At 47.3% G+C, this 115,343-nt stretch carries 87 protein-coding genes and 7 pseudogenes (2 of these 94 running past the window's edge); 12 read left to right on the plus strand and 82 right to left on the minus strand.

What is annotated here, in order from left to right:
- The 4 genes and pseudogenes from RJP21_RS17520 to RJP21_RS17530 all read right to left on the minus strand — a co-directional run.
- Window positions 1-107: pseudogene (locus tag RJP21_RS17520) on the minus strand (SRPBCC domain-containing protein) (its annotated part extends 211 nt beyond the left edge of the window); the annotation flags it as partial.
- Window positions 79-150 (minus strand): annotated as a pseudogene (locus RJP21_RS31470) (hypothetical protein); the annotation flags it as partial. The pseudogenes RJP21_RS31470 and RJP21_RS17520, both read right to left, overlap by 29 nt.
- Before the next feature lie 141 nt (window positions 151-291).
- The gene (locus tag RJP21_RS17525) at window positions 292-1,248 is read right to left on the minus strand and encodes a sigma-70 family RNA polymerase sigma factor (RefSeq protein ID WP_310860419.1); all 957 of its coding nucleotides are present in this window, start codon (window positions 1,246-1,248) and stop codon (window positions 292-294) included.
- 464 nt (window positions 1,249-1,712) lie between these two features.
- Window positions 1,713-1,971: pseudogene (locus RJP21_RS17530) on the minus strand (NAD-dependent epimerase/dehydratase family protein); the annotation flags it as partial.
- A 136-nt stretch (window positions 1,972-2,107) separates the two neighbouring features.
- Between RJP21_RS17530 and RJP21_RS17535 the strand changes: the two are divergent.
- Window positions 2,108-2,230 (plus strand): hypothetical protein, encoded by a 123-nt coding sequence (locus RJP21_RS17535; protein WP_310860420.1) that lies wholly within the window; start codon window positions 2,108-2,110, stop codon window positions 2,228-2,230.
- Window positions 2,231-2,235: 5 nt separating this feature from the next.
- On the opposite strand, the gene RJP21_RS17540 is transcribed toward RJP21_RS17535, so the two are convergent.
- Window positions 2,236-2,724 (minus strand): GNAT family N-acetyltransferase, encoded by a 489-nt coding sequence (locus RJP21_RS17540; protein ID WP_310860421.1) that lies wholly within the window; start codon window positions 2,722-2,724, stop codon window positions 2,236-2,238.
- A 232-nt stretch (window positions 2,725-2,956) separates the two neighbouring features.
- Window positions 2,957-3,826: a chemotaxis protein gene (locus tag RJP21_RS17545; protein WP_310860422.1), complete on the minus strand. Its 870-nt coding sequence runs from the start codon at window positions 3,824-3,826 to the stop codon at window positions 2,957-2,959.
- A gap of 603 nt (window positions 3,827-4,429) precedes the next feature.
- Here RJP21_RS17545 and RJP21_RS17550 point away from each other — a divergent pair.
- Complete coding sequence (locus RJP21_RS17550; protein WP_310860423.1) at window positions 4,430-5,365, plus strand: S66 peptidase family protein; 936 nt, start codon at window positions 4,430-4,432, stop codon at window positions 5,363-5,365.
- Between the two features lie 138 nt (window positions 5,366-5,503).
- On the opposite strand, the gene RJP21_RS17555 is transcribed toward RJP21_RS17550, so the two are convergent.
- The 10 genes from RJP21_RS17555 to RJP21_RS17600 form a co-directional block, all read right to left on the minus strand.
- Window positions 5,504-5,719: an XRE family transcriptional regulator gene (locus RJP21_RS17555; protein ID WP_310860424.1), complete on the minus strand. Its 216-nt coding sequence runs from the start codon at window positions 5,717-5,719 to the stop codon at window positions 5,504-5,506.
- 200 nt (window positions 5,720-5,919) lie between these two features.
- The gene (locus tag RJP21_RS17560) at window positions 5,920-7,296 is read right to left on the minus strand and encodes a flavin monoamine oxidase family protein (protein WP_310860425.1); all 1,377 of its coding nucleotides are present in this window, start codon (window positions 7,294-7,296) and stop codon (window positions 5,920-5,922) included.
- 260 nt (window positions 7,297-7,556) lie between these two features.
- A complete protein-coding gene (locus RJP21_RS17565; RefSeq protein ID WP_310860426.1) occupies window positions 7,557-8,315 on the minus strand; it encodes an ABC transporter permease in 759 nt (252 codons plus the stop codon).
- Entirely contained in the window at window positions 8,312-9,061 is a 750-nt protein-coding gene (locus RJP21_RS17570) for an ABC transporter permease (RefSeq protein ID WP_310860427.1), read from the minus strand. Before RJP21_RS17570 ends, RJP21_RS17565 begins: the two co-directional genes overlap by 4 nt.
- Entirely contained in the window at window positions 9,058-9,771 is a 714-nt protein-coding gene (locus tag RJP21_RS17575; RefSeq protein ID WP_310860428.1) for an ABC transporter ATP-binding protein, read from the minus strand. Before RJP21_RS17575 ends, RJP21_RS17570 begins: the two co-directional genes overlap by 4 nt.
- Window positions 9,772-9,863: 92 nt before the next feature.
- On the minus strand, window positions 9,864-10,874 hold the full coding sequence (locus tag RJP21_RS17580; protein ID WP_310860429.1) for a HAMP domain-containing sensor histidine kinase: 1,011 nt from the start codon (window positions 10,872-10,874) through the stop codon (window positions 9,864-9,866).
- Window positions 10,871-11,548: a response regulator transcription factor gene (locus RJP21_RS17585; RefSeq protein WP_310860430.1), complete on the minus strand. Its 678-nt coding sequence runs from the start codon at window positions 11,546-11,548 to the stop codon at window positions 10,871-10,873. The genes RJP21_RS17580 and RJP21_RS17585 overlap by 4 nt, the downstream gene beginning before the upstream one ends.
- A 572-nt stretch (window positions 11,549-12,120) precedes the next feature.
- Window positions 12,121-12,999 (minus strand): PhzF family phenazine biosynthesis protein, encoded by an 879-nt coding sequence (locus tag RJP21_RS17590; protein WP_310860431.1) that lies wholly within the window; start codon window positions 12,997-12,999, stop codon window positions 12,121-12,123.
- 340 nt (window positions 13,000-13,339) lie between these two features.
- Window positions 13,340-13,513: a hypothetical protein gene (locus RJP21_RS17595; protein ID WP_310860432.1), complete on the minus strand. Its 174-nt coding sequence runs from the start codon at window positions 13,511-13,513 to the stop codon at window positions 13,340-13,342.
- Entirely contained in the window at window positions 13,500-13,919 is a 420-nt protein-coding gene (locus RJP21_RS17600) for a TetR/AcrR family transcriptional regulator (RefSeq protein ID WP_310860433.1), read from the minus strand. Before RJP21_RS17600 ends, RJP21_RS17595 begins: the two co-directional genes overlap by 14 nt.
- A gap of 155 nt (window positions 13,920-14,074) precedes the next feature.
- Here RJP21_RS17600 and RJP21_RS17605 point away from each other — a divergent pair, with 155 nt between their 5' ends.
- A complete protein-coding gene (locus RJP21_RS17605) occupies window positions 14,075-14,761 on the plus strand; it encodes an SDR family NAD(P)-dependent oxidoreductase (protein ID WP_310860434.1) in 687 nt (228 codons plus the stop codon).
- Between the two features lie 204 nt (window positions 14,762-14,965).
- Here the strand turns inward: RJP21_RS17605 and RJP21_RS17610 are convergent, their stop codons facing one another.
- From RJP21_RS17610 to RJP21_RS17735, 26 genes and pseudogenes are all read right to left on the minus strand, one after another.
- On the minus strand, window positions 14,966-15,532 hold the full coding sequence (locus RJP21_RS17610) for an NAD(P)H-dependent oxidoreductase (RefSeq protein WP_310860435.1): 567 nt from the start codon (window positions 15,530-15,532) through the stop codon (window positions 14,966-14,968).
- Between the two features lie 1,030 nt (window positions 15,533-16,562).
- The gene (locus tag RJP21_RS17615; RefSeq protein ID WP_310860436.1) at window positions 16,563-17,822 is read right to left on the minus strand and encodes an aminopeptidase P family protein; all 1,260 of its coding nucleotides are present in this window, start codon (window positions 17,820-17,822) and stop codon (window positions 16,563-16,565) included.
- Between the two features lie 324 nt (window positions 17,823-18,146).
- Entirely contained in the window at window positions 18,147-22,250 is a 4,104-nt protein-coding gene (locus tag RJP21_RS17620) for a carbohydrate-binding protein (protein ID WP_310860437.1), read from the minus strand.
- Between the two features lie 799 nt (window positions 22,251-23,049).
- On the minus strand, window positions 23,050-23,973 hold the full coding sequence (locus RJP21_RS17625) for an alpha/beta hydrolase (protein WP_310860438.1): 924 nt from the start codon (window positions 23,971-23,973) through the stop codon (window positions 23,050-23,052).
- A 515-nt stretch (window positions 23,974-24,488) separates the two neighbouring features.
- Window positions 24,489-25,634, minus strand: coding sequence for an amidohydrolase family protein (locus RJP21_RS17630; protein WP_310860439.1), 1,146 nt, complete (start codon window positions 25,632-25,634; stop codon window positions 24,489-24,491).
- Between the two features lie 265 nt (window positions 25,635-25,899).
- Window positions 25,900-26,913 carry a DUF3231 family protein gene (locus RJP21_RS17635; RefSeq protein WP_310860440.1) on the minus strand — a complete coding sequence of 338 codons (1,014 nt, stop codon included), beginning with the start codon at window positions 26,911-26,913 and terminating at the stop codon, window positions 25,900-25,902.
- 185 nt (window positions 26,914-27,098) lie between these two features.
- Entirely contained in the window at window positions 27,099-28,691 is a 1,593-nt protein-coding gene (locus RJP21_RS17640; RefSeq protein ID WP_310860441.1) for a SagB family peptide dehydrogenase, read from the minus strand.
- 44 nt (window positions 28,692-28,735) lie between these two features.
- Window positions 28,736-30,685, minus strand: a complete 1,950-nt coding sequence (locus RJP21_RS17645) for a TOMM precursor leader peptide-binding protein (RefSeq protein WP_310860442.1) — start codon at window positions 30,683-30,685, stop codon at window positions 28,736-28,738.
- Window positions 30,682-32,640 carry a putative thiazole-containing bacteriocin maturation protein gene (locus RJP21_RS17650; protein ID WP_310860443.1) on the minus strand — a complete coding sequence of 653 codons (1,959 nt, stop codon included), beginning with the start codon at window positions 32,638-32,640 and terminating at the stop codon, window positions 30,682-30,684. Before RJP21_RS17650 ends, RJP21_RS17645 begins: the two co-directional genes overlap by 4 nt.
- A gap of 350 nt (window positions 32,641-32,990) precedes the next feature.
- Window positions 32,991-33,233, minus strand: a complete 243-nt coding sequence (locus tag RJP21_RS17655; RefSeq protein WP_310860444.1) for a heterocycloanthracin/sonorensin family bacteriocin — start codon at window positions 33,231-33,233, stop codon at window positions 32,991-32,993.
- 406 nt (window positions 33,234-33,639) lie between these two features.
- Window positions 33,640-34,473: a carbohydrate ABC transporter permease gene (locus RJP21_RS17660; RefSeq protein ID WP_310860445.1), complete on the minus strand. Its 834-nt coding sequence runs from the start codon at window positions 34,471-34,473 to the stop codon at window positions 33,640-33,642.
- A gap of 26 nt (window positions 34,474-34,499) precedes the next feature.
- Window positions 34,500-35,450, minus strand: coding sequence for a carbohydrate ABC transporter permease (locus RJP21_RS17665; protein ID WP_397386235.1), 951 nt, complete (start codon window positions 35,448-35,450; stop codon window positions 34,500-34,502).
- Window positions 35,451-35,573: 123 nt separating this feature from the next.
- Window positions 35,574-36,902: an ABC transporter substrate-binding protein gene (locus RJP21_RS17670; RefSeq protein ID WP_310860446.1), complete on the minus strand. Its 1,329-nt coding sequence runs from the start codon at window positions 36,900-36,902 to the stop codon at window positions 35,574-35,576.
- Between the two features lie 156 nt (window positions 36,903-37,058).
- A complete protein-coding gene (locus RJP21_RS17675; RefSeq protein ID WP_310860447.1) occupies window positions 37,059-37,892 on the minus strand; it encodes a response regulator in 834 nt (277 codons plus the stop codon).
- Window positions 37,867-39,660, minus strand: a complete 1,794-nt coding sequence (locus RJP21_RS17680) for a sensor histidine kinase (protein WP_310860448.1) — start codon at window positions 39,658-39,660, stop codon at window positions 37,867-37,869. The genes RJP21_RS17675 and RJP21_RS17680 overlap by 26 nt, the downstream gene beginning before the upstream one ends.
- A gap of 689 nt (window positions 39,661-40,349) precedes the next feature.
- Window positions 40,350-43,526: a bifunctional cytochrome P450/NADPH--P450 reductase gene (locus RJP21_RS17685; RefSeq protein WP_310860449.1), complete on the minus strand. Its 3,177-nt coding sequence runs from the start codon at window positions 43,524-43,526 to the stop codon at window positions 40,350-40,352.
- A 612-nt stretch (window positions 43,527-44,138) separates the two neighbouring features.
- Complete coding sequence (locus RJP21_RS17690; RefSeq protein ID WP_310860450.1) at window positions 44,139-45,140, minus strand: NADP-dependent oxidoreductase; 1,002 nt, start codon at window positions 45,138-45,140, stop codon at window positions 44,139-44,141.
- A gap of 96 nt (window positions 45,141-45,236) precedes the next feature.
- On the minus strand, window positions 45,237-45,560 hold the full coding sequence (locus RJP21_RS17695; protein ID WP_310860451.1) for an ArsR/SmtB family transcription factor: 324 nt from the start codon (window positions 45,558-45,560) through the stop codon (window positions 45,237-45,239).
- Window positions 45,561-45,628: 68 nt separating this feature from the next.
- Window positions 45,629-45,853, minus strand: coding sequence for a hypothetical protein (locus RJP21_RS17700; protein ID WP_310860452.1), 225 nt, complete (start codon window positions 45,851-45,853; stop codon window positions 45,629-45,631).
- Window positions 45,854-45,969: 116 nt separating this feature from the next.
- Window positions 45,970-47,706, minus strand: a complete 1,737-nt coding sequence (locus tag RJP21_RS17705) for a S41 family peptidase (RefSeq protein ID WP_310860453.1) — start codon at window positions 47,704-47,706, stop codon at window positions 45,970-45,972.
- Between the two features lie 85 nt (window positions 47,707-47,791).
- The gene (locus tag RJP21_RS17710) at window positions 47,792-49,159 is read right to left on the minus strand and encodes a sensor histidine kinase (RefSeq protein WP_310860454.1); all 1,368 of its coding nucleotides are present in this window, start codon (window positions 49,157-49,159) and stop codon (window positions 47,792-47,794) included.
- Window positions 49,156-49,833, minus strand: a complete 678-nt coding sequence (locus RJP21_RS17715) for a response regulator transcription factor (RefSeq protein WP_310860455.1) — start codon at window positions 49,831-49,833, stop codon at window positions 49,156-49,158. The genes RJP21_RS17710 and RJP21_RS17715 overlap by 4 nt, the downstream gene beginning before the upstream one ends.
- A gap of 665 nt (window positions 49,834-50,498) precedes the next feature.
- Window positions 50,499-52,430 carry a fructose-1,6-bisphosphatase gene (locus RJP21_RS17720; protein WP_310860456.1) on the minus strand — a complete coding sequence of 644 codons (1,932 nt, stop codon included), beginning with the start codon at window positions 52,428-52,430 and terminating at the stop codon, window positions 50,499-50,501.
- A gap of 393 nt (window positions 52,431-52,823) precedes the next feature.
- A complete protein-coding gene (locus RJP21_RS17725; protein ID WP_310860457.1) occupies window positions 52,824-53,210 on the minus strand; it encodes a VOC family protein in 387 nt (128 codons plus the stop codon).
- A 357-nt stretch (window positions 53,211-53,567) separates the two neighbouring features.
- Window positions 53,568-53,813, minus strand: a pseudogene (locus RJP21_RS17730) (cupin domain-containing protein); the annotation flags it as partial.
- The gene (locus RJP21_RS17735; RefSeq protein WP_310860458.1) at window positions 53,806-54,228 is read right to left on the minus strand and encodes a MerR family transcriptional regulator; all 423 of its coding nucleotides are present in this window, start codon (window positions 54,226-54,228) and stop codon (window positions 53,806-53,808) included. The gene RJP21_RS17735 and the pseudogene RJP21_RS17730, both read right to left, overlap by 8 nt.
- A 266-nt stretch (window positions 54,229-54,494) precedes the next feature.
- On the opposite strand from RJP21_RS17735, the gene RJP21_RS17740 reads away from it, so the two are divergent.
- Window positions 54,495-55,535 carry an NAD(P)-dependent alcohol dehydrogenase gene (locus RJP21_RS17740; RefSeq protein WP_310860459.1) on the plus strand — a complete coding sequence of 347 codons (1,041 nt, stop codon included), beginning with the start codon at window positions 54,495-54,497 and terminating at the stop codon, window positions 55,533-55,535.
- Between the two features lie 283 nt (window positions 55,536-55,818).
- On the opposite strand, the gene RJP21_RS17745 is transcribed toward RJP21_RS17740, so the two are convergent.
- From RJP21_RS17745 to RJP21_RS17805, 13 genes and pseudogenes are all read right to left on the minus strand, one after another.
- Window positions 55,819-56,850, minus strand: a complete 1,032-nt coding sequence (locus tag RJP21_RS17745; RefSeq protein WP_310860460.1) for an aminoglycoside phosphotransferase family protein — start codon at window positions 56,848-56,850, stop codon at window positions 55,819-55,821.
- A gap of 128 nt (window positions 56,851-56,978) precedes the next feature.
- On the minus strand, window positions 56,979-58,094 hold the full coding sequence (locus RJP21_RS17750; RefSeq protein WP_310860461.1) for a kanamycin nucleotidyltransferase C-terminal domain-containing protein: 1,116 nt from the start codon (window positions 58,092-58,094) through the stop codon (window positions 56,979-56,981).
- 318 nt (window positions 58,095-58,412) lie between these two features.
- Window positions 58,413-59,171 carry a cyclase family protein gene (locus tag RJP21_RS17755; protein ID WP_310860462.1) on the minus strand — a complete coding sequence of 253 codons (759 nt, stop codon included), beginning with the start codon at window positions 59,169-59,171 and terminating at the stop codon, window positions 58,413-58,415.
- Window positions 59,172-59,328: 157 nt separating this feature from the next.
- Complete coding sequence (locus RJP21_RS17760; RefSeq protein WP_310860463.1) at window positions 59,329-60,297, minus strand: serine hydrolase domain-containing protein; 969 nt, start codon at window positions 60,295-60,297, stop codon at window positions 59,329-59,331.
- Window positions 60,294-62,660: an excinuclease ABC subunit UvrA gene (locus tag RJP21_RS17765; protein ID WP_310860464.1), complete on the minus strand. Its 2,367-nt coding sequence runs from the start codon at window positions 62,658-62,660 to the stop codon at window positions 60,294-60,296. The genes RJP21_RS17760 and RJP21_RS17765 overlap by 4 nt, the downstream gene beginning before the upstream one ends.
- Window positions 62,661-62,743: 83 nt before the next feature.
- A complete protein-coding gene (locus RJP21_RS17770) occupies window positions 62,744-63,349 on the minus strand; it encodes an SGNH/GDSL hydrolase family protein (RefSeq protein ID WP_310860616.1) in 606 nt (201 codons plus the stop codon).
- A gap of 207 nt (window positions 63,350-63,556) precedes the next feature.
- Window positions 63,557-63,727 (minus strand): hypothetical protein, encoded by a 171-nt coding sequence (locus RJP21_RS17775; protein ID WP_310860465.1) that lies wholly within the window; start codon window positions 63,725-63,727, stop codon window positions 63,557-63,559.
- A gap of 97 nt (window positions 63,728-63,824) precedes the next feature.
- Window positions 63,825-65,558, minus strand: a complete 1,734-nt coding sequence (locus RJP21_RS17780; protein WP_310860466.1) for an extracellular solute-binding protein — start codon at window positions 65,556-65,558, stop codon at window positions 63,825-63,827.
- Between the two features lie 15 nt (window positions 65,559-65,573).
- Entirely contained in the window at window positions 65,574-66,494 is a 921-nt protein-coding gene (locus RJP21_RS17785) for a carbohydrate ABC transporter permease (RefSeq protein WP_310860467.1), read from the minus strand.
- Between the two features lie 32 nt (window positions 66,495-66,526).
- The gene (locus tag RJP21_RS17790) at window positions 66,527-67,522 is read right to left on the minus strand and encodes an ABC transporter permease (protein ID WP_310860468.1); all 996 of its coding nucleotides are present in this window, start codon (window positions 67,520-67,522) and stop codon (window positions 66,527-66,529) included.
- A gap of 591 nt (window positions 67,523-68,113) precedes the next feature.
- A complete protein-coding gene (locus RJP21_RS17795; protein WP_310860617.1) occupies window positions 68,114-69,274 on the minus strand; it encodes a GntR family transcriptional regulator in 1,161 nt (386 codons plus the stop codon).
- Between the two features lie 333 nt (window positions 69,275-69,607).
- A complete protein-coding gene (locus RJP21_RS17800) occupies window positions 69,608-70,246 on the minus strand; it encodes a ThuA domain-containing protein (RefSeq protein ID WP_397386236.1) in 639 nt (212 codons plus the stop codon).
- A 17-nt stretch (window positions 70,247-70,263) separates the two neighbouring features.
- A pseudogene (locus tag RJP21_RS17805) lies at window positions 70,264-70,602 on the minus strand (Rrf2 family transcriptional regulator).
- Window positions 70,603-70,875: 273 nt separating this feature from the next.
- On the opposite strand from RJP21_RS17805, the gene RJP21_RS17810 reads away from it, so the two are divergent.
- Window positions 70,876-71,175: a putative quinol monooxygenase gene (locus tag RJP21_RS17810; protein ID WP_310860469.1), complete on the plus strand. Its 300-nt coding sequence runs from the start codon at window positions 70,876-70,878 to the stop codon at window positions 71,173-71,175.
- A gap of 136 nt (window positions 71,176-71,311) precedes the next feature.
- Here RJP21_RS17810 and RJP21_RS17815 read toward each other — a convergent pair whose 3' ends face one another.
- Window positions 71,312-73,300, minus strand: a complete 1,989-nt coding sequence (locus RJP21_RS17815; protein WP_310860470.1) for a Na+/H+ antiporter — start codon at window positions 73,298-73,300, stop codon at window positions 71,312-71,314.
- A gap of 442 nt (window positions 73,301-73,742) precedes the next feature.
- Here RJP21_RS17815 and RJP21_RS31290 point away from each other — a divergent pair, with 442 nt between their 5' ends.
- From RJP21_RS31290 to RJP21_RS17820, 3 genes are all read left to right on the plus strand, one after another.
- Complete coding sequence (locus tag RJP21_RS31290) at window positions 73,743-73,853, plus strand: AraC family transcriptional regulator (RefSeq protein WP_397386239.1); 111 nt, start codon at window positions 73,743-73,745, stop codon at window positions 73,851-73,853.
- Between the two features lie 11 nt (window positions 73,854-73,864).
- Entirely contained in the window at window positions 73,865-74,032 is a 168-nt protein-coding gene (locus RJP21_RS31295) for an AraC family transcriptional regulator (protein WP_397386237.1), read from the plus strand.
- Window positions 74,033-74,128: 96 nt separating this feature from the next.
- Window positions 74,129-74,566 carry a VOC family protein gene (locus RJP21_RS17820; RefSeq protein WP_310860619.1) on the plus strand — a complete coding sequence of 146 codons (438 nt, stop codon included), beginning with the start codon at window positions 74,129-74,131 and terminating at the stop codon, window positions 74,564-74,566.
- Window positions 74,567-74,705: 139 nt separating this feature from the next.
- Here the strand turns inward: RJP21_RS17820 and RJP21_RS17825 are convergent, their stop codons facing one another.
- The 22 genes and pseudogenes from RJP21_RS17825 to RJP21_RS17930 form a co-directional block, all read right to left on the minus strand.
- Window positions 74,706-74,906: a DUF2188 domain-containing protein gene (locus RJP21_RS17825; RefSeq protein ID WP_310860471.1), complete on the minus strand. Its 201-nt coding sequence runs from the start codon at window positions 74,904-74,906 to the stop codon at window positions 74,706-74,708.
- A gap of 167 nt (window positions 74,907-75,073) precedes the next feature.
- Window positions 75,074-77,446 (minus strand): chondroitinase-B domain-containing protein, encoded by a 2,373-nt coding sequence (locus tag RJP21_RS17830; RefSeq protein WP_310860472.1) that lies wholly within the window; start codon window positions 77,444-77,446, stop codon window positions 75,074-75,076.
- A 54-nt stretch (window positions 77,447-77,500) separates the two neighbouring features.
- Window positions 77,501-78,625 carry a glycoside hydrolase family 88 protein gene (locus RJP21_RS17835; RefSeq protein ID WP_310860473.1) on the minus strand — a complete coding sequence of 375 codons (1,125 nt, stop codon included), beginning with the start codon at window positions 78,623-78,625 and terminating at the stop codon, window positions 77,501-77,503.
- A gap of 31 nt (window positions 78,626-78,656) precedes the next feature.
- Window positions 78,657-79,547, minus strand: a complete 891-nt coding sequence (locus RJP21_RS17840) for a carbohydrate ABC transporter permease (protein WP_310860474.1) — start codon at window positions 79,545-79,547, stop codon at window positions 78,657-78,659.
- Window positions 79,548-79,560: 13 nt separating this feature from the next.
- The gene (locus tag RJP21_RS17845; RefSeq protein ID WP_397386240.1) at window positions 79,561-80,532 is read right to left on the minus strand and encodes an ABC transporter permease; all 972 of its coding nucleotides are present in this window, start codon (window positions 80,530-80,532) and stop codon (window positions 79,561-79,563) included.
- A 74-nt stretch (window positions 80,533-80,606) separates the two neighbouring features.
- On the minus strand, window positions 80,607-82,268 hold the full coding sequence (locus RJP21_RS17850) for an extracellular solute-binding protein (protein ID WP_310860475.1): 1,662 nt from the start codon (window positions 82,266-82,268) through the stop codon (window positions 80,607-80,609).
- A 142-nt stretch (window positions 82,269-82,410) separates the two neighbouring features.
- The gene (locus RJP21_RS17855; protein ID WP_310860476.1) at window positions 82,411-84,750 is read right to left on the minus strand and encodes a helix-turn-helix domain-containing protein; all 2,340 of its coding nucleotides are present in this window, start codon (window positions 84,748-84,750) and stop codon (window positions 82,411-82,413) included.
- A 21-nt stretch (window positions 84,751-84,771) separates the two neighbouring features.
- Window positions 84,772-86,979, minus strand: a complete 2,208-nt coding sequence (locus RJP21_RS17860; RefSeq protein WP_310860477.1) for a glycosyl hydrolase family 95 catalytic domain-containing protein — start codon at window positions 86,977-86,979, stop codon at window positions 84,772-84,774.
- A 432-nt stretch (window positions 86,980-87,411) separates the two neighbouring features.
- Window positions 87,412-88,296 (minus strand): carbohydrate ABC transporter permease, encoded by an 885-nt coding sequence (locus tag RJP21_RS17865; RefSeq protein WP_310860478.1) that lies wholly within the window; start codon window positions 88,294-88,296, stop codon window positions 87,412-87,414.
- Between the two features lie 22 nt (window positions 88,297-88,318).
- On the minus strand, window positions 88,319-89,218 hold the full coding sequence (locus tag RJP21_RS17870) for an ABC transporter permease (RefSeq protein ID WP_310860479.1): 900 nt from the start codon (window positions 89,216-89,218) through the stop codon (window positions 88,319-88,321).
- A gap of 46 nt (window positions 89,219-89,264) precedes the next feature.
- Complete coding sequence (locus RJP21_RS17875) at window positions 89,265-90,980, minus strand: extracellular solute-binding protein (RefSeq protein WP_310860480.1); 1,716 nt, start codon at window positions 90,978-90,980, stop codon at window positions 89,265-89,267.
- A gap of 109 nt (window positions 90,981-91,089) precedes the next feature.
- A complete protein-coding gene (locus RJP21_RS17880) occupies window positions 91,090-92,724 on the minus strand; it encodes a response regulator transcription factor (protein ID WP_310860481.1) in 1,635 nt (544 codons plus the stop codon).
- Entirely contained in the window at window positions 92,702-94,471 is a 1,770-nt protein-coding gene (locus tag RJP21_RS17885) for a sensor histidine kinase (protein WP_310860482.1), read from the minus strand. Before RJP21_RS17885 ends, RJP21_RS17880 begins: the two co-directional genes overlap by 23 nt.
- Before the next feature lie 287 nt (window positions 94,472-94,758).
- Window positions 94,759-95,511, minus strand: coding sequence for a basic secretory protein-like protein (locus RJP21_RS17890; RefSeq protein WP_310860483.1), 753 nt, complete (start codon window positions 95,509-95,511; stop codon window positions 94,759-94,761).
- Between the two features lie 507 nt (window positions 95,512-96,018).
- Entirely contained in the window at window positions 96,019-98,991 is a 2,973-nt protein-coding gene (locus RJP21_RS17895; protein WP_310860484.1) for an NPCBM/NEW2 domain-containing protein, read from the minus strand.
- 570 nt (window positions 98,992-99,561) lie between these two features.
- Window positions 99,562-101,851, minus strand: a pseudogene (locus tag RJP21_RS17900) (preprotein translocase subunit SecA).
- Window positions 101,852-101,891: 40 nt separating this feature from the next.
- Entirely contained in the window at window positions 101,892-102,614 is a 723-nt protein-coding gene (locus tag RJP21_RS17905; RefSeq protein ID WP_310860485.1) for an ABC transporter permease, read from the minus strand.
- Complete coding sequence (locus tag RJP21_RS17910; RefSeq protein ID WP_310860486.1) at window positions 102,611-103,456, minus strand: ABC transporter ATP-binding protein; 846 nt, start codon at window positions 103,454-103,456, stop codon at window positions 102,611-102,613. The genes RJP21_RS17905 and RJP21_RS17910 overlap by 4 nt, the downstream gene beginning before the upstream one ends.
- A gap of 182 nt (window positions 103,457-103,638) precedes the next feature.
- Window positions 103,639-104,595 (minus strand): LytTR family transcriptional regulator DNA-binding domain-containing protein, encoded by a 957-nt coding sequence (locus RJP21_RS17915; RefSeq protein ID WP_310860487.1) that lies wholly within the window; start codon window positions 104,593-104,595, stop codon window positions 103,639-103,641.
- Between the two features lie 281 nt (window positions 104,596-104,876).
- Entirely contained in the window at window positions 104,877-105,335 is a 459-nt protein-coding gene (locus RJP21_RS17920; protein WP_310860488.1) for a DUF2269 family protein, read from the minus strand.
- Window positions 105,336-105,348: 13 nt separating this feature from the next.
- On the minus strand, window positions 105,349-106,077 hold the full coding sequence (locus RJP21_RS17925) for an NAD(P)-dependent oxidoreductase (RefSeq protein ID WP_310860489.1): 729 nt from the start codon (window positions 106,075-106,077) through the stop codon (window positions 105,349-105,351).
- A 229-nt stretch (window positions 106,078-106,306) separates the two neighbouring features.
- Window positions 106,307-106,639 (minus strand): winged helix-turn-helix transcriptional regulator, encoded by a 333-nt coding sequence (locus tag RJP21_RS17930; RefSeq protein ID WP_310860490.1) that lies wholly within the window; start codon window positions 106,637-106,639, stop codon window positions 106,307-106,309.
- 244 nt (window positions 106,640-106,883) lie between these two features.
- Between RJP21_RS17930 and RJP21_RS17935 the strand changes: the two genes are divergently transcribed.
- The 4 genes and pseudogenes from RJP21_RS17935 (at window position 106,884) to RJP21_RS17950 (ending at window position 110,664) form a co-directional block, all read left to right on the plus strand.
- Complete coding sequence (locus RJP21_RS17935) at window positions 106,884-107,162, plus strand: hypothetical protein (protein ID WP_310860491.1); 279 nt, start codon at window positions 106,884-106,886, stop codon at window positions 107,160-107,162.
- A 627-nt stretch (window positions 107,163-107,789) separates the two neighbouring features.
- Window positions 107,790-108,036: pseudogene (locus tag RJP21_RS17940) on the plus strand (aspartate 1-decarboxylase); the annotation flags it as partial.
- A gap of 51 nt (window positions 108,037-108,087) precedes the next feature.
- Window positions 108,088-108,828, plus strand: a complete 741-nt coding sequence (locus RJP21_RS17945) for a YheC/YheD family protein (RefSeq protein WP_310860492.1) — start codon at window positions 108,088-108,090, stop codon at window positions 108,826-108,828.
- Window positions 108,829-109,065: 237 nt separating this feature from the next.
- Window positions 109,066-110,664: an FAD-dependent oxidoreductase gene (locus RJP21_RS17950; protein ID WP_310860493.1), complete on the plus strand. Its 1,599-nt coding sequence runs from the start codon at window positions 109,066-109,068 to the stop codon at window positions 110,662-110,664.
- Between the two features lie 125 nt (window positions 110,665-110,789).
- On the opposite strand, the gene RJP21_RS17955 is transcribed toward RJP21_RS17950, so the two are convergent.
- The 4 genes from RJP21_RS17955 to RJP21_RS17970 all read right to left on the minus strand — a co-directional run.
- The gene (locus RJP21_RS17955) at window positions 110,790-112,295 is read right to left on the minus strand and encodes an extracellular solute-binding protein (protein ID WP_310860494.1); all 1,506 of its coding nucleotides are present in this window, start codon (window positions 112,293-112,295) and stop codon (window positions 110,790-110,792) included.
- Between the two features lie 168 nt (window positions 112,296-112,463).
- Window positions 112,464-113,390, minus strand: coding sequence for a carbohydrate ABC transporter permease (locus RJP21_RS17960; RefSeq protein ID WP_310860495.1), 927 nt, complete (start codon window positions 113,388-113,390; stop codon window positions 112,464-112,466).
- A 21-nt stretch (window positions 113,391-113,411) separates the two neighbouring features.
- Window positions 113,412-114,362, minus strand: coding sequence for an ABC transporter permease (locus RJP21_RS17965; protein WP_160041753.1), 951 nt, complete (start codon window positions 114,360-114,362; stop codon window positions 113,412-113,414).
- A 155-nt stretch (window positions 114,363-114,517) separates the two neighbouring features.
- Window positions 114,518-115,343 carry the 3' portion of a response regulator gene (locus RJP21_RS17970; RefSeq protein ID WP_310860496.1) on the minus strand. Its footprint extends 773 nt past the window's final position, so only the last 826 of its 1,599 coding nucleotides appear in the window; the start codon falls outside the window, past its right edge; it ends in the stop codon at window positions 114,518-114,520.

The raw sequence follows: 115,343 nt of genomic DNA on the forward strand, positions 1-115,343 counted from the left end.
AAATCAAAGCCCATGCTGCCATCCTTCGCTTCCATCCGTGTCAGAAACTTGCCGCCAACCCGCAGATCGTTTTCGGCTCTCGGCGCATGCCAGTCCTCGGACGCTTGATTCCACTTCGTGATGTGATCCGGCTCGGTCCAATAGCGCCATACCTTCTCGACAGGGGCCTCCATGACGGCTTGCACGGTTACTTTCGTCGGTTGACTCGTTTCCATTTTAAATAGACACCTCTCTCATGATATTCGTCGTTTGGTTATTCTCAATGATATAGACGTAAGCCAATGACGAAATTCATCGGTCAATTCGCTCAGGGAGCCCAAATCGCGAAAATAATGGCTTATGAATGAAGTTTTGAACGTGCAGGATTTGATTTTCTTTGGTTTCGATGACGTGGATGCCCCAGGGTATCAAGCCAGATCCCTCTTTGCCCGGCATATACTGGGCCAACGCCGGATAACCGCCATTCACCGTAATGGGTACAAATCGCGAACCTTCGCAATGCCAGCGAGTAAGTGAATAGAAGGCGGACAAATCTTCCTTGCCGCGGATCCACATCTCGAAGGGCGGCATCGACATGCAGCCTTCCTCGTGGAACAACGCGACGAGCGCATCAATATCGAATTGCTCGAAGGCCTCCACATACCGGGACAGCAGCTGCTGCTCCGGTTGAACGTCCATGCTGATGAGCTCATCCGAGCGAAGTTGCGCCCGGTCCATCGACTCTCGGGCTCTTTGCAAGGCGCTGTTCACCGCTGCCGGCGACATCGCCAACGTTTCCGCGATCTGCTTGGAGGACCATTCAAATACATCCTTCAAAATGAGTACCGCGCGCTGCCGCGGAGGCAAGGTCTGCAGGAGAGCGATGAAGCACAGTTGAAGGGTATCTCTGCGGACGAGCCGATCCTCCGGATTGCCCCCAAAGTCGGGAGACGGCCAGATCCAGGCAGAGTCCGGCAGCGTGTCGCGCGGCTCGACGATGGCGACGGCCGGGTCGGACAGGTCAACGGGAAGCGCGCGGCGTTTGGATTGTCTCAGCTTGTCCAAGCACAGGTTGGAGGCAATCCGATAGACCCAAGTTTTGAACGAGGACTCCTGTCTGAACGTGCTCCAGCTCTGCCAGACCCGAATACTCGTCTCCTGAACGGCATCGTCCGCATCGTCCATGGAGCCTAGCATTCGGTAACAGAACGAGGTTAAGCCCGGCTTCAAGCTTGCAAATAATGGTTCGTCAAATGCGGTCTCGTTCATCACGGCCTCCCTTAACGATCTCCCCGAAGGGCGGTTACTTCATTTTCTTCCATAAGGTTCTTTGTTTCTACAAAATGGTCTATTTTTCCTCCTATAAGGTTTTTAAATAAAAAATAAAACTTGCCTGGTCATGGCAAGTTTGGTTTGAATATTGGGGTAAGGGTGCAGTGTCACTAAATGGAGTGCCCCAAAAATCTATAATCGAAGTCCAGGTATATTAATTCGCCGGCTCCATGCCTATGACGGTGGCTTCCCTAGAGGTCACTACGGTCTAATACTTTATTTTATTATCTCAAAATGAAATGGCTACATAAGCTAGCTGAATGGACAAATTCTTTATTCTCAATGTTAGCTCTACAAATATGGATTTGTTTAGATCTTCATTAAAACGGTAATCGGACGATGTTCTTGTCCTTTTCGGCAATCGGTACAAGTTCTTGTCCTGGACCCGGGACAAGAACGGTCGCGACCCCGCCGGCATAGTCTGAGAAATCATGGATGAAGGCCAGATGAATCACCCCGTCCGCAGCAACTGCGCCTTCACGCAGGCTGTCGAGATCGTACGAGCGCACCGCGATGGACCTCGGCTCCGGCCCCCGTCAATACGGCGGCAGACTGGTCGGAGCGGGCGAGGCCGAGCACCTGATGTCCGGCATCAAGCAGCTGCTCGCGGACCACCGCCTTTCCGATGAAACCTGTTGCACCTGTAACAAAAACTCGCATCTTCAATTCCTCCTTCATGTGGATACCCCATTATAGGGTCCCCGCCGCCTGACAAGTTGCCTGTTTCGCCCGACTTCTTGCCTGATTCGCCGGATAAAAAATAACCCCCCAGCCCTGCGGCTGCGGGAGCGAGCGGGTGATTAGCCGATTCGAGTCATTCCTCGAACAATTCCTGTTGACGCAGGCGGGCGATGCCTCGGCCGGGCGGGCTGCCGAAGAAGCGGCTGTAGTCCCGGTCGAGGGAGCTGAGAAATATTGAGATTGCTACTCTGCCTTAGAAGGCAGCTTTAAAACGTATTCTTCGACTTCCTCAGCACGTGCATTGGAAAACCCCTTGTCTTCACCACAAATCTTAAATCCGCATTTTTCCAATACCCGAATAGAAGCCGTATTATCTTTCGCTGCACGAGCAAATAAGGGACGAATGTGTACATAGTCAAGAAGTTGAGAAAGTGATCTAGTTGCAACACCTCTTCCCCAATACTCTCGTCCGATCCAGTAGCTGACTTCCGGTTCACCGAACTGTTCAAAACTCGAAACATGCCCCGCTACTTGATCGTTAAAGAGTACGGTCTTTTTTATAATCCGATCGTCGTCCAATATCTTTTGCCAGTGAGACATAAAGGCAATCTTGTCCGTTGGAACTTTGGCAGTAAAGGCAGCCATATGGTTGGAAATTTTGTCTAATTGTTGCTCAAAAAATATCGGCAAGTCATCTTTATTCACGTCTCGCAATTTCACTTCGCTATTCATATTTTCACCTCACTAAGTGGTGTTATCGGAATTCTGACTTTTAATAAATTCAATATAAATGCTCAACTATCCTGCCCGTCGTCTTACAATGAAACTCTCGTGTCATACATTAAGTAACACCATTTTTTATCGGAAAAAATATAAGTTAAAAAACACACAGCCCCTACGTTTGTAAAATGCGATGCCCCAGGTTAATGAATACTATCATATTACGCCTTTATAAAGCACTGACTTAATGGATCGATTGTCGGGTTGTTTGGTTGTAAAGGTCTGCAAGCGATTTTGCAATCCGATCGATGACCGTCTTAGAGCGGTAATACCCGCCGTGTGAATTAAGTGGGGTGCTGGCCAGAAAACCTGGGTTTCTGACCTCCACATCTTCCGTCACGGCCGCATCATACTCCGCGCTTAAGCGCTTGAGCGGATAGGCGATCACATCATCTTTATCGTAGAAATTAACCCATTCGCCGTATGGGAGCCCTTCGGCCAAAAGAGCAGGCGAAGGAAACGATATCGGCTTGCCAAAGTCTTTGTACCGCATCGTCCAGATCGCGATCGGGCTGCCCATTGTGTAAAAATGTGTTAGCGTATCGCCGCGAACGAGTGCAGAAGGATTCTCACTTATCGAAGCAAGTTTGCCGCTTGGCAACCTACCGTTTTGCAAGTCATATAAGAAGTTACTCGCGATGATGGTGCCAAGACTGTGGCTTATGATGCACAACGGAGCGCAAGGTCCTGCGCACTGGGCGAGCTTCTGCAGCTTTTCATAAAATCGTTCGTGAATTGCGGTGTAGATGTAGTTCCTGTCATCGTCACCTGCTTTATGGGGCAGAGGCTGATAGGCAATCGCATCACCTAAAAAGCTGATCACGTATCCACGAGCATCGATCCACTTGTCCCAGTGCAGATTGTCAGGCGCAAGCTTTTCCTTGAGCTCATCTTCAAGTCGGTCAGTGATGTCCGCCCAATAAATCCCCTCGCTGACCAGCTCAACCGCGGGACATATTTCACATAACCGCTTGCTAATGACGCTTGCCATCGCCTCATGAAAATGTTCTTTTTGCTTTCCAATGCCGTGCACAAACCCTACCGCGATTTTCATCGAATTCCCCCACCACCTTCATCGCAAATCAACTTCCATATAATTCTAATTATATGGGGGAGCATTCATTCTTGTAACTACTCTTTATTGGCTCTTAAGGGTCTAATCCAATTCTGTCGAATAGTGGCTTTTCTTCAAATTAAGAAATTAACGTGAAGATGGCAATTCAAGTTCTTGCGCGCCCAGCACTGGGACGTCTGACCGTGACCGCCCTTTGGCTTGATAAAAACGGCAGCCGATCTTTTGATCGGCTGCCGCAGTATCCTAATTCAACAATCGTTCCTCGTTAGTTTCATTATGAAGCACTATTTGCCTCCCCCATCTCTCGCTTGGCTGTGCAGCTTCGGATCATTCCGGACATAATCCAGAAGATCGCCGGGTTGCCGACGAAACCTTGCTTCAGCGTATTCACGGTAAACCGAGCTTGGCCATGGTCTGTATTTTACGGACACTTGGACTCAACCAGATTTTATTCCCTTTATGAAAGAGGTTTCTTGTTCATTCAGGCTTCCTTTTAGTACTGTGCTTGGGACTTTGCCAATATACTCTAAAGATATGTTAATCACAATGGCTTTTTCAATTTTCAGGAAGGAAGATAAGCATATGCCGATAAGACCGCCAATCTTGCAGAGGGGCGATACCGTTGGAGTCGTTACCTTGGGCAGCCCGCTCGCTGCAGACGTAATTAATGCACGGATCGAAGTTTTGAGAGCAATGGGGTTCAATGTTGTATTGGGTCAATATGTATATGCGCAAAACGGGTTTCTTGCCGGCACAGACGAGCAGCGGGCTTCTGATTTGATGATGATGTTTCAAGACGAGCGGGTTAAAATGATACTACCTACCAGAGGCGGTACAGGAGTGGCTGGAATTCTTCCTTACATTGATTATACTGTAATCCGAAATAATCCAAAAATCGTTACAGGTTACAGCGATATAACGGTATTATTAAACGTACTGCATCAATATGTGGATTTAATAACATTCCATAGTCTGCTGCTTATTGACTTCAAATCCGAAACGCCCGCTTATAATTTCGATCAGTTTTTTTCCGCGACGTCCGTATATTCATTAACCCGGACAATCTTGAATCCGCCGGGGATGCCGCTGATAAGCCGTGTTCCGGGCAACGTTACCGGGCAGCTTGTGGGCGGTAATCTGACATCCTTTGTCGATACGTTGGGCACGCCTTTCGAAATTGATACAAGGGGTAAAATTATCTTTCTTGAAGAAACACATGAACCTACCAATACCGTCTACAGGTACTTGAATCATTTGAAGCTTGCGGGAAAATTTCGTGACTGCATCGGCATTATTATGGGAGAGTGCACAGGCTGCCAGGCAGCTTATGGTAAATCTTATGAGGATATCATCAACGAATTTGTTGTACCTCTTGGTAAGCCGATGATAACGAACCTTGCCACAGGTCATGGATTTTATAAAGCCGCTTTGCCGATAGGCGCAACCGTTAACCTCGATTCAGTCAATGCTAGAATAACTATAGTTGAACCTACCATCAGCTTTATCCAATCGTTATGACCAACTCCCCTTTGCTTCTAAGGAGAGGTTTTAATCTGGTTGCTGCTGTTATAAACTAGCGTTTCCCGTTAGCTTAATAGATCACATTTGTAGTCTCGATGCTACCTGCAACTTATTCCGTTAATCACCCTTTACTTCTTATTCGTTCGGAATTAATTCATACAAGGCACGAACATCACAACCGATGGAATCGGCGATCGATATGGCAATTTTGAGTGGCATCACTCTTTTGTTTTCAATAAAGTCATAAATTCGTTCCGGTTTCAAAAGCAAGTCTTTTGCCAGCCATTCCGCTGACTTTCCGGATTCCATCAATCGTTCATTCAGCAAGCAACGTCCAAGTTCAAATTTCAAGAAGCCATGACCTCCCGCACAAAAAATATTTACTTAATCTTAAGCGTTGTCCATTGCCAGCATGAGTATACTTTATCAATTACGGTTAAAACAAAAAAAGCCGCAGCTACGCGGCTATTAAGCGTGTATGTTCTTGTCGTCTTAAAGATTTTATTGATCAAGTCCCACGGCAACCTCATGGCTCAGGTTATTGTCTCGTACTAGTTATTAATGCTGTTTCCTGCAATGATTTGATTTACAGTTCGCAACGCTGAAGAGATCGCACCTTCAATCCAACCGGGAAAAAGACTTGTATGATCGCCAGCGAAGTAAATTCTACCTTGTTCGGCAGACAGTGTTGGGAGCATTCGAATCATCTGTTTCGGCTTATACCAAGCATACGCTCCTCGAGAGTACGGATGATGATCCCAAGAAAAGACCGTCCCTCCTTCATAATTAGACGACAATTCAGGAAGCACCTGTTTGAATTCTGATACAACTGAATTAAAATTACCGGCTCTAGAGATTTCCCGCGCCGATTCACCGGAGGAGTACGAACAAATTAACCCCCTCCTTGATGGCGTTTGAGCGAATGTAGCATCAAGCAACCACCCAATTTTCAGATCCGTATTTACTGTTGTAAAGGAACTTAAGTTGTTCCAGAATCTAGTTCTGCTTTGTATGACGGTGCGCGTAACGGAAGTTGAAAGTTGATTTTGAATGACATCATTTTTTTCTTTGTTAAGAGGCGGAGAAAAATGAATTGTACGCAAAACTGTAGAGGGAATGGCTACTATGACCCGATCACAGCAGATCGTGAAAACCTCGCCGGAATGATTAAATCGGATAGTGACTCCTTTATTACTCTGTTCAATATGCGTGACAGCACATCCATAACTGATGTTAGAGCCAATTGTAAGGGCAAGCTTTTTCGGTAATTGATCCATGCCACCTACTATAGTCTTTGTACCTCTTTCGGAACCGGCCATTTTTAAATCAAGCAGCCGCTGTAATGCAGATACTTTGCGAATACCATCTCCTAACATCTGCATATATCCGATTTCAAACAGCTTAATCGCACCCGAAGATGCCCCTTGACCTCTAAGATATTCTTCCATTGTCATTGAATCGAGCTGTACCGCTTGTTTTGTGGGCCAGCCCGGCAAAAAAGGATTGCCTGTCGCTTTAAGCCCCGGCGTGAGATACTTTTCCAACATTCCCGCATATCCTAAAATTCTTTCCTCGGCTGTAAGTGAAACAGGCCATTGTGCAGGTTCAGCCGGAGAATCTATGATGAATCTCCCGTCGATATAGGACAAACTTCTATTGGGGACTGGTAAATTTATGAATTGAACCCCGGCTTGCCGGGCATAACTCAATGTGAGAAAATGATGCTCTCCAATGAAGGCAGCCCCCATTTCACAATACAATCCGTCGGCAAATTGATCCCGCATCGTGTATATGCGACCACCCGGTTGGCTATTTGCCTCTAATAAACGCACGTTATATCCTTGTTTCATAAGCTCCAAAGTGCATACCAAACCCGCCATCCCTGCCCCAATAACTACAATTCGCTCAGGAAAACGACCTATTGCCATAAAATCCGATTCCTCCAATATTACTTTTGTAAAACATCATGTGCGTTTGTAATCCAATTCGTTCCTGGGCACTTCTTATTATTCTATGCTGCCCGTTACTTCAATAAAAAAGGAACAGCTGCCGGCCCACGGCATTCTGTTCCATTATTTTGAATTATCGTTCCCATTAGCTTAACAAACTGATGTAGGGGAAATCGATTTAAGCCAATCCTATTCCAGATGGGCGAATTATTTACCTTATTTTGTAAAAAACAAAACACTTAGGCATCCCGTTTACGGTAAAATACAATAGCTGCAGTAATTATGATCAGTGTCCATAACATTAATATCCCTTTCCCTTGCATTGGGGTAAGGACATTTATTTCATTAGGAGAAGGCCGCAAATACATATAAGATCCTGCCGTATCCGGAAAATACTTTTTAAACGCAGGCAGAAAATCTCCCGAAAATGGACTGACAACGTAATAATAACCAAGCAGGACCACTAAAGCAGGAGTGGTTCGTCTTATTAAAGCTCCCACAGCTGCACTGAGAAGTGCGGTGAATGTTAGATAGCCGGTCGCGCCTACCAATGCTTCTATCATGATGTCTATTTCAAACCCTACCGCTGTGTCTCTCATCCTAATAAAAGTATATAGCACACCGGATGCAGCAATAATAAAAGCCGCCGGAATGGTTATTGCCGCCAATGCCAAATGCTTTACGGATAATTGAAACCCGCGCCAAGGCATCGTAGTTAACGTCGTTCGAATCTGTCCACCGGCATACTCCGAACAAGAAGCTAAGATTCCAAGAATAACGAATCCTGCTTGAAGATAGCCCATGGAAGCGAAACCTGTATCCAGCACACTTTGCGTCCCCGCTTCCCCTTGCAGACCAACCGAAGTAAAAGCTGCGGCTAAAACCAAATTAAGAATGAATGCGCCCACAAGAGTGAGCCATGTGCATGGTAATGTTACTAATTTATCCAGTTCAGCACCAAGAATTAGGGTTAACTTTTTACTAGAAGGGACACTCATGCTGCAACGTCCCTCCTATGAAATACAATAGCTGCAACAATGAAAAGAACGACTGCCCAAGCAAACATGACTAAACCGCCTGTGAACGGGGTGAGAAATCTGTCGCTCGTAAACATAAACATTTCAAGTCCTGCCCGATCCGGTAAGTATAACGCTAACTTTGTAACCTTAGAAAGCAGGAAACTGAATGATACAACGGATGTGTTTATGATGAGCACAGCAAGCGGAATAATGCCATTCTTCGTAAGAACAGTAATCCCAAATGCCAAAAGAGCAGTAAATGTCCAGTAACAAACTGCACCGAACAGTTTAGTCCCTTCAAATGCAGGGGTATATTCACCAAGAACAAGCTGCGTGGCTGACAAAGTGGTCATAATAGCAACAATACTAAGCAGTATGCTGATCACTGTCACAGCGCCTGCTTTGGCCAGCAAAAAATGAAGCCGGGATGAAATAACCGTTAAGCTTGTTGTAATCTGTTGCCCTCCACCAGATTCACTGCTCTCTGTCAAATACTCACTGCTGACGGCAAGAACACCGAGAATAATGACACCTTGCACACCAAGACCTAACCCAATGTAGCCGACTTCCGATAGCCGTGTGCTAACTCCAGCTATAATCTCTTCTTTTTGCGCTATACTGTCCAAGGCGGCAATGACCGCTGGGGCAACGACTCCAATAAGAAAGGCAAGCCAAATGCCCGGCAGAGAGAACAATTTGGATAGTTCCGCGTTGAATGCCCTCATACTGCATCACCTGCTTTGTCAGATGTCAGGGCAAAAAATGCTTCCTCCAACGTGGAATGGTTGCCTATGACTTCATCCAATGTTCCATATGCAACGATTTTTCCATGATTAATGATCACCACATCATCAACCGTCTCTGCAAGCTCGCCTATGTGATGACTGGATAGCAGCACTGTGTTACCAGACGCAGCTCGTTCACGTAAAAATGTCCGAATGAAGCGAATACCTTCCGGGTCGAGCCCGTTTACGGGTTCATCTAAAACCATAATTGGGGGATCACCCAATAGTGCAGCCGCCATTCCAAGTCTTCTCCCCATACCAAGCGAATACTTCCCGACTCTTTTGTCAGCTGCTTTAGTAAGACCTACTATTTCTAAAACTTCCTCGACACGTGAGCTAGGCAATCCTGCGGCACGGACAATCCAACGTAAATGTGCGCGTCCTGTTCGCATACGATGGGCCCCGGATCCATCCAATGCAGCGCCTATTGTTGCTAAAGGATTATGTATTGCTGCGAATGGCTTGCCATTAATTAGCGCACTTCCTGAGGAGGCATGATCTAATCCAAGCAGGATGCGAAGCGTAGAACTTTTGCCTGCCCCGTTTGGACCTAAAAAACCAGTTACTCTGCCTGGCCTTGCTTTAAAGCTGATACCTGATAAGATTTCCCAAGTTCCGCGATGTTTGACTAAGTTATTAATTTCAAGCAACCATAACACTTCCTTTCTGTTATGGTTCCAATTATAAAGAGGCAAAGTTACATCTCGGTTATCATGCTGTTTACTTCTGGGTTAACTTTAGGTTACGCTCTTCCAATAGCTACTCTTGTTCCATTTTCATTTGACGTAAAGTCAGCTTTCAGCTTCATTTTTTTCAACATATAATTTGAAGTCGATAAACCGATTCCCGCTCCATGCTCATAGGAGGAGTTATCCATACCCGGACCTCTGTCTGCAACAATGATCTGTTCTTTTTCTACTTCAACCACGATGGTTGCATATTTCCCCTCTGCTGCATGGCGAAGAATATTTTGTAATAAATTATCCAGAACCCTTGCCATCCATTTAGGGTCTGCTTCCCAATAAAAAGTTTCGTCTCCCGGTAAAACAACATCGAGCTGAATTTCTTTCTCTTCAAATGCAGGATACCACGCAGCAACAGATGCTCTGACTAAACGTACAATATCTGTTGAAGCGGGATGATAAGGATGTTTCCCTGATGTAAGCAATGTATAGGAAAGTAAATCATCCATGAGATCTCCGACTCGTGTAATCGTATGGTTGATCTCTGTTAACGAGTTTTGTCCTTCTAGGCTTAAGGATTCGTGATTTAATCTGGTGACATGTCCTCTCAAAATGGTAAGCGGCGTTCGTAAGTCGTGGGATAAATTCGCAACGAGCCGATGTCGTAACAATTCCTCTTCATATTCTCTCTTGCGGCTGTCTTCAAGCTGCTGAATCATCCAATTAAAAGAACTTCCCAACTGGTCTATTTCATCCATACGATCACTTTGAACTGATACGGGTTTAGGAAATGAGTTATTTTTAGCTGAAGATGACATGACTTCCTGTAAGCGGGTGAAACGTTTGCGAAGTTTCAAGAAGAACAGCCAAGATAATGTAACAAACGCGACAATAATAAAACCAAACAATAGCACGGAAACGTAAAACAAATTTAACGTATTTAGATCTTTTTCATGAATACCAGAAAATCCAAAAAAAGCGCTGAAGAAAATTAGCATCATGGGAGGAAAAAAGATAAATAGAAAATGTACTTTTAAAAAACGACGAAATAACGATCTTGTCTGCTTCATAGTTTCACCCGATAGCCTATTCCCTTCAACGTTTCAATAATTTCCGGGGAATCCGGATAACGTTCCAGCTTTTGACGCAGTCGATGGATATGCACCATTAATGTTTTATCGCCCGTTATAAAAGCTTCTTCCCAAATAGCTTCATAAATTTGTTCTTTTGGTAAAACTTGATTCGGGTGCCGTAAGAAGTACATTAAGATTTGATGTTGTTTCCCTGTCAATATAATTTCTTCTCCCGTGCGTTTGTCAAATACCATTTGGCCTTCCGGATCTACTTCAATCTGATTTCCTAATGAAATGCGTTCGGAATGGGTTCCACCACTTCGGCGGATTAATACTTCTAATCTTGCAATCAATTCATCCGTATGGAATGGTTTCGTTACATAGTCATCGGCAAATTGTAAACCATCTACCTTATCACCGATCGATGTTCGAGCAGACAACAGCAAAATAGGAACAGCAGGAGCTGCCTTTTTTAACCGTTTTCCCACCGTAAATCCGTCTAAGCCGGGTAACATGATATCCAAAATAACGACTTCATGCTGATTGACTTCTCTTTCGGCATCTTCGCCGGAAAGCAGCCACTGAACCGAAAATCCTCGCCGTTCCAATTCTTCTTTTAGCAGGCTGCCTATTTTTTCATTATCTTCAATATATAATACGTTTCTTTTCAAGTAACATCCCTCTCTCTACATATTATCCCACTCATTCCTCTGCTCGTTGATCTCAAAAAGCGAAATCAAATCTTCCGGCAATGCTGTATAGTTCACTTCCTCGTTCCATACTTTTTCATATATTATCATAATTTGTGAATTGACATGGCTTAGGTTGATAACGTTCACCGTTGGAACACCTAATCACAAAGGTCCTCCACAATGTACCCAATTTTGTGTCAAATTCCTACAACGGGGTCACATTTCTGCATTTTTTATTACACAAATCAAAAAAAGCCCTAAGAATCAGGCTTTAGTATTGGTCTTGATGTGGTCACATTTCTCCGGTTTTGATTTATATTCGGGTTCTTTGTCATAACTGTGCTGTGGCCGGCAGGTTGCTCCAACCGGTTCGATTCGACAGCTCGGTACCAACGCTCGAATTGTTTGAATGCCCCTCTATATATAATCTCAATGTGCTCGTTAAGCATATGATGGCTACCAACCTGAAGTCTCTGCTGAAACAAGCTCCGTTCGAGAGGTATTTAAGCTGGGGGCTCGAAGACCCTCAAGGGGATAAGGAGCAACTCCTTTTATATCGTGATATGTCTTCGTTCAATGCCAACCACTGTACCGCCAACCCGAACCTGGTTGATTTCACCGCTCTCGCTCAGGCGCAATCCTACCTTGATTTCAGAAGGACAATCCATCGAATACCCTTGCCTGAACATGACGTTCTCCACTTCCCGCAAAGATCGTTGGCCATGTTGGTACAAATAGCTGAGCAGGGCACCGTTGGAGGTTCCTGTCGCACTCTCCTCGGGAATATCGTACAGCGGCGCAAAATTCCGGCATTCCGCAGCAGCATCGTCTGGAGTATCCAGCGTGAACAGATGATATCCAACCACATCATATTTTTCGCTTATGGCGGTTATAGCGTCAAAATTTGGCTGAACCTCATTCAAGAGCTTCCTGCTGCGGATGGGGATCAAAATGTCCCTCAGCCCCGTCGAAACAATCTGGATGGGCAACCCGGTTTCCAGATCCTCGGCATCCATCCCCAAAGATGGGGCGATTTCCTCACAGGATATCCTTTCAAGAAATTGTGGTAAAGCCTGTGACAAATAAACAAGACCCTCGGAGCTAATATCGACATCCAAAATCCCTGCCTTGGTTTCTATCGTATAGGAAGTCCCTTCCTTTGCCAAACCCAGCGAATGCATTAGTCCAAATGCAGCAATCGTGGCGTGTCCGCACAGATCAACTTCGCTGGCGGGGGTGAAATAGCGGATTTTGTAATCCGCAAGCAAGGATTTTTCCATAAAGGCCGTTTCCGAAAAGCCCAAATCCTTCGCTATGAGCTGCATCTCGGCAGCATTCAGCGAAAGGCCAGCCTCCAAGACAACGCCTGCTGGATTACCGCCACGGTCCCCTTTCGCAAACGCATTTAACGTATACACTTCCACATTCATGTTCCTCTCGTCCTCTCCTTATCTTAAAAAACGAGGTGCGCAACCGTACGTCCTACTCGATGCCATGAAACGGATGTCGGGGCTCCCGCGCAACTTGGAATCGTTCCGTTTCCGTAACATACGAATGATAATGATTATTCAAGTCAATCTCCCCCGCTCCGTACGGCATTGCATTATGTTCGCTCCAGACGGGCTCTCCCTGCCCATCAGTCTCCATATACACCGTACCGTAACAATTGCAAGCCACATGGTCTGGACGACAAAAAGATCCGCCTTCCAGGAAAGCCCGGCCAATGCAGGGCGCTAAATAAGATGACTATATTTAGAAATACGCTGCCCGTTAGCGTAATGCTCCTTCGAAAGACTGAGATCCAGCTACTACAAATAAAGCAATCTTCTTGGCGACTTCCTCTTTATTCATGGTGACGCTACCTGTGGCCAATTGCAAGGCACCTTCATGAATGATTTGTGCAAAAATAGGCACAAACATGTTCTTTTCGTTATCGGTATACATTTGTTCCAAACTTTTCGACAAAAAAAGCCTTCAATTCATTTAGTATTTTTTCTCGCATTTGAGGTAAGACCAAGCCACCATAGCTGCTGCGACATTCAATGTTCGGTTGTTGATAGAAATCAGATACCGCTAAAATGAGTTGATGTATGCGATTCAGATCGAATTTCACAACACCAGAAGTATGCTTTTCGATAGAGGCTGAGGCGAAATCCCCCATAATATAATCGATTAAATCGTATTTATCATTAAAGTGTGCATAGAATGTAGCCCGATTAACCTGCGCTCCCCTTGTTATATCCGCGATTGTAATTTTTTCAAAATCCTTTTTGGAAGCCAAATTGAAAAAAGCATTAATCAATGATTGTTTGGTTTGTGTCATTCGTATATTCCTTGCTTTTGTGGCCATTTCCTTCACCTCTAACCCAACAATTTATGATTCTTGTGGCTATAGCAACATTCGCACAGGGTTGTTGATTGTTGCATTAAACCTTTGGTTGTATAGTTTTCATTAAAGCAACATGTGTTTCTTTTAATATATCATATATAAGGAGCTGACGAAAAATGAAAACTATTGTCATCGTTGGTGCAGGTCTTGGATTAGGTTTGTCTCTAGCCAAAAAATTCGGAAAGAATGGATTTAGGGTAGCAGTGATTGCACGTAACCCTGAGAAATTAGCAATTATTGAACGTGAACTTAGAGGATTAAATATTGAAACGCAATCTTTTGTAGCGGATGTCACGGACTTAGCTGCTTTAAAACAAGCCATTCAAGCAGCTAAAAAGGAGTTTGGTTCGATTGATGTACTGGAATTTAGCCCCTATGCCAGGGAAGATAAATTCACACACGTGCTGGAAACTACGCCTCAAAGTGTATTAGATATTATGAAAAGCTATTTGCTGGCTGGCGTTCTTTCCGTTAATGAGGTTCTACCGGATATGATAAGTAACGGTTCTGGTGCAATTTTACTTACGACAGGCGTATCTACTATGTTCCCTTTACCTTATGCCGGGAATGCCGGAGTCGTTGGGGCTGGTATTCGTAATTATGCCGCAAACCTGCACAATGAGTTGAAAGAAAAAGGGGTGTTTGTCGGACATCTTTCAATCGGAGCCATGATACAACCCGGAACAGCAGGGGACCCAGATGATATTGCTGAAGCTTGGTATAATTTATATGAGAAAAAGGACCATTTTGAAGAAATATTCCCTCCAGGGCTTGATCCAACTACAATTCTTGGTGAAAATTAATACGAAAGAGATAAGACAACGATTGAAACGATCGTTGTCTTATCTTTTTTAATGCCTAGAGCAATCTCTAATCGACAATCGGAACATGTTCTTGTCCCTCGACAGGACTGTCTACAACTTTTCATTGTATATTGACATATTGGATCAAACAGTGAAAGCATCAAGAGATGCGTTGTTTAATTATAATGTCTAATACCATATTGTTTACGCTTTGCCCGCTACCTCCTCGATTTGGTTCAGCCACGCCGTACGCGTCGCCTCGTCGGAGCTCGGTACGGACTCGAAAAATACATGGTGCAGCACCTCCATACCGCAATATTCAAATATTCCTTTGTCGGATGTCAAAATTAAAGCTTTGTCCATACCGCTAGCTGCATATTGGGCATGTGATTTCCCTTGCGTGTTAATAATTACAGCTTTTTTACCCTTCAGCATTCCCATCTGCTCGCCACTCACGTAACGATAGGCAAACCCGTAAGTAAAAACCCGCTCTATATAGCCTTTGACGATTGCTGGCAGTCCGGTCCACCAAATCGGATAGATGAAGGTAATCACGTCAGCCCATTTCAGATACTCTTGCTCCTGCTCAATGTCTTCACCTACGCCGCCTAGTATCTCACTGCTGCTAATGACAGGCTGGAACTCCATCGCGTACAAATCGCGGACGATGATCTCGTGTCCTTTTTGACGGAGGCTTCGAACGGTAGTTTCCAAAATAGCATGGTTAAAGCTTTCTTTTCTCGGATGGGCATACACGATCAAATGGTTCATAGGGATATCTCCTCTCATTTTGCGTTTCAAATTAAATAAATTATTGATTGATCAATTACAAACACATACAAACTGGCACATGCCTCGATCAGAACATCTGTACTACCGTCTGCTCCAAGGCATAGCTGACAAGCTTTTTCTCCCCTCAAGTCTTGTCTGATGCCTTAAAGAATTAGAAAATTAAGTCAGTGAGCAGGTTTAGAGACGATCTACACGTTACGCACCTCAAGATAAATCGCTTAGCAATTTGAGAATGATATGATTAGTAATTGATCAATCACTAACATGTTGATCATTATATGTCTCCTGTCTCTGAAATGCAACTCATATTTTGTGATTTTTAAAAAATTTCATTTTCAATAGTTTGCTGCTATCTTTTGTACATTAATAGTCTTGTCGTGATTTCACATTCGACATTCAACCTGAATCATCTGAAGTAATGGGCTTTTCCCCATATTCTTACAGAATCGATGATAGTGGACAATTTTTTCCTTGTTCAGTTAAGGAATATTCTACTTTTGGCGGCACAGTGTCATTCACCATGAGGAATAAAAACAGCATCATGTCAGTACTAATTTTAACGCGGTCTGTATTTGACGTTATAGGTATGGCTATTTGGAAATGTATGTTTGAGTCAATTAAGCGTTATGTTCTTGTCGTCTTAAAGATATTAGCTTCCTGCTCTACCGTAGGCAGCTTGTCACAACAGGTGGCTCTGCGGAGGAAAGATCTGTCTCTCACCACATTAACTATTTCTTACAACACAAGGTTGGAACAGGGATGCTCTTCGATTTTCTCATTCAAGCGAATTCACATAAAGTGTGAGACGGTTCAGGCTAAAATATCCAAAAACCTTATGTTATCCTCTTTAGCATAAGGTTTTTGATAAATCCCAGAATATAAATTATTGATATGCAACTTCATACTATCTTTTATCAATCTATCTTTCTACTAAACTAATAATATTAGGTATGATAAAAACAATCTGTCTCGATAATGTATACATAACTACTGTGGCAGCAGACGGCGTTTATTTTGTCGCTTTTGCTTTGGCCATGAAGGCCTCGATTTCGTCGACTGTCTTTAAGATATCTTTTGAGAGTACCTCGCAACCATCTTCCGTGACAAGGACGTCGTCTTCGATGCGGATGCCGATGCCTTCTTCAGAGATGTACAGGCCTGGCTCCACGGTCAGCACCATACCCGGTTGTAACTCCAGCCCGCGGTAGTCGCCGACGTCGTGAGTGTCAAGGCCAAGACTATGGCTAACTCCATGGTAGTAGATGTTAATCAGCTCTTCATCGTTATCGATCAAACCGAGTTCCTTGCCTCCTTCGGCCAACACTTGCTTGGTGATCTCGTTCAGCTTTGCGAAGGGTACGCCTGGTTTGATCGCATTGATGACTTCCTGCTCAGCCTTCAGTACGAGGTTGTAGATCGCTTTCTGACGCTCGCTAAACGTGCCATTGACCGGAAACGTGCGGGTGATGTCAGCGTTATATTGGTCGAACTCCGCACCTATGTCGACCAGCACTAGCTCTCCGTCTTGGATATCGCTGTCGTTTTCTTCGTAGTGAAGCACTGTCGCACGGGCACCGCCCGCCACGATCGGGTCAAAGGCATAATGTTTCGCACCCGACGTGCGCAAGTTGAATGTGAAGTGTGCTTCCAGCTCCGCCTCGTTGACACCTGGACGCATATGAGACACCATGCGCTCGATGCCTTCCTTCGTGATTTCGATGGCACGCTTCATCTTCACTATTTCATCTTGAGTCTTGAACAGGCGCAGGTGGGCGATCTGTCGGTACAGGTTCTGAACCACGAGCATCGGATACTGCTCCTGTGTTTTGCGTGCAAACATCTCCGCCCGGCCTGGCAGCTCATGGAACCCACGTCGTTCAAGGTCGAAGTACACGTTTTTGTAGTCATGGTTCGTCACAGTAGCGTGGAAGAATTGTTCGAAGGTGTCGCGATCTTGCACCTTTCCGATGCCGGTAATCGCTTTGGCTTCATCAGCAGTCATCATCTTGCCGGTCCATTTTTCCAGAACGGGATCAACTTTTTCAATAAACAGCGTCTCTTCGACTTGAATGCCGCGCTTGGTGATCACCAGGATGGAACCCGGTTTCGTCAATCCAGTGAGGTAATAATAATGGCGGTTCGGCTTAAATGGAAAATTCGCATCCGCTGATTTATGGGGAGCTTCCCCAGCAAACAAAACGGCAATGGAATCATCAGCCAAAGCTTGGACCAACTTTTGACGGTTGTTTATAAAAAAGTTTTGTTTCATGTCTTACACTCTCCCTTTTGCAATTCGCTATTCTAACTATTATCATATATTAACATATTCTGGCTGTTACTGTTCAGTATCAAAAGTATAATACTAATGTTCCAAGAATGAGCCGCAGGAAATCCCTTCCAAACGTCTTCATAGGTGTGGATCCTTCGCTCTCCCCTCAATCCGAGAAAATATGCTTACTATCATAGTTTCCGATACAATAACGCAAAAACGTCCTGGCACCGAAGCTCCTTCGGTACAGGGACGTTCTTATTAGTTAGTCGCCATAGGGCCGGCTACTTACCCAGATTTGCGCTCCACGCCTCAATGAGTGCCTTAACGCTCCGATTGAGCGTTGTCTTTGGCTTCATCGGAAACTTCTTCCTGCTTCTTCTCTTTATTCATCTGCTTCAATAAATTCTCCAGATGCTTGATCCCCTGCTTCCAGTCCGTCTTATTCTTGCTGACCGCATCGGTTGCATGCTCAAGTTCCTTATCCAACTGCTTCCAGGTCTTCTCGTCTAGCTGTCCGGCTGTTCCAAACCATTCCAGCAGCTTTCCAATGGCAGGAGCGTTAATGGGGGCGGGGAGAACCGTGAAATTGTCGTAGCTCGTTTCATTCATGAACGTCCGCATGCCGGCCTTGCCGTGTGTAAATGGATTGCCGCTGCGGTCTGTGTAGTCGATAACCGGCTTGCTCATATCATCGACAAACACTTGGATACGGGCGCCTTGCGCAACGACTTTTACATGCTCCCATTCACCTGTCTTCACCTCGAGCGGCGCTCCTGTCAGATAGGTCCAGTTGTAATTCAGCTTGCCGAGATGAACGCCCTGTTTGTTCAGGTACGCGACATATCCTTGCACGAAATCCGCATTATTCTGATTCAACTCCTTGCCGTGAGCCGGGTTGCTCGCCCGGAACAGTATGCCCCCGTCACCTGTTTTGCTGATCAGCTTGATATCAGACTCCACGCTGTAATCTGACCAATTGGCATCTCCGATCAACGTTTTCCCGAAGCTGCCGATCGCTGCCTGATATTCGCCAGTATGAGCAACCTTAGGTGCGACCGGATTCTGATGAATGCGTATTCCTTGGAAGTCGAATTCCCCTTTCACGGTTTCGACCTTCAAGGTATGTGCGCCCGCCGGGAGATAGATGCCTTGCTTCGTTGTTGTCGCCCAGTTCTCCCAGGTGACAGAATTCGGAATGTCGACTTCACCGGTTAGATCGGTTGCATCGTCGAGCCATAGCCGGACCTTCGCACCGTCCATCGATGTAGCGGTCACGAAATCGACGTTGTACACGCCGGCCTTGGCAATATCTACGTTGTAGGCCAGCCATTCGCCGGTAGCGTTCCACCCTACATTGTAGCTGCCGCCCGCATTCCGGCGGATGTCGACCGCATCATTCCGGTATTCCGTACCGATGTTAGCGGGAGTAAGATCATGGTAGCCTACACCTTCGCCACCTGCCTTATAATCAACAGCCTGAATAAATCCGGGCAGCACGTGCGGCTTATCGAACTGGGTGAGCGACAGTCTCGTCATGTCAAACTCGCCTTTGACAATTTCGACCTTCAGTTCATGATCACCGGCCGGCAGTCTAATACCGGATTTCGTCACCGACTTCCACTTATTCCAGTCGCCGGAAGCAGGAACGCCCAGTATGCCTGTCAAATCCGTCGTGTCATCCAACCATAGCCGGACTTGTGCATCCGTGAACGTCGTAGCTGCCCACAGGTCGAGATCATACAGCCCCTCATTCGCAACGTTGATGTTGTACTTCAGCCATTCGCCCGTTTGATTCCACCCTACGATCTGATCGCCGGATGCAGCGGATCGAATGTCGACGCTATCGGTGCGGTATTTGCCCCCAATGTTCGCAGGCGTCAAATCATGGTAGCCAACGCCTTCTCCGCCGGGCTTGTAATGCTCGGCTTCGATGACGCCGGGTACGGGTATCGGCTGATCCGACCTCGTCATCGCTATGCTTGCAAAATCAAATTCTCCGCGGACCGTCTCTGCTTTCAACGTATGTTTGCCTGCCGGTAGGGTAACACCGGATTTGCGCACCACATTCCAAATGTTCCAGTCACCGGTTTTCGGAATGTCCATGATCCCGGTAAGATCCGTCGTGTCGTCCAGCCAGAGCCGGATCTGACCTCCATCCAGCGTAGTGGCTACTTTGAACTCTGCATTATAGGTTCCGGCTTCCGCTACGTCAATGTTAAATTTCAGCCATTCGCCCGTCTGGTTCCAGCCGACGTTGTAGCCGCCGCTGACCTTATTGGAGCGAATGTCGACCGAATCTCCCCGGTACTCGCCGCCGATGTTTTGAAGTGTATTATCATGATAACCGACACCCTCGCCGCCGGAAATATAGTGGACCGTACCAATCTCACCCGGGATCGGATGATAAGCGTCGTAAGCCTGCTCCTCCTCCTCGTCAATGTCGGTCTTCACGCTCCAGAAACCTTCATACCGCTTCCAGCCGTCATCCTTGCCATCATCGAAGTTATCATAGAGAACCGGAACATCCGCGTGCCTTTGGAACGACAGCTTGTCAAGCGAGGTCGTGCCCGATGCGGCAGTGACCTTCAAAATATGCTCACCTGCCGGCAAATCTACCCCATTCAGCTGTGCGGTTTGCCATCCTGCATCAGCAGCGTCAGTGTCACCTGTCAACTCAAACCCGCCCAGCGGCTGTCCATCATCCAGAGTGAGCTGTACTTTGCTGCCCGGGGCTGCATTCGCATAAGAAAGATCGATATCATATTTGCCTGTTTCCGCAATGTTCAGCCGGTATTGCAGCCATTCGCCCTTCTCGAAATCGATGATATGTGAGGTACTGTCATCAGCTTTGGCCGTATCCATGCTATCTCCGCGATAATCGCCGATTGTACCCGGCGTCTGGTCGTGATACCCGACCCCCTCGCCGCCTGACAGGTAATGAACGGCCTCGACTTGACCCGGAACCGGTTTCGCGGCGTCAAAGTCGCTGCTGCCGTTCACGTCGTTGTTGAAAGCAACATAACCGAAATTAGCCTTCGCGTTCTCCGTGACATAACCGATGCTGCCGCCGCCAAGCTTCACGCTGCGGGTCTGCTTCAGCATGCCGTCGACGTAGACCTTGAACGTATCTCCTGCTTTCTCAACCCGGATATTGTGCAGCTTTGTATAATCGTATCCTTCCGGCAGCGTACTCGTCACCGATCCCAGATCGACGCCGTTCACCCGGAACTGCGTCTGCAACGAATTGCTCGCCGGATCTAACAGCGCAGCGCCGAAATCGTCATCGCCTTTGTAGGAGAATACGACCCCGAGCCGCTGGCCGCGGGTATTGTTGGACTCAGCCAACTGCAGGTTATATTCTGCCGTATAGTTGCTCTCGGCCTCAGCAGTGGTCAACAGTCTGTTTGTACCGGCGGCTTGCTGCCGAAGAAGTCCGGAATCAATGCTCCAATTGGCACCGTCCGCATGCGTCCACGCCGGGCTGAGTTCCGCGCCGTTGAACCGGTCCTCGAAATCCGGCATTTCCGGATCCGGCTGATCGGTTGCCGTCGGTCCGAGCACGGACATTTTATCCCCGTTGAACACGATCCGGTCCATCCCTAAATGGCGAAGAGGTCCAACAATGCCCTTTCCTTCGAGATTGTGGTAGATAATATAACGGGCATCCAGGTTCGGGCCAACGACGACCGTATTATGGCCGAGACCGACTGTCGGACCTTCCGTACTGATCAGGATCGGGTTATCCGTATCACGCACGAATCCCGTGAGCGGGTTTGAGCTGACCGCATAGTCGACCCGATAGCCTTTGCTGAATACATGGTTGCCGGTATACGTCATATAGTATTTGCCGTCGCGCTTGAACAACGTAGAACCTTCCGTCCAACCGTTCATGCTTGCACCTGTATTGACGCTGTTGCCGATCGTCGTGGGCGTAGGCATCGTAGCCGCGAGAATTCCCGCTGCGCCTGCATGATAGAAATACCACTTGCCATCATCGTCAATAAAGACGTTGCCATCGATCGAATGGCCCAAATTGCCCGTCTGCACTGTGAACGGACCGGTTGGGCTCTCGCTGCGCAGCACGTAATGACCATTGCCGGCAGGAGAGGTATACATGTAGAAGTATCCGTTCCAATAAACGACTTCAGGAGCGTAGGCTCCCTTCGTAACCGGATCGGTTGCGGCCAATCCTCCATAGCTCCAGTGGACAAGGTCTGGCGAGCTCCACACTTTGACTCCGATATCGGTATCTCTCGTGCTCACATATAAATAATATGTACCATTAAACTTCAGCACGTAAGGGTCGCCAAGTCCATATTGTCCCCATTCGTCCGGCAGCGATGCAGGATTCTTATAGGCGAATGCCGCCTGAGGAGCAATCAAGAGCAGCATACACAGCACGATTGTTATACTTCGTTTTAACATCAAACTTATCACCTCATCGATTGTATTAAAACGCTTTCATAGATGAATGATCGTATGGATCTTCACCGGTCACCGTTATCGCATCACCTCATTTCATCCAATTAATCTAATATATCGAGAGTATATCGGCATCTTCCAGGCAAAGTCAATGTTTTATTACGATTATTTTGAAATATTACAGGGAATATTTGCGTTTATCATCCCTTGTTTCAATATTATTGTAATAAATGAGATAGCTATGGGGTAGTTTATCGGTAGGTGATCACACCCATAGCAAATATAATAAGGAGCTGTGCACGCACCCTTCGTAAGGGTGTTTGCTCACCCTATCTTCAACCAGATTCTTGATGTCAGACATCAGTAGATCTTAATTCTCGTACTTATCAGCAATTAGTTTCCTAACGAAGAACCTTCCGGCATTTACGAGGAAGAATCTCTTCACTTTAAGGTCTGACTTTAAATGTTTGTATGATAAACAAGTTGACTAACTGCTAGCTGGCTACTGTTGGGATGACCTTGCCATTCAGATATTATGTCTGGCCTACATGTTCTGATCGTCGTATCGAGGGAGCGTTTTAAGGAAAATCGGCAAACGAAAAAAGCCGCATCTACGCGACTTTTAAGCATCTATGTTCTTGTCACCCGACAAGGAGGATGAAGCCATGACCCGCAAGATCCTTTACGATTTGAAGACCAATTTTTCTTTGGAATATCAAAACAGCAAAAATCAATAGAACACAAGAGAAAATGCCGACCAACAATGAAGCCTCAGATTAAACATCCTCACTTTGAGTTTACTTTAATTAAAATTCTTTTTAATAAATTCAATGAGTTTAGACTTTAATGCGTCACCATGCTCTCCCCTATGATACATATCTGTTCCATGATAACCACTCTCATCCACAATCAGCTCTTTATCCGTTGCTCCGGATGCTTGATATAATTTGCGCACTTCTTTTTCAATCGAGCCTCCATAATCACCAGGTGAAAAAACAAACAAGGATGGCGCTTTAATCTTTTTGACGCTTGGAATTGCATCATGGGGCCCACATTGTGCAGGAGAAGAAAGAATAATTAGCCCCTCAATAGGCAGCTCTTGACGAACGCCTGCAATGATTGCTGTACTACCACCACATGATGCTCCTGCCAAAAATACGTTCTTTGCACCCAATCGTTTGAGTTCGCTTAAGGCTGCATCTGCATCACGATCTATATGTTGATTATCCTCTGGAATATCCTGTGAGGCACCGTGATTGCGATATTCAGGAATAACGACTAAATATCCGTCATCCGCCAATTCCGTTCCCATGTCAATAAAAGAGCAAATGTTATAGCCTTGCTCGTGTGCAAGCAGGACTCCTTTATTTCCGCTTCCAAGCACAAGCGCCGACAAATGCACCCCGTCTTTGGTTGTCAATGTAGTTGCTTTATCGCGCAGCTTCTCTGGTACGCAACTGTTCACAAGATGCCCGTTGGAAGAGCGTACCGTACGATCCGACCAGGCAGGATCATACTCAACCGGTGGGTTTGATGGGATGTTCGTTTTTTCGGCAGGAGGCGCTTCGTTCCCGGTCTCGGTTGTGGTGGATGTATTTTGAGGCAGATTCGTTGAAGAATGATCTACATTTGGAGATACAGGCATTTTTGTGGAGCATCCTGTAATGGTTATTAACAAAATGAGGAAGACTAGTGCCATTTTTATTTCTTTAAAAGATACGATCATAGATTTTCTATACCTCCGACTTTCACTGAATTTACAAGAGAGTGTTCTATTATCACTTTGAATTAGCGTCTGGTTGTACTTTGGTTGATTTTTTCTTGGAATCCTCTATCTTTGTCATTTGTATAGGGAGGTCAGACACCGTTTCCTCATTTTTTGTACCTCCGTGTACTTCGATTTTTCTTATCTAAAACAATTCGAAAATCAATTTTTAGTTTCATAAATTTACTATAGACCAGAGATATCATCAATTATTGAACGAAATGTCAACAAATTGTCTCCGAGTTTCAATCATTTAGATATTTATCTAATCGGTAGTGGGAACTTGTTCTTGTCCTTTACAGCAATCGGGACAATAACTTGTATCGATAAAATAAAAAAGCCGCTAAAATAGCGACTTTCAATGGGACTATGTTCTTGTACCTCAACACTCACGCACCAACGTACTGCCCAATTCATATCTGTGGACCATGGAATAATCCATTCGCGTACCAGCCATGTACCCACCCTAGGAAATTTTACTCTTGTTTCTTATCCAACAATAGTTTTCCGGCTTCCTCTTTCGTCAGGCTGGACAAATCCTTCTCCATGCCAGGCAGATTGCCGGCCTTGCGAAGTGCCTCAAGCTGCGTCTTCGTGGCCGGCTGCATGCGGATCAACCGTTCAAGGTTACCGCCGGCAACCTGCTGTGCTATACGGCGGTCGCCCAACGCATCGATCAGCCGGTACATCCCTTCGATGGCCTTCTCCTCGCCTCCAGGCAAACCATAGCCCGAATCCGTGCTCAATAGAAAACGATCGGGAAATTGCTTAATGACGGATACGAAGTCGTCCAGCCGGTTGGCGCTCTCCGGATTGGAAGCTGTAAAACCGGCAAAAAAGTCCGCGTACAGATTGGGATGCTTCTTAAGCAAGTATTCGACATTGTCGGGCGAATTGTAAGCGTTGATATGGGCGAATATGAAAGTCGTATCAGGATTGTCCTCGAGCGCTTCCTCCAGTTTGCGGACCGGCTCCCCGCTCGGAGGATCGACATGGAGCAATACCGGCGTCTTATATTCCGCGCATAGTTTGTAGATTTTCGGTAAAATTCCGTCCATCGGATCTTTGGTTTTCCAGGCGACATTAGCCAGGACGGGAGAATTCGTGGAGGCTGCGGCAATTTCACCGATGCCGAAGTATCCTTTCTCCAAATTGTCCTTCGCTGCCTGAAGTCCCGATTCGTCCAGGAGATTGATTCCGGAGAAAAACGGGATAAACTGGCCGGGCGCTTCCTGATATGCATTCCAGGATATCTCGTCCGTCCCGATCGCCGAAGGTTCGGAAACATCTCCGAAAAGGACAATTCGGTCAACGCCGTCCTGCTTCCAGGTCTTCATCATCCTTGCATATGTAAACCCGCTGGCATCATGATTATGTGCGTCGATAAGCCGCAAATCGCCGTATTCGACGACCAGCTCGGCCAGGCTTTTCATTTCGGCCTCTGGCGAATTCCCTTTCGAATCATCCGCAGCAGTATCGGATGTGGCAGCGGAGGTCAGCGGCTTTACAGAAGGCTCTTCCATATGCCCCGGGTTTGTATATAATGGCCTATACATCAGCAAGAACGCCATCACCACGATAACGACGCCGGCGAGCAAATAAGTCAGCGGCTTTTTAGTCATGCAAATCTCCTCACTTTATGCGAAACTTTACCAGAAATTATAGCACATCCTACCAAAACACAGAGGGCAAACCTTTGCATATACCTGCCGGTATAACAGTTAATCACTTCTTGTCGTCCTACATGGCACAGGTGTCGGTACCGTGCCATTACTTTTGATAAGGTTTCCGCGCTGTTTGTAAACGGCAAAGCTTAAGGGCCATCCTATACAGGAAGACCCTTTCTTTTATCCCGCTTCTATCCAAGGCAGCTTCAAAATCAAGATTTTAATGTCCAGCTTGTAAATTATCTCGGTCTACAGCTTCCGGAGGTTGCTCCATCCAGCCATGGTCAATCATAATATTGGCACCATCTTCTACATATAATGTTACATCCAATTGGCATTTTGCAAATAAGGCAGCAACATCTTTTCTTCCACTAAGTGATGCACCATTGGCGTATTCCCTTATCTTCATGGAGAACATATCGATTTTATGATAGACCATTAGTTTATCTGAGAAAGGAGGCTCAGTTGATGATCTGACCAAATGATCAATAGTCGAAGGGGATGGCAAATCGTCTTTCGACAATTTATCCGACATCAGATCAATATGTTTTTGATTAAGATTCTTTCCACGTTCTAAATATTGTCTGACTTCTTCGCTTCTCGCCACCTGGATAAAGCCAGTAATAATAGCTTTGCTCGTGATGTCGTTATTCAGGTTTCCGTAAAGATGGGCAATTTCCAATCCATGCAACGGTCTCACATTTCCAAAAAAAACATTTAAAAAACTCTGTTTTGTAACGAAATCGACTCCTTCGGGGGAAGGGATGACGGGTGGATTTATTAATGTATTTCTGGAGAGCAAGGCATCATTGACAAGAACCATCAATTTGCTCGTATCATGAAGGGACTTGATAAAAAAATCCCGGACATCTTTTCTTGTTACTAAAGGAATGGCCACGCTATAAATGCTCATACCGGCTTTGCCCAGATACTGTAGGTAATGAAGATAAAAATCATCTTCAAACAGTCTGGGTGCTTCCAAATTTACGTCGTCCTTTGTAAACCCGACCGGTATTGGAAAGTCCGCTTGTTTAAAAATGGCTTCAATGTCCTGTATATAATCTTCACATAATCCCTGGGCATATAGTAAAATTTCTTTAATTTCTTTATCGTTCACATGCTGAAGAAAATAACTAAGCACGCATTTTCCCATCGTATTTCCAATATACGTTGCCCAAAGTTTTCCCATCTCCGCTGCCGTTAATTGTGATTGATCCGTTTTCACAAAACTCATTCCTTTATGATCAATTGGGAACCATGTCTAGGATATCCATTGGACAGCTTCGAAATACGCTAAAAATGCACCTTTATTTAGCACATCTCCCTTTTTCCACTGATACGAGAAGAGACAGGCTGAGCGGATTTCATCGCTGATGACCTGACCGTTTGCGGCAATGCCGTTAGCAATGAATTTTCATTTTAACGGCTCAAGCTCCCTGCCAACCGCACACGTTGACGATAGGGACCGACCGGTATAAAAATCAGCCCCGTTTCATCCCGAGCAGCCGTCCGGTAAAGCGCGTCGCTGGAATTGGCGTCAAACCCGAGAAGCGGACGTCCTCCCATCCCGAGGGCGGATGCTGCCAGCAATAACCTGTGCACGAGCATCCCTGCTTCCATTTGCTGTATGCGGTATCCCCTCTTGCCGAGCTGCGATTGAAAGAACCCCCTCTTCCCTGCTACATGAAAGCCGAGCGGCACTTGAAACAAATTGATATTGGAAAGCGACATTCCCTCCTGCATCCGTTGACGGTGATCTCCAAAACAAACCGGCTGCAGCGCATGCGCGGCGCCATCGTACCGATAAGCACCATCCGGAACGTCATCGACCCCGTAGAAGCAGCCATAAAGGCATACACGGGGTTCCGGCCGTTCCTGCGGGCCATCCAGGTCATTACGATACGAGAAGGAAAGCGTCGTTTCCCGAAGTAGAGCTGCAAGCCGGGAGAGAGCGATCGGCTTCAAGATGAATTCCGTCTCGGGCGAAAACCGGTTGCGGCAAACCGTCGCCAAATCATAAGGCAAGCTCTCTACAGGCGGCAGAGGTAGTAAGAGCGCTTGATCCGGGATTGCTTGTTCATCCTTTACGATTTCTCGGAATAATTGCGTCGAATCCAGTCGGGACGCTTCGCTCATCCGGAGCAGCAACGGATAATCTGCGATCCTCCGTGACCTGACATAGTGATCATGCCTGACAGGCGACAACTCCCGGCACAGCTCGGAGGCGGAAACCGTGTGCTCATCCTCGTTCCCGCGTTCCATCCACCGGATCACCGGATCAGTCGATAACGGGATAACCGCATACACGCTCTCCTCTTGTTCCGATAGTCCGAGCAAATGATTGACGGCTTGATCGAGAAATTGAAAATGCACGCTGGACGAATATCCGAATCGTTTCGCGATTTCGAGCAGCTGTCCGATCAATATGCCAGCATCTAGTCCCTGCAACCGGTAGGCAAAATTGTTGTATTTGTAAAAATTTTTCCAGTAAACCGTAGATACGAACGCCGCTCCGAAGCAACCGTTCACGTCGCGGCGATTCCCGAGCGACCTCGCTACATAAGCATCGAAGTTTCCTTCGCGCAACAACACCAACCGATGATGCGCCGCATCGTAATGATATACGCCGGCAGGCAATTCATCAAGCTTCAAATAGAGATACAATTCGCTCGGATATAGCCCGCCTCCGGAAGGGACGAAGCGCCGACACATCTGCAGGACGCCTGCCGATTCTTCCACTGGTCCGCGTTCCAGGACGGATTGGGTCAATTGCGTAAGCCCGAATACATAATAAAGGAAATGTCCGATATCGCGAAGGTTAGGCACACCGATCGTATCCCTGCCCTCGAGCGTTGCAGGCACTTCCCTGGAAAGCGAAAACATTGGCAACCCGCGATAAAGCTTGTAAGGAAGCGGTGCGTCATCCCAATCCGTCTCCCAATCCAAGGGCTTGACCTTATCCGGATCATATTGCAAACGGTGAAGAAAAACGTCCAAATTCATAAGACTCATCGCTTTCCTCCTTGTCTTCAACCGTGCCGCCCCATAACCGTCAATTAAGGAAACGGGTGCGGATACGGATTAAGCTGCTCGGGCGACAAGGGCTCCAGCGAATAAGACAGCTCCGCAGGGACCTTGAGCACCCTATCCAGTCCAGTTATACGGATGAGATGATGCCCGAACGTCATCGGCAGCATGCCGGGAATGAGCACTTTCACGCAATAGAGTCCATTGCGACGCGTCTCCGGCGTCGTCTGGTCGACCACGATCACTTCAAGATTCAATTGGCGGAAAACGTGCAGCATGGCCTTCAGATCATCGGTCAGATCTGCGTTCCAGTCCCTCGGTTCAAACGCTTCGGCGAACGTTTGCATCGGACGATCTTCATTCAGAAGAAAATCGAGCCGTTCCTCCGCTTGTTTCAGCCCGTACAGCATGGAGTGGTCCTCCATCTCAACGACCTGGTACGGATCGAGAAGCATCCGTTCATACTTCTGACGGTTTTCCTCGAATTTCTCGCTGAGCGTGAGCAGCATGCCCGCCACCTCGTGGATCGCGCTCTTTGCCGCTCGAATCGGATCCGGATGGGCGCCCGCCGCGCAGATGAGATTCACCCCCCGCTCTTTCTTGTTTTTCGCAAGCGCCCACACACTCGGTATGCCGTGCTCCATTGTCGATTTATACAAATGCACGTCATAACCCGCCACGGCCTCTAAACGATCCGTCATCCATCTCAACTCCCGGTCCTGGACCGAACGGTGGTCCAGACGCGGCAGAGGCAGCCGTGCATACCAGGTCATGAGAAACGAGTCGCGCTCCACCACTTCCAACATCCCGTAGAAGATCGCTTCCTCCAGACTGCCGCCCAGCGCGCAGCCGTTGGACGTTTCGTATACGAATCCGTGACCGCAGCCCGAACTGTAATAAGCCAGCAGTTCCGGTACGAGAATCGGACGCTGCTGCAGGAACGAATAACCCCATACCCAGTCGATCGGTCGCTCCGGATCAAATGGTTTGAACGGGAAGCCGGAGCGTTCATATTGTTCCTTCGCATGGACGCCTACGCGGAGAGGATCGAGCGTTCGGCCCTGTAAATTGCGGAAACTGTCATGAACGACGGTTCGTTTGCCGCGGGGCGACAGACCGCAATAACGCTCCAGTCCTTCCAGGATGGCCGTCATTTCGCTATCCGCATAGGAGTGGGTCCGACCTGCGCAAGCCTCATCTCCGCCAAACAAGGGCAAATTGATGCTCGCATCGGCAAAAGGAGACACAAGGTCAACCATTTTCCCGTTCAGAAAGCCGGTCCTGGCATCCAGGTATTCTTTGGCCAAAACATCCTTCAGCTCATCCATCGAACGGCTGCGGTACGTTTCTCCGCTGATTTTCAGGCTTGGCTGCAGCGCAATGCGGGCAGTTTCCTCATCGTCTTCCGGCAATCGGCCGCAGATCGGACATAACGGATCGGGAAGGAAGAAGTGCGACGAGCTTTTCATCGTACGCAGATTGATCAAGTAAATCCGGCTTTCCGTCTCCGGCTTTTTGCCTTCCAGCATCTTCACGGCTTCTGCCGCAACAAGGCTCGCCACCTGCAATAATCCCGTGCGAGACGCCCAAGCGTCCCGGGCGATGCCCCCATGCGATGCCAGCATCCGTTGTAGTTCCCACGATTCCCTGCGGTCGCTTCCCGCCAGCAGAAGCCGGGTATCCGCGCATTGCGAGCATCCTTGCCCCCCGGGACGAACCAACGGACCGACAATCCCCTCTCCGAATGCAACGAAGCCGCGCAGCCAGGGCGTTCCCGACTGTCGGAACCGATCCTCCGCCGCAAGATGAACGGAAGGGTCCCAAGCATCGTTCAATACCAGCGCCAAGTCTCCCATTGCCGCCTCTCCGGATTCGATGCTCTCCTGCCGGAACAGCCGATAGCGGTCATCAGCAGACAATTGCTTGATTACCAAATCCGCGAGCTGCCCTTCCCCGATGACCGTTACGATCGCGCTCAAAGCGTCTCCCCCTCTCTCAGCGACACGCCATACACGCCTGCCAGCTCTTCTTTCATAAACGGTTCTGTCGACAAATCGACGACCGTGATCCGCTTACGGTTCGATTGCAGGGTTTGCCGGACGGACTGCAGCATCATGCCGTATTCCAACTCATCGACGCCGGCGATCGCAAGGCTCTGCGGCAAGGCATCTTCCACCTTGACCGAAGAGCGCTCCAGGATTTGGCCTTGGATGTCCGCCGCATCGTTTTGGATCCTCATCAGCGCCTGTCGAAGCGCTTCTCGCAGCGCCATCGTGCGGTTTACCCCGACCCCGCCGTACCAGTACCCGCTCGTACCGACCCAAACAACCGGGAAACCCGATACTTCTTGCCCCAATCCGATTACAGGAGCATCCCGCATCGTACTCAATACGCGCAAGCAGTAGCGTGAGAAACCATCATCAACCTTGCTGAGCTCAATTCGATAAACGGAGGGCACGCTGGATTCAGAGCGGCTCTTCAGCTCCTCGAACAGACATTTCTGGAGTCCGCGGAGAACAGCTTCCGCTACCGTCTCTCCAGCTCCGACCCCCACATATTCATGTGGCTGAAACTCGATTGGACTTGCGGTATCCGGCTGGGCAGGCCCGGCCGCTTTCAGAACCCCGGCCAATCGCGACACGTACGCCTCGATGCCAGCCAAGCCCGCTTCCTTCCTTGCATCATAATGGGTCATTCCCATACAAACGATTTGCGGCAGCAGATCGGAGGGGCCTTCCGAAAGCGGGTCGGCTGCCTGGACGAGACACTGTGAGAGCGGAAGCTGCTTCAAGTCCCCTTCCTCCCAGCAGTGCAGGATGCCGGTCTCCGCCGAAGTCAAGCGATTGAAATAGGAGAGGAGACGGTCGGCTTCCTTCCTCTTTGAACGCTGTTCGATTGGAAGGTCGAACGGATCCGTAGGTTCGGCCGGACGAAGCCCGCTGACCAGCGGATGTGGAAGTAACGAATGCCACTCGCCTTCCAATGTCTCCGGATTCAGCAGGAACAACTTTCCGTTCAATTCGGAAGCCGTCGTCCCCGAAACGGTCTTAAGCCATTCGAATACGACCACATTCGCGAGCATGGCTTCCGATGTAGTAGAGACGGCGGTCGGCCGACCCGCATCGCCAAGGGCGGCTCGGTGTATCCTGCGCCATGCGGATTCGAAGCAGACGTCCGAATCCGGGTGTACCAGCGGCCCGGCTATGCCGACCTGCCGCAAGTAGATGGCAGGCAGCAGCAGCTTCTTCGCGTCCCTGCAGGCAGCATGCAGCGCTCTCAGCTCTCCGGGATCGTCATCCTGAGCGATATAGAGAACGGAATCCGCCAGCTGCACGACCTCCGGCCAATCGGGGAAGCCGTCATTCGGCGGAAAGATCTCCTCGACTTCGACCTCGGGATCCGATAGACGCGCGGTCGCCGTCAGCTCGGAGATCCGCCGGCAATCCGTGGTCGCCCGGTTCATGATCAGCATACGAAACCGGGGCAATCCAGATTCCAACAAAGCCGCAACGAGCGAGACAAATATCGGACCGGAACCTACCGCAATCGGATTAGCTTGGCGATAGGTTTGAAAGCGGTAAGCGCCCGCCCCTGCCAAGCTGTCCAGAAATTCGATCTGTCCGGCATATTTCCGTAGTACCTCTTCCGAAAGGCTATGAGGGCTGTCTTGGCTGGTATCCCGGACAAAGCCGTTACTCAGCAGTACTTCCGCGATTTCATAAACCCGTACCCTGTGGGGTTCCGGCAGCCCGTCCGTCAGATCCGCCATGGAATAATCCCCACTCCACATAGGCAGCAATTTTTCGATCCACAGATCAATCATGTCGCCTTCCATTCGAAACGAACCCGTATTGTTGCGAAAATAGACGCCGCCATTCGAATCGGGGAGAAAGAACGTATCCCCTTTCACTTTCAGACGCATAGAAGGGTTCAATTTTTTATTCCTCCTTAAAGTTTTGCCGGAAGCAAAACCGTTGCGCAGGTCAGGATTTTGCAAAATTCGATTCCGGCCGCCCCCGGGTACAATATATAGTCGAATTAAACCGTTTCGCTTTATCTATTGCTGATTGAAAGTCGCTTCTTGGATTTTGCAAGTCCTCAGTTAAAAACGAAGTTCTTGCCGGTAAAATCGCGTTGTACCAAGCTTTCGGTTTTTCTTCATTTTTAAGTTATGTAGCGCGTTTTGTCCGTCATGCCTAAAACTAAAAAAGGAACAGCCCCTGCAAGGCGAGACATTTGCAGGGGCATACCGTTTTGCGGATCGCAAAGCGATTTTTTCGGTACTCAACGGCAGCGAGCGCAGCTTCCGCAACGTGCGCAGCCGGCGCAGCTGAAGCAGCTGCTACAGCGGAAACAGTTGCTGCATGAACAAAACCCGCCGCAAAAGCCGGCGCAAAAAAAGCAAATTCCAACACATAAACGGGGATCCCCCGCATAGTACTGATTTTGCCCCGACAAAGGTGTCACCCCCGTCGAAGTAAACTGGCCGACATTCAGGTTTTGCAGATCCTTCTGGAATTCGTTCATTTTATACCCTCCGTATCACATTCAATACCCTGCATGGGACATTCGTTATACGAGAACGACCGGCATACAAGCCCATCCCTCCTTCTCGACAAGATAATTTATGAAATGGGATCCGCTAGTGTTCCTATGACATCCGCCTACCAAATAAAAAAGAACCCGGCAGATTAGGTTGGAATGGATGAAAATTCGCTTCGTTGTCATTTGCTGTTGAATCGCATTACGTTTTCGTAACATTGGAACCTGCGCAATGTTGCCCAAGACAAGAGGATGTTTAATGATTTCATTGGTGCCGTAGATGAAAGCCATCAAGTGTTGATCAAAAACGGTTACGCAAAAACAGCATGGTCAAGGAACCTGACCATGCTGCTGCAACTTTGCTTAGATCAAAGACTATGGAGCGCCCTCGCTATCCCTTGATCCCGGAAAGCGTGACGCCCTCTATAATATAACGCTGACCGATGATATATACGATCAGTACCGGAATAAGAGCAATCGCGGCGCCGGCCATCATGAGCGTCCAGTCCGTGGAATACATGCCGCGGTACAGGTTCAGCATCATCGGGACGGTGAATTTTTCGGGAGTATTCAGGAAAATGAGCGGATAAAAGAAGCTGTTCCACATGCCGAGGAACGTGAAGATTCCCAGCGCAGACAAAGCCGGTTTTACCAGCGGCAGCATAATGCGAGCGTAAATCGTCCAGCGGTTGGCACCGTCTACGATGGCGGCCTCCTCCATCTCCTTCGGAATGCCTCTGAAGAATTGGCGCAGCAGGAACACGCCGAAGGCATTAAACAACGCGGCAGGCACAATGATCGACAGATGCGAGTCCAACCAGCCGATGCTTTTCATCATCAAATACAGGGGGATAATCGTCACCTGTCCCGGTACCATCATCGTAGCCAAAAAGAGGACGAAGAGGGATTCCCGGAAAGGGAACCGGATCTTGGCAAATGCGTAAGCCGCCATCGAGCAAGTGAAAAGCTGCGAAGCAACGACGATCACGTTGATATAGAAACTGTTGAAATACGCCTTTCCGAAGGGCAAAGCCGTTAACGAGGTTTTGAAGTTGGACCACACGAACGGATCGGGGATCCATTTCGGCGGCACGATAAAAACTTGGGACAGATCCTTGAGCGAGCTCAGCAGCATCCATATAAATGGCAGCGCCATAATACACGCGCCGAGCACCAATATAAAATGAAGCAGGACGGTGGACAAGCGTAGTCCTCTGGTCTGCATGCGTTCTCCTCCTTATCCGGTCGATTCTAGTCCTCGTAATGGACCCAGCGTTTGGATATTTTCATTTGGAACAGCGTCAGCGCCAAGATCATGATGAACAGAATGACCGCTGTCGCCGTGCTTTTCCCAAACGTAAAGTCCACGAACGCCGAATCGTAAATGTGAAACACGATCGTATAGCTCGCTTTCGCGGGCCCGCCGGAGGTCATGACGAACGATTGGTCGAACACCTGAAACGATCCGATAATCGTCATAATCGTCACGAAAAAGGTCGTCGGAGACAGCAACGGAACGGTTATGTTGACAAACTGCTGCCATTTGCTGGCGCCGTCAATTTGTGCCGCTTCGTAATAACTGGCGGAGATGCCCTGCAGCCCGGCCAGGAACAAGACCATGTTCCCGCCAAGCCCCATCCAGACGCTGAGCATGGCGATCGACGGCATGACAAACCGCGTGTCGGTAAGCCAGCGGGGGCCGTCGATCCCGAACCACTCCTTCAAATAAAGGTTGATCAACCCGAAATCGGCATTAAACAGCCACATAAATACGACGGCGACCGCCACGGACATCGTAATGTTCGGCATAAAATAAATGAGCCTGTAAATCAGCTTGCCTTTTACCCGATTCAGGCCCACCGCGATAAGCATCGCCAGAATAATGCCCGTAGGCACGGTTAGCACCGTATAATACAGCGTGTTGACCACGGCGATCCGAAAGTCCTCATCCTTGAACGTGTTGATGAAGTTATCCAGTCCGACAAACTGCTTCTCCCCCATCCCGTCCCATTTCATCATGCTGAGCACAAAAGCCGAGATCAGGGGAATTAACGAGAACAGCAGCAATCCGACCAATTGGGGGAAAATAAAAACATAGCCCCAAATGCCATCCGACGTTTTGTTCGTCAAAGCGGTCTTCCTTTTGTTGTCCGGCTGCAAGGCCGGTGCAGAAACGGATCTATCGGCCGTCTGATTCTGCATACACATCCACCTTCCTCTTGCGAATTACGCCTTACGAAGCGTTGGCCGTCAGTCACCAGCCAGCATGGAAAGAGGGAAGGAACGCTGCGCTGTGCCCTGCGCTCCCTTCCCTCCAGAATTTCGTTATTTGCCGTTTTTATAATCGTCGATTTTTTTGTTGGCCATTTCCTGAATGTCTTTGAGCGATGCGTCCAATTCGCCGTTCTTGAGCCACAGCGCCTCGAATTTGGAAGTAATATCCGTGCTCAACCCTGGAATGCCGGCCTCGAACGGAGTCAGCGAATAACCCACTTCACGGGCATCAAGGAACAGCTGCGCATGCTCCGGCAGGTTTCCTTCCAGAACGACGTCATCCACGCCTTGAACGGACGGCACCGCATTGCCTCCGCCTTGCAGACGGAACTTCTGTCCATCCGAGCTCAGGAATTCGGAGTAGAAGGTATAGGCCGCGTCTTTATGCTTCGACGCGCTGTTCATGACCAGGAATGCCGTCGGAATCCCGGCCGGTTCAATCTTGTTCCCCGTGTTGGTCGGCCAGGTCACGACATCGTACTCCAGGCTGGAGTTTTTCTTGAACAGTGGCAAATACCAGCGTCCGGCCCCGACGAACCCGACTTGGTTGGACATAAACATGGCGTCGCCGCCCTGCCCCTTCGGCAGCGTACCGGAGAATGTAATATTTTTCTCCTTTACGTTATCGTACAGGAACTGGAATGCTTCCTTCGCCTTCGGATCGTCATAACCGATAAACTTGCCGTTATCGTCGTAAACTTTGCCGCCGTTTGACGTTACCCAGCTGTAGTAGCTGTTCCAGGAGTTGTCCAGCACGTACCCGTACTTTTTCGAGTCGCGGATTTTCTCCACCATGCCTTTGAACGCGTCCCAGGTCCACTCACCCTTCGCCTGAAGGTCGGCCGGCATCTCCGTAATTCCTGCGTCCTTAAGCACTTTCTTGTTATACCACAGCACCATCGGATTGCAGTCGACCGGCACGCCGTAGATTTTGCCGTCACGCTTCGCCGCGCCCCACAGTCCCTCGAAATAGTCGTCCGGTTTGATTTTGCTGTCTGCCGCCGTCATTCGCGGCGTTATTTCCTCGATGCTTTTATTCTCGATCAGTTTTACAACGAAGCCATCGCCTGCATAAAACACATCGGGCGCGGTTCCTCCCGTCAGCTGAGTCAGGATTTTCTGGTCGTATTCCCCCGGAATCGGAATCAGCTCCGCTTCAATGTCCGGATGCTTCGAGTTGAAGTCCTTCGTGAACTCTTGGAAGCGGGTCAGCTCTCCGGGATTTCCCCAGGTCGCCCATTTAATCTTGACCTTCTCCCCACCCCCTTGACCGTCTTCCGACAGCGCTCCTTGGTTGTCGCTGCCGCCAGACCCGCATGCCTGAAGCGCAACCATCGTCACCAATAACACCGCAAGCAAGGACTTTCTGAGCTTTTTCATTTTTTTACTCCCCCATTCCAAAGAGTAGTCGTCTGCTTAGCACCATGGTGTGAAAACGTTTACGTGAATATTATAAAACGGCTACCTTCGCCTTTGAACGACACTAATTTCCGAAATCGTGTCATGTTTTCCTATGTTTTCTATTCTGCGAATTATTCAGCTGAAGGGCGCAGATCTGCGCGGCATTCCCTGGAATTCCGCAGGCGTCAGTCCGACGACTTTTTTGAACTGCTTGCTGAAATGCTTGGTGTCATTGAAGCCGGACATCTCCGCGACCTCATATACTTTCAGCGTTGGATTTTGCAGAAGCTCCTTTGCCCGGTTCACGCGCAGCGTAATCAAGTAGTCGATGAAATTATGTCCTGTGACCCGCTTAAACATTTCACTGAAATAATTGCGGCTGACGCACACCCTGTCTGCAACCAGCTGTAGAGAAATCGACTCTGTAAAATGCTCCGTGATATACTCGACCGCCTGCTGGACGATCCGTTGGTGCAGCGATTTATCCGGAGGCGGACAATCGGCAGGGAGGGGCAGCGACATCACGGCTACCGGGTCTGCGCTGCATTTTTCCTTGTATTGCTCCAAAATACGGTGGTCCTCTTTCTCCTTCTGCAAGCTGTGGCGCATTTCATACAGCACGGTTTTTAACGATTCCGCACTCAGCATCGGCTTTAAAATATAGTCAAAGGCACCCAGCCGGATCCCCTCGCGGACATACTCGAAATCGCTATGGCAGCTAAGCAGGAGCACCTTGACCCAAGGGCAGATCTCCCTCGTCCTGCGCGCAAGCTCAAGTCCATCCATCACCGGCATGGCAATATCGGTAATCAGAATGTCGATATCCTTGCTTTCGACCCATTTCATCGCCCGCTGGCCGTTGGAAGCCTCTCCCACCAGCTCGAATCCGTTGACTTCCCAATCAAAAGTAGACCGAATCCCCATTCTTGCGATGGCTTCATCATCAACCAACAGCACTTTGTACATCATGATCCCCCTTCAATTTTGAAAAAGTAATCGTGACCTCCGTACCCCGCATGAGCTCGCTGGTCACACTGACCCCGTATCCGTTGCCATAATACAGCCGAATCGTTTGGTGAACATGGCGCAGCCCGATGTTGGTCATCCCCCGGTTATGATGCGGCCGCTCATCGGCGAAAATTTGGGCAAGCCGCTCCTCGCTCATCCCTACGCCGTCGTCGGCGATGCTGATGATGATCTCCTCCCCCTCTTGCCGCGCACGAATCTCAATCGTACCCGGTTCATCCTTCGGGGCGATGCCGTGGAAGACCGCATTTTCAACAATCGGCTGGAGAAGCATGCGCGGAATCGGAATTTGCTTCAGCTCTTCCGGACAATCCATAAGCAGCGTGATGGCGTTGTCATATCGGTACCCTTGAATGACCATGTATTTCTGCAGCAGGTCCAGCTCTTCTCCTAATTGGATGAAAACGCCGCTTCGCCCCATGCTGACCTCGAGCAGCTGAACGAGCGAAGTCACGGCTTTGTCTACGTCGTTCGTGCGGTTCAGCTTGGCAAGCCAGCGGATCGAATTGAGCGTGTTGTACAGAAAATGCGGATTAATCTGATACCGAAGGGCCCGGATTTCAGCCTTCTTCTTCTCGGATTCCTCCTTGGCGATCCGCTCGACGAGCAGCTCAATCTGTTCAATCATCTTGTTGAAGCTGCGGCCAAGCTGCCCGATTTCATTGCGTCCGACGCTGCGGCTGCGGATGGTCAAGTCGCCGGCTTCTCCTTTGCGCATCAAGCGGCTCAAGTAGACGAGCGGATTCCCGATTCGGCGTGTAACGTAGTAGCCCATGCCAATCGCCAGCACGATGGAGCACAGGGCAATCAACACCGTCAGATTTCGAATGCTGGATGAGTCTGCAGTCAACTCCTCGAGCGGTACGACGCCTACCACGAGCCAGCCGTTGTTCAGTCGCTCTGGAATCATGAGCGTGTTGCGCCGGCCTTCGCGCAGCTGCATTTTCCGGGCCGGCAGCGGCAGCTTGGACATCTCACCGTACTCGTTCGGATCGGGATGGTAGAAATATTGGTTCCGGTCGTTGACGATGTAGACGTAACCCGTATCGCCGAATTGAACGCGGTTCAGCTCATCGATCAGCACGTTTCCCATCACCTCGACAAACATGACGCCGATGACTTCGCCCGTCTCCCAGCTCCGGATAGCCCGGCCGAGACCAAAAACCGGGAATCCCATCCCGGTCCTTTTCAGGTATGAAGTTTCGGAGAGCCCAAACCATACGGTATTGCCGTTAGCTTTCAATATGGCCTTATACCAGTCGGAATCCCACTGATTCGGAATCGACATGAGGGAGTCTGCGCTAAGCACCGAATTTTTGCCTTTTGTATCAAAAATATAAATATCGAGAATTTCCGGCGAATTGATCATAATCGAAGTCAGCATATCTTTGCCGTCCTTCACCTTAAGCGTTGTTTCGTAGGCGTTATCACCCTGTCTCTGCTCCAAAATGTTGTGGACGATTTTACTGTTGAGTACCATCATCGAGGAGTCGTCCAGTTTCTTGAAAAACATGTTGAGCTTATCGCTCACCTGCACAATCGTTAGCGCGGCCACTTTACTGACCTGCTCTTCAACGATCATGGACGATTTGTGGTAGGATATGAATCCTCCGATCAGGACAGGAAGAGTCATCCCGAAGAAAAAAAAGAGGAATAGCTGCACGACAATCGAGTGTAATGGGGGGAAACGAGTGTGGAACCAGGATCTCATTGTTGCGAATCACCCTCTTTTTTCAAAAGTATCACTTGCGTAATGCTATTTTATATATGAATGATTGCGCTTTCAAAGCAATGTTGTGAAAATTCCGAACAAAGCACGAAATATCGTAAGAAAAACCTCTTACGACGTACTAATAAATCAGGAGAATAAGCGGCTAACAGAAGCAAGATAGGCTTAAACGTTGGAAACCGGAGGGGATTTTTCGTAGGAAGAACAGGTCGTATGAATCATAGTTATCCTGAAAAGTTGACGGGCGATTGCTCAGGCTGCCAGGCAGGCTGGTGGCAAACCCCATGAGGATTTAGCCGCCGAAACAATTGCTTGCAAAATTATTATGTGTTCAACGTAAGGGCCCTACCCGTTGAGACTTGGGAGTGGAAATCTTCAGGAGCGGGAAAAAATACGCCTATTAAAAAAAAGCCGGCCAAGTCAAGCGGCTGGCTACTATTGCTATTGGTTCGACAATGGCTTGCAGTACCATTTCGCCTTGCTTTTCAACAAGTTTGCCATTTATCGTTCCGCGTTGTCTTTGCTGATCATACCGTGTTAACTCATGATGTCCCATCCATCCGTTTATTCGGGATAAGCATGCTCCTCAGCTGCCTGATAATCCAACTTGCGGCAGTCGATCGTGAGGCATCGAGATCATGCGATTTACCCGAAACATGGAAGCTTGTGGCTCAACCGGCCCATACATCCTTCACATAGTTACCTGCCGCTTCAAGCGCGGCTAGCCATTCAGCCGCTTCTTCACGGCTTGCCCCGCTTCTTTCCCGATAGGAGTCCATGATCGTCTGTTCCACCTGCGGAGCCATCCGCGACCCATCGCCGCAGATGTACAGCTTAGCCCCGGTTTCGAGCAACGGCAGCAGCAGCTCTCCGTCCTGCTTCATAAGATGCTGGACATAGCACTTATCAACGCCGTCCACTCTGGAGTATGCCGTATGAAGCGTTACCAGGCCATCCCTTTCCGCCTGCTCAAACTCCGCGCGGTATAGGTAATCACGTTCCGGGTTCCTGCAGCCAAAGTACAGATGGGCTTCACCCAGCACCTTCCCTGCCGCTTGGAGTGCCCGTCTGGCCTGGATAAAGCCTCTGAACGGAGCCACGCCCGTGCCAGGACCTACCATGATCAGCGGTGTGGCGGAATCCTCCGGAAGTGCAAAGCCGGATTCAGGAGACCGGACGAATATCAGCACCTCGGCTCCCGGTTCAAGCCCGGCCAAGTAGTTGGAGGCGATGCCGCGGTACTCTCCCTTGCCGTTCCATGCTTCTCCCCGAACTACGCCAACCGTGATGCTGGCCGTGTCTTGGCTGACTTGGGGCGAGCTGGAGATGGAGTAATATCTTGGCTTCAGCGCCGGCAGCAGCTCCAGAAAACGAGCAAACGGCAGCTCACAGGCATCGTACTGCTCGAGCAGGTCGAGCATCGTAACCCTCTTCGCCCGAATGTCCGTTTGGAACGTCTCTTCTACGAGCAACGCCTCGAGTTCCTTGGCATGCGGCGGACATATCGTACACGCTGCCATTTCCCGGATTTGAGCCCGGGTTGCCGGTTCCTGCAGCTCTACGCTGCGGGACAGCAGTTCGTCAAGCCGGACCGGAACACCTGCCTTCAAATGTGGAATGTTTTTCCCGCTTGCTTCCAGAATCAGGTGCGCGGAGCCATCCAGCCGGAATCGACGGAGTACCCGCCGCACCAATGGCTCAGGGTTGACCGGGAGCACGCCCAGATGATCGCCCTCGCGATAAGTCGCACCTTCCGGCAACGCAATTTCGACGTGCTGCGTGACCCTTCCGCTGTCTGCATGCTGAAGATTGAAGCTGCGCACAATCCGTCCGGATACGGCTCCGTAGGTTTCCGCCAGCGGAACGGCGGCCACGCCCTGGACAAAACGCAGGGACAGCGTGCTCCGTTTCGGCTCGCGGTTGGCCACGACCGGCAGTCCCAGCGCCTTCATCAAATCCGGCCATAAATGCTCCGTCCAGTCGTCAACTTCCCGTTCAAAATCGCCGCTGGCATCGCTCTCCCCGCGCGGGAGAAGCTGCTTCGCCCCTTTGGCGGTCAGCAGCTCATCAATCAGGCGCGGGATCCGCTGGTACGTGCTGGCCCAATTATGATCCCCGCAGCCGAATACCGCGTAGCGGACACCCTGGATGTCCGAATTCTCGGCGGATTCCAGCCACTCGATGAAAGCCTTCGCATTAGAGGGAGGCTGGCCGTTATAGGAAGCCGTTACGATGATCACCGCTCCCTCCTTGGGAAGGGCGCCGGCGTAGTCGTCCAAGGTACCGACCTGACTGTCGAATCCCTGGTACTTGGCGAGATCGGCTACTTCTCTGGCAATGCCTTCGGCCGTGCCCAAATTGGAACCATACAGGACGAGCAGCGGCGTATGATGTGCGTTTTCCGCCAATGAAGCCGGCTTGCTGGATTCGCGCGCAGCGGTATCCACCGGTTCGGTGCTGCCGTAACCCATCGGAATGACGGCGCCCCTCCGGTTGACGCGAACCCGAAACCCTTCCGGTTTCAGCGTCAGCGTCTCTTTTACCTTGAGTTCGTAGTGGTCGGCATCCATCAGGTCAAAATACTTGAGCACCATACCGAGCACCAAGGTAGCTTCCTGCAGGGCGAACTGCTGCCCGATGCACGCCCGCTGACCGTTGCCAAACGGCTTATACGCGTCATGAGGCACCTTGCTTGGATCCTCAAAACGCTCGGGTCTGAACGCCTCCACATCGTCCCCCCAGACGCGCGCATCCCTGTGAAGAGCCGGAATGAGCACGGTCACGCTATTACCCTTTTGGATCGGATAGTTTCCCCCAATCCATGTATCTTCTTTGGCAAAGAGCGAGAAAGCAGGCGCCGTGGGCCATAACCGCAGAGACTCGCTTAGAACCATTCGGACGTATTTCAGGTCCCGCACCTGGTTATATGTCGGTATCGGGTCTTTCAGGACGCGGTCCACCTCTTCCACCGCTTTACGCAGCTTATCGGGGTTTTTCATCAGAAAATAGATCGCAAAGGAGAGCAGGCCGCTGGTCGTTTCATGCCCTGCGATCAGAAATGTAATGATCTGGTAGCGGATATTTTCTTGATCCAGACGCTCACCTGTATCCGCATCGACGCCTTCCAGCATGTGCGCGAGCAGATCATCCTCATTCCAGCCTTGCGCCTTACGCTCCCGGATCAATTCGTCGACGAGCGAGAACATCGCCTGGATATCCTCTTGAAACTGCCGTTTCTTCCGGACCATAAACATATCCTGGATGCCCAAGCGGTGAAGCTGGTTCATCCCTTCGTCAAGCGCCCGCACCATCGCGTCGATAAAGGGATGGTTGTCTTCCCGGTAAAAACTGTTGAAACGGTAACTAAATCCGCACAATCCGATCGTATCGAGCGTGAGCCGCGTCATGTCCGCAGGAACGTCCACCGTTTCGCCCGGGTTCAGCCGCCCCCATTTTTGAATCAGCTGCAAGGCGATATCCAGCATTTTTGCATGATAACCCTGCATCGCCCGCTGGCTGAAGCTGGACAGCAAAATGTTATGGGCTTTTTTCCAATTCGTTTCCTGGGTCGCACTCGTAAACAAACCGTCGCCTGCAAAAGTGCGCACGTTTTGCAGCGGAGCCCAGATCCGTTTATCAAAGCGCTTTTCGTCGCAAGCGTCCTTCACATATTCATGGCCGGATACGTAGATCTCTTTGCGGCCACCGGGATATTGGAACTGAAAGATCGGTCCGAGCTCCGAAGCGACCTTCACCAACGATTGCACCGGCGCGGCGGAATCCAGCAGCGGCAGATTTCCTAATGGCCCATAGGTTTTAGGCTGAGGCACCTGAATGGTTTCTGTCATGTTTTTTCCCTCCATCATCCTGTTAGGTTCTCTTTAATCCAGCCTTTATAATAGGCTGCTAACACGCCTGACAAAACCGACTGACCAAAATGGTAATACGGTCAAAATATAAGAAAAAAGGAGGATCTGACAGCTGCTTGGCTGCGAAAGCCTGCCAACGCTATCCTATCCTACCTTTTACCATAACATGATATGAACTCCCGCACATCAGCCAGAGGTCCGGAATTCATCGGTCAGGCCGAGGGCTGCTTGTTACTTTTCAGCCAGGATTATTTCAGTCATACACGACTTCCGTCCTGGCGATAAAGTCATGAATCGATCGTTTATCCCCACGCATCCCCGCAATCAATCACCCTTCGGATCCGGATCATGCTTATAGATTAGGGAGGAGACTAATATACGGTTTGTTCAATCTGGCAAGGAGGAAAACCATGTATATCCTGAATCATGTAAAAATCATCTTGTTTCAAGGAGAATTGTGTTCGATATAAATATGCAATAACAAGAAGCTCTACGTTGTTTTCTGAGATATAAGTCTCGTACCTAAAACAGTTTATCGAGCATTAGACGTGTTGTCTGCTGAAATGCATACGTAGCCAGCAAGCATAGGAGTTACTTTATTTTAATGACCACCTTTCCTTTGGCACTTCCGCCTTGCAGGTACGAGAATGCTTGCGCAGTCTCTTCCAAATGATACACCTTATCAATAACGGGCTTAATATGGCCACCTTCAATGAATTCTTTTAAAACCTTCAATTGTGTTCCACTCGATTTCATGAAAAGGAAATGATATCTTGCATGGAACTTCTTCTCAAGCGCTGTGATCTTACGGCTCACGATCGACAAAATGGCTGTTTTCATCCAACCCAACTTTGCTTCTTTTCCAAATCTTGCGTTTGGCAAGCCAGAGATGGATACGATTTGTCCACCTGGTTTCAGAACACGGAACGACTTTTCCAAAGCCGCTCCTCCTAGAGTATCAAAAACGGCGTCATATCCGGAAAGCATTTCTTCAAAGTTATCTTTTTTATAATTAATGATCAGATCGGCGCCCATCGATTTGACCAACTCATATCCTTTATCGCTTGCTGTTGTTGCAACAAAAGCTCCCATCCATTTGGCCAATTGAATGGCAAACGTCCCCACGCCTCCTGAACCTGCGTGAATCAAAATTTTTTGGCCCTTTTGAAGATGCAAAATATCGTTGAAGGCTTGGTAAGTCGTAAGTCCGACCAGCGGAATCGATGCAGCTTCTTCAAAGTTTAGATTCTGCGGCTTTAAACAAATATCTTCCTCATGTACAGCAATGTATTCCGCCAATGTGCCGATACGGCTTTTGCGTGGTCTGCCATAAACTTCATCACCGGGTTTGAATGCACTCACCCGTTCGCCAACCTTCACGATGACGCCGGAGAAATCATTGCCTAAGATCAGAGGGAACTTGTAACTCAACAGGAGCTTTACTTTCCCTTCCTTAATTTTATAGTCGATCGGATTTAAGCTGGCTGCATGGATTTCCACCAACACATCATGTTCTCCGATAGGAGGCACCGGTTGTTCTGTCAACGCTAAGGGAACATTTTTCCCGTATTTTTCAATGGTTATAGCCTTCATTTAATATCACTCCATTATGATTATTAGTTTAAACAAACGAACCAATAGGGCAAAAATAATCCTGATTTACAGGATTCCACTTAAGTCTATCGATAGTCACTGAGGCCAAGCGCACTCTGCTTCAATGGCAGCAATCAAGGTTTTGATTTGTTCGAGCGGTTCGCGGACGGTCAATATATAATAATTTTCTACGCCCTTTTTCTCGGATCGTATAAAACCAGACTGTTTCAGCACCTTCAGATGATGGGAGACTGCCGGCCTAGACAAATTGATATGGCCCGATATCGCATTAACATTCAGTCCCGATTTGTTCTGTGCCAGCACCATAATAATAGCTTGGCGGTTTTCATCGGTCAGCACTTCCAACAGCGGGATGGACTCTTTAAATTGTTGCAGGACTTGCTCGGTTTGCTGGCTCATACGATCCATCCTTTCTGTTCATTCGTTTAATCGCTTAAACGTAATTATAATCATAGTGCTTGCTAAAATCAAGCGTAAGCAGTGATTAATTCCCCCTTTCCGGCAATCCCAACTGAAATCATATCCCCGACAATCCATCTGCCACCTTTGGAATAGACGCGCATCTGTTCGGCCATCCGCTCGAGTTCGGCCGTCGCCGCAGGCGAGGGGCAATCAAGCTGTGCGGCCGTCGAGTTCCGCAAGAAGCGCCGCAGCATGGCCATAAGCAGCCTTTCCGGCAGAGTCTGCAGCACAAAGATTTGCCCCCCTAAATCAATCTTCTCTTTAGTATCAGTGAGTAATCATAGAGGTCATCCTTAATATAATCCGGCTTCTGTGCACCAAAGAATATAGTTCAAAGGCTGACGGTTCATGGCGCATTCAGTTTCGGCAAGTTTTCTATCTGGTCTAATGCTTGGATTCCATACTTCAACTCGACATCCTGTCCGTTCATTACGCTTTCTTGAAACGTTTCTTCGTTTAGCGGGATTTTAACGTCGGGCGCCACGCCGCCTTCCCCGGATTGGTCGGCGTCGCCTTGAACTATTTTGTCTTGATTGAGGGACCTTCCATCGGGGAATTGGAGGATGTACCCCTCGGGCATCTTTATTTCGATCGGGCTGCTCATAAGTCCAAATGAACCTGCTGTAGATGTAAATCCTACAATTTTTACATTCGGCAAGCCTTTTAATACAAGAGGCATTCCTTCCCCCGAACTGCCGGTTCCGCTGTTGATCAAGAGGGCTACTTTGCCGTCGAAATAAGGCTTTGCAGGTTTGACCGTGACGACCTCATTCCGGTTCAGTTCAAACTTTCCATTGTACCTGTTGTAATAACTGACATATTCATAGTGTTTTTTCTCATTGACGAAGAAACCGGCCAGATTTGCGGCCAACTGATCGTCCCCTCCCGGATTGTTCCTTAGGTCGATAATCAAGCCTTTCGCGTGCTCTTCCTGAAACTTCTTTAAGAGGTTCGCCAAGCTTTTTTCGGGTGCGGTGACGCTTTGTTCGGGGAGAAAATGCTTGATTTTCACATAACCGTATCCGTTGTTCATAAGTTCGCCTTCGACCGGGGAGACATCCAAATCGGCCTGGGTGAGTTTGGTCCTCGTCCTTTTGAGCGTTTCGAATTGATCGTCATAAGCCGTCAGCTTCGTTTGGACGGACTTCGTCTCTCCCCAATTGCGAAACTCGACTTGTACTTCTTTGCCGATGGGCGCCCGAGCCATAAACCGTCCCTGATTGAACCTCTTCGCTTCAGCCGTAGCCACGCTAGTCTCGCTCCAAGTCGTCCGGTCGAAAGCATCTTTTCCCGTTTTTCCGTCCCACATCACGATTTCCGCGCCCAGCTTGATTCCGCTTTTCTCAGCGGGGCTATTCTCCAAAATCAGATTCACGAACACCTTCCCGTTATCCAATTGAACGGTGCTAAGTCCGAAGCCGCCTCCTACCTCTTTCTTAAACACCTTATTCCCGTCGTATACATTGTCGTTAACGATTTTGACGTGTCCGTCCCGCAGAGAAAACAGATATTCTCTTAACGTTTTATAATACAAGTCGAAGTTTTTATCTTTCTCGGCCTGTTCGAATATCGGCTCGTATTTGCTTCGGCGTTCATTCCAGTCGATTTTCTTCCATTCCCCGAACGGGTACTCGCGCGACAATCTCTCGTTCATTTCCACGAAAGCTTGGGAGTAGCGCATTCCGCTTAAATCACTAACCGGGTTGTACCGCAATACTCCCGCATACATAACTACAATCACAATGGGAACAACTCCGGACACGCAGATTGCGCTTCTAATGCTCCTGGATGCTTTATTCTTCGGAGCAGTCCGGACTTTAGGCTTAAACAGTCTCTTGATTGTACATAAAAACAGAAGCAGCGTCAGTGAATCGATGATTAGCGCCGGAATCGTAGTATCTCCGGATACAATACTTGCCAGGGCCGCGAGCATGCCCACGCCGGGCAAAAAATCAAACCATCTGTAATGCTTCTTGATCGGAACCGCGTAAATCGTCAATACGAATAAGTTGATGATGCACATCATCAACTCATACACCGTCAACCACTTTACCGAATCGATCGTGCCGATAACGCTCATCATTCGTCTCCTCCACTCATTTTCTTCTGTATTCGGTGCGATACATACGGAAGAATACGGGGGAAATATGAACGGAGCATGAACTGATTTAGGTTTTGACAGGTGGAATGGCGGGAAGATGAACGACGACATTCGTGCCTTGCCCGGCTTTGCTTTGAATATGAATGCTACCTTGGTGAAGATCGACGATTTTTTTGACGATGGCGAGGCCCAGGCCGTTGCCGGCGCTGCGGTTCCGGGACCGATCCGCCTTGTAAAAACGCTCGAAAACGCGGCTGAGTTGTTCAGGCGCAATGCCGATTCCGGAATCGGATAAAGTCACGATATATTCATCCATGCGAATCGTTATTTGAATATGTATGAATCCCCCTTCGGGGGTAAACTTGATGCTGTTGCCAAGCAGGTTCATCCACACTTGATTAAGTTGATCCTTATCTGCCGTTATTTCAGCAGCCAGAGGCAAGTCCAGCTCCATGCGAATCTTTTTTCCCGACCATAGGGGTTCGCAGTTCACGACAGCCTGCCTTATTTGTTCGTCAAGATGATACGCGGCGTACTCCAAAGGATGGTGATTGGAATCGAGGGACGCAAGCTTGAGTAAATTATCGCCGAGTCTGGACAATCTGCCGCTTTCCGTCAAAATGATATCCAGATACTGAATGCGCTCGTTTTCGGGAATCGGTTTGATATCCTTCAGCGCTTTCGCAAAACCGGAAATGGACGTTAACGGAGACTGGATCTCATGGGATACATTCGAGACAAAGTCCTGACGCATCTGCTCCAATTGTTTAAGATCAACCGCCATTTCATTAAAGCTCCGAGCCAAAATTCCCAACTCGTCCTTGCGCTTAACGCCCAATTCCACGTCAAAATCGCCCTTCGCAAGTCGCTTCGTCGCGGCGGTAAGCGCCTTGATCGGTTTTACAACATAGATGGCGGCGATGAGAATGCAGAAGCTTCCCGTAATCAGGACAAATCCAAGGATGGTCAACATCAAGTGAGTGAGGGTCGATTCGTTTTTGGATGAGGGCAGCAAAAATAATGCTTGGCGCTCGCCGCCGATTTGGAAAGGCAGCCCGATGAACGTCGTCTCGTCCTTGGAAGTCGACCGGTATATCGCCCCCTCCATGACTTTTCGAATGGAATCCGGCGAAATGGCAAGATCATCCGTGTCCGGGAGGAATTTGAATGATTTCATGACTCCAGAGCCGGCGTATAGTTGGACGGAGTAGGAGGTTAACTGCACCATGCTTTGCATGAATCGATCCGGATTTTCAGGGCGCGTTTGTTCGTAGACTCGGACAATCTCCTCTCCGGCAGCGATCATATCGTTTTGCCCTATCCGGTCTATTTTTCCCTCAAACAGGGCGAGACCGGCAAGAACGGAAACAACCAGACCTACGGCCATGGCAGCCAAAAACGTTAACACGACGCGGACGTATAAAGACCTCGTCATTTACTCACCTCAAGCCGGTACCCAAGACTGCGTACGGTTTCGATACGGAAATGCTCGGCATCATCGGCGAAACGCTCTCTTATTCTCTTAATGTGGACGTCGACGGTTCGGTCGTCGCCTTTGTAGTCCATCCCCCAAATTTGCACGATAAGCTGCTCTCTGGTCAATATTTGTCCTGGATGGCAGGCCAGCTTGAACAGAAGCTCAAATTCTTTTAACGGCAGTATAAGTTCTTCGCCTTTGCGGAAGATTTTGAGGGCTCGTCGATCCAGCATGATGTCGCCTAATTGAACGACCTGGGATGAAGCGATTCGATACCTCTTCAACAGTGCTTTTACCCTCATCACAAGCTCGACGGGATCGAAAGGCTTGGTCACATAATCGTCCGTCCCAAGCTGGAAGCCTTTCACCTTTTGGCTCGCTTCCCCTTTGGCCGTTACCATCAGCAACGGAATTTCCGGATACAGCCTGCGGATCTCTCTGCACAGCTCCCATCCGTCCATATGCGGCATCAGAATATCGAGAATAACGATATCAACCACCGAATTTTCCATCATGGAAAGCGCCTCGGTCCCGTCTGTCGCCTCGACAGTGTCAAACCCTTCGTTTTGCAAATATAAGATCATGAGTTTGCGAATATGTGCGTCGTCGTCTACGACAAGAATTTTGGCCATAATCCCCTTCTGTCCCCTTTAGAAAAAGTTCGATGGTGTGAGTGCTATAGCTTCACCTGAGAACAGTATATTTGAAGTGCGTTGCGTTATCACCGTAATTTCGTAATTTCGATAATAGATACCAGTAATCTCTAGCATGATCATCCATGCCCTCGCGACCAAGACGATGGATACTTCCGCAAATGTCCATACTTCAAATCAATCGCAAACCAGTCCTTTGGACTAATCCCCCCGTTAGCTCAAATAAAAAAGCCGATCCTTCAGAACGGCTGCAGCTTGACGTTGATCTCATGAAGTGAATCTATACCAGAGTGATTGCCCTTTCAATTCATCGTTGCTGGACAGTCAAAATCACACCTATTGCTGAAGGCGAGGCAGAAAACAGCCCGGTAATAAACCGGGCTTAAAACATGATCCGGAAGAACAGGTTTTGTGTCATGAGCTCCTGGCATTTTGAGAACCTCCTCTTGATTTACAATTCATTAGACACCAGAGGAAGCCAAAAAGCCACGAACATACCCAAAATATTAAGTAATTACATCGTTTTATTTTTTTACTGCGAAATTATCTCTCCATCGTTCATCGGTTAATTCCATGTATGTTCTGGTCTTTTCGGCTAACGGTATATGTTCTTGTCGCCTTACAAGTTGAATCAGTCAGCTGTCTCACTTCATATAGCGATATTCCAGGAGATTCTTCAAATTTGAGATTTTCTGCTGCAGCTTCTCCCCGACGTTGGTTTCCCTCACCAGCTTCCGCTCCAGTTCTTTGTCCACCAGTCTTTTTACGGACAATACGTCCGTTCCGTTGCATAACACATCTTCCCTGGAATTGAATTTCTGATGGGCTACAAGCTGCATGCCAAAGGAATTATACAGCAAGGTATATCCGGCGATACCCGTTGTAGACTGATAAGCTTTGGAAAAACCGCCGTCGATGACGACCATTTTGCCGTTTGCTTTAACGGGATTCTCTCCACGAATTTCTCTAACAGGCGTGTGGCCGTTAATGATATGTCCATGGTCCGGATTCAAACCAAACTCCAGCAGGATTTTTCGGCAGATCTCCTCATGTTCACGCAAATAGTAGTAAGGGTTCTTCCTCTCCTTATGGGTTTCTTTATCTTGGATAAAGTACCGTTCAAAGGTGGTCATTTCTCTCTTTCCAAAAAGCGAGGAGCATTCCCCTGTCCAGATGTACCACACCATATCCGTCGCCAAATCATCCGTTTCTTCCGGATGCGCAAAGGCATAACGTAAATAATATTCAAAAACATCGAGCAGCTGACGGCCCGAATACGTCTTGTCTTCAATCCGCATTGCTTCCATGTTTCCTTCTTCATCCAAAGGAATACAGCCGTGGATTAACAAATTCCCGTTGTATTTTAAATATAGGCTGCCCTTTTTCATAAGAAAATTCATATGTCTGGCCAGCTTTTCGGAATGCTGTACGGAGAACAACAGCTTTTCCAGCACCTGCTGTTCTTCCTCCAGCAATTGTTCAGGCTGCTGCGGATTTACGGTTGTGAAACAGGTATTCTCAAGCGGGTAGGTTTTTCCTCTGATCTTGATTTCATTGTTTTCGTAATCGATCTGCTCAAGCAAAAGCCGTTCAGACATATTAAAGTAAGGGCGTCTCTTGATAATCGGGATTTCAAGCTTAAACTGGATCATGGCAATGGCTTGATGAATTTTGGTAATCTGCAGGATTTCCTGCTCCGATACGGTATGGCCTTGCTGCAGCTTCGGTCTGAAGGCCGGATTGTCATCATAGTATTTCTCCGCCAAGTTCAGCAGTGGGCGAAGATTGATTCCGTATGCGTCTTCAATGATGTTCAGATTGTCGTATCTGGCGCAGATCCGGATAATATTCGCAAGGCAGACCAGGGAACCCGCATAGGCGCCGATCCACAGGACATCATGGTTCCCCCACTGAATGTCTACAGAATGATAGTTGATCAGCGTGTCCATAATTTTATCGGGGTCCGGCCCGCGGTCATAGATATCTCCGACCACATGAAGATGGTCCACCACCAAGCGCTGGGTTGTGTAAGCAAGGCCGATAATGAGCTTGTCAGCCAGGCCCAAGGAGATAACTTGCCGGTATATTTCCTCATAATAAGGATCCTTATTGTTGGTCGAATCCGTCTTGTAAAGAAGCTCTTCGACAATATATACAAACTGCTCCGGCAGAGCTTTGCGCAATTTCGAGCGCGTGTATTTGGAAGAGGCATAAGAAATGAGCTTAAGCATGTGTTCAATCGTTTGTCTATACCACCGTTTCAAGGCTTGTTTATTGCACAGGTCTCCTTTGACGAGCCGTATTTTTTCTTCCGGATAATAAACTAACGCCGCAAAATCGTTGATTTCTCGATCCGTCCAAGCCTCACCGAACAAAGCTCTGATTTTCTCTTTTACGGTACCCGATCCGTTTCTTAATACATGCTGAAAAGCCTGGAACTCCCCATGCAAGTCACTGACAAAATGCTCCGTTCCCTTGGGGAGGTTGGAAATCGCTTCAAGGTTGATGATCTCTGTGATGACTTTTTCTTCCGTATCATATTTCTGGGCCAATAAATCTAGAAACTGCGAATCCAAAACAGAAGTCCCCCTTCAAGGAAAGATGGTGATGCATAGGTTCTTTCTTTTAATAATCATAACATAAGCCAAAATTCTAACATCATTCATCATTTTTTCGATTAGCATCGACTCATGATTAACATACGATTACTCTCTCCTGTTATGTTAACCAAAAAACCAATTTCATTTCCTTATTTATTACGATTGTATGCAATTAGCGCCCTGCGTGCCGGTTCTGATTTCCTCGATTATATACAAACAGCTGCCTCCCCGGTTTCTTGAAGACAGCCCCAGAAAATTAGTGCAGCAAAAAAAGTTTTAAAAAAACCCGGTAACTCAGAATAGAGTTCCGGGGTTTTTGGCTTTTACGGCGAACGTTAAATAGGTTCTTGCTGCTTCTTCTTTACACAATTAATCGCGGTTTACTTTGTAAATTTCAATGATATTTTGATCTGGATCATAAAAGTGCGCAACTCGCGAACCCCAATCATTACGATTATGAGGTTTATTTATAAATTCGATCCCCTTATTTTTCAAGAGATGATAATACTCGTCAACATCCTTTACTTCAAACTGAATGATAAATTTTGCTTGCTGTGCTATGGATTCTGCCGGTTGATATTCTGGGAAGATAGCTTCTAACATTTTCTTTTGCGAAAATAAAGCAATGTTCATTTCCTCAAAATATGCATATTGTTGTTCATGATCATGCCACCCATGAAAACCAAGGATGTCTCTGTAAAACGTAAGACTTTCTTGGAAATCAGCGACACATAATCTTATTGCATGAAAATCCATATTGAATCCCTCCAATTAAAATAGAATTAGGTCAGGGTGGTATCTTCGCATACTCCATTTTATTGTTAATATAATGGAAAAAACCACTTTCACTCCTGGTTATGTATTCATAGAGTATTATGCGCTTTCCTGCCCGTTACATTAATGTAAAAAGAAGCAGCTGCCGCGGCCTAATCTGCTCCCTGTACTTTCAACACGTTTTCGGTTCATTTTTGTTAATACAAAGCGAACGACTGTCATGGCGTTTCTAAATTTCCAGCTTCAGTTGGTCGGACCCGTTCAGAAACTCCATTCACCGTTTGCGGATCCTTTTGCAGAAACGTCAGTCATTGATTTAGTCTGCCGCTTCATCATTAATTACAAAATGTTGTAATGCTCATCCGCTACGGGTTCAAGCCATTCCGGCTTGCCTGCAGTGATGGCAATGTGTTCAAACCAGCTGTCTTTTGTGGCACCATGCCAGTGTTTTACACCATCATGGGTCACAATCACATCACCAACTTTCAGGAACTGGGCAGCTTTTCCTTCTTCCTGATACCAGCCTTCGCCGCCGGTTACCAATAGAATTTGAAACCCATTACGATGGATATGCCAGTTATTCCGTAGAGGCAAAGGCGCCCCCGATATTATTGTTCTTATGAATATCTTCCGTTCCGGCATCCAGTGCGGTCTTGTAATAGAAGCATTTATGTTCGATGACTTCCATCGTTTTTTTAAGTTCTTCCATCTGCGCCTCTACGGCAGCTTTCCGTTCCAGAAACATGTCATATCTTTGTTGCAGGGTCGTATCCCCTTCAGCACACCAATTAATAAAATGTTTAATTTCCTTGATCGGCATCCCGGTGGTTTTTAAACATTCTATTATTTTTAGAGCCTCGATATCGGATTCCTTAAACGAGCGTGTTCCGCTGGCTGTCCGTTCCACAAAAGGCAATAGCCCCTCTTTGTCGTAGTAACGCAATGTATATACAGTTAGATTCAATTGTTTGGCGACTTCGCTGATTGAAAATGTCTTCAACAGGGATTTTCCTTTCTTTGCGATATAGACCTCAAGCTAATCCTAATGCTACGAGAACATGTTATAAGAAAAACGTCTATCGACGTACTTTTACAGAAGACAGACCATGTTTAGATGAAGTTTTTCTTGCAATATCAAGGGAACAATGGCTCTGTCGTTTATACCTTTTTGATATTATCATAAAATCAGTACTTGACCTAGAGTTAACTCTAGGGAATAAAATTGCCTTTGCAAGATTGAACATAGAATGACAGGAGGATTTGGCGATGATTACTGCTAAAGCAAGAGCTGTCGACGGTCCGGACAAACCGTTTCGAGCAGCTGAAATTAAGCGGCGCGATCTTGATTCGAAGGATATTTTAATTGAAATTAAATTTGCGGGGATATGCCATTCCGATATCCATACCGCTCACGGCGAATGGGGACCTGTAAACTATCCGCTTGTACCTGGCCACGAGATTGCGGGAATTGTCACGGCTGTCGGCCCTCATGTTACAAAATATAAGGTCGGTGACCGGGTAGGGGTTGGCTGCATGGTTGATTCCTGTGGCGAATGCGAAAACTGCCGTAAAGGGGAAGAACAATACTGCCTCAAAGGAAATGTCCCGACCTACGCTGGCGTTGACAAATACGGCGAGCCAACTCAAGGCGGCTATTCTACCCACATCGTCGTCACTGAGGATTTCGTAGTTAGAATCCCCGACAACATCGAGCTTGATGCCGCGGCGCCGTTACTTTGCGCGGGTATTACAACCTATTCCCCGCTTCATCACTGGGGGGCCGGCCCGGGCAAAAAAGTAGCTGTAGTCGGTATGGGCGGCCTTGGGCATATGGCTGTTCAAATTGCGCATGCGATGGGTGCCGAGGTCACCGTTTTGTCCCAAACTTTAAGTAAAAAAGACGATGGCTTGCAATTGGGCGCAGACAACTACTACGCCACTAGCGATCCGGAAACTTTCGAAAAACTCGCCGGCCGTTTTGATCTGATTATTAACACGGTAAGTGCCAGTATCAATTTGGATGCTTATTTCGCACTACTTGCGCTCGATGGAACTTTGGTAAACGTCGGTGCCCCTGGGGAGCCGTTGTCGCTGAATGTCATGTCCCTCATCGGACATCGTCGTTCATTTGCAGGCTCCATGATTGGAGGCATCCGCGAGACGCAGGAAATGTTGGACTTCTGTGCAAAACACAACATTGTACCTAAGATCGAAGTGATATCGGCCGACCAAATTGACGAAGCCTACAAACGTGTATTAACCTCGGATGTGAAATACAGATTCGTCATTGATATTAGCACGATGTAAGTTGCGTTCATAATAGTTATATAAGTGATTACATTTTGAAGGTGCCTCAAATGCAAGCTTTTGGGCACCTTCGCTTTATCTAGGATCTTCATGTACGATAGTTCCACCGAAGAACCAGCTGTATGTTTCCGGGCTCCGATATCAGTGCGGACCTCACAATGGATAATCCATATCAATTAATGCAAAGTTAAAACAAAAAAGCCGCAGATGCGCAGCTTTTAAGCGTTATGTTCATGTCGTCTTCAGCACCTGGTGTTGAAAATCGGAAAAGTCCGCCGTCCCATCATTGTTCATTCCTCATCTCAAAGATTTTTTGCAGAGTACGGAGGTGCAGCGTTCCTTCAACACCCGTTTCTTGGAGTTTGTCTCCCGATCCTGCGTCCATATACCCCTCTACAAGCCTGTACCCGAACAAAAGGAGAATCATCTCATAAATGCAGTTATCCGTTATGTGCGAAATATCCGCAAATTCCGAAAAGCCCTTGTAATACGCCGGGATACATCTATGGTAGTATTCAACCATGTGTTCAATATCGGCATCGTCCGCGATAAGACTTGCCATGTCTTCACCTAAATGGCCCCACCCCGTGGTATCCCAGTCGATGAGTATGATGTTACCGTCTGAATAAATGATGTTTGTCACCCAAAAATCCCTATGGCACAGCACGATGGGCAGCTTTTCAATACGGCTCCATATTTCCTCTGCGCTTTCATCAACGTCGATGAGCATTTTACATAGATGTTTCGGGATATCGCAATCGTCGGAACGTATATAATCATACACTCTATTCCATGACCGGTAATGAAGATAGAAATTCTTCATATACCCCACTTCGCTCAGATTGGTCATATTCTGTAAAAAAGCTGGCTGTTCGGCATATAACTTGCCTTGGAACCGTCCTAATTCCTCGGCTGCACGTTCATACATATCACAGGTCAAGTCTAAACCCGATATGCCGTCGATATATTCCATCCATATCCGGGTTTCGCTCTCTTCTTCGTTCATTTCGACGTGATAACATTCCGGCCAACGGAATGATTCAGTAAACAGAGCGCCGAAACTGGATTTATAAAAATCATATTCTCTGCGCCATGAACCGGGATCGCTGTAGCGTTCCCATTTCTTCTGCGTTTTTAAAACGATTTTATAGGTTATTTCCCCGCCGTCAGTGGTTTTGGCAATGCCCGTTACAAGCCGTACATTACCTACTGTACCGCCATGCAATGGTTTGGTCCGGATATCGGCGCTGATGATTTTGGTACCGAGCATTTGGCTTAAAACCTGTGTCAGAGTTTCGGCTTTGATTTCGCTCATGATGAAGTCCTCCAATCGTTTTTTTACAAGGTGAAACATTTTTATGCCTGATGTTCGTCGCTCACTGACAAACATTCCTCGTTGGGGAACAGTTATGTAATATAAGGAACCGGTCAGTTCACATGACATCAAACCCTGTTTTTATAAAATGACTCGAATTCAGCAACAGAGTCGAACTGGTTCAAAGATACACCTTCTGTTTTGAGGTGATTTTCTAACTTCTCAATAAGCTGCAGAACGGCTAATCGCAACGGTTCAAAATCTGTTGGATCCAAAAGCGCGACAAGATCCGGATACCCGTAACGGACGTAAAATTCGCGATGCTCACCCATGTCAACATGGCTAGGCCAACTTCCCCTCTCCGCCGCGTACAACATTCGGGCTAGCCCATCTTGTACACCGATAGCAACGAAGAAGGCTGTTTCGTAATGTCCTTTTTCGCACGCGGTTAGCAGTTTGTTCATCATTCCTCTTTCCTCTTCGTAATACCCCTTCATTCGCGCTTTGTAGGAGCGGATTTCTTGTAGTCTGTTTTGTCGCTCCGATATAAGGCGAAGCGTATCATCAGTCAGTTTCTCACATGCTGATATAATCTCATCAGGAGTTGTACTGAACATAATGATATCAAGGTATTGATCGAGTCGATCCGGCTTAATGGGAAGATTTCGGACTTGCTCACGATAATGGCCCCAACTGCGCGTATAATAGATTTGGTTCAAAAAGCCAAGACACATGAAAATATTTATCGCAATCTCCTGAGCCTCGGTTCGACAGTAAGTCAGTTCATGGGAAGATTCGGCAAGCCGCATTTTAGCGATGCCGATAAGGCATTCCTTTACTGCAGACTCGGCTTTGCTAATGAAAGCAGCAGCGTTGGATTCATTCCCCATGTTGGATATCCTCTCACGAAGCTCCATGAATCTGGCAAGATCATTATCGGATCGTACATATAAAAGCTCACAGTCTGCTATAATGGTCGTCTTCCAATCTTCAGATGTTGCCATTCTTTCAGCACGATCCCATCCGATCGGCCAGAAATCAAAACTTATACCGTCGATGATAAACTGGCACTCAACTTTTCTTCCTCTGTCCGTGGCCGGAATGAAGAAGAAATCCAAATCTGATCGCTCCGTCGCCCGACCCTGCAAATAAGAACCGTAATAGCCGACAATAGCAACATCCTGGGGGTAATGGGTCTTGATATGTTTGACAACGATGTCAGCCACAGCAAAAACATCAACCATCAGATAACCTCCATGTTATATTTCAAGTCTAGGTTTTGTAGTACTTCAAGTTTAGGTTGTCATCCCGTAGAAGTGAAGGGAAAAGGTAATTAAAAACAAACTTCCCCTGAATGGTCGCAACTTATAAAAAGACTGTCAGCTTAAAACAGGTTTAATCAAATTTTGGGATATGGATCATATTCGTGAACTATTTTTCTCCCGACCTGGCATTTGAAACCAATTTGTCCGCCAACGAAAAGACGGCAGCCGATCATCTAGACCGACTGCCGTCTTTTTATTACATCCAACAACATGTTGATGCTTGCTATATTTTTTGTCTCATTCCTCCACGACTGCGACCGGACGGGCCCAGCCACCACTTGCTTTTTCGACTTTAATCGGAAAGCAGCACACTTTGAAGCCATACGGTTTCGGTATTTTGTCCAAGTTAGCCAGCTTTTCAATCTGGCAATATTCCCTGTCCTTGCCGACATAATGCGCTGCCCACAGCACGCCTTCCCGCGGCTGCTTTTTATACGCTTCAGCCTGCAGGTTGAGCGGAATATCCCAGCCCCAGCCGTCCGTACCGACAACCTTGATGCCTTGGTCCAGAAGCCACAGCGTAGCTTCGGCCGATACCCCGGCATGAAGAAATGCATAATGCTCGTGATACAGCCGTTTGTCCGCATCGCTCCGAATGAGAACGATATCGAAAGGTTTCAGCGTATACCCGATCCGTTTCAGCTCGGCGATCAGATCGTCTGTCGTAATCTCATATCCCGGCGGCTTCGCGCTAAAATCGAGCACCACGCCGTCGGAATAAAACCATTCGAGCGGCAGTTCGTCAATCGTCCTTGCTTGTTTCCCTTCCGAGACCGGCCAGTAATGCCACGGCGCGTCGATATGAGTACCCGAATGGGTATTCAGCGTCACCATTTCCGTTGCCCACGCCTTGCTCTCTGGAAAATCCTCCTGCTTCAGTCCAAGTATCTCGGCCGCTTGCCGCGCACCATCTTCATGGGTTGCATATTCGATCTTCGCCGGCAGCGGCTCGCGGATACGCGGACTAATCGGCACGCTCAAATCAATAAGCTTCATGGTGGTTTTCTCTCCCCTCTCCTTCTGATTCATTCATATTATACCAAATTGCACCAAAAGCAGGGGGCGACTGTCACGTTTTATGGCATCCTTTTGAGCAGTGAGTCTGCTCCAACTGTTCGACCCACTTATACTTTCCGCCTTTTGCTAGAACATATTATGCTAAAACAACAGATTTCTCAAGAACTTCCTTATGAATATCTCCATAAGTTTTGCTTGATGGAGTGGGGGTAGCTTGGATAACTGTTATCATGTTATGTTTAGGCAGAATATTGATCTCTTGTCCGCCAAATCCCCTGCATCCATAGCCATTTTCTAATATCCACCATAAATATCCATATGAGCTGTTGTTCCCGGTCGGCCTTAGCATTTCCTTAATGTAATGTTCAGAAATGATACGTTTGCCTTCTACAATGCCGTCGTTTAGAACTAGCAATCCTATCTTCGCAAGATCTCTGGCAGATAAATCAGAATGTTCCTCTCCCTTCATTACGGTATACGATACACCACAAGGGCTTTCAGCCCATTTTCCGCTCAATATGCCTAAAGGCTTATATAACAGTTCCTCACACAGTTCATAAGATGTATTTCCGAAAGCATTTCCAATAACAGCCGATAGCAATAGCGCATCCCATTCTTTATATGCGTAGTTGCTTCCAGGATAGTCCTTCATCGCAACATCTGCGACATGCGCGATCCAATCCCTCGTCCGCTTCATTTGCTCGACCATTGGACAATGATAATGAACGCCGCCGTTCCAGTAAATCCCAGATGACATGGTGAGAAGATGTCGGATCGTTATCGCCTTATGATAAGGATGGACACCCTTTTGAAACGCGGGCAAGTAATCGCCGATTGGCTCGTCCAGGCTTCGAATCATGCCTTTATCAAGACAAATCCCCGTTAGGAGTGAAAGAATGCTTTTCCATATCGATTTAATATTATTTCTGCTATTTTCATTATATTTGTTGCAGTATCTTTCAAATACAATTTTGCCGTTTTTCACAACAAGCACGCTGTTGACAAGCCGATACCGCCTTTGTTTAAGAAAATAATCAAGACTGTCTAACATCTCCGCATCCATGCCTTCCGCCTGGGGCGTGGAATATTGCAGCTCTAAGGTCATCTCAAATACCTGCCGATAATCGATTTTTCGTTTCTTTTCAATTGCTCCGGAGTTCCGGTCGCAATAATAAACCCGCCATCACTCCCGCCTCCTGGACCCAACTCTATAATATAATCGCAATTGCTTAACACTACGGGGTCATGCTCAGTCACAATGATCGAATTCCCGTGCTCAGTTAATTCCAGCATCAGCTTGATAAGCTTTTCACTATCGGAAAATGATAATCCGGTCGTAGGCTCATCGAGAATATACAAACGATCCTTACCGGATTGCTTGCCAAGCTCTTTCGCGAGCTTAATCCGTTGAGACTCCCCGCCGGAAATGGTCGGTGTTTGCTGCCCAAGCTTAATATACCCAAGCCCTACTCGTTCAAGAGTAAGGAGTATATGGCAGATATTCTTATCATATGCGGCACTTTCCTCATTTCCGAAAAACGCTATCGCTTCCGATACGCTCATTTCGAGGATTTGCCGTATATTTTTGCCTTCGATCGTTATTTCCATGGCTTCATCTATAAAACCTGTTCCTCCGCAAGCGTCGCAATTTTGTTCGATATAGTTTCCAAAACCTACATGATATCGAATCACTCTATCACCTTTGCACTGACGGCATCCACCTTCGGAGTTCAGTGAAAATAATCCTGCTCCATATCCTCTCTCTATCGAATCAGACGTGCTTGCAAACCTATTTCGGATCCGATCGAAAATCCCCGTGTAGGTAGCCGGACATGAAGTTCGACTTCTTCCTATGGGCTTTTGATCAATGACGAAGCATTTCTTGATATATTCGATCCCACTTACCTTTACATCGGACAAAAATACCGTTTCTTCATCTTCATCTGCGATTGTAAGAAGCTCTTTTAGTTTTGGCACCAAGGTGCCTGAGATCAAACTCGATTTCCCACTGCCCGATACGCCTGCGATCCCTACCATTACACCGAGGGGGATTTGTACAGTTAGGTTTCGAAGATTATGCAGGCATGCATTTTCAATCGTCAGCATCTTTGCCGGATTTATCTTAGAATATGTCGTCTTTACTGGCAGCTTTCTTTGATCGGCTAAATATGGTGCGGTTCTCGATAATTCACAGGTCATAAAATCGTCGAAGCTGCCTTGAAAGATACGCTGGCCTCCGTAAAACCCAGCATCGGGTCCTAGATCAACGATATAATCCGCAGCGCGCATAAAATTTTCATCGTGTTCAACGGCGATTACCGTATTTCCCCGATGAACAAGATTTTGAATGATTTGTATGAGCTTTGCTTTCTCAATTTCATGTAAACCGATGGTCGGCTCATCGAATATAAAGATGATCGAATCCATTTGAGCTATGATAAAAGAAGCGAGAAACAAGCGTTGTATTTCACCGCCCGATAAGGTTGGGACAGGTCGCGACAATGAAAGATGGTGAAGGCCCACATCAACCATACAATCCAGCTTAAGGATAATCTCGTTGATAAGTGTCATACCGGGTAACCCGGACTTTTCCTTTGTTAAAAAATCATTCAAGTCTTTAATATACATATTCTCAAGCGTAGTGATGGTTTTTCCAGCTATTGTTGTATGCCTTGCCTGTTCACCCAAGCCGGTTCCTTCACATTTGGTGCAACGTTCCTTCTTACCGTAGGCTTCAGATAAAATGCCATTTTGCCTTCCGCTAATTTCACCACATTTAAATCCATTCAGCAGCCATGGAATGACACCCTGAAAACTTGTCTTTCCACGGTCTCCATATTTTAAAGCTAACAGTTGTTCATCACTCAATGTATGAAGTGGTTGCGCTACAGTCAGTCCATGATAAGCACAAAATTCGTCTAACCTCTTTCTTGCCCCTCCCCGATATAGCAACCTTTCGACTAATAGATCTTTTAACTGCGTTTTTCCGTCTGAAAATATCTTATCTTCATCAATGGAATACAAGTTTCCATTACCTAAGCACTTTACGCACATTCCTTTCGGTGAGTTCCTCTGGAACATGTCCATGCTTAGGGAAAGCCCATCGTCGTAACTTGGGTCTCTCTTGCCATATGTAGCAAATAAAACGGCGAGCATATTGCCGATCTTTGTCCGCGTCCCAACAGTGCTACGTGGATTGGATTGGCGAATAATTCTCTGTTCCACTGCGACGGTAGGGGCTAAACCTGTGATTTGATCAAAGGTCGGTGCTGCATCCACCATGAACTGCGTACCAGAAAACATGAGGTAACGGCGTTTGCCTTCCTCATACAATGTGTCGAATGCGAGACTGGATTTCCCGCTGCCGGATACTCCGGTGATCACGGTCAGTCTGCCCCGCGGAATTCGAAGATCGATATTTTTCAAATTATGAATCCGAGCACCCTTTATCTCGATATATTCGTTCATCGTACGCTGCCTTTCATAATATGATCTCTTAAAACCTACCTAGGAGGCAGGCTCCTTAATGATTCGTCAAGGCTCCGTTTCTGCTACAACCAGGTCCTGACGATTTCGGCAAGCGTTATTTTAGTCGAGCCCTCATCCGAAGGGTGAAGTCCATCCGGAACAAGCCGGTCGAATTCGGCGGGATTATCGTCTAACATGCTCCGCCAAACCGAGTAGTGGTCTATGAGCAAAAGCCCGCGCTTACGAGCGGTATCTCTGTACACCTGATAATATTCCTCAATCAGAGGTCGGATTTTCAGGGGTTCCCGAACCGGTGGATTCATGGTCATCAACAGAATTTCGCAATTCTTGTTGGCAGCGTGAATTCGATCGATCATGGCATTCAGGTTTTCACCGCATTTCGTAACACTCGTCTGATAAGGCAAAAATGAATCGTTTATAGCGAATTCCAGAAAAACGGCGTCGGGAGCAAGAGCAATTACACGTTCCTCCAAATTTTCAACTCCCCAGTCTGACCATTGTCCACCTTTGGCGCTGTTGGTCAACTTCACTTGCCCCGGAAACCGACGATCCAGAATTTCCTTTAATCCGCTGACCCAAGCGCCGCCTTCGGTTAGACTGGTTCCATAAACGACGATATGCTGCTGTTTGCCGTTTTCCAAATTGCTGATTGTTGCCGATAGGTTCATAATGCTCACATGATCCTTCCATTTCCGACTTAAATAAAAACAGTTTTTTGTTTATTCAATTCGCCTTTGACCTGCGCAATCCTGCCCATTTATTTGAGAAAACACATCCATTAAAAATCCGGATGCCTTCATCATACCAGTATTCCGGCAGCCAATTGTTCAAAGCACCGTCGTGACCGTTACGAATGCGCAAAAGCGTAATGTCCCCTAATCCAAATCCGCTTCAAAATCCGTTCCCATTTGGGCAGCCCATTCGCTTCCGCGTTCAGGCTGTTCATCCCAGACGGCCGTGATCTTAACGTTTCCATGATTTTGCAGCCTTCTTGCGTAATCAGCGGCATGCACATGCCACTTGCTTAACATCGCAACGTTCAACATGCGTTTTCCCCCTGTAATCGTTTAATCAAATCATGTGAATTTGAGTACGGTTAGAAAGTGAATTGGGATGGCAATGAAGCCATCCCATAATCCTTTACTAGAACCCTACATCATCTCTTTCCGCAGCTTTTTGAGCCACGAACTCCGCCATTTCTTCCACGCCGGCCGCTCTGAATTTTTCTTGAATACTATGAAGTATATTTAGAGCTTCTTGATCCGACGCCGCAAAAAATGCTTTCTTAAATTCGTCGTCGAAATTCAAACTGCTGGTTTTACTGATAAATTCCTGATATTTGGGCCACTCTCTTTCGAGATAGCTGGCGCTTACCTTGTCTATGATTTTGATAGGCATTTTTGCCGAGAAGCTCTCCTCCAGCTTTTGCCACTTCGTTTTTTGATCTTCGGGCGTAGGCCAAGTGACTTCATTGGAGAATGCCCCGATGAACCTTCCTGGTAGAAAATTGAGCCCCGCGTCCCTTTTCAGATCCGGGTTTTCGTCGAATTGTTTTTTTACATCCGGAATCCACTGCGGTACTCCGTTTTGCATGGTGTAGTGCGTTCCTTCGATCCCGAAATACGCTAGCAATCGGCCTTCTTCGCTGTTGACATAATCAATATACCGTAAAGCCGCATCGGGATCTTTGATGTTCGCGCTTAAGAAAAGGACAGGGAAGCCGGAACGGCCGGGTTTTTCCACTTGCGTACGAATTTCTCCGTTCTTATTTTTCATGGGTCCGAGTAGTTCATATTGCATTTCCGGATTCGTCTTATAAAGCGTTTTTTGTAAATCGGCTAACATCGGTTGGGCACCGAATACGGCGAGCTTGCCCGTCGTGAGCTTTTCATTCGCTGTTGTGCTCGTATTGTTGAAGGCTTCAAGATCGAACAAACCTTCCTTTAATAACTTTCTCATGTATAACAGCTTAGCTTCATAATCCTTGGATTGCGTCCAGTGGATCAGTTTCCCGTCCTCTTTGCGGAAGTCCGAAATCGAGTAATCTGACCACCCGGCAAGGAATTGGCCGTAATCCCATCCATTCCACATCGTTCCGGCCGGGATGACCGGCTTCCCGCCAATATCCTTGAAACCGCCATCTCTGATTTTGACCAATAGATCATATAGTTTGTCTTGCGTATCAATATCCTCCGCTTTTACATTTAAAGCTTTCAGGATATCTCCCCTGGCAAAAAGGCCGTAATTCCAATTGTGAATGCTCTCGGGGGTTCCGTCCGGTGTCTCCGTAGGAATGAGATACGTCTTGCCTTTAAAATCGGGACTATTAAGATCGAACTCGGCAAAATCTTTCGCAATCCCGGTCGTCACCAGTCTTTTAATATTCGGGTATTTATCGAGATAAGGGGTTAAATCCAGAAGCTGTCCTTCCGTGGCCGCCTTCTTGATGACTTGTCCTTCTCCTCCTGTAGTAGACCAGAAAGGGGCGTTAACAATATCCGGAACCGTGCCGGAAGCAAAAATGGTGTTTAATTTTTCCACTTCGCTTGTCGTGATGGATTCGAGGTTTAACGTGACCCCCGTTTTTTCCCTGATTTTTTGGGCTACGGGATTATTTTTCTGATCCTGCGGGAAACCGGCTCCGCCGCCGTTCCAAGCACTGAGGAAAGTCAAGGTTACCGGCTTTATTTCTTCAGTACCTGACTTATTCGGACCCGGGTCAACCGTGCCTGTTTTCTCTTCTTTGCCTTTTCCCGTGCATGCCGTCATGGTCACTAACAGCAATAAAGCGATTAGTGCCATGGCAAGAACACTTTTGCGCCTGTTCTTCCTCATCCTACAATCCCCTTCCATTGGAAGTTTATATATAAAAGGCATAACCTTTTATACCAACTATTCCTTAAGCGAACCTACCAATACGCCTTTGACGAAATATTTCTGAAGAAATGGATACACGCAGATGATCGGGGTCGTGATGATAATGACGAAAGTCATCCTCAAGGCTTCCGGAGTTACTCCCCGCAGCTCCATCTGAGACTGGGTCATGTTTTGGATCGCAGATCCGCTGTTTCCCGACGACGACGTCATCGACTGGAAAGACGCTTCGCTGATCATTTTGTTAAGAAACGTAGCCGCAGGCTGCAGTTTCTCATTCTGTATGAAAAACTGACCGGTAAACCAGTCATTCCATACGCCCACCCCGACAAACAAGGCAATGGTGGCGAGCACCGGCATCGAAAGCGGCAGCACGATTCTTGCAAATACCGACAACTCGCTTGCTCCGTCGATCCGTGCCGATTCCGCCAAACCTTCAGGGATCCCGTCAAAGAACGTTTTCATGATAATCGCATTGAAAAAACTATATAGGGAAGGCAATACCAACACCCAAAACGTATCCAGGATGTGCAATTGCCGGTACAGGATAAAAGTCGGAATAAGCCCTCCGCTGAACAACGTGGTAAAGAAAAAGAAGAATACGATATATTTTCTTCCGGGCAACCCTTTCCGCGAAAGGGCGTAGGCCAATAAGGCCGTCAAAAATACGGAGCCAACCGTTACGATAAGCGTTCGGGAAATGGAAATATAAAACGAATTTAAGATCAAAGGGTTGCTAAAAGCTTTTGCATAGTTTTCTAATGTAAACACTCTAGGAAAAAAATAGATTCCACCCTTCATCGCATCGTAGCCGTCATTGAAAGAAAGGGCCAGAAAATAAATAAATGGATAGAGTGCCGTAGCGCAGAATAAAAGCAGAACCGAATAGTTAAGCGTCATATACAGTTTATCTGCCGGCGTCAGCCTTCTTACACCCATACACACACCTCCTCGTCTTCAGCGCTTGATTATTACCATAACGATACGTCACTCACGCGTTTGGATACTTTGTTGACAACAACGATGAGAAGCAGCGAGATCGCAGACTTGAATAAACCAATGGCCGTGGAATAGGCTAATTGCCCTTGTTGGAGACCTGTTTTTAAGACATACGTATCCAGGATCTCCGAGACGCTTAAGGTTGCCGGGGACTGCATCAGCCAGATTTGGTCAAAACCCGCGTTCAGTATTCCGCTGAGGGAGAATATTAGCAAGATGCCGATCGTTGGAGTAAGGCATGGAAGCGTGATTTTAAACAGTTTGCTCCATCGGCCTGCCCCGTCGATTTCCGCTGCTTCATACAAGTGCGGATCGATATTCGTTAACGCGGCCAAATAAATGATCGAACCCCAGCCTACGCCTTTCCAGATGTCGGAAATGATGACGAGTGGATAGAACAATTCCGGCTTTCCCATAAAAAAGATCGGATCCAAACCCATTTGGTACCGAATGTCATTGATCAGCCCAACGTTCGGGGACAGGATTTTTTGAAGCAAGGTAACGACAACGACCCACGAGACGAAGTGCGGCAGATAGGAAATCGTTTGAAACACTCTTTTGAATTTTTTGTGCATGATTCCATTGAGCATCAAGGCTAGGACCAATGGGGCCGGAAATCCGAAAATAAGTTTAAGGGCACTAATGGATAACGTATTTCGGAGTACATCGTAAAAACTGGAATCGTTTAAAAACTGTTCGAAATATTTAAAGCCTGCCCACGGGCTCCCCAATATCCCCAGATTGAATTTGTAATCTTTGAACGCTATTAAAATGCCGTACATCGGATAGTAAGCAAAAACCAGAAACCATAGGATCGCCGGAAGAATAAATAAATATATATGCCTGAATTGCCATATTCTAGTTAATTTTCTGTTCTTTTTTAATTGCTCATATCCAGGGATAACAACACTTTTGGGTACCATTCTCCGCACACCTCCTACATCTTCGTCGTATCGAGACTGCTCCATGCGCCCTAAAAATTGATTCCAGTCTTATTTTTTTGTAAGGCATATAGCGACTGTCCCCCCTTCATTGCAAACGGTTTCTATTCGATGGTTTAAATATATTCAATATGGCCTAAGAATAATTCCATAATTTCCTCGTTCAGATAAAAAGTAACCTTCAGGTCGAAAAAAGGTTTTGGCGGTTTTATAAAACAAACAATGAATTGGGGTGCAGTGAAGCAGTGAAACGGAAGCTGCTTTTGATCAAGAGGAGGTTCCTGTTACTTAAGTTACAGAAACCGGTCAAAGTGCTCCCTTTTTCCCGTACTTCTTCAATGGCGTTTTTATCCCTTGGTAGAGATACATTATATTCAATATATAGATATAAATGGTTTTATAAAAAGCGTTATATTGAGATCAAGCGACCTGTGAATTGTTTGAACGGCTGTGTTGGATTTCTTTTTTGATTGGGGGTTATATATGGGGGATTTCATGAGGGAAAGTTGCTGTTGACCTTAAGAAAAGAGTCCAACTGGCCTCGCTCCCGTAGTCAGGTTCGAAAGAAAGCCCGTTGGACTCGTTATTAGGTTATATAGGGAGACGCGGGCGTTAATATCATGTAGGGGAAGAAACGTTTTTTCCCGTCGTCTCGCCAATCACCAATTCCGGTTCAACGAGGGTTTTTATGTACTTTCCGTGTTCGCCGTCATCACTGTGAATGACCTCAAGCAGCGTGTAAGCCGCGCGGTAGCCCATGTCCCGCTCGAACTGTTTAACATGTGTGAACGTGCTGTAGCCTTCAATGATGGAAGTCGGATCGTCAAAACTGATGATGGATATGTCCTCAGGCACCTTCAATCCTGCTTGGCGCGCCATCTGATAGATTTTCACTCCAAGACTTCCATTGAGCGTAATATAGGCCGTTGCCATTCGATTTTGGATATAGCGGTACAGTGGATGCGTTTCTGCTCGCTCAAGACTTCCGATTTCAAAACCGGTTACAATGTGGGCAGGGTTAATGAGCGATCCCTTTTCCTTGAAGGCACTCATATATCCATCGATCCGCTCTTGAACGGTAACGGTTTGTATGGGCGAATCGGAGCATATGGCGATTTCACGATGCCCCAGCTCCCACAGGTAATTTACGGCCATGTTAGCGCCAAGCCTACCATCCGATGCTATATAATGAGTTTCCACCCCTGGAAGGTAACGGTCGATGAGAACGAACGGAAACCCCGCAAATTTCATGCTTAATATTTCCTCGTTGAATAATTCCTCGTCAACCGGAAAAATCAGCAACCCCTCCACTCCAATTTTACTGCATGTCTGGATCGCCTCTTTTTCCTTCTCAATGTTGCCCTCCGATAAATAAATGACGAAACGGTAATCGTTCTCATTTAGTGCTTGCTGTATGCCATGTACAAGCCTAATCGTAAAATAGTCATAAATGCTGGGCATAATGAGGCCGATCAAGCGCGTCCGGCTTTCCTCGCTGTTTTTATTGATATGCTTTACGGCACTTTTAGGAGATGTCGTCGGAATTTCATATTCATGGTCGCTTACAAAAGTCCCCTTTCCGGGGACCCGTGTGATGATTCTTTCGTTAACCAAACCGGACAGGGCATTAACGACGGTAATCTTGCTTACTCCGAAACGCTCCATGAGTTCCTTTTCCGTAGGTATACGGTCTCCAACCTTCAATACTTGCGACGTGATCAAATCGCGTATATACTCTTGAACCATCTGATACAAAGGTATTCTATCCGTTGAGTTCATCCGAATCACCACATTTCATATCAATATGTTCAATATATAAATTACGGTAGACGCAAGCGTTTTATTCCATGACCTTGCTTTCGTTTGTGGTTGTTGCTGCGCCTACAGTAGGGGAATTGGCGGTCTTTCATGGGGATTAATTTAATTAAAATCAATAAGTTTCCATCGTTCTTGCAGATTCTTGAGACATAAGCGAAAAAGGTACTTGGCATCATTGCCAAATACCTATTTTATGATTCCTACCCACTCTTGTCCCATGCTTTATGGCGCACTAATAAAAAATACCGCCTTTAATAGCGGTACATGTTTTCATAAATTATTTGTGTCGAATCTCTACTCTACGTACCCCCGGGCAGCCCACATACCGCTATTCCGAATCAGCTTACGCACGGATTCTACCTGGAAAGATGGAAGATGATGCCCCGGCATCAGATATACCACGCGGCCAGAACCGTATGTATGTGCCCACGCAGCAGGCCACCGCTGGCCATCATGCTCATATTCGGCAAGAATAACCGCCGATTCATGCGGACTCAGCTCGAACCGAAAAGGCTCTTCATCTATTGTAAAATCGCTCAAATTCTCCACAATAGGGTGATTCCCATGATTGTATCGAATTGGCAGTGACGTATATTCCGGATGTCCCGTAACCCTGCCGCCGATTAATTTTTCCAGCTCTTTGCTTTGCTGCAGAGAGATACCGTTGTGGATAGCCAGCAGCCCCCCACCGTTTCTCACATAGGATATGAGCGCTTGTACCTGATCTTCCGTTATCTTGAGATCCGAAAAGTCCGCGTACGATATGAACAGATCATAGCCCTCCAGCTTATCCTCCTGAAGCACGGCGTAATCATCCGTACATTCAACCTCCATAACATGCTCAAATATGGCTTGTAATTCGTGATCAATATTCGTAAATGGATGATATTTTGCTCCCTCGTATTGTCCAAGTGCCATGGCTTTCATATTCATAGTCTCCTCTCCTTCCCCTATTTCAACGGTTCATCCAACTTCTCTTCTGCCGATAACACCAGCTTTTAAATCGGCATCCTGGTCCATGATCGAAACTGCAATCGAACAAGGAGCCTTCAATCGCATGAATATTATCTAGGAACGAAATATATTCCCGATTTCGTTTGAGTCGATAGCCGCCATTCCCCACCCTTATCGATTCAATCATGCCCGCCTTCACCAACTTGGTCAGTATTTTGGACAAATAGGTTGGAGACACACTTTATCGCTCTGCCAACTGCTGTACACCTATTGGTTTTTGGGGAGTCGCCGCTGTAAGAAAGAGCATCATAATCGGTAGCCTTGGAGAACTTCATCCATAATCGCCTCAAACTCGGACTTAACAAGTCTATAATAACTATAATGTTTCATTAGGTCAAGGATAAAGCATACCTGCGGATTTCTTGAAAAAGTATGCAATTCGGAACGCCCAGGACGCTTGCCACGATAAAATCCGATCGATCTTCATTCCTAATTCCCGGAACTTAACGGGCTGCCTTTCCGGATTTAGATCTTTCGCCGAAACAAATAGCAATCTAAAAGAAATCGTAATTCGATATTGGTGCTAAAATCACGAGGGAGGGGATGCAATGAATCCATATAAGGTCATCATAGCAGGATGGTTTACAGTTGACCCGAATAAGCGTGATGAAGTAGTTAAAGCACACGAGGACCTCGTGAAACGTGCACGGCAAGCTCCTGGATGTCTTGATCTGGCAATAACGGCTGACCCGGTCGATCCATCGCGGGTCAACAATTTTGAGTATTGGCAGTCAGAAGAAGATTTAGAATCGTTTCGTGCTGTAGCAAATCCCCCAAAGCAAATTACTCCGATCCGAAGCGTTGAAATGCAGAAGCATGAAATCAGTAAATCGGGACCGCCATTCTAAATGAATCCAAAAAACGGCCGCATTCATCAATAGAGAAATGCGGCTTCATGTTGGCAGATCCCAGCTGTGCACACTTGATAGTTGAACTACCGGAGCACCTGTTCAATTACGGTTATCCCTATAGGTTCTTTTCATTTCAACTCGTCTCTTCTCTCAAATCATGCTCCATGAAGAGAATATCACGTTTCATTTCCTTCATGCCCTGTCTTGAAAGCCGCCCTGTCTCGAACATGGATTGGATGTTGTCTCGCTCGAGCTGAATTCCGACCCGGGCTACCTCCTGCATCGATGTGTCGAACTCTTTTCGGTTGCCGGTGTCCGATTCGTCTCTGGTCAGATGCAGCAGCGTACGCTCATATTGCAGAATCAGCGAGCTGACCAATTCCATATCCGGTTTGCCTTCTGCGAGCAGACCATTCAGCTGCTGAATGACATATGTAATATTTCGGATTCTGAGCTTGGTCAATTCGGCGCGTCTTTCTCGGATGCTTAACCGGACTTGCGGCAAATTCCCAAACAATTCGACCCACTCCTTAACGGGAAAAAGCTCCTTTTTATAACAGGCATCTCTTGTGTGCATGAACAACAGTTGGTTAATTTTCCCAAGGTAACGGTGCGCTGTGTATGGATTCACTTCTTTCTTTTTAAGCGCAAGCAGCGTGTTCTCTCTTTCCCATTTCAGAACAGACAAGCCCAAGGACCGCTGTACCGTATCATTCTTTTCATCTTTCCTGAGCGTTCGGATTCTGGAAGTATACGTATTGATGATCTGCACGGTTGCCAGCCGGTTCTGGTCCGTGGTCAGTTCGTTTAATCCGGCAACAACATTCCGCAGAATCTCAATTTTTGCCTGAATCTCCTCCTCTTCCTGCTCCGTTTGCGTTTCTTTCCCCAATAAAAGCGGCAACAAATAGTTGGAGGCGAGCAGGGTCCACAATATAACTCCAGCCGCAAGGAAAATGATCAGATCCCTGGCCGGAAATGCGGTGCCATCATTAAGAAACAACGGTAGTGACAACGTACTCGCCAGTGTAATCGTTCCCCGGACTCCCGATAGACTGAGGATAAGCGCCTTCTTAAACCGGGGCTGCCAAGGGCCGCGGGGTTGGGTCCCTTCAGAAATATCCATCAGAAGCGCCCAGATGAAGCGCAGCCCGAGTACAGCCGAAGTCAATAATAGGGTGTACATCACCACTTTTAGATTCCCTATTTCCGCGCTGCTCCAAATCGTTTGAATAATATCCGGAAGCTGTGTGCCAAGCAGCAGGAAAACCAGTCCATTCAATACAAAGATAATGACCGACCAGGTGCTTTTGGACACAACTCTCAGCTTGGCTACTTCGGGATTCATTTTCTTGTAACCGATAGAATGGGCGATTCCTGCGGCGACGACAGCCAGTATACCGTTAACCCCCATTTCCTCGGCCGCCATGAAAATCGCAAAGGGGGTCAGGATCTCAATCAGCATGTGGAGCGTGACATTCTCCATTCCCAGTCTTCGCAGCCAATTCACCACCCCATATTTTACAAACGTGAGCAGTAGGCCCAGTACCACACCGCCAAGGGATATGGAAATAAAGCTGATGCTGGCAGATTTGAAAGAGAACACACCGGTGACCATTGCGGCCACGGCAAACTGAAATGAGACCAGTCCCGATGCGTCATTTATTAAGGATTCTCCCTCGAGAATTTGCATCGTCTGATGGGGGATTTTCACCTTCTGCTCCAGTGCACCCACGGCCACAGCATCGGTAGGCGCTAGTGCAGCCGCCAGTGCAAAAGATGCCGCCAACGGGATGACCGGAAGTAGCCAATTCAGGAAATAACCCATCACGCCTACCGTTACAAACACCAGGCCCAGAGCTAGCAAAAGGATTGGTTTTTTCAGCTTCCACAGTGCTTCTTTATCCGCATGCCTGCCATCATTGAACAGCAACGGGGCAATGAACAGTAGCATAAACAGCTCCGGATTTAATTTCAGTTCATAGTGCAAGGGCAGCCAAGTAATCAGCATCCCCAGCACGATTTGAATAATAGGCACAGAAACCGAGGGGATAAACCGGTTCACTAAATTGGATAATGAGACTGCCGCCAACATCAGTAAAATAAATTCAAACAATTCCAAACGAATCTTACCTCCATATGTATCTGCATTCAGCAGCTATTCGTAAAAACTGCTTTGCTTTCTAACAAGAAACTCAACCTATTGTAAAATAAATTTATGAACTGGATGTGAATCGCTTTGCACTTTGCCTCAGAACAATAATCCATTTTCCCATAGGTATTCTTATCGGAATTACCGACAGCTTCATTAACACCTCCAATCTCAATTTGTTCTTCACTAGTCAACATAAATACTCCTCTCCAAAACTATCGAAGCTTTATTCAACAGTTCCTTCAGAGGAAATAATAGCAATTCCTTGAGTGATAACTCGTATCCATTACGGTTAACCCTTGTCTTTTTTCGGCTAGAACAAAAAATAGCCGCAGCTATTGATTGCCGATCGTCAATTAAACAAAATATTAGCGGAGAGTACTGCGGCTACCCCCCTTTGGTGTCTCAAAGTATGCAGATTATTTATCATAATAAAGGAAATCTATCCGTTACGGATTTAGCTGATCAGGCTCACTGCAGTAAAAGGCATCTCAGAAGAGCCTTCAAACAGGAGTTGGGTTAAGTCCTTAGGAGATGCAGGGGATCATCCGATTTCAAAGCGCACTAAAAGAGTTCCATAAGAGAAACTATTCCAACTTGACGGATCTTGCGCTTGAATATGGTTACTACGACCAATCCCATTTTACTAATTCTTTTTCGCGCTATTACGGATTGCCTGTTAAACGTTTAACAAGATCGTGAAAAGAAGTCCGTTTTTTCCTGTTTGGCCGGCCTGTAGTACTGATTCAATGATGACGAAAATATGAATTCATAAGATGGGAGCTGTAAAGCGTGACGATGAAGCTAAAGAGAATTGGAATTTTCGTGGAAGAGATGAAGAGGGCTTTGGATTTCTATCGGCTCTTAGGATTTGAAATACCGGCAAGTGCAAATGAAGAACAACATATTAAAGTCGAATGCAACGGAATAATCCTGGCTTTCGACACGAGGGAAACGGTGCAAGTTATTTTGGGCAGCTTCCAGGAGCCGATTGGAAATCGAATGGAGATTGCTTTCCATTTAGACAGTCGTGAAACGCTGGATGAATCGTATCGCCGATCGACGTCGCAAGGATATATTCGACATCTTGAGCCGAGCGATGCGCCTTGGGGCGAGCGCTATGCTATTATAAAGGACCCTGATGGCAATTTGGTCAGTCTTGTCGCTTTTTTCTTATGGAGTGAAAAGGAATGGCCGGTATCCTTATACAAGGAAACCGGCTTTTCGCTTTCTTAAGAATGACCTAAAGATTCTATTGCAATTTTGCAAACTCTGATTTTAGCTAGATCTGATTTTGTTGAGCTGCATATGGTGAAGGCCATTTTACTCGTATTATATGGCTTGGCAGTCGGTGCTGAACGAAATATTCTTGAAGTTACGTATGCTTCGAATGCTTCTCTTCGCCAGCCGGATGGTCCTCATTCCACTTTTCCGCCTGGGCGGTGCCGATGGCGATGGCGCGTCCCTCCTCGTAGCCTTCTTCAAGAAGCGCATTTGCGATTTCGACCGCTTTATTCCGCACGCGGGGCTCCAAATTTTTCATGGACACAGGGTAATCATGCTTATTCCAAGGCATTGTGAATCCCTCCATATAAGTTCTCGTTTATCCCTATATTACCCCGCGACACGCGAATCAAACGATGCCAATCCGCTCAGTGCATGATAATGGAATATCTAATGAACGGGCTGCTTTGATGTAGGGAAATATTCATTCAGAAATGAGACATAACTATTCGTAAAATCTCACTTCTTCAAAGCCCCGGGACCCACGTCTTTTGTCGTAAGCGGGCGGTTCTCCTTAGGTCCGTCAGCGTTGTATTCATCGGCACCTACGTCCGGCGCATACCGCATTTGCCCATCCATGTCATCAAGCGCGAACAAGGGGCTGACGGCTGCATCAATGGCAGGACTGTATACGGACAAGCGGATTAATCCGTCTATACCGCGGACCAACCGCAAATCTTCTTTTTTGACCGTTTCGCCAACAACGGGATTGTTCGAAGCTAACGCAATTCCTTCAACCATATTACCTTTATATTCAGGTCGTTCAGCTGCAGGAGCTTTTATCATTGCACCGGTTTCATTAAAGATCGTGCCTGCATTGCTGAAGATTAGATTGTTGTATATTTTCGTTCCTACGGGTTGATAGGTTCTTCCGCCGAGGGTGATCGCAGGGGTGTTGCCGCCTACATTGACAATCGTGTTGTGGAAAATCTGGACGTTGTACTGTCTCCAGTGCCCGCGCAAAAGCTCTGTTCTTTCCTCTTCCGGAAGACTGTTCAGCTCAGCGCTTTGCTCCTTATCTCCTCCCCATCTTACGGTTGGATTCGTTCCACCTTCTGGCCCCCCGTCATGCGTACCGCCGTCAAGACGAATGATCTTGTCGGTCAGCCCTTCCATGTAATTGTTGAAGATTTTATGATCGTTGCCGTAGATGCGGAAACCGCTGAGGCCAGGTGTTTTGCCGTCTCCGAGAATAAAATTGCCGTAGAAGCTGTTGCGGTTGCCATGCCGTGCTACAATGCCTCCATAGGAGTTACGTATCGTATTATAACGGATAATGTTATCGCTGCTTTTCACCGAAATAATTTCGTCTTCCCCGTTTAAACCGTTAAATAAATTATGCTGGATGGTCACATGGCCGGAATACAGGGATAAACTCGATAGCCCAAGCCGGATTGCTTCCAGACCATTACTGACCCGCGGACCGATATCATGGAAATGATTGTATTCGATGACATCGTATTGCGAAATGTTTTGCCCGCTGTGCCCTTCTCCATCATAAATCACTACCGCGCCAAAACCTTTTTTCGGACCAATGTCGTTATAGGCGATGCGGTTAAAGCTGCTCTTCCCTTCAACCCGAATATAATGCCGGTTCGTCCCGTTATCCGTCAGCAGCTTGTTATCTTCATAAGGCGTGGGCCCGTTGTACACTTCTCCGTTAGGATCATGGCTGTTCTCGCCGTACCGGCAGCTCCCTTTGACGTTAATTAGACACCATACGGAACGATTATCCACCATGAACCTATATGGCTGGTTGGTCTCATCCAGAGCGAACGTATTGCCGAGAATAGAAATGTGGCTGGCGCTCTGAAGCTGCACACCCGGGTGGACACCGGTCAGCGTACGGTTGGCAAGACCTCGCTCAATCAGCGACTGGTTACCCGCTTCATCCCCGATTCCGTTCTGGAACTTTAGTCCGCTCACCTCGACGTAGCTCGAATCTTCGATATGCAAATAGCTGTTGCCTGTGATTACCGCTTTACCGGCATTTGCTGCCGTAATGCGGATCGGATAAGCTGGACTGCCATACTTCTTCAGAATTACAAATGGACCGTTTTGTTCATAGTTCCCATTCTGAAGTTCGATCCATGTGCCGCTCACCGCCTGGTCCAGCGCCTGCTGCAGCTCTTTCGCTGTCTTGACTTTAATATGCTTGAGTACTGGAGGTTCTACATCGCCTTCGTTGACATTTCCAGCATCTGCAGGAGGCAAATTCGGCTCTCCCGTCTCTGGCGGGGTCCCCGTATATAATTCGACTTCCATGATGCTGTTCCACTGTCCCGAGCTTCCGCTTGCATTGTTTCCATAACCGATAAGACGCAAATATCTTGCCTTCACCGGATGTTCAAGCATGTAGGTCTGTAGAATGCTGTCCTCAGCCTGAAGCTGACGACTAAATTGCTTTTGGAATACGGTCGTTCCCGAACTGAAATCGGGTGAATCAGATGCTTTCATTTCAAAGTTGGAAAGTCGTTCCCTTGCATTCAAAAAAGCAATTTTTACATAGGTGACCTCCTGGGCCTTCCCTAGATCGAATTGAAGCCATTCTCCCTGTCCGGATGCTGACCAGCGGCTTTGCTGGCTGACCTCGTCTTCTCCCCAGATCCCATCCAATACATTGCCAGGTACGAAATTGGTATTCGGCTGGAATGAGCTGGCTGTGATGTCACTCACCTCTAGTTTCATTTTGTCGCCTCCCGTCTCGTTTGCAGCTCCCATAACATGTGATGGTTGCAGTGTTAGTGATCCCAGGATCAGCAGGAAAGCCAAGCTCAAGTAGATTCCAACGACATTTCGACATTTCCACATATTTGTCAAAAACGTATCCAATGCACTCCACCTCTTCTCTCATGAACTAAAATACTAAAAGTGCGTGAACAACCTCTAAAATGTGCGTTGTGACCAGCCGCGAAGTTTAGCAAGCGCCTCCACATAAAAATAATCCCCGTAAATCAAAGACACATTGACATTAACACCTTCGGGCTTATGACCTGTCGCGCCGTAAAGAATGCCTTCATGACCATTGTCATGGAATGCTGAATATTCCTCGGACAAAGAAGCAAGTATGCGTTCAGCGGCTTGATGGTACATGGCCCCTACTTCCGGAGCGGTTAAGGCAGCAAGCTCGAGCAAACCGGAAGCGGCGATTGCTGCAGCGGAAGTATCTCGCGGCTCCGCCTCCTGGTTCGGCACACGGAAGTCCCAAGGCGGAACATGATCCTCCGGTAATGAGGCGATAAAGTGATGGGCTATCCGCTGGGATGCATGCAGGTACCTGATATCTCCGGTAAACCGGTACGCGTTCGCCATACCGTACAACGCCCAAGCATTCCCCCGTGACCAGCAAGAATCCGCTGCGTAACCCTGACCGCCTTTGTATTCCAGCAGCTCGCCGTTTGCCGGATCAAACACCGCTATGTGGCAGGTGGATCCGTCGGGACGGATCATATGCCTTAAAGCCATGTCAGCATGCGCTTTGGCAATATGGATGAAACGCGGATCACCGCTTTCCTCTGCGGCCCAGAATAGAATAGACAAATTCATGAGGCAGTCAATGATTGCCCAGCCCGGCAAATCCTTGTTCCATGCCCGCAAGTATTGTCCAGCCAGGTTAAAGCGTCCGGCCAGGAAGTTGGCGGCTGCGAGTCCTCTCCGTCTGCCGTCCGGATCGCCGGTTAGCTTATATTTCAGAACTGAGGTCGGCAGAAATTGAAAACCGACGTCATGATGAAAACGGTTCTCTTCAAGCATAAGCCGCTCCATGCGGATATCCCATTCCCATGCGGCGTTCCGGTACTTCTCATCACCCGTTATGTCATAGTAAATCCATAACATCCCTGGCCAAAAACCTGATATCCAATTGTCCAGTGTCAGTCCATCATATTCTCCGTCCTTCGTGGCATGCGGAGCCAGCTCTGGTCCTTTGGCCATTAACCGGTCCACTTTTTGCTGAGCCTGCCTCCACCATCCTTCAAGTTTGGGATCACTTCCAGTCGCAAGCTTATTCATAACGTACCTCCCTGGGTTCTTTCAGTAATGTTCAGCCTTTAATGGCGCCGATCATGGCACCTTTGACGAAATATTTTTGCAAAAACGGGTATACGAACAGAATCGGAACGGTAGCCACGATAATGGTCGCGTGTTTAAGAGTCTCACCGATAACCGCTACCTCCCCGCCGCTTGCGCCTGTAGCCATCGAGCCGGCATCATTCAGCAGCAGCAACTCGCGTAAGACTAGCTGAAGCGGGTAAAGGGAACGGTCCTGTACATAGATCATCGCGTTAAACCATGAATTCCAGTGGCTGACCCCGTAATACAACAGCATGACGGCCATGACGGGCATGCACAGGGGAATCATGATGCGGAACAGGATCACGAACTCATTAGCCCCGTCGATTTTCGCCGATTCTTCCAGGCTGTCCGGTACGGCTTCGAAAGCAGTTCTCATAATGATCAGATTGAATGCCGATATCGCCTGCGGGATGATCAGCGACCATAATGTGTTCGTCAGCCCGAGCCCTTTTACCGTGAAATATAAAGGAATGAGCCCCCCGTTAAAAAACATCGTAAACACGATAAACAGCATGAACTGTTTGCGGTAGCGAAGTCCTTTCCGCGATAACGCATACGCCCCGAAGGCCGTAAGAATAATATTGAGCGCAAGCCCGCCTGCAAGCACGATAAACGTATTTAGATACCCTCGAATGATCATCGGATTCTCGAAAACCAGACGATAGGCATTTATGTTGAAGTGAAGTGGTTTCCACAAAATCCCTGAATGCTGCATATATAAGGTCGGCTCGCTCAAAGAAGCGAATAGTACGTAAATCAAAGGATACAGCGTACAAATCGTTAATCCCGTCAGCAGGGTATAGTTAAAGACATCAAATATCTTCCCGAGGGTGGAAGCCCCTTCCCTTCCTCGCTTCATGTGTTCATTCCCCCTACCACAAGCTCGTATTGTTCATCTTCCGGCTCAGCCAGTTGGAGCATATGACCAGCGTGAAATTAATAGCAGAGTTGAATAGGCCCACGGCCGAGCCGAAACTGTAATCGAATTCCTGCAGTCCCGTCCGGTATACATAAGAACTGATCACATCCGCCGTATCGTAGATGGAAGGATTGTACAGTAGAATGATTTTCTCGCCGCCGACATTCATGATTCTGCCCATCTCGAGGATGAAGAGGATGATGATCGTGGGCAGGATTCCCGGCAAAGTGACATGAAGCATCTGTTTCCAGCGATTTGCCCCGTCCATCCGTGCTGCTTCATACTGTTCCTGGTCAATACCAGCCAGCGCTGCCAAATAAATGATGGTTCCCCACCCGATATTTTGCCAGATCCCCGACGAGATAAAGATGGTCCGGAAATATTCCGGTTCAAGCAGCAGCGATACCCGCTCCCGGCCAAAAAACGACAATAGATCGTTAATGATCCCGTCACTCATCGTAAACTCTTTAATAATGCCGCAAACGACAACCAGCGAGATAAAATGGGGCATGTACGTTAATGTCTGCACCGTTCGCTTGAACACCGTTTTCCTCACTTCGTTTAACAAAAGAGCCAGAATCAGCGGTGCGGGAAAACCGAAAACAAGTTCATAAAAGCTGATTAACAACGTATTTTTGATAACGCGCCAAAAATAAATCCCTTGAAAAAAAGACTCGAAATGCTCCCAACCAACCCATGGACTGCCCATAATTCCGAGCCGCGGGGAAAAATCTTTAAAAGCAATCAGGGCTCCGTACATCGGATAGTAGTTGAATACGGTGAAGTACAACAGTACGGGGGTAAGCATGATATACAGCCATGGGTTTTTCCGGATATCTTTCAGCAATCCCCACCGGCCTATTGTTTTGGTGCGGGCAGAAGGCAGCGTGGTCGCATGCTGCACTTGAGACGGATATTTCGCCATGCCGTTGTCACTCCTCATGATCAATCTGCCACCCGGAGAAAGGCTTCTGTCACATTCCCTCCGGGCCGGCATCATTATCTCTTGTTATAACGTTCCAACGCACTCTGATAAATTTCGACTGCCCGGTCGATACCCAGCTTCTTGATCTGTGCAACGTACTGATCATAGTTTTCGATCGATTCCTTGCCGACGATGAACTTCACGAACATCTCTTCCTTGTAATTGTTTACGTCCGTCATAATTTTGCCGAGTTCCTTGCTCTCTTCATCCGTCGGCGTCAGGAAAGCCGGCAGTGTATGCTTCTCCGCTTCGGTATTGGACCAAATCTTGACGGCTTCATCCTGCTCTGGGTACGTGTTCCAGTTACGGCGCGAATCCGCTTCATATGGACCATTCGGCTTCGAGTAGATGGAAACCATCTGCTGCAGGCTGTATTTTTCATTATTTTTTATCAGATCGGTGTAGACAGGGGTTCCGTTTTCCATGGTGTAGCTCTCTCCTTCGATGCCAAAGTTAAACAGCATGGCACCTTCTTCGCTGTAGGCGTAATCCAACCACTTCGCAACCAGCTCCGGATTTTTGGCGGCCGTCGTTATCGCTTTGCTTGGCCCCGGGTTGTATTTGAAATCTCGCTGTCCAATGAACGGGATCTCGCCTTTATTCAACGTCGGATAAGGAGCACCCACGAGTTTAAACTTTGGATCCTGCTTTTTCATCGCATCCATCCATCTGCCCATGCCTCCGCTAAGCAAGCTTACCGTTGCTCCGGTCTGACCCGTTAGAATCTTGTTGTCCAATGCTTTGGAATCGGTAAGCGCAAAGTCCTTGTCGAATAAGCCCTCCGCAAACCATTTGCGGAACAATGTCAGGAAATCCTTATACTGTGGATCCACGGGACCATATTTCACTTTTCCATCATCGCCAATATAAAAAGAGTTGGACGTATGATACGCTCCGATAAAGGCATCACGAATTTCAAAGTTCCCTCCTGTGTACGTTACGCTGAGCGGAGCTGTCGCGCCTTTTTTCTCCTTAAACGTCTTTAAAGTGGCTTCCCACTCGTCAATCGTCGTAGGCACAGGGAGATTCAATTCGTCCAGCCAGTCTTTGCGGATCATCGGACCGCGGAATACAAGCCCGGAGGGATTGCGGATCATCGGGAATACATAATATTTGCCGCTGTCCGTCTTCACCATTTTGTCGAGTTCCTTGTCTTCTTCGAGCTTCTTCTTGAGGTTCGGTGCGTATTTGTCAATGATGTCATTCAGCTCCAAAATAACCCCGTCTTTAATCGCTTTCTCCGGTCCTCCAGGATAAGATACCGCACTCCGTCCCGTCCAGTCATACTCAATCGTATCCGGAAGCTCATCCGAGGCAATCATCAGATTAAATTGTTCCTTCGTCTGCTGGTCATTCGGATGGATGTACTTTACATTCACTCCCGTCTTCTCGGCAAGCTTTTTGCCGAATGGCGTGTCGGCAAGATTAGGAAAGAATGTAATCGCATTCAAATTGAGTCCTTCCCAAGAAGTAATTCCCTCGCTTGTTTTCAGCGGATATCCCGTGCCGAGATCTGAATCAGCGCTTTTGCCTTCCTGCGGTTTCGCTTCCGCGTCTGCTCCCTTGCCGCCCCCCTGGGAACATCCCGCCAGAACCAAGCTCATGAGAAGGACGACGGAAACTCCTGTTTTGATACGCCTTAACAAGCTTTTACTAGTCAGCAAACGTTGGACCATTGCCATTCCCCCGATTCGGATGGTTTAATGAATACCCTTATGAATTGAAGTATCCGATGCCCATTGTTCATCAAATCCGTAAAAGTGAACATAGACAAAACATAAAATCACAGGCAAATTGTAAAAACGCCTGTGATTTTTTTTATTGCGCCGCTCCATTCGCCGCCTTTTGATACGCTCCAGGGGTGATGCCTTCGAATTTTTTGAAAGTCCTCACAAACGTGCTGACATCCGCATAGCCGACGCGACCGGCAACTTCATTGACCGTCAGCTTGTGTTCCTGTAGGAGACCTTTGGCTTCGGCCAGACGAGAACGGTTAATCGTATCGAGCAGCGTTTCGCCCGTGTGATCCTTATACAGGCGCGATATGTAAGAGGGAGTCATCCGGAAGGCATCCCCGATCATGGAAATATTCAGATTTGGGTCATGTAATTGATCCTCGATGTAACGCCGCACATCTTCAATCAAATAACGGTGATGGTCTCTTTTCTCGGTTTGGATCCATTCGCACACCTGCTTCAGTTTATCTTTCATCTGCTCCTTCATCTGCAGCACATGTTCGCATGCGAGTAGCTGCTCCACATCGAGGAGATGCAAATCTAGTGTACGTTTGCTTGTTACGCTCACCTCATCGAGCGTGTTCAGCATCGTGCTAGCCATGTTGTACATTAGGCATTTCGCAAGTGGTACGGATACCGGGCGGCCCGAAAAGTTTTCCCTGAAAATATCCTCAAGCAGTACTTCCGCTTTTGGGTAATTCCCGCTTTTCACCACATAAATCAGCTGCTGTTCCACGCTTAGCGGATAATAATAATGATGCTCCGATACTTGCTTCAAATGGATATCCATGTACCGGATGATTTGCCCGCTCCCCAATACGATCCGGTACTCAAGCGCATCCAGCGCCTCCTGATAGGACTGCGTAATTCCATATATTTGGGAATGGCCCCCACCAACCGCTATCGTCAGTTTCACCTGCATCTGCTCATGCATAAATTCACGAATCTGTGCCGTAATACGCTGAAGGATCTCTTGCTCCTGTTCCTCAGAAGTGTCGTTTTGGAAATTCACAATCGATGCAAAACAATCGTTCATGTCTGTAGCGTATACGACACCCTCGCCCGCTAACGTATCTTCAAGCACATTTGTCAGTATAAAATGCAGCATTTGCTGCTTTTTATCCGACAGATCCTCCGAGCCGTATTGTTCGAATTTTCCGTATTCATCCACAGATATGAGCACGACGACAAAGCGGTCGGACAGAAAACGGATGTGATGGGCGGCCAGAGATTCGTGCAGGAGTGCATCCTTCTCTAAAGCCCCTTTAAGCAGCCTGCGGAGCAAATGGGCTCGGATCGTATTCCGGTGCTTGTCAAAGCGGGCACGCATGTCTTCCTTTTCCGTAAAATAATGATGTATAGCACCTTGCAGAAAGGAATATTCGCTCGAGCCGCCGTCGAAGCGCAGTCCGAATTTATGGGAAAGGCTCTGCAGCATGACCTGGATGGGCATGTAATTTTTTCGCAAAAACAGTACGCAGATGACGCCGCCGACCAAAAAACACAGCCCGATGCTGATCCAGGTCAGCTTGCGCATATACTCCATTTTCTCGTTAAATAGAGTCGCCGGTACTACGGATACGTATTTCCAGCCCGTAATTTTGGATGTTATATAGGAAATGGCCGCCTGATGTTCCTGCACCTCTTTATACACCATACCTCGATGTCCCTGAAGCTCTTCGTATCTGAGCCGCTGCGGCAGCGTGCCGATATGATCCGGGGCAGCAATGTAGCGACTTTCCGTATCCAGTATGAACATGCTTGCATCTGGATGCCGGGGAGCACTCTCGATTAACTTGGCATCCTTCATTACGAATAAGACGATGGCAGGCGGCTGGCCCGGCATGTTGAAAACCAATGAGCGCGCGAATACTACCACTGGGGAAACCGTGCCGTCATCCCAGTACTTCATCGGTATATAATCGTTTACATACTTTTGGTCAAATAAGCTGTTCCACTGCTTGAAAGTGGTATTTTGCTGCGGGCGCAGCTTTTGAAACAAACCTTGGGGGTTCAGATGATCATAGGTGGATATCACTGTATCGCTGTTTGTATACCACACATAGATTTGATCAATGTAATCATTGGCGTTTTTATAGGTTCTCAGACTCTCCGAAATTTGAAACAGATCATAGTAGTGAGCGTCCGACAGCGGAAGATCAATACTGGAGAAGCTGGAAATGTTGCGGTTTAACGCGATCTCGAGGCTCAGCTGTTCCAGCCCCTTTAGCTTGCTGTCAATGGACATTTCCATCTGCTCGAGCAGCAGATCATTCGCCCGGTTGGTTTCGGCCTTGACCTGATTGAATGAGATCGAATACATGGCAAAACTGATGAGAATGGGTACCGTAAGAACGGTAATATAGGATACCAACCAGGTTACAATCACGCTCCGGTTGTACTTGCGCAGCTGCTTGAACATTATCCGATTACCTCCCGGTTGTTATTTGGGAATTCCGTATAATCGCCAAGGTTTCTTTCCTCCCCAAAAATTGCACATGCCGGACTCAGCCTGTATAGGTGCAATTTCTCCGGGATATCTGCCGCCAGCCCTATAGATAACCGCTTCCTCACCTGGTTTCAATGATATTTCGATAGATTGATCTCCATGCATCTTGTAATCCAGTGTTTTCCCTTGAGATTCAATCTTGAATCCCTGTTCTAAGCCTGTGATATCGGTAAGTAATCGGCAGGGCTCCCCAACAAGACTGAGGATGCGGATAAATTCCGTCTGTCCCTCTTTATAGACGGCGCTCACAAGAAATCCGCCTTCCGCGCGCAGATTGTGAATAACGGCTTCCTTCCACTCGCCTGGAACGGCAGGAAACACCCGAATCAGGTTTCCCCAGCTCTGGAGCAGCATATCCTGAATCGCCTCCGCGCCGGCCAGAGGCGTCTCGATGACCGGTCCCGCTTCTTTATACATCGTATTCGGTTTAATGAGATGCATCAGGGTGCGCAGATAACTCAGCGCCTCATCGCCGAGGCCCAGCGCTGCCGCTATAGAAGCCGCTCCCGTGAAGCTGAATCCGCGCAGATCGCCTTCCATGGCCATCCAATGTCTGAGTGTGCGGACGGCCACAGTCCGTTCTTCCTCCGAACGGCCGGCAATATGCAGCGGAAATACGGCGAGTAGATGGCTGAAATGCCTGTGGCCGAACTCGAGGCCGAGATCCTTCCCGATTCTGTAGCCTGATTCTGGATCAACCGGCAGCGGCGTCAGACGGGCAAGAATTTCATTCCAACGAGTCCGCAGCGGGTCCTGAATCTTGAGCCTCTCCGATGCCTCCAGTAATGTTTCGCAGCCCCAACGCAATAGCGAAAGATCGTAATGGGAATCGCGGGTGGTGAGCTGTTTGAAGGAGCCATATTCAGGCGATACCATGAAAGGCAGATGAAGCCTGCCGTCTTCCCCTTCCTCCAAGAGATGCATATACAAGCAAATGCTGCGCCGAAGAAGCGGATACAGGAAGTTACGAAGCATCTCCTCATCCATTGAGTAGCGATAATGTCTCCAGCAGTTATGCATGAGCCACGTCAAATTTCCAACTTCATCATCGACCGGACTGTTCAGATCGTAGCTGCTGCTCCGCCCGAGGCCGGCTGAATCACTGCGGAACGGTTCAGGAACGTTATGTATCAATTGTTCCTCATTTTGCTGGAGTGAAGAGATAAGAGATTGTCCAAGCTCCAGCCGATTCGCGGCATATATTGGCGAATAGCTCATCTGGACGTTCATATTAAACCAAAGTCCCGGCCACGGTGTTGACGTCATCCACGGGCCTTGGTTATCTATGGGCAGCTGATCTTTTCTGGTTGCGGAAGCTAGTTTATACATCTGAATCCAGTAAAAGCTCTCGAGCTGCATATCCGGAATCGAGAGGAAGCTTGCGGGATAGTAATCATGCCACCACTGACGATGTGCGGAAATCCATGAATTTAATCCGGACTCTGAGATATCGATCCCTTCAAGCTCCTGGCAGGCCTTTTCCCGGTCCAGATCGGAAACCCCATTCATCACAGTCAACAGGCACACACGCCGGTATCCGGCCACATTCTCGCCATCTCCCTTATGCGCCCCTACCATCCCGAAATCATGGAACTTCCATGCCGTTGTGCAGCCTTCGGCTCGGCCGTAGTGTTGAACACCGAAGGAAATCCCTCGTTCTTCGCTCCTCTCAATGGCCGTTTCGGGAATATATTGATTGAAATTAACCCCATCGGCATTTTTCAGGATCGGGCTCACTTCAGGATAGGCGTACCAGTTCATTTTCGCCCCCTGTTCACTTTCATCGGTGTCAAGTTCAATGAACACAACAGGCGATATGGCATGAACCAAAGCCCGTAGCCTTACTTCTCCCTTAGTTGTAGTGATAATCGCCCGCATTTCGGCATTCCATAAGTCAATCCGAATCTCGCAGGGATTGTAGATCCATCCTTCCATTTCCAATGCCAGCTCTCCTATAGGCACCCGTACGGGAAAGTTCTTGGCACCGCCTTCGCGTGAAGCTGTCACGTCCGTACGTCCGAGCACGAATCTGAGCACATGACGCTGATCACGGTGTTCTTCGCTGTATATCATGGCTCCGAGAAGCCCATTTCCTATAAAAGCTCCCTCGTCCCAGCTGATAGGCTTGGTCTTCCACAGCATGTCATGCCTCGAGAGAAAGGATGGCCAATCGATATTTGTCCGTAAACACATTGTTTTTCCTCCTTTTTGGGATGATACAATTTTTATAAAGGTGACCCAAGTTTCCTTCAATCTATTTGTCTGGTATGTATCCGCTTTCAAAAATACTCGATTCGTCAACCCTAAAAATGTATGATAAATCACTATTTCCCTTTATATGCCATATTAGCTTCTGTGCATAATATCGTAGCATAAATCCCGACGGTATTAATAGAAGAATCGATCGGAAGCAACAACAAAGATAACCCGGGAAACTAAGAATGAAGTAACGGGTTTTGTTTAAATAGACGAAAGACGTGTCTGGATTGATCATTCACAACGACCAAAGACTCCAGACACGTCTCTCGCTTATCACGATATGCAGGTTGGCGCCCAAATCAGCATGTCCCTGCCTTATTCCTTCACGCTTCCCATTACCAGCCCGGTCATGAAATATTTTTGCAAAAACGGATAAACAGCCATGATCGGCAATGCGCCTATAAAAATTTGTGCCGCACGTGTAGTCCGATCCGAGATCTCTGACAAGGTTTTAACATCCTCTGCGCGCATGTTGGAGAAATCCTGTTGAATGATAGCCGTCTGCAAATAAGTGGCGAGCGGGTAATGACTTGGCGAATTCATGAGCATGAGGCCATCGAACCAGGAATTCCAGTGCCCAACGATTGTGAACAGCGTGACCGTCGCAATAGCGGGCAGAGACAGCGGGAGATATATTTTCCAAAGCGTTATCCAATGACTTCCTCCATCAATGAAGCTCGATTCCTCCAGCTCCTTGGGCAGTCCCCGAAAAAAATTGAGCAGCAGAATGACATTAAACACCGTTACCGCCCCTGGAATGACTAGCGCCCAAATCGTATCCAATAAATGCGTGTATTTGATCGTCAAATACCATGGAATTAAACCGCCGCTGAATAAGATCGTAATTACAAAATACCAGGCATAAACGGTCCTCATCCGGAAATCCTTCGTTTCTTTGGAAAGCGCGTATCCGAGCGTTACGGTTAAAAACATACTAATACCAGTACCCAATATTACCCGCTGAATGGAAATCAGGAATGAGCCCAGAAAATCTTTCTTCTTCAAAATAAATTCATATGATTTCAGTGAGAATTCAACCGGCCACAGCTTGACTAGCCCGGCCGCTGCAGCGCTGCTGGAGCTGAATGAGACGGCAATGACCTGGATAACGGGAAGGATGCAGAGCAGCGAGAGCGTGATCAAAAATATATGATTGCAAAGATTGAACAGGCTCCGCGTTACCGAGGCGCGTTGAATCATTGTGTTAATCCCCCTATTCCAGTTAAAAGATTCGGTAATTCGCAAACCGGTACGCCAGCCAATAGGATACCGAGATCAGCAGAAAGGAAACGAATGATTTCAGTAATCCAATAGCGGTTGCCGGGCCATATTGAGCATCTGAGACACCGATGCGGTAAATCAATGTATCCAGAATATCTCCGCTTTCGTAGACTTGAGGACTGTATAAGTTAAACACTTGGTCGAAGCCCGCATTCAACACGTTGCCCAGGCTGAGCGTGGCCATTAGCACAACAATCGGGATCATCCCCGGCAGCGTAATATGGAGGGTTTGCTTCCAGCGGTTTGCGCCGTCTATGGTGGCCGCTTCATAAAGAGACGGATTAATGCCTGTCAACGCGGCCAGGAATACGATTGTGTTGAAGCCGAATTCCTTCCACGTATCCGTCAGAACGAGCGTGATGGGAAACCAACGGTTATCGCCGAGGAAGTATATCGGTTGGATGCCGAACCATCCGAGTGTTTGATTGACGATGCCGTGCTGTAGAGAGAGGACATCGATAAGGATGCCGGCGAGAATGACCCACGATAGGAAATAAGGAAAATAGATTAAAGTTTGAATGCTGCGCTTCACAACCGTCTTACGGATTTCATTCAACAGAAGAGCGATGACGATCGGTACGACATTGCCCATTATAATTTTCATCGTAGCAATGTAGACGGTATTCCAGATAATACGGTACGTGTTCGGCATTTCCAGGACGTATTGCAGATTGGTGAGCCCGGTCCACTCCGAGCCCATAAACCCTTTGATCGGTTTGAAATCCTGAAATGCAATAACATTGCCGAACATAGGAATATAACAATAGATCAATACAATAACTAAGCTGGGAAATACCAGTAAATGCAAAGGTATCTCGCGGCGCCATTTGCCCGTTTTCATCTGTCATCCCACCGTCCGGTGTATAATAAAGATTTTGGTCCTTCTATTATTTGGAGGTTGAAGCCCACTCGTTTACTTCTTTCGTAATTTGGTCGCCGCCTGATTTTTTCCAATTTTCCACGAATTTGTCGAATTCATCTAGCGGCGCACCAACGATGATCTTCGTGATCATTTCTTTCTCTAAATTGAGCAGTGTCGACCATTTGAGCGTCATCGTTGGGGTCTGCAAGCTAGTGCGATATTCATTGGTATACAACAGGTCATTCTCCTTGTAATAATTCAGAACGGCGAATGAAGAGTCTGTCGGACCTGCTTGTCGTACCGTCGACCACTTCGATTGATCGCCGTTCTTGAACGCTTGATAAGCTTCGTAGTCCGCTTGTTGCTCACCGTTTAATGCTGACGGATCACTGGATGCTACAGCTTTTTTTAATGCCTCGTAACGTCCGGGTACATCCTTATTGGGCGGGAAGCCATAGACGAACGGCCACTTGAACGCTTCCAGTCGTTCCTTCGTCACCGGGTCCTGCGTCACGCTCCATTTGTTCCAATCACCCGTTTTCCCGTAAAACTTCTCGAAGTTCGCGTTAAACAACTTGACTATAACTTCGGGATGCTTGAAATTTTTCTTTACAACGTAGTAGGTGCCGATTGGAAAGCCTACGGAAGGACGAGCCGGTTTATCATCGATTGAAGGGATCGGATACGCTTTCCAATCCATATCCGGATTCAGCTTGCGCGCATCATCGAATGGATAGAAAGGATTGGAGTTCGCCCCGAAGGTAATGCCAAGTTTATTCTGTCCGAGCAATTCCGCCTCCTTGGCCGCGTCCTTCGCCCCGAATTCCTTATCGATCAATCCGGATTTGTACAGCTCCTGCAGCTTCGCAAGGGCAGGCTTCATTTCCGGCTGAATCGCCCCATACGCCAACTGGCCAGAACCATCCTTGATCCATGTCCCGTTCGGATTAGCATGATATGCATTGAAGAAACTCTCCAAATCGGCAAAACCATCATAAATGTTCTTGTTTGCTGCCAATCCTATAACGCCTTTGCCGCCATCACCATTCGGATCCTTGGTAGCGAACGCTTCCATGATATTGAATACATCCTGCATGTTTTTGGGGTCAGGCAAGTTTAACTTCTTCATCCAGTCCGAACGAATCCAAAGAACGTTAGCATCTGTAATGTTCCCATTAAATCCGGGTATCCCCAAAAGCTTTCCATCGATCGTAGCGGAGGTCATAGCCATACCCTCATCCTGCTTGGCTACATCCTTCAAGTAGGGGGATGCGTAATTCTCAAACACTTCTGTAAGATCGGCTAACTGGCCGTCCTCCGCCAGCTGCTTGAACTGTTTGGAGTTCACGGCCACAATATCCGGCAGCTCGCCGGAAGCGATCATGAGGTTCAACTTCTTGTTGTATGCGCTTTCGCTCCCGCCGGAATTGTCTGCAACCCAATCATAGATCAGATTGATGCCGAGCTCGTCCTTGTAAGTCCTTGTCCAGAGGTTATTGCCGATATCCTCTCCTTGCGGAAATTTATAACTTCCATTAATCCCGCGTACCGCATGAACATCAATTGGAGTCTCGTATTTCCCGAATGGCCCCGCAGCATCTGCTGTCGCCGGTGTGCTCTTGTCGCCGTCAAGGGACTGACTGCTTGCTGTTTGATTGCCTGAATTGCTGCATGCCGTAGTTAGCAGGGCGACACCCATGAAGCAAGCCATAGCCGTAAAGACAACCTTCCGTCTATTCAAACCAACTTCCCCCTCATCGCATAGTGTGGTGTTACTCCCTTCCTCTGTATTATAGGAGGATGATTTGTGCGCTATCTACTGACGCATCAATACTTGTTGTCACCAATATTTACTTCTGCAGTTCGCGATATTCCTGCGGTGTAAGTTTGGTGATCGATTTGAAGAACCGGTAAAAGGACCGTTCGGACAGAAACCCGACACGCTCCGAAATGTCGCTCATCCGAATGTCGGGATTTCTAAGGAGCTCCTTGGACTTCTGCAGCCTGACTTGTTTGATCGTCTCTGTAACCGACTCCCCTGTATGATGCTTGTACAATCTCGACAAGTATGATGGGTTGAGCGACACGAAATCGCTTAAACGAGTCAAGGAAAGGTCTCCGTTCACATACTCATGTATATATTTCTTGATTTTCGTGATGACGTCGTTCTCGGAGTTCGTCTGTCCCTCCGATCGATGGTTAAAAATCAACTCTGCTAATTCTCGCAAATAATCAAACGCCGAGCTCCATGTCTTATGGGCTTGCATCATCGTCAGCTTATCCAGGTCCATCTGTTCGGCAGCCAGGCGGAGAACAGAGTTGTAATTCAGAATGGAGATGTAAATGACGACTAGCATGTAGTACCACTCGGTTCTGGCTTTCTCGGTCTGCTCATCCTGGGCAGCAAGCAAAGCGGTTATCCCATCAAATGCAGCCAAGAAGGCCTCACGCCGTCCGGCTTCCAAATCATTTTTTAAGTCGATCCATAAATGGGTCTGTAAGGGACTTTTTACTGGTTCGAAACGGTCGTGATCCGTGCCGTAAGCTTGGTCGGTCAATAATAACTCTTGACCCAAGCCAAGCCCATATCCGAATAAACGTTTAATCGTTATATAACGGATAGGCAGCTCCTCCCAGCCGCAAGGCTTGCTGCATACGATAATGGACAGTTTGATCTTGAGCAATTGCCTGCTTGTATGTTGAATTTGCTCCAATGTACCTTGCACAAACCTGAGGATTTGATCCCACGAATCTTCAGCATCGGATTTCGGTTGAATCAACCAAACCATGCGAAAGCGTTCGTAATCCGTGAAAGCGACACGAGTCGAAACCCCTAGCAATTCTTCTGAAATATTTTGCACCGCATATATGATTAAGGCCCGGTCGAATGTGCTTAGGCCCTCCCGCCATTCATCTACGCGGCCTACAACTAGAAGAACGGGTTTGGAAGGGTCGAGTGAAATGGACAGCTGAGTAAACTGACTGTGACGGTTGCCTAGCGCATAGGATTCTCCTTGAAGGATATCGCGGAGGTAATCTTTCTGAATATAAGGCAGCGCCCGCTGCAGCAAAAGCGTCGTTTTCTGAAGCGTGCTATGCATGACCATCTCTTCGTCCAGCTTCGCGATTGCTTTCTTGACAGATCCGATAATAGTTTCGTCGGTCTCCGTTTTAAGCACGAAATCGAACGATCCGTTTCGCATCGCTTCGTGGATAAAGGTAAATTCGTTATAGCCTGTCAGGAAAATGACTTTGCAACGCGGCCAAAGCTCCATAATTCGCTGCTGCAGTTGGAGTCCGGTTATTCCAGGCATCTGAATATCGGACAGAACAATGTCAATCTTCGTTTGCTTGAGCCAATCGATCGCCTCCAGCACATTGTAGGCACGATACACCTCCAGCTCCATGTCTACCTGCTCTTGAAACAGATCGGCCATCCCGTCCACAATCACATCTTCATCATCAATGATCAACAATCGATACATTCGGTACCTCCCTAATCGGAATGCATATCTCGGTTCGCAACCCACCAAGGCAGCTGCGCTTAACAAGGACACCGGCATCGGTCCCGAACTTCAATTGCAGACGCCGATGCACATTGATTAATCCCGTCGTTTCCATATGTTCATGATGAGAATTCAGTTTGGCTTCAAGCATATTCAATTGCTCGTCAGTCAATTCTTCTCCATTGTCCTCAACAGCAATACAAATCAGTTCCGTCTTTACCTCAAAAGAAACACGTATGATTCCGTTCGTAATCTTGTTCTGCAGTCCGTACTGGTAGGCGTTCTCCAGAAGTGGCTGAATGATAAGCCTTGGTACATTCAGAGAAGCATACGTGCACGGCATACCGGCAAAATCGGTTTGCAGTCTCTTGCGGAAACGGGCCAACTGGATATCCGCATAAGTACGGGCGTGTAACCACTCCACTTCCAGCATTACCTCATCATCCGCATTTCTCGTAATATATTGAAAATAGTTTCCGAGGTGTTCAACAAAGCGAATGGCGTTTTTATTGTCATCCGACGCTATCATGCGCTTCAGGACAAAAAAGCTGTTATACAAAAAGTGCGGGTTGATTTGCGACTGCAGCTGCTTCAGCTCCGCGCGCTGGCTATGAATCTTTTGTTCGTACACTTCCTGGATCAACGTGTTCAGTCGGCTCATCATCGTATTGAACTGCCGATACAGGTAACCAAATTCAAAGGCCGTCTTGTAGGGAATCGAAACGTCCATATTGCCGCTCTCCACGAGGCGAAAAGCGGATACAAGCGAATGCAAAGGCTTATGGATCATCCGATAAATCCAATAAGAGAAAATGATGATGACCGCTACTGATAATATGGACAGCACTAACAGCATCACGAAATAATGACTAAGGGGATCGAGAATTTGTTTCTCGGGCACATACACGAGCAGGGTTGCATCCAGCATCTCGGATGGTTCGAACGTGACGAGGTAGAACTGATTGTCAATCTTGAGACGTTCGCTTCCCGTTTTATGATCGCCAGATTGATTCTCCCATAGCTTCTTCAAGGTTTGAATAAGTGCAGCTTCCCGGGCTTCTTGGGTGGAAGTGATATACCAATCTTGCTCTCTCGCAAATAATACGGCCCCCCCTTCCGCTGAATTGGGAATTTGCTTAAGCACGTCTCTCAAGCTTTTCAAATAAATCTCAACCTTAATGATCGAAGTCGGCGCCTGCGCTGCGGTCAAACCTAAGGGGAATAAGCTGCCCATGAAGAGGCGATCGTCCAGCATAGTGAAAGGCGACAGCGTTTTATATTGCATAGCGCGAATCTCGCCTATTTCTTTAGCCGGAATGGCCGCCTCGTCATAGCCGCTCCCATGAATCGTGATTCCCATCGAGGGGATGTACAACTTCGAATTTGAAATATACTGGCTAGAATTATTCAAGAGAAAGAGCTTGCTCTCCAACCGATTCAACATTTTAAATCGTTCAAAAGTGGGGATATTCGGGTACAAATTGCTTAAAGTAGACAATTCGCCGTCGTTAATGAATTCCCGCATGGATTTGGTCACCCGACTCAGTTCGGCTTCATACGAGGATAAGTAGAAATGAACCCGGGATTGCATCGAATTCGTAATTTCCTGACGGACGCTTGCCGCACCTGACATGTTGATGTATAGACTTAAGGTATACATTGGAATAATCGACAATAAAAAAGCTAATACCAGGTTGAGATAAATAGATGATTGCCGCAGATGCATTTATTCCCTACCTCCTAATATCCCATGAAAGAAATAAAGCAACCGACGGAATCCCGTAAGCTGCCTTATTAACCCATTATAAGTCTACCCGAACCATCTTTCGTCAATAACTAGTTTCGATTTATTATGACCCATTTTAATATGATAGGCTGCCGATTCAGCCGGCAGCCTGTTTTTACATTAATCCTATATCCCGTTGACTCCATTAGCCTGTTACCCGATTGACATTCCAAGCTTCTCTGCTATTTTAAGATTATTTTATTTTTGATTAATGACAGGTTCTTTCTTTACTCCGATTTAATTTTATATTTGGTTTTCACATAAGGATTTTTAATATATTCCGCCCACAAATCTTCAACGGATTGACCTGTTATTTCTTTAAAATCATTGATATTGAACGTATCCTGTTGCATTTGTTTGTTTAAAATATCTACTACTTTATTATTCTTGTTTTGTTCGATCCATAACAGAAAGCGTGCAGTTACTCCATAACCGCCATTATAATTATCCGTTTCTTTGGGATCGGTAAATTTCCAATCTTCATGGTGAGGTCCGTATACATATCTAACATAATCTGCGATTCCTTCTGTAATCCACCATGTCTCATCGTCGTACCTTGGATACGCTTGTACAATGTGAGTTAACTCATGTGTAAATAGCCCTAAATCCCATGGATGATTCAGGATCCATTCAGAGCTTACAACAATCATCCCATTATCTGCATAGGCTACTCCATCGTATGTAGGATCGAATTTTAAAATCACTTTTTTGGTTGCAGTTTTTGGGTCGGCAGCATACTTGGACAACAATTTTGGATAGACATCAAAATATAGATCAACAAAATCACTAATAATAGGATTCATTGCTGGATTATCCACGTCATTAATCACTTCTAAGGTATAGCCGCGTTTTTCATATTGTCCACCAGAATCAACAACATGAGAATTAATAGCGCTTTCATTTGCCGAAACAATAGGGGTACCACCTAAAGTACTTAAAAGAATACCTGCACAGACGACACTACTCAACAATTTTTTCATGAAAGATCGATCCTCCTAATTCTATTATTTAGATTTGATAGATAGAATATAAGATTCCGAGATGGCTGTACCTTTAAGCGGTATGATCTTTAATCAGCATGAAAACATGTTAACTTTAAAAAAAACGATTTCCCTCCTTCCTTTGTATGTTAATTTCTTATGCTCACCAATCACGTTGTACTGACAATCCTATCATCCTGTAATAAAGCAACCAACAGAATCCCGTAAGCTGCTTTATAAAACCGATTATAAGTTAAACAGACACAATCCTCCACTGACGATTATTGATATTATGATGACGAATTTTTACGTCCGTGAGTGTAGTTTGGTGATTATGCATTCTTAAATATTATTCAGGATTTGATTCATGTATCTTGCCCGACTAGATTACAAATCGATTTTCAGTATAAAACGAATAGTTAAGCCCCGGCTCCAGAGAAACTGGCGCAGGGGCTCCTTAGCAATCTCAAAGTTCATTCTCACTTCTCATATCTGCGGAACTGGCTGTCACATTGCAATAAACTTGGCATCCGCCCAATCGCCGTGATCGTTGCCAATTCCATCGCCGGCATCGGTAACGACTAACTTTAGTTGTTTCTTTCCACGAACATCAACATCAACAAACTTGGCCGGAGTGTCTCTTTTCATCGTCCCGCTGTCAAACAATTTCTCACCATCGGCCCATACTTGAAAATCTACGGATCCGCTATCGTTATTGTTTGATTCCTGATCAAGGCCTACGTAGCTTTGAAAGCGATCATACCCTTTCCCGGCAATGTCGTAAATGATTTCTGAATTCGCATGCGTTCCAATTCCTTTATCATAGGTGACAACGCCCGAATCAGTTAACAATTTAATCGGGTTCCCTCCGACACTAGCATCTCGATGAATCGTTCCCCAGCCAGTTGTCGCATAAATCCACGGAAGTTCGCTTAAATACAATTGTGGAGTGATGTTAAAATGAATCTTATATGTTTTCGTCACTGATCCATCTGCCGAGGTGACGGTAATCACGGTGGTACCCGGAAGTTGTTCAGCCGGTGAAATATCTACCTTGACATCGTTATTGGCCGGAATGACTTCCACCGTGGGTACATCCGATATCGTGCCTTCCAAGAATGTCATGTTGTAATCTTTGGTTACGTGATCAAAACTTGAGAAGGATTCCCCGTTGATCTTGATGTCATCTATTAACAATTCTTTCAACAACTTAGCTCCAGCCCAATCAGCATGATCCGCTCCATTGCCGATGCCACCGTCTGTTACTTCCAACGTAAGAACATCGACATCGGAAACATCAACATTGACATGTTGGACATCCGCGTTATCTTTCATTACACCGCTATCATAGAGCTTTTTCCCGTCTCCCCACACTTGAAAGATGACAGCCCCCCCCTGAGTTTCACCGTCTAGTCCAATATCAGAAATAAACCTTGAAAAGTTTTTACCAATATAAAATGAAACTTTAGAGTAGGCATGGACACCCAATCCTTTTTCATACCCTTTACCGTTCAGAGTGATCATGTTGCCATCACCTTGATAGTTCCCACCGACACTTGTATCCCTTTCAGCCGGACCCCAGCCGTTTGAAACGTTGCCGAAAAATTGCATGTCGCTCAGAAATGTATCTTCTATCGGAAGGGCAGATGGGACTTGTATGGAAAATCCTGATCGTACTTGCGCCTGAATTCCCCCAACAGAATTGAACTTGGCATCCGCTGTAAGATGACTCCAGCCAGCCCCAGCGTCTTGAGGCGCCGTCACCTTCCAACTCACCTTAACGGAATTGTATTTATCTTCCGGTGAAATGGTTTGAAATTTGGTGTCCGAATCAGGGGTTGCTTTCCATCCTTTCGGTACATTTAGATTGAGATCCACGTTACGGACAGCCACTCTTCCATAATTGGTCATCGTTGTTACAATCGTTTTGGTTTCACCTGGGGCTATAATGGAAGGACCGTCAAACGATATACTAACAGCGGCAGGCGCCTCGTTCGGTGTTCCCGGAGTGACACGGTAGGTGACCGCTGAAAATGGTTCAACATCGGAGACAATTTTGCTGGCATAACTCATGATTTGGCCAGTCCAATAGTCTTCAGCCATATAAGCCGAAGCATGTTTGAAACCTAATTGTTCCGGTTCAGCACTGATTGTTGTCTTTGCACTAGTGCGGTTGACCAATGTAATCAATCTACTGCCATCAGTAAGCGCTTTCACCCAAACCTCTTTACCGTCATTATTGATCATGCGCTTAAATCCCTCAGCCGAAACCTCATTTCTCGTTTCCGGGCTGATGCGATACATCATAATTCCGTGAGACGGGACAGAAGCACTGATTTTGTCTGTGGTCGTTGCCGTTTCATGTGTCCAAAGATTCCGAACCGTATAGGTTTTCATGTCGACAGAGAATGGTATGCCTAATTGACTAAGACTTATCTCCACATTTAGCGCAGCATCGCTTGAGTTGAAGAACACCACGGCTTTGTCCCCATTGGCCATCGGTTTCAACAATACCATACTACCGTCGTTTTGCTGCTTGATGGGATGTCCTTGTATACCGATTGGATCCTGATTCACCGCAATCACTTCTCGATTGGTGTAAATATCCATAATTTCTTGGGGAGCATTCAGTAAATCGGTACCCGCGAGTAATGGCGAAGCCATTATGGACCAAAGACTAAATTCAGTACGATATTCTTCTAGACTCATGCCCCCGTTACCGATTTCCAACATATCAGCATCATTCCAATAGCCCGGACCGGCATACGGATACAGTTCAACATTCTTAAGGAAAACGACTAACATCCTTAGATACGAATCACTAATATCGCCGATGGTCCGCCACAGATTGCCCACCTGCTTGCCCCATAACCACGGATCATCGGCTCCTCCAACGCTCATACTGAAAACAATGTCCCGTCCTGTATCCGCAAGCGCATCGCGCATCTTCTCATAACGTTCCTGTACCGGTCGACCCTCAGGGTCGCCACAATTATCATACTTTAAATAGTCGATTCCCCACTCGGCAAAACTTTGGGCATCTTTCTTTTCATAATTGAGACTCCCCGGATAATTGGCACAAGTCTTGTTACCTGCGCTTGCGTAAATACCAATTTTCAGACCGAGAGAGTGAACATAATCGGCGACTTCCTTTATCCCATTTGGAAACTTTTCCGGATTGGGAACTAAATTGCCGTTTTCATCGCGTTGACTAAGCATCCAACAATCATCGATGTTGACGTATTGATAGCCCGCTTCTTTCATCCCGGAATCAACCATCTTTTTAGCCGTTTCCTTCACGAGATCGGCATTAACGTCACAATGAAAGGCGTTCCAGCCATTCCAGCCCATCGGAGGCGTTTGTGCAAGTCCATTGTCAAGTGCATAGGCTTGCGAATAATTGAACCCTAACAAACCAATGACCAGCGTAAACAAAAACAAAAGCGTTGCCAACGACTTTTGAAACCATGGGTGATTCATTAAACATATCATCCCTTCTTTATTTTATTCTCGTCCGGATTGCCTATTGCAACAGTCGGTATAAGAACAGACCAATCCTCCTTTCTTCTCTGAAAGGATATATGCGGAAAGAAAAATCAGAGCCAATCTTTAGGGATGGAATACAAAAACATCGACTTGATGCCCGGTAAACTTTGAAAACTGAACACTTTGGATGCCCTATGCCCTCCGGAACCTGTTATTTTTTTGGCGTGATTCTCCACCTTCTTTTCAATATTAGGAGGAAAACGCTCCCAATTTAAAATAAATATACAATTCTCTTTTTTGTTTTGCAATACTAACTTTTCTTGAGATTTTTGCAATCAATTTGAAGGAATGCTTCATCTTGCGCATTTAACTATATTAAATAAAAAAAAGCCCTTAAAATCAGGCTTTAGCATTTTATGTAATGTGGTTAATCTATTCGTTCCTTTGATAGTAAATAATAAAACGATGTATTGAATGATCGTGCGTTCCACCAAAAACTGCGATTTTTGGGTGGAATCAAATTTTAGGCGGAATCAAATAGTGACCGAGTTCTATGGGATGTGTTTAAAATTTTGGCAGCCTGTATACCGGCCACAATACCAGCCTGAAAATCTTGCGAATGTAATAAGCCAATACGGTCGTTGCGGTCCATGCACTGCGCTTATTCTCGATGTATTGATCGTTGATCATATAAGTCCGAGTGGAAGTAGGGGGTTTCAGACCCATCTCTTCCCACTTCGCAGGATCATTCGAACCTCCTAGCCTTACAAGCATATTCGCCGACTCGCTATTTATTTTATCCGGAATTTGCTCGTAAGCTTGGGTGATTTGCGCATGAAATTCGTCGATCGGATTGCGGCTGGCAAGGCTCTCTAAGTGGATGCCTTCGCGAAGGTAGGAAACGTATGCCAGATGATCAGCCCAGGACTGGTCGATATAAAAAAGCCGCACCCGCTTCTCGGAAGGGCTCATCGGCTTCTCGCCTTTCAAAATTTTGAGCCGTTCCTCGTATAGAATTCGCCTTTGATCCTCCACCATATCCGAATAACAGTTTAGTTCCTTTTGGATATCGAAGTTTTGGCCCATAATAACACGCTGAATATGCGCAATTTTGTTGTGGAGCACCGGCTCATAGAGAGCCTCATCCTGCCTGGGAGCGCGAATCATTTTATCGATGCCGAACCTAAGCATTAACTCGTCTTCCAAGCTTACGAAAAATACGGAAGCCCCCGGATCGCCTTGGCGGCCAGATCGCCCGCGCAACTGGTTATCGATCCGTACGCTTTGGTGCATATGCGTACCAATCACGTACAACCCGCCCAGCTTGGCGACAACTTCCGCTTGCGTGGGGTTGCCGCCACCGAGCCGAATGTCGACGCCGCGTCCCGCCATATTCGTAGACACCGTCACGGCGCCGAGTTCTCCCGCTTTGGCGATAATCTCCGCTTCCTCTGCGTCGTTTTTCGCATTCAGAACATGGCAAAGGTACGCCAGCAACCGCTAGCGTCTCCGCCAGCATGTCAGACTCCTCGACGCTTGACGTACCAATGAGAATCGGACGTCCCGTCCTATGAACGGACGAGATTTCTTGTACAAGCGCCTTAAGTTTGGCTTCTTTATGGGTATAAATCCGGTGCGGATGATCGATCCGTATGTTAGGCCGGTTCGGCGGAATTTGAACGACCTGCAGCGCATAAATTTCTTCGAATTCCATTGCGGAAGCTTGCGCGGTAGCGGTCATTCCGCAAATCTTCGGATACAGGCTAAGGAAGTGTTGAAGGGTGATCGTACCGAGAATTTTCCCACCGGCTATGAGCTGCAGCCCTTCTTTGGCCGCAAGCGCGGCTTGCAGCCCGTCCGGCAAATGCCTGTTCTCTGCCACGCGGCCGGTATATTCGTCAATCAGCTCGATTTTCCCGTCCCGGACGATGTAATCGATGTCTTTTTTCAATAACAATTCCGCATGCAGCGCACAATTTAACGACATTAACAAATGACTATTATGGCTTTCGTACAAATTGCCGCATCCCAGCAGCGATTCCGCTTTAGCTGAGCCCGCTTCATTTAAATAAACGTTCCGCTTAAACTCATCGAAGTCGTAATGCTCATCTTGCTCGAGCTGCCGAGCCACTTCTGCGAAACGAATGCCGTCATTACCGGAAGAGCCCGGCTCACCTGCAATGACTAGCGGTACCCGCGCTTCGTCGAGAAGCAATGAATCCGCTTCGTCGACGATGACATAGTGGAAAGGACGATGCACAATATCGGCTTCGCACATTGCGATCGTGTCGCGCAAATAATCGAATCCCGCCTCTTTGGCCGTTACGTAGGTTATATCCTTGGCATACGCTTCCCGTTTCTCGGACAGGCTCATGCCTGTTTGAACCGAGTTTACCGTTAACCCGAGGAACCGATAGATCGGGCCCATCCACTCCGCATCCCGATTTGCCAAATAATCGTTAAAAGTCAGCACATGAACGCCTTCGCCGGTCAGCGCATTTAGATAAGCAGGCATCACGGCCGAGAGCGTTTTTCCTTCACCGGTATGCTGCTCGATCAAACATCCCTCATGCAGAGCGATGGCAGCCATGATTTGGACATCGTAAGGCTGTAATCCGAGCGTTCGCTTCGCTGCCTCACATACTAACGCATAAGCATCGACAAGCAGATCGTCCAAAGGCGTACCCGATATTGCTTCCTTTCTCAGCCGGAGAGATTCTGCTTGCAGCCGCTGATCTTCCCAAGCTTCCAAATTCCGTTTTCGGATGAGCTCCGTTTTGTCCCGATAACCTTTCAGCTTTTTCCGGGTATCATAGTCTTTGATTTTTTGCATCAACTTGAGGGCTGTATTCATCGGAGTTTGATCTCCCCTCGGTTTTGTGCGCGATTCTATATTACTCATCCTTTAATCGTCGTTGATACAAAACAACAGATACCATCGTTAATACAACCGTCCATGCCAAAATAATGAGGAGCGGTTTTAATAATTCTCCCGTCGTAAGGCTTATATTGCGTGTATCTAGCAAATATACAAGTTGACTGCTTGGTACGTACTCCAGCACTTTGAAGATCGGAAAATCCTTCACTAGCAACGCTCCATATGGTGCCGAAGTGAATACGAACAGCAAGGGAATTACAAATAAGGATGCTTCAAGCAACGTCTTGGAAAATAGACCACATATCGTCCCGACTGCTGTGTATAGAATAATCGAAAAAATGATTGCTGCCACAAACGCCCATATACTAGCTGGCTTATATCCCAATATATACGTAACAATAGCCAGAACAACAGCAGATATTACAAAGACAAGAGCACTTTTACCAATTAAAACATCCATGGTCGTGGCCGGAGTCATCATTAATGATCGTAAAGTGTTACGCTCCTTTTCTTCCGCAATCAAGCATGCTTGTACAAAACTCGTTATTATGGTAAACGATATATTTAGAACTAGACCTAAAATAAGGCCTACAGTTCCAACCGAGGATAGGTCTTGGCCTTTAAAAAGGAATGATAAGAGTATTGGGAAAATCAACATAATGGAGATCGCATAATTGCGTGAAAACTCTTTGTAGTCCTTCACAAATATCGCCCCGGCACGTTTTAATGAGATACTCATCGTAACCCACTTCCTGTCATTTTAATAAAGATATCACCTAGACTTGGCTCTTTCGTTTCTAATCGATCAATGAACCCTTGTTTCATCCAATCGGCGATTTGATCGGCCGTTCTCTCATCGATCGGAAGCTCGTAGGTTTCCCCATTGATTAAGTCAACACAAACTACGTTTTCCCGATGTTGTTTTTTAAGTTCCTTGGGTGAGCCGATCGCTTGGATTTGCCCTTGATACAAAATTGCCACACGGGTACATATCAATTCCGCCTCAGCCATATCATGCGTCGTAAAAAAAATCGTTGTCCCTTTCTCATTTAAGTAGCGTAACCCTTTATAAATATGTGCTGAATTTACTGGATCTAAAGCAGAAGTAGGCTCATCTAAAAACAATAATTCCGGCTCATGGATAATCGCGCATGCCAACAAGACACGCTGACGCATCCCTTTCGATAGGCGCTTGACTTTCTTTTTGCGCTCTCCGCTTAAGTTCACAAACTGCAACACTTTATCGATCGAAGATTTAGGTAGATCATATAACATACGATACAGCTCCAGATTTTCTTCGATCGTTAACCTCTCATATAGACCGCTGTTATCCGTCAAAATGCCAAAGCGCATCTTCTGCGCAGACTGATGCATCTTCTCCGCCGGCTGGTTGAATACACTTGCCTTTCCGCTTGTCGGATTTAATTGCGCCGTTAAAATCTTGATTAATGTCGTTTTTCCCGAACCACTCGGACCCAGGAAGCCAAGAATTTGCCCTTTCGGAATGGAAAAGGACACGTCTAATAACGCATCCTTATTTCCAAATCTCTTTCGAATATGTTCTACTCGGATCACATCCATGAACACCACTTCCTTAGCGTTGATGGCTTAAATATATAAAGATTGCATGCTTCCAGCCATCAAAAACCGCCGAAATGTAGCTAAATTCGCCTGAATGGTACCATGAAATGCTTGATGGATTCGATATTGCCCCGGAAATGGCATACGCTTACGAAGTTATGTTTGCTTCGCAAGCATGCATTTTAAATGTTAAGAAGAGCTTTTAATTCCTGCAGTTTTGAACGGGATAACGGAACCACGGCATCTTTCCCCGTATTTAATCGCAGGCTGTAGCTATTCTTCGTCCATGTAATAATCTCTCTTACTTTTTGCAGATTAACGATGTAGGATCGATGACACCTGAAAAATCCGAAATTCAACAATCTCTGCTCGAGCTCGGTTAGCGTCAAAGCACAGACATAATTTTCTCCACCTACATGAACAAGGATCGAACCATCCGTGCTTTCTATGTAATCGATTTCAGGCGGATCAAATAAAATCACTTTGTCATTTCTTTTTGTAGATATCTTCTGCAAGGTCATATTGGCCTCATCTTGTTTCTGCACTTCCTGCTTATCCTCTTCGGAGTCCCGAATATCCAATGGATAAAATCCGGATTCGTTCAATCGATAAATGGCATCACAGGAAATCATGGCATCCTCTAAATTCGAAGTTAAAATTAAAATCTGCTTTTCTTTCGAAAGATCATCTAAAATCCGTTTGAATTGACGGCGATCCTCTTCTTCCAAGTAAAAATAGGGTTCCTCCAGTACAAGTGTAGGCTGATGCGCAAAAAAGACACGCAGCAATGTCACATACATCCTTTTCGATGAGCTGAGATCCTTGATTTTTACCTTCCGTTCTTCTTTTAAAGCAAAATAATCCATTAAAAAGGCGATACGCTCATTCCGCTCCGTTACTTTGATTAGAAAAGTGACCAGCTCTTCCACCGTTAAACGCATGTACTCGTTTTGCCCAGCTCGAAATACATAATATATGGAACGATCCGCTAATTGATTCAATAAAAGCTGTTTTCGCTTCAAGTCCGTTATAATGCCCATCGATTGGTTTGATGTTATGCTTAATTCGATCTTCGGTAGAAGTATTTTCCCATCATCATAGATTGGTTGAATTTGCATAATTAGCACTTCGTTCCCCATATAATTCCCTCTCTAAAATAAAACGCCCCAAGCAATCGCTTTGGGACGATTCGTAATCGTGGCTCCACCAAGTTGTATTGCTGTTGCACAACCACCCTAAATTTGACTATAACGGGCCGCTTAGAAACCGGCATTTTCATTCCCTGTGTAGCGAAAAATGATATACCTTGTTTCATCAATCGCTTTAGATTATTGGGTAAATTTTACTTTCATTCGAATCTGCTGTCAATATTACATAGAACATCCCGAAATAGGGGGCCATCATCTTCCATATTAAACAACTAAAATGGCTTAACGACCATTAGCACCAATACGGCAATCATCAGCAGCTGTGCTGCTGCCTCGACGGGTACGATCTTTTTTATCATCCGTCTGAACTCGGCGGGTATTTCATTACCCTGGTCTTGACTTTCAGATATGCTCTTGATGATCTTTTTCATGCGCGGCTCGATCCATCCGTCGATCAGGACGACCATGAGCAGCGCTAAAAGAATGGATACATTCAGCCACATTTTGGATAACCCCATCTTGGTTATGATCATAAGCCCAACTCCGGTTAGAATAAGTACGAATCCGCCAATTTTAGGCATGATGGCCAGTTTGGTCGTTATACCTAAAACAAAGTGCAGCTGGCCGACGCTTCTAGCGGATCTACGAATGATGGGCGTCACGAAAGCAGGGCCAATAAAGGCGATCGAAGCCAATATATGCAAAACGAGCAGTAATCCAAATAATCCCATGATCCCCTTCTCCTCAGCTCACCGGAATATTGCTTTGATAGGCTAGACCGACCCTTTTTCTTTTAAACGATCCTCCAAGCCCAAGATGGTTGAGCATACACATTACGACATCGTCATAAGCCACATTCAGCTCTTGAAATCTGCTGAATAAGTGACCGGCTATCTCTGCCTCGGAAAGGTCCTTGATCGTCTCCTGCATAGGAACGGGCAAGATTTCCGTTGTTACATGTAGATGAGCAGAATCTGGATGCTCTCTCGAATCTATCATGGTTCCCGGACACATCATGGACCAGTCGAGTTCAGTCCGTTGCAGCCTTTCGAAATTCCGGTTGTGATTTTTATACTCAGGCGGAAAGCCGGGTAAATTGTTGCCGATCAGATCAGTATATGGAATATCCAGCAGGCCGGCTCCTCCCATGACCCACACCCGCCCAGAGAAACTAGGCTCCAATTCACATTGGCTTATAATGTTATCGACGATACGGACAAACTCTTCTCCCTGACCCGCATGGCCGGCCGCGATAATAGCGGCGTCTTGATGCGCGAGCGCATCACGGACGCTCGCCGGGTCCATCATATCGTCCACGATCACCTTCACATGCTTTGCGGAATGCTCGCCTAGTTGAGCATAAAGCTTCTCGGAATTTCGCACAAATGCGGTCATCTCATGCCCCATTTTTATCCCTTGCAAGAGCACTCTTTTCCCTGTATTCCCCGTCGCTCCAAAAACAATAATGTTCATTGTCCTTGCCTCCTCTTGAATGGTCCCCCATATTTGGTTAACCCAAGCTTAGCATCGCTTCATTATGATGATAAGAACCCACTTTAAAGTAGGGTACTTACTTAAAAGTAAGCTTGGCGGAAAAGAATGTTCCAGGAGTGCGACTGTAGGCAAACAAAAAGCTGCCCGGAATTCCGAGGCAGCTTCATTTTGAGTTGACTGTATTCGTGTGCAATCCATTGAACCGGTTTTAGGACGCCGGCTCTTCATATTTCCGCTTATTATGCTTCTCTCCCCAAGCACACATGACTTCCGCTACAGGAATCAATGTTTGGCCATATTCACTAAGGGAATATTCTACTTTCGGAGGGACAGTAGGGTAGACCGTTCGATCGACTATGCCTTCCCGTTCCAAATCCCGGAGATGTTGTGCGAGCATTTTTTGTGAAACATCGGGGATAAGCTTTTCCAGATCGTTGAATCGCTTTGTGGATTCAATCAAATGCCATAAAATCATCGGCTTCCATTTGCCACTTAGAACATGAATGAGCGTCTCGATTGGACATTCACGCTGATGAATCATTAATGAATCATCCCCTTACTTGTAAGTAAGTGCATTACCTGAAAATAACATAACAAAATCTTACGATAGCGCTACAATCAAGTCAATCATTGAAACTATAAATGTGGTCATTATCGTCAGAAGCAAAAAAAACCATAAAGAATGCAATGTAAGTTAAAATTTATAATGGAATGCATAATGCGGGGACAGAAAAACAATACTACCTGTGATCGGAGTACCATTTTTGTAAAGGAGATCCTTCACCATGCATTCAGGTTTCGAGAGCCCATTTACACGAATCCACCTATTGTATCATGCGAATATAAATGCAATTACGCCTGAGGAAATCCAACCCGAAATTAACAGCCACGGCTATCATTTGAGTCCACAGCAAGTTAAACAGGAGCTGGATCATCTGACGAGCGAAGGTTACCTTACTAACAAAGGTTCCCAATACGACATTACATTAAGCGGAAAAGATGAACTCCGAAATGTCCAGCAACATTTGGAGTCATTATATCAAGAAGTGTTACAGAATAAATAATAAGCAGCTTTCTAATGAATACCAAAATCAATCCCCTGTACGGTTTATAAAGCGTACAGGGGATTGATTTTGAATCCATTAACTCAAAGACCAATAACCATTTTCGGCGGCATATCGCCCCCCCATGACACGACCGCCCCCCTGCTTTAACGAGACGGCTGTATACAATCGAATCCGCTCGGACTCTTGTGTAGGTCGTTCCGACTTGTCACTCTTCCATTCAAAGGTGCAACCTCCAGAACAACAGCGTGGTACGAACGGCAATTCAACTGCGATAAGTTATTTCACCGAACAATAATACTAGCAATACCCCTCCTATAAATTACCTTCCTTTCTTCAATCCCATTTAGGGATCTTTTCACCATTACCCCATTAGTTAAGATCTAATAGACGATACCTATACTAGTGTTTCGATTCATTCGAGCTGTTTCTACTCGTTTAACAATCCATTTGTTTCTTCCTTTGTAGATAGTCCCCGTGTGTTTTTTAATCAATTTGTATCCGTTTATTTTATATGGATCTCTAGAAAAAGCGGCGGCTTTTGCCTATGTCATGCAAACCAATAGGTGTCCGCACAATCCTGAGCAGAGGCTGAAGCGTATGTATGTGAACAAAGGAGACCGATCAATGCTTAGATTAATGTGTAAAGGCAAGATTCACCGAGCCACTGTGACGGAAGCCGACCTGAATTATGTTGGAAGCATTAAATGATTCAAGTGACCAGTTTGAGGAATGCAGCCCGTTGGAAAAACTTACGCGCTGTCAGCGGCCGAGAACACCGGAAAAATATGTTTGACCGCCCCCTGCGCACCAGTTTCAGCCCCGTGATATCGTGATGATCTTAAGCTTGGGACTGATGGACGAATCTGAGATTGTGAAATGAATGGCTTTTAATACTTCTGCGAAGCAACTGGAGGTAAATCGTTTGAAGAAGGAAAAATATAAAATGGGGAAATTGGGAAAGTACAAATTCATGAAGAAATATAAAATGATACGCAAATTCTTGCCAGACACCCGAACAGCAACGTTATCTAACATTAAAATAATGCTGGGGTTGTATAAATCAGTTTACTTAAAACCCGATGAGGGAACAGGCGGTCATGGGATATATAGAATCCATAGGGACAAGAATAGCCTTATTTTGCGCACCGGTTCAAAATCACGCATTTTCAGCTCATTAAACGACTTATATACTTCAATCCAAAATATTCTAACTAGGGGTAAATATATTGTTCAAGAAGGAATTGAACTGTTAAAACACAATCATCGTCCGTTCGATATCAGAGTTATGGTACAAAAGAATGGAAAAGGAATATTAGATGTTACGGGGATTATCGGAAGACAAGCGAAGCGAAATAAAGTGGTAACGAATTATCATTCAGGAGGAACTCCCTTACCTGTAGATACCTTACTCAAATCGCATCTGAATGACGAATCAAGGAAACGGTACATTCAGATGCTTGAGAGATTAGGGAAAGATGCGAGCACTGTCCTTGGTAAAAGTTATAGAAGCAAACGAGCATTCGGAGTTGATATAGCCATTGATAATAAAATGAATCCCTGGGTCCTGGAGATTAACACCAAGCCTGATATGAGCATCTTTAACGTTTTGAAGAACAAAACGATGTACAAAAGGATTTTAAGATACTCGAAAATTAAAGGATGAGCAGTAAGCCGCTACTATGTTGATAAATTTGGTTTTTGTCGTCCTGCACTTTGGCGTTAAAAAAAGGGGACCAGTCCATATCGGACGGGTCCCGTGTTATTAGCAACTTTAAAAGAACAATGGAATTAAAGATCCTCATCAATCTACCGATGAAAGTCATACATATATCTACCAAACGGCTTGATCCGTCCTGTACAATTGCAATTGTACCATCCCTTCCCATTTCCGCTCATTCTCATGAGCGACAGACAAGGAGGAATCAACGTGATCAATGAAATGCGAGCAGACTGCATTATTATCGGGGGCGGAACCGGAGGTTGCGCGGCCGCTCTGTCTGCGGCCCGCTTAGGCAAATCCGTCATTATGACCGAGGAAACCGACTGGATCGGAGGGCAGTTGACGAGCCAAGCCGTCCCTCCAGACGAGCATCCCTGGATCGAATCGTTTGGCTGTACGCGGAGCTACAGACAATTCCGCGACGGCATCCGGGCTTACTACCGGCGCTACCTTCCCTTGACCGCGGCAGCCGCCGCCAACCCGCTGCTGAACCCAGGCAATGGGAGCGTAAGCCGACTGTGTCATGATCCGAGAGTCGCGCTCTCAGTTCTGCATGAAATGCTGGCACCGTACGTGCTCAGCGGGCGCATCGTCATCCTGACCAGGCACCGGATCGAATCGGCGGAAACCGAAGGGGACCGGGTACGTTCTGTAACCGTTCGGTGTCTGCAAACGAATCAGCGCTCCGTTCTGGCCTCGAACTATTTCATCGATGCAACCGAATGCGGTGACGTGCTTCCGCTTACCGGTACCGAATATGTCACCGGAGCCGAATCGGTCAGCCAGACCGGAGAACCGCATGCCCTCGTAGGGGAAGCCGACCCGCAGGACATGCAAGGATTCACCCACTGTTTTGCCGTGGATTACCTGCCGGATGAAGACCATACCATTGACAGACCTGCACAGTACGCCTTCTGGAAAGACTATAAACCGGACTTCTGGCCGGATAAGCTGCTTAGCTGGACAGCCGTTAAGCCGCAAACGCTGGAACCGGTCCAATATGAGTTGTTTCCCGGCACCGAACGGTTTTCGCTGTTCCAGTACCGCCAAATTGCCGATCAGGCGAATTTTGTGCCCGGCACTTTCCGCAGTTCGGTCACGCTCATCAACTGGCCCCAAAACGATTATTGGCTTGGCAATCCGTTCGAAGTGGACGATGCAGAGCGGCAGCGCCATCTTGAGGGCGCACGGCAGCTCAGCCTCTCGCTTCTCTATTGGCTGCAAACGGAGGCGCCCCGTCCGGATGGCGGTCAAGGATATCCCGGGCTGAGACTACGGCCGGACATCGTGGGAACCCGGGACGGCCTCGCCATGTACCCATACATCCGCGAGTCCAGACGCATTCGCGCCGAATTCACTGTGCTGGAGCAGCACTTGGCAGCAGACCGGCCGGGCGGAACGTCTGAACGGTACCATGATTCGGTTGGCATCGGCTGCTACCGGATTGACCTGCATCCCAGCACAGGAGGGCGGAACTATATCGACGTGTCCTCCTTGCCTTTTCAAATTCCGCTGGGCAGCTTGATTCCCGAGCGGATGGAAAATCTCATCCCGGCCTGCAAAAATATCGGTGTAACCCATATTACGAACGGATGTTACCGCTTACACCCGGTTGAATGGAATATCGGGGAAGCGGCAGGATCGCTTGTTTCTTATTGTCTGGACCACGGCATTTCCCCGCGCGGGGTGCGCAATCAGGATAAGGAGCTGAACTCTTTCCAGACGCTTCTTCGTCAGCAGGGCGTCGAGCTGGAATGGCCTGTCATCCGGGCCGTATGATTGCAGCATGATTCGTCAACACACTAGAACAACGTGGACCGGCATGTAAAAAGCTGCATCCGTCATGGCAACGGATGCAGCTTCATTATTAATCTTATCGGAACGGTCACGAGGTACGAACGCAACTATTTTTTGCTCGACTTATACCAGTCGTTGGCCGCTTTGATCATCTCGCTGCCCCCATCGGCTTTCCACTGCTCCACGAACTTGTCGTACCCCGACAACGGCTCCGCGCCGGTAATGTACTTAATGAACGTATCCTCCGCCTGCTTTTGCAGCTTTTGAACGTTTTTTGATATTTCCGGAATCGGCGGCGCGGTGATCAGTGCGTCCCCGAAAAGAATGTCCTTCGCGTTATTCTGGTAGGTTTCATAATAGGTTTGAACGTATTTGTTCTTTCTGACGCGAGCTTCCCAGTAGGTTGGATATTTGGTTTCATCCACTCCGGTCAGGAATGCGCTGCCATTATTCCATTCTTCGTTAAACTTGGGCAGAATGGGGTAATACTTGCCGTCTTCCACTTTATAATGTGTTCCTTCGATGCCTAGCGCATTCCCCTTGAAGATTTCCTCGTCCATCTTCAAATCCAGGTACTTCATTGCTTCATCCTTGTTCGTCGACCACTTCGGAATCGCTATAAACCATGAGATTCCTCCCGTGCCGGCTTGGGCGGCTTTGCCGTCGTCTCCCTTCATGTAAGGGAGAATGGCGATCTTGCCATCCGGATTGCTCTTCGCCAGAGCCGTATTGATATTCTCAGCGTCAAACCATCCGGCGCGGTACATGAATGCTTTGCCGCTGGTAAATTTCTCAATCACCGTATTGGATTGGTTGATCGCCCATTCGGGGTCGATCAAGCCCTCATTATACAGCTTGTTCATGAAAGCCAAATATTCCTTGGTTGTCGGATCATCCACATAATGGACGATTTCACCGTTCGATTCCTTCCAGTAGGTCGAAGGGCCGTACATCCAGCCGAAGGTAGAGGCTATTTCACCTTGAAAGGGGTCTTTTCCACCTGCAATCGGAATGACGCCTTTCTTCTCCTTGACCGTCTTTAATACGTTATACAGCTCGTCACGCGTCGTCGGTTCTTTCAATCCAAGCTCATCCAGCCAGTCCTTCCGGTACACGAGCGCCGTACCCGTGGCAACGCCGGAACTGCCTTCCGGAATCGCATAGGTATGTCCGTCGATTTTGGCTCCATCCCAGGAAGCTTGACTGATCACCTTTTTTAAGTTGCTTCCATACTTATCCAGAAGATCGTCCAGCGGCTCCAGCGCACCCGAGGTAGACAGTTTTGCGAATTGGTTAGGGGTCAGCTTCATGAAGTCGTATGGCTCCTTGTTGGCCATAAGCAAGTTCAGCTTCTCATCGGCATTCTCTACCGGCAGCATGTCGTACTTCACATCGTAGCCGGTTTTCTCTTTCAAATATTTGGCGACGGGGTCCGAACCGGGTTCGAAGCGGTTGTACTGCATCAATTCTCGTAGCTGCGGCTTTCCTCCTTCTCCTTGCTTTTCTCCCGCATTATTCGATTGGGCCGGACCGGACTTTGAACAACCGCTAACGGCGATCGCTGCTGCAATGCTTACCACGGCTGATATTCTCCATAATTTCTTGCGATTCATGATAACCCCTCCTCTATATTTAGAGACTTCTTTTTACACGCTCCTGCAGCTGATTTCAATTTGTCCGCACATTTCATCATTCAGGCCGATGCATCACTTTAGACAGCCTTCAGCGTAACCTTCTCACCCCCTTTCTTTTTGATGTTGCATTTTGCCTGGTTCATGGGGCTATTCCTTGACGGAACCGATAAGAACGCCTTTCACAAAATACTTTTGCAGGAAAGGGTACACGAGAAGAATCGGTACTGTCGCGAGTATGATCGAAGCTGCCTGAATGGCCTGTGGCGAACTGTTCATGGCGTTGTCGGCCCAGTTGCCCGATTTCAAAAACGTGTCGCTGGACGTAACGAACAGCTCTTTCAAGTACAACTGAAGCGGTTTTTTCTCAGGTGAATTAATGTAGATCAGGGAAGCGAAATAATCGTTCCAGAATGCAACCGCGTAGAACAGGGCAATCGTCGCCAGCACCGGCAGCGAGAGCGGCAGCGTAATCTTCCACAGGATCGATAAATTGCTGGCTCCGTCCAATTTCGCAGATTCCTCGAGACTGTCCGGAAGACCTTCAAAGTAATTTTTAATAATAAGCATGTTGTATACGCTGATCATCCCCGGCAGGAACAGCACCGGCAGCTTGTCGATCAGGTGCAGGTTCTGCATCAGCAGATAGGTGGGGATCAGCCCGCCTGAAAACAGCATCGTGAAGATATACATCAGAATAAAAAATTTCCTTCCGCGAAGCCGCTTCTTGGATAGCGGATATGCAGCCAGCGTTGTCATTGCCAGCGCCAGCAGCGTACCGAGCACGGTCACGGTAACCGAAACGCGCAGCGAGCCGAGAAAGCTGCTCTGCGTCAGCACATAGCGGTATGTACCGAACTGAATGTCTACGGGCAAAATCCCTACCATCCCGGATACAACGGCCGCTTCGCTGCTGAGCGACTTGGCGATCAGGTTGAGAAACGGCACAACGGTCGACACTGCGAGCAGTACGAAAAACGTGATGTTAAGCACTTGAAAGATGCGCTCGGACAAGGATAACCGAATGCCTCGCCGACGGGATGGAACAGGTTGCGGCTCAGGCTTGACGGAATTCATAACGGGATTGTCAGCTCCTTTCTACCAAATGCCGCGCTGCAAATATTTTCGGCTCAGGGAGTTGCCTGTTACGATAAGAATAAAAGCGATCACCGATTCAAACAGCCCGACCGCCGTAGAGAAGCTGTAATCCTGCTCGCCTAATCCGATCCGGTACACATAGGTACCGATAATGTCGGCGACGTTGTACACGCTGGGGTTATACATAACAAGCACCTGCTCCGTTCCGGCCTCAAGCACGGAACCGAGCCGCAAAATGAACATGAGCAGAATAATCGGAATAAGACCAGGCAGCGTAATATGCAACGTCATTTTCCATTTTCCGGCGCCATCCATCTTCGCAGCTTCATACAGCTGGGGATCGATGCTTGTCAACGCCGCCAAATAGACGATCGTGCTCCATCCCGTCTCCTTCCAGCCGGCTGATGCTACGATTACGGAGCGAAATACGCTGCTGTCCAGAAAAAATTTAATCGGCTGTCCTCCCAGCGCCGTGATCCATTGATTGACCATCCCGCCATTGACGGAAAGCAGATCGATGAACAGGCCGCTTACAATGACCCAGGACAAAAAATGCGGAAGATAGATGAGCGTCTGAATGGAACGCTTGAAAATCATATTTCTGAGCTCGTTCAGCAGGATGGCGATGATGATCGGCAGCGGGAACAGAAACACGATTTTGTACACCGAAATGATCAGGGTATTGCGGAACACCTGCAGAAAGCTATCGGAAGCGAACAGCTTCTCGAAATGATGGAATCCAACCCATGGGCTTGCTGCCAAGCCATCAAAAATATTGAAGTCCTTGAAAGCAATGACGATGCCGTACATGGGCGTGTACTTGAACAAGATCAAAAATGCGATTCCCGGCAGTAAGGCCAGATAGAGATCCCAATCTTTGCGGATGTCGATGGCAGCCCTTCTGAATTTGCCTGTCCGTTCCTTCGGATTAGGGGATGCCCGTAAGCCCATGGAGACTCACCTCCTTCTTATTCCTCTTCGCCGTTGAAGGGAGAATTTGTTATAAGTGTAAGCGCATCAAACGTCGGTCGGTAGATGAAAGCGATTACTTTTTTCGGTAATTTCATGTTCAAAAATAAGGCTGCTTGAGATACCGACATCTTTGTTTATTTGATCTCCCTAGGCGTCACGCCCCAATATTTGCGAAACACCTTCGTAAAGTAGCTCACATCACGGTATCCGACGGTTCGTGCGGCATCGTATACCTTTGCGCCTTTTTGCAGCGTGGTTTTCGCCAGTTCCATTCTTCGTTCCACGACATAGGTTGAGAACGCTTTCCCTGTCTCCTGCTTGAACAACCTGCTTAAATAGGAAGAGTTGACATACATCCGGCTCGCTACCGTATGCAGTGTAATCTCCTGGTCGATTTCGGCCTCAACCATGTTCAGAATCCGCTTGACCATTTGGTGACTGATTGCCTTCCGCTGCCGCTCCACCTGGGCGACAATCGCTTCGATCGTACGGTTGATCCAGCCGCGCACCTGCTCTTTCGTCGACAGCAGCTGCAAGTTCTGAAACAGAGCATAGTCGTCGCCTGTGACTTCCTTGACGCTCCATCCCGCCTTCTGTATCATGCGGATCAGCAAACCGCTCCAATAAAGTACATATTCGCGGGCCTCTTCCAGCGACACCGCCTGGCCAAGATTTGTATCCCACATCTCATCGACGATGGCCCGGGCTTTTCTTTCATCCCCCGTTTCCAGAGCGATTTCAAGCGTTTTCTCCATGTGCGGGTGCACCTCAAGCCCGGAACATTCCGCCCGCCGCTCTTCCCGGTAGGGTATCGCAATCCCGGACCCGTACAGCATCCGATTTTGAAGCGCCTTCACCGCTTGTAAATACAGCTTGTTGACATCCTCCCGCCCGCCGGTTGCGCCGCTAATTCCTCCGTTGACAGGTGCTTTCAGCACTTCCTTCAGCCTTGAGAGGAGA

Origin of the sequence: Paenibacillus sp. VCA1 (assembly GCF_031583795.1) — a bacterium.
In the GTDB taxonomy this organism is placed as follows: Bacteria; Bacillota; Bacilli; order Paenibacillales; family Paenibacillaceae; genus Paenibacillus_AQ; species Paenibacillus_AQ albilobatus.

Excerpts from the sequence above, each read along its gene's own strand:
- RJP21_RS17525 (WP_310860419.1), bottom strand. The coding sequence starts at position 1,248 with ATGAACGAGACCGCATTTGACGAACCATTATTTGCAAGCTTGAAGCCG.
- RJP21_RS17540 (WP_310860421.1), bottom strand. The coding sequence starts at position 2,724 with ATGAATAGCGAAGTGAAATTGCGAGACGTGAATAAAGATGACTTGCCG.
- RJP21_RS17545 (WP_310860422.1), bottom strand. The coding sequence starts at position 3,826 with ATGAAAATCGCGGTAGGGTTTGTGCACGGCATTGGAAAGCAAAAAGAA.
- RJP21_RS17550 (WP_310860423.1), top strand. The coding sequence starts at position 4,430 with ATGCCGATAAGACCGCCAATCTTGCAGAGGGGCGATACCGTTGGAGTC.
- RJP21_RS17560 (WP_310860425.1), bottom strand. The coding sequence starts at position 7,296 with ATGGCAATAGGTCGTTTTCCTGAGCGAATTGTAGTTATTGGGGCAGGG.
- RJP21_RS17565 (WP_310860426.1), bottom strand. The coding sequence starts at position 8,315 with ATGAGTGTCCCTTCTAGTAAAAAGTTAACCCTAATTCTTGGTGCTGAA.
- RJP21_RS17570 (WP_310860427.1), bottom strand. The coding sequence starts at position 9,061 with ATGAGGGCATTCAACGCGGAACTATCCAAATTGTTCTCTCTGCCGGGC.
- RJP21_RS17580 (WP_310860429.1), bottom strand. The coding sequence starts at position 10,874 with ATGAAGCAGACAAGATCGTTATTTCGTCGTTTTTTAAAAGTACATTTT.
- RJP21_RS17590 (WP_310860431.1), bottom strand. The coding sequence starts at position 12,999 with ATGAATGTGGAAGTGTATACGTTAAATGCGTTTGCGAAAGGGGACCGT.
- RJP21_RS17595 (WP_310860432.1), bottom strand. The coding sequence starts at position 13,513 with ATGTATACCGATAACGAAAAGAACATGTTTGTGCCTATTTTTGCACAA.
- RJP21_RS17600 (WP_310860433.1), bottom strand. The coding sequence starts at position 13,919 with ATGGCCACAAAAGCAAGGAATATACGAATGACACAAACCAAACAATCA.
- RJP21_RS17605 (WP_310860434.1), top strand. The coding sequence starts at position 14,075 with ATGAAAACTATTGTCATCGTTGGTGCAGGTCTTGGATTAGGTTTGTCT.
- RJP21_RS17610 (WP_310860435.1), bottom strand. The coding sequence starts at position 15,532 with ATGAACCATTTGATCGTGTATGCCCATCCGAGAAAAGAAAGCTTTAAC.
- RJP21_RS17615 (WP_310860436.1), bottom strand. The coding sequence starts at position 17,822 with ATGAAACAAAACTTTTTTATAAACAACCGTCAAAAGTTGGTCCAAGCT.
- RJP21_RS17620 (WP_310860437.1), bottom strand. The coding sequence starts at position 22,250 with ATGTTAAAACGAAGTATAACAATCGTGCTGTGTATGCTGCTCTTGATT.
- RJP21_RS17625 (WP_310860438.1), bottom strand. The coding sequence starts at position 23,973 with ATGATCGTATCTTTTAAAGAAATAAAAATGGCACTAGTCTTCCTCATT.
- RJP21_RS17630 (WP_310860439.1), bottom strand. The coding sequence starts at position 25,634 with ATGACTAAAAAGCCGCTGACTTATTTGCTCGCCGGCGTCGTTATCGTG.
- RJP21_RS17635 (WP_310860440.1), bottom strand. The coding sequence starts at position 26,913 with ATGAGTTTTGTGAAAACGGATCAATCACAATTAACGGCAGCGGAGATG.
- RJP21_RS17640 (WP_310860441.1), bottom strand. The coding sequence starts at position 28,691 with ATGAGTCTTATGAATTTGGACGTTTTTCTTCACCGTTTGCAATATGAT.
- RJP21_RS17655 (WP_310860444.1), bottom strand. The coding sequence starts at position 33,233 with ATGAACGAATTCCAGAAGGATCTGCAAAACCTGAATGTCGGCCAGTTT.
- RJP21_RS17660 (WP_310860445.1), bottom strand. The coding sequence starts at position 34,473 with ATGCAGACCAGAGGACTACGCTTGTCCACCGTCCTGCTTCATTTTATA.
- RJP21_RS17665 (WP_397386235.1), bottom strand. The coding sequence starts at position 35,450 with ATGCAGAATCAGACGGCCGATAGATCCGTTTCTGCACCGGCCTTGCAG.
- RJP21_RS17670 (WP_310860446.1), bottom strand. The coding sequence starts at position 36,902 with ATGAAAAAGCTCAGAAAGTCCTTGCTTGCGGTGTTATTGGTGACGATG.
- RJP21_RS17675 (WP_310860447.1), bottom strand. The coding sequence starts at position 37,892 with ATGATGTACAAAGTGCTGTTGGTTGATGATGAAGCCATCGCAAGAATG.
- RJP21_RS17680 (WP_310860448.1), bottom strand. The coding sequence starts at position 39,660 with ATGAGATCCTGGTTCCACACTCGTTTCCCCCCATTACACTCGATTGTC.
- RJP21_RS17685 (WP_310860449.1), bottom strand. The coding sequence starts at position 43,526 with ATGACAGAAACCATTCAGGTGCCTCAGCCTAAAACCTATGGGCCATTA.
- RJP21_RS17690 (WP_310860450.1), bottom strand. The coding sequence starts at position 45,140 with ATGAAGGCTATAACCATTGAAAAATACGGGAAAAATGTTCCCTTAGCG.
- RJP21_RS17695 (WP_310860451.1), bottom strand. The coding sequence starts at position 45,560 with ATGAGCCAGCAAACCGAGCAAGTCCTGCAACAATTTAAAGAGTCCATC.
- RJP21_RS17705 (WP_310860453.1), bottom strand. The coding sequence starts at position 47,706 with ATGATGAGCGTTATCGGCACGATCGATTCGGTAAAGTGGTTGACGGTG.
- RJP21_RS17710 (WP_310860454.1), bottom strand. The coding sequence starts at position 49,159 with ATGACGAGGTCTTTATACGTCCGCGTCGTGTTAACGTTTTTGGCTGCC.
- RJP21_RS17715 (WP_310860455.1), bottom strand. The coding sequence starts at position 49,833 with ATGGCCAAAATTCTTGTCGTAGACGACGACGCACATATTCGCAAACTC.
- RJP21_RS17725 (WP_310860457.1), bottom strand. The coding sequence starts at position 53,210 with ATGGATTTTCATGCAATAAGATTATGTGTCGCTGATTTCCAAGAAAGT.
- RJP21_RS17740 (WP_310860459.1), top strand. The coding sequence starts at position 54,495 with ATGATTACTGCTAAAGCAAGAGCTGTCGACGGTCCGGACAAACCGTTT.
- RJP21_RS17745 (WP_310860460.1), bottom strand. The coding sequence starts at position 56,850 with ATGAGCGAAATCAAAGCCGAAACTCTGACACAGGTTTTAAGCCAAATG.
- RJP21_RS17750 (WP_310860461.1), bottom strand. The coding sequence starts at position 58,094 with ATGGTTGATGTTTTTGCTGTGGCTGACATCGTTGTCAAACATATCAAG.
- RJP21_RS17755 (WP_310860462.1), bottom strand. The coding sequence starts at position 59,171 with ATGAAGCTTATTGATTTGAGCGTGCCGATTAGTCCGCGTATCCGCGAG.
- RJP21_RS17760 (WP_310860463.1), bottom strand. The coding sequence starts at position 60,297 with ATGACCTTAGAGCTGCAATATTCCACGCCCCAGGCGGAAGGCATGGAT.
- RJP21_RS17765 (WP_310860464.1), bottom strand. The coding sequence starts at position 62,660 with ATGAACGAATATATCGAGATAAAGGGTGCTCGGATTCATAATTTGAAA.
- RJP21_RS17770 (WP_310860616.1), bottom strand. The coding sequence starts at position 63,349 with ATGAACCTATCGGCAACAATCAGCAATTTGGAAAACGGCAAACAGCAG.
- RJP21_RS17775 (WP_310860465.1), bottom strand. The coding sequence starts at position 63,727 with ATGTTGAACGTTGCGATGTTAAGCAAGTGGCATGTGCATGCCGCTGAT.
- RJP21_RS17780 (WP_310860466.1), bottom strand. The coding sequence starts at position 65,558 with ATGCCTTTTATATATAAACTTCCAATGGAAGGGGATTGTAGGATGAGG.
- RJP21_RS17785 (WP_310860467.1), bottom strand. The coding sequence starts at position 66,494 with ATGGGTGTAAGAAGGCTGACGCCGGCAGATAAACTGTATATGACGCTT.
- RJP21_RS17790 (WP_310860468.1), bottom strand. The coding sequence starts at position 67,522 with ATGGAGCAGTCTCGATACGACGAAGATGTAGGAGGTGTGCGGAGAATG.
- RJP21_RS17795 (WP_310860617.1), bottom strand. The coding sequence starts at position 69,274 with ATGAACTCAACGGATAGAATACCTTTGTATCAGATGGTTCAAGAGTAT.
- RJP21_RS17800 (WP_397386236.1), bottom strand. The coding sequence starts at position 70,246 with ATGAATATGAAAGCCATGGCACTTGGACAATACGAGGGAGCAAAATAT.
- RJP21_RS17810 (WP_310860469.1), top strand. The coding sequence starts at position 70,876 with ATGAATCCATATAAGGTCATCATAGCAGGATGGTTTACAGTTGACCCG.
- RJP21_RS31290 (WP_397386239.1), top strand. The coding sequence starts at position 73,743 with ATGCAGATTATTTATCATAATAAAGGAAATCTATCCGTTACGGATTTA.
- RJP21_RS31295 (WP_397386237.1), top strand. The coding sequence starts at position 73,865 with ATGCAGGGGATCATCCGATTTCAAAGCGCACTAAAAGAGTTCCATAAG.
- RJP21_RS17820 (WP_310860619.1), top strand. The coding sequence starts at position 74,129 with ATGAAGCTAAAGAGAATTGGAATTTTCGTGGAAGAGATGAAGAGGGCT.
- RJP21_RS17825 (WP_310860471.1), bottom strand. The coding sequence starts at position 74,906 with ATGCCTTGGAATAAGCATGATTACCCTGTGTCCATGAAAAATTTGGAG.
- RJP21_RS17835 (WP_310860473.1), bottom strand. The coding sequence starts at position 78,625 with ATGAATAAGCTTGCGACTGGAAGTGATCCCAAACTTGAAGGATGGTGG.
- RJP21_RS17840 (WP_310860474.1), bottom strand. The coding sequence starts at position 79,547 with ATGAAGCGAGGAAGGGAAGGGGCTTCCACCCTCGGGAAGATATTTGAT.
- RJP21_RS17845 (WP_397386240.1), bottom strand. The coding sequence starts at position 80,532 with ATGGCGAAATATCCGTCTCAAGTGCAGCATGCGACCACGCTGCCTTCT.
- RJP21_RS17850 (WP_310860475.1), bottom strand. The coding sequence starts at position 82,268 with ATGGTCCAACGTTTGCTGACTAGTAAAAGCTTGTTAAGGCGTATCAAA.
- RJP21_RS17855 (WP_310860476.1), bottom strand. The coding sequence starts at position 84,750 with ATGTTCAAGCAGCTGCGCAAGTACAACCGGAGCGTGATTGTAACCTGG.
- RJP21_RS17860 (WP_310860477.1), bottom strand. The coding sequence starts at position 86,979 with ATGCTGTGGAAGACCAAGCCTATCAGCTGGGACGAGGGAGCTTTTATA.
- RJP21_RS17865 (WP_310860478.1), bottom strand. The coding sequence starts at position 88,296 with ATGATTCAACGCGCCTCGGTAACGCGGAGCCTGTTCAATCTTTGCAAT.
- RJP21_RS17870 (WP_310860479.1), bottom strand. The coding sequence starts at position 89,218 with ATGAAAACGGGCAAATGGCGCCGCGAGATACCTTTGCATTTACTGGTA.
- RJP21_RS17880 (WP_310860481.1), bottom strand. The coding sequence starts at position 92,724 with ATGTATCGATTGTTGATCATTGATGATGAAGATGTGATTGTGGACGGG.
- RJP21_RS17885 (WP_310860482.1), bottom strand. The coding sequence starts at position 94,471 with ATGCATCTGCGGCAATCATCTATTTATCTCAACCTGGTATTAGCTTTT.
- RJP21_RS17890 (WP_310860483.1), bottom strand. The coding sequence starts at position 95,511 with ATGAAAAAATTGTTGAGTAGTGTCGTCTGTGCAGGTATTCTTTTAAGT.
- RJP21_RS17895 (WP_310860484.1), bottom strand. The coding sequence starts at position 98,991 with ATGAATCACCCATGGTTTCAAAAGTCGTTGGCAACGCTTTTGTTTTTG.
- RJP21_RS17905 (WP_310860485.1), bottom strand. The coding sequence starts at position 102,614 with ATGAGTATCTCATTAAAACGTGCCGGGGCGATATTTGTGAAGGACTAC.
- RJP21_RS17910 (WP_310860486.1), bottom strand. The coding sequence starts at position 103,456 with ATGGATGTGATCCGAGTAGAACATATTCGAAAGAGATTTGGAAATAAG.
- RJP21_RS17915 (WP_310860487.1), bottom strand. The coding sequence starts at position 104,595 with ATGGGGAACGAAGTGCTAATTATGCAAATTCAACCAATCTATGATGAT.
- RJP21_RS17920 (WP_310860488.1), bottom strand. The coding sequence starts at position 105,335 with ATGGGATTATTTGGATTACTGCTCGTTTTGCATATATTGGCTTCGATC.
- RJP21_RS17925 (WP_310860489.1), bottom strand. The coding sequence starts at position 106,077 with ATGAACATTATTGTTTTTGGAGCGACGGGGAATACAGGGAAAAGAGTG.
- RJP21_RS17930 (WP_310860490.1), bottom strand. The coding sequence starts at position 106,639 with ATGATTCATCAGCGTGAATGTCCAATCGAGACGCTCATTCATGTTCTA.
- RJP21_RS17935 (WP_310860491.1), top strand. The coding sequence starts at position 106,884 with ATGCATTCAGGTTTCGAGAGCCCATTTACACGAATCCACCTATTGTAT.
- RJP21_RS17950 (WP_310860493.1), top strand. The coding sequence starts at position 109,066 with ATGAGCGACAGACAAGGAGGAATCAACGTGATCAATGAAATGCGAGCA.
- RJP21_RS17955 (WP_310860494.1), bottom strand. The coding sequence starts at position 112,295 with ATGAATCGCAAGAAATTATGGAGAATATCAGCCGTGGTAAGCATTGCA.
- RJP21_RS17960 (WP_310860495.1), bottom strand. The coding sequence starts at position 113,390 with ATGAATTCCGTCAAGCCTGAGCCGCAACCTGTTCCATCCCGTCGGCGA.
- RJP21_RS17965 (WP_160041753.1), bottom strand. The coding sequence starts at position 114,362 with ATGGGCTTACGGGCATCCCCTAATCCGAAGGAACGGACAGGCAAATTC.